This window comes from Ehrlichia japonica (assembly GCF_000632845.1).
Taxonomy (GTDB): Bacteria; Pseudomonadota; Alphaproteobacteria; order Rickettsiales; family Anaplasmataceae; genus Ehrlichia; species Ehrlichia japonica.
This window is the reverse complement of the sequence record NZ_CP007474.1, coordinates 807,402-922,744: the sequence shown is the minus strand read 5'-3', so window position 1 is coordinate 922,744 and position 115,343 is coordinate 807,402. Positions and strand designations below refer to the sequence as shown.

General features: G+C 29.8%; 73 protein-coding genes, 5 tRNA genes and 1 pseudogene (2 of these 79 cut by a window edge). 41 read left to right on the top strand and 38 right to left on the bottom strand.

From position 1 onward, the window contains the following. Nucleotides 1–326, bottom strand: the 5' portion of a protein-coding gene (locus tag EHF_RS03605) for a P-loop NTPase family protein (protein ID WP_044195321.1). 343 nt of this gene lie to the left of the window's left edge; the window shows 326 of its 669 coding nt (coding positions 1–326); its start codon is at nt 324–326; the stop codon falls past the left edge of the window. 386 nt (nt 327–712) lie between these two features. On the opposite strand from EHF_RS03605, the gene rpsD reads away from it, so the two are divergent. From rpsD to iscX, 4 genes are all read left to right on the top strand, one after another. Then, on the top strand, nt 713–1,321 hold the full coding sequence (rpsD, locus tag EHF_RS03600) for a 30S ribosomal protein S4 (protein ID WP_044195319.1): 609 nt from the start codon (nt 713–715) through the stop codon (nt 1,319–1,321). A gap of 17 nt (nt 1,322–1,338) precedes the next feature. After that, nucleotides 1,339–1,425 (top strand) — tRNA-Leu (locus EHF_RS03595). 727 nt (nt 1,426–2,152) lie between these two features. Beyond that, the gene (locus EHF_RS03590) at nt 2,153–3,271 is read left to right on the top strand and encodes an AI-2E family transporter (RefSeq protein ID WP_044195317.1); all 1,119 of its coding nucleotides are present in this window, start codon (nt 2,153–2,155) and stop codon (nt 3,269–3,271) included. 1,377 nt (nt 3,272–4,648) lie between these two features. Next, a complete protein-coding gene (gene iscX, locus EHF_RS03585) occupies nt 4,649–4,849 on the top strand; it encodes a Fe-S cluster assembly protein IscX (protein ID WP_044195314.1) in 201 nt (66 codons plus the stop codon). 37 nt (nt 4,850–4,886) lie between these two features. Here the strand turns inward: iscX and EHF_RS03580 are convergent, their stop codons facing one another. The 3 genes from EHF_RS03580 to EHF_RS03570 are packed head-to-tail and all read right to left on the bottom strand — an operon-like array spanning nt 4,887 to nt 7,370. Then, nucleotides 4,887–6,032, bottom strand: a complete 1,146-nt coding sequence (locus tag EHF_RS03580) for a hypothetical protein (protein ID WP_044195310.1) — start codon at nt 6,030–6,032, stop codon at nt 4,887–4,889. A gap of 41 nt (nt 6,033–6,073) precedes the next feature. Next, complete coding sequence (locus EHF_RS03575; RefSeq protein ID WP_044195307.1) at nt 6,074–6,862, bottom strand: GNAT family N-acetyltransferase; 789 nt, start codon at nt 6,860–6,862, stop codon at nt 6,074–6,076. 1 nt (nt 6,863) lies between these two features. Further along, nucleotides 6,864–7,370, bottom strand: coding sequence for a phosphatidylglycerophosphatase A family protein (locus EHF_RS03570; RefSeq protein WP_044195305.1), 507 nt, complete (start codon nt 7,368–7,370; stop codon nt 6,864–6,866). A 516-nt stretch (nt 7,371–7,886) separates the two neighbouring features. On the opposite strand from EHF_RS03570, the gene EHF_RS03565 reads away from it, so the two are divergent. From EHF_RS03565 to thiE, 11 genes are all read left to right on the top strand, one after another. Continuing rightward, nucleotides 7,887–7,959: transfer RNA gene (locus EHF_RS03565), tRNA-Lys, on the top strand. A gap of 188 nt (nt 7,960–8,147) precedes the next feature. Next, nucleotides 8,148–8,229: transfer RNA gene (locus tag EHF_RS03560), tRNA-Leu, on the top strand. A 28-nt stretch (nt 8,230–8,257) separates the two neighbouring features. Further along, nucleotides 8,258–9,571, top strand: coding sequence for a trigger factor (gene tig / locus EHF_RS03555; protein WP_044195302.1), 1,314 nt, complete (start codon nt 8,258–8,260; stop codon nt 9,569–9,571). A 70-nt stretch (nt 9,572–9,641) separates the two neighbouring features. After that, nucleotides 9,642–10,241, top strand: coding sequence for an ATP-dependent Clp endopeptidase proteolytic subunit ClpP (clpP, locus tag EHF_RS03550; RefSeq protein ID WP_044195911.1), 600 nt, complete (start codon nt 9,642–9,644; stop codon nt 10,239–10,241). A 16-nt stretch (nt 10,242–10,257) separates the two neighbouring features. Continuing rightward, nucleotides 10,258–11,478 (top strand): ATP-dependent Clp protease ATP-binding subunit ClpX, encoded by a 1,221-nt coding sequence (gene clpX / locus EHF_RS03545; protein WP_044195299.1) that lies wholly within the window; start codon nt 10,258–10,260, stop codon nt 11,476–11,478. Nucleotides 11,479–11,487: 9 nt separating this feature from the next. After that, nucleotides 11,488–13,896 (top strand): endopeptidase La, encoded by a 2,409-nt coding sequence (lon, locus tag EHF_RS03540; protein ID WP_044195298.1) that lies wholly within the window; start codon nt 11,488–11,490, stop codon nt 13,894–13,896. Nucleotides 13,897–14,350: 454 nt separating this feature from the next. Beyond that, a tRNA-Ile gene (locus EHF_RS03535) sits at nt 14,351–14,424 on the top strand. Between the two features lie 275 nt (nt 14,425–14,699). Then, nucleotides 14,700–15,611 (top strand): methionyl-tRNA formyltransferase, encoded by a 912-nt coding sequence (fmt, locus tag EHF_RS03530; protein ID WP_044195295.1) that lies wholly within the window; start codon nt 14,700–14,702, stop codon nt 15,609–15,611. Nucleotides 15,612–15,901: 290 nt separating this feature from the next. Then, nucleotides 15,902–16,729, top strand: coding sequence for an oxygen-dependent tRNA uridine(34) hydroxylase TrhO (gene trhO / locus EHF_RS03525; protein WP_044195293.1), 828 nt, complete (start codon nt 15,902–15,904; stop codon nt 16,727–16,729). Between the two features lie 483 nt (nt 16,730–17,212). After that, the gene (locus EHF_RS03520) at nt 17,213–18,034 is read left to right on the top strand and encodes a pyruvate, water dikinase regulatory protein (protein WP_044195290.1); all 822 of its coding nucleotides are present in this window, start codon (nt 17,213–17,215) and stop codon (nt 18,032–18,034) included. Between the two features lie 429 nt (nt 18,035–18,463). Beyond that, nucleotides 18,464–19,519 (top strand): thiamine phosphate synthase, encoded by a 1,056-nt coding sequence (thiE, locus tag EHF_RS03515; protein ID WP_044195288.1) that lies wholly within the window; start codon nt 18,464–18,466, stop codon nt 19,517–19,519. 839 nt (nt 19,520–20,358) lie between these two features. Here the strand turns inward: thiE and EHF_RS03510 are convergent. After that, nucleotides 20,359–21,651, bottom strand: coding sequence for an HlyC/CorC family transporter (locus tag EHF_RS03510; protein ID WP_044195286.1), 1,293 nt, complete (start codon nt 21,649–21,651; stop codon nt 20,359–20,361). A 150-nt stretch (nt 21,652–21,801) separates the two neighbouring features. Between EHF_RS03510 and EHF_RS03505 the strand changes: the two genes are divergently transcribed. Beyond that, nucleotides 21,802–22,086 carry a YggT family protein gene (locus EHF_RS03505; RefSeq protein ID WP_044195284.1) on the top strand — a complete coding sequence of 95 codons (285 nt, stop codon included), beginning with the start codon at nt 21,802–21,804 and terminating at the stop codon, nt 22,084–22,086. After that, nucleotides 22,061–24,646 (top strand): FtsK/SpoIIIE family DNA translocase, encoded by a 2,586-nt coding sequence (locus EHF_RS03500; RefSeq protein ID WP_044195281.1) that lies wholly within the window; start codon nt 22,061–22,063, stop codon nt 24,644–24,646. The genes EHF_RS03505 and EHF_RS03500 overlap by 26 nt, the downstream gene beginning before the upstream one ends. Nucleotides 24,647–25,402: 756 nt before the next feature. Here the strand turns inward: EHF_RS03500 and EHF_RS03495 are convergent. Next, on the bottom strand, nt 25,403–26,389 hold the full coding sequence (locus tag EHF_RS03495; protein ID WP_052349282.1) for a hypothetical protein: 987 nt from the start codon (nt 26,387–26,389) through the stop codon (nt 25,403–25,405). Between the two features lie 281 nt (nt 26,390–26,670). Continuing rightward, entirely contained in the window at nt 26,671–27,843 is a 1,173-nt protein-coding gene (locus EHF_RS03490; protein ID WP_044195279.1) for an aspartate aminotransferase family protein, read from the bottom strand. A 156-nt stretch (nt 27,844–27,999) separates the two neighbouring features. Between EHF_RS03490 and EHF_RS03485 the strand changes: the two genes are divergently transcribed. Next, on the top strand, nt 28,000–29,412 hold the full coding sequence (locus tag EHF_RS03485; RefSeq protein WP_044195276.1) for a sensor histidine kinase: 1,413 nt from the start codon (nt 28,000–28,002) through the stop codon (nt 29,410–29,412). 299 nt (nt 29,413–29,711) lie between these two features. Then, entirely contained in the window at nt 29,712–31,790 is a 2,079-nt protein-coding gene (gene mutL, locus EHF_RS03480; RefSeq protein WP_044195273.1) for a DNA mismatch repair endonuclease MutL, read from the top strand. Between the two features lie 900 nt (nt 31,791–32,690). Here mutL and dprA read toward each other — a convergent pair. The 5 genes from dprA to EHF_RS03455 all read right to left on the bottom strand — a co-directional run bounded on the left by dprA (nt 32,691) and on the right by EHF_RS03455 (nt 40,012). After that, a complete protein-coding gene (dprA, locus tag EHF_RS03475) occupies nt 32,691–33,815 on the bottom strand; it encodes a DNA-processing protein DprA (RefSeq protein WP_044195270.1) in 1,125 nt (374 codons plus the stop codon). Nucleotides 33,816–34,115: 300 nt separating this feature from the next. After that, nucleotides 34,116–35,384, bottom strand: a complete 1,269-nt coding sequence (gene fabF / locus EHF_RS03470) for a beta-ketoacyl-ACP synthase II (RefSeq protein WP_044195267.1) — start codon at nt 35,382–35,384, stop codon at nt 34,116–34,118. A 14-nt stretch (nt 35,385–35,398) separates the two neighbouring features. Further along, nucleotides 35,399–35,674 carry an acyl carrier protein gene (locus EHF_RS03465; protein ID WP_024071848.1) on the bottom strand — a complete coding sequence of 92 codons (276 nt, stop codon included), beginning with the start codon at nt 35,672–35,674 and terminating at the stop codon, nt 35,399–35,401. Nucleotides 35,675–36,195: 521 nt separating this feature from the next. Beyond that, the gene (locus tag EHF_RS03460; protein WP_052349281.1) at nt 36,196–37,608 is read right to left on the bottom strand and encodes a hypothetical protein; all 1,413 of its coding nucleotides are present in this window, start codon (nt 37,606–37,608) and stop codon (nt 36,196–36,198) included. Between the two features lie 880 nt (nt 37,609–38,488). Continuing rightward, complete coding sequence (locus EHF_RS03455) at nt 38,489–40,012, bottom strand: coiled-coil domain-containing protein (RefSeq protein ID WP_156928269.1); 1,524 nt, start codon at nt 40,010–40,012, stop codon at nt 38,489–38,491. Nucleotides 40,013–40,287: 275 nt separating this feature from the next. Here EHF_RS03455 and EHF_RS03450 point away from each other — a divergent pair, with 275 nt between their 5' ends. Then, nucleotides 40,288–42,894, top strand: a complete 2,607-nt coding sequence (locus EHF_RS03450; RefSeq protein WP_044195261.1) for an ankyrin repeat domain-containing protein — start codon at nt 40,288–40,290, stop codon at nt 42,892–42,894. On the opposite strand, the gene rpmG is transcribed toward EHF_RS03450, so the two are convergent. Further along, the gene (gene rpmG / locus EHF_RS04610; protein WP_084475739.1) at nt 42,872–43,042 is read right to left on the bottom strand and encodes a 50S ribosomal protein L33; all 171 of its coding nucleotides are present in this window, start codon (nt 43,040–43,042) and stop codon (nt 42,872–42,874) included. The two genes, EHF_RS03450 and rpmG, sit on opposite strands and share 23 nt — an antisense overlap. Before the next feature lie 198 nt (nt 43,043–43,240). Here rpmG and EHF_RS03445 point away from each other — a divergent pair, with 198 nt between their 5' ends. The 3 genes from EHF_RS03445 to EHF_RS03435 are packed head-to-tail and all read left to right on the top strand — an operon-like array spanning nt 43,241 to nt 44,928. Continuing rightward, the gene (locus EHF_RS03445) at nt 43,241–43,948 is read left to right on the top strand and encodes a phosphatidylglycerophosphatase (protein WP_044195259.1); all 708 of its coding nucleotides are present in this window, start codon (nt 43,241–43,243) and stop codon (nt 43,946–43,948) included. 4 nt (nt 43,949–43,952) lie between these two features. Further along, complete coding sequence (locus EHF_RS03440) at nt 43,953–44,432, top strand: disulfide bond formation protein B (RefSeq protein ID WP_198015088.1); 480 nt, start codon at nt 43,953–43,955, stop codon at nt 44,430–44,432. Beyond that, nucleotides 44,416–44,928 (top strand): demethoxyubiquinone hydroxylase family protein, encoded by a 513-nt coding sequence (locus EHF_RS03435; RefSeq protein ID WP_044195253.1) that lies wholly within the window; start codon nt 44,416–44,418, stop codon nt 44,926–44,928. Before EHF_RS03440 ends, EHF_RS03435 begins: the two co-directional genes overlap by 17 nt. 568 nt (nt 44,929–45,496) lie before the next feature. Here EHF_RS03435 and mnmA read toward each other — a convergent pair. The 8 genes and pseudogenes from mnmA to EHF_RS03390 all read right to left on the bottom strand — a co-directional run bounded on the left by mnmA (nt 45,497) and on the right by EHF_RS03390 (nt 61,918). Beyond that, nucleotides 45,497–46,600 carry a tRNA 2-thiouridine(34) synthase MnmA gene (mnmA, locus tag EHF_RS03430; RefSeq protein ID WP_044195250.1) on the bottom strand — a complete coding sequence of 368 codons (1,104 nt, stop codon included), beginning with the start codon at nt 46,598–46,600 and terminating at the stop codon, nt 45,497–45,499. Between the two features lie 470 nt (nt 46,601–47,070). Beyond that, entirely contained in the window at nt 47,071–48,084 is a 1,014-nt protein-coding gene (locus EHF_RS03425) for a P-loop NTPase family protein (protein WP_044195247.1), read from the bottom strand. A gap of 480 nt (nt 48,085–48,564) precedes the next feature. After that, nucleotides 48,565–49,512, bottom strand: a complete 948-nt coding sequence (locus EHF_RS03420; protein ID WP_044195244.1) for a hypothetical protein — start codon at nt 49,510–49,512, stop codon at nt 48,565–48,567. 553 nt (nt 49,513–50,065) lie between these two features. Next, nucleotides 50,066–53,386 (bottom strand): hypothetical protein, encoded by a 3,321-nt coding sequence (locus EHF_RS03415; protein WP_044195241.1) that lies wholly within the window; start codon nt 53,384–53,386, stop codon nt 50,066–50,068. Between the two features lie 3,020 nt (nt 53,387–56,406). Next, nucleotides 56,407–57,444 carry a hypothetical protein gene (locus EHF_RS03405; protein WP_156928268.1) on the bottom strand — a complete coding sequence of 346 codons (1,038 nt, stop codon included), beginning with the start codon at nt 57,442–57,444 and terminating at the stop codon, nt 56,407–56,409. Nucleotides 57,445–57,748: 304 nt separating this feature from the next. Continuing rightward, nucleotides 57,749–58,438, bottom strand: a pseudogene (locus EHF_RS03400) (3'-5' exonuclease); the annotation flags it as partial. Between the two features lie 219 nt (nt 58,439–58,657). Beyond that, complete coding sequence (locus EHF_RS03395) at nt 58,658–59,698, bottom strand: hypothetical protein (protein ID WP_156928267.1); 1,041 nt, start codon at nt 59,696–59,698, stop codon at nt 58,658–58,660. 300 nt (nt 59,699–59,998) lie between these two features. Continuing rightward, the gene (locus EHF_RS03390; RefSeq protein WP_044195234.1) at nt 59,999–61,918 is read right to left on the bottom strand and encodes an ATP-dependent helicase; all 1,920 of its coding nucleotides are present in this window, start codon (nt 61,916–61,918) and stop codon (nt 59,999–60,001) included. A 454-nt stretch (nt 61,919–62,372) separates the two neighbouring features. Between EHF_RS03390 and gyrA the strand changes: the two genes are divergently transcribed. The 4 genes from gyrA to htpG all read left to right on the top strand — a co-directional run bounded on the left by gyrA (nt 62,373) and on the right by htpG (nt 68,532). Then, entirely contained in the window at nt 62,373–65,069 is a 2,697-nt protein-coding gene (gene gyrA / locus EHF_RS03385) for a DNA topoisomerase (ATP-hydrolyzing) subunit A (RefSeq protein WP_044195231.1), read from the top strand. A 17-nt stretch (nt 65,070–65,086) separates the two neighbouring features. Then, the gene (gene nth / locus EHF_RS03380; RefSeq protein WP_044195228.1) at nt 65,087–65,719 is read left to right on the top strand and encodes an endonuclease III; all 633 of its coding nucleotides are present in this window, start codon (nt 65,087–65,089) and stop codon (nt 65,717–65,719) included. Nucleotides 65,720–65,947: 228 nt separating this feature from the next. After that, complete coding sequence (locus EHF_RS03375; protein WP_044195225.1) at nt 65,948–66,550, top strand: hypothetical protein; 603 nt, start codon at nt 65,948–65,950, stop codon at nt 66,548–66,550. Nucleotides 66,551–66,621: 71 nt separating this feature from the next. After that, nucleotides 66,622–68,532 (top strand): molecular chaperone HtpG, encoded by a 1,911-nt coding sequence (gene htpG / locus EHF_RS03370; protein WP_044195222.1) that lies wholly within the window; start codon nt 66,622–66,624, stop codon nt 68,530–68,532. 766 nt (nt 68,533–69,298) lie between these two features. On the opposite strand, the gene purB is transcribed toward htpG, so the two are convergent. Beyond that, complete coding sequence (gene purB / locus EHF_RS03365; protein WP_044195220.1) at nt 69,299–70,597, bottom strand: adenylosuccinate lyase; 1,299 nt, start codon at nt 70,595–70,597, stop codon at nt 69,299–69,301. 285 nt (nt 70,598–70,882) lie between these two features. Here purB and EHF_RS03360 point away from each other — a divergent pair. Next, nucleotides 70,883–70,955, top strand: a tRNA-Gly gene (locus EHF_RS03360). Between the two features lie 415 nt (nt 70,956–71,370). Here the strand turns inward: EHF_RS03360 and cpg1 are convergent. From cpg1 to EHF_RS03340, 4 genes are all read right to left on the bottom strand, one after another. Beyond that, nucleotides 71,371–73,587 (bottom strand): Cpg1 family polymorphic protein, encoded by a 2,217-nt coding sequence (gene cpg1 / locus EHF_RS03355; protein WP_044195217.1) that lies wholly within the window; start codon nt 73,585–73,587, stop codon nt 71,371–71,373. Nucleotides 73,588–74,236: 649 nt separating this feature from the next. Next, nucleotides 74,237–74,995 (bottom strand): biotin--[acetyl-CoA-carboxylase] ligase, encoded by a 759-nt coding sequence (locus tag EHF_RS03350; RefSeq protein ID WP_044195214.1) that lies wholly within the window; start codon nt 74,993–74,995, stop codon nt 74,237–74,239. A 242-nt stretch (nt 74,996–75,237) separates the two neighbouring features. After that, a complete protein-coding gene (locus tag EHF_RS03345; RefSeq protein ID WP_044195212.1) occupies nt 75,238–75,903 on the bottom strand; it encodes a glutathione S-transferase family protein in 666 nt (221 codons plus the stop codon). Between the two features lie 266 nt (nt 75,904–76,169). Then, on the bottom strand, nt 76,170–76,685 hold the full coding sequence (locus EHF_RS03340) for a protein-disulfide reductase DsbD domain-containing protein (RefSeq protein ID WP_044195209.1): 516 nt from the start codon (nt 76,683–76,685) through the stop codon (nt 76,170–76,172). 302 nt (nt 76,686–76,987) lie between these two features. Between EHF_RS03340 and EHF_RS03335 the strand changes: the two genes are divergently transcribed. The 3 genes from EHF_RS03335 to recR all read left to right on the top strand — a co-directional run bounded on the left by EHF_RS03335 (nt 76,988) and on the right by recR (nt 78,963). Beyond that, complete coding sequence (locus EHF_RS03335) at nt 76,988–78,010, top strand: ABC transporter ATP-binding protein (protein WP_044195206.1); 1,023 nt, start codon at nt 76,988–76,990, stop codon at nt 78,008–78,010. 25 nt (nt 78,011–78,035) lie between these two features. Further along, nucleotides 78,036–78,206: a twin-arginine translocase TatA gene (gene tatA, locus EHF_RS03330; protein ID WP_024071877.1), complete on the top strand. Its 171-nt coding sequence runs from the start codon at nt 78,036–78,038 to the stop codon at nt 78,204–78,206. Between the two features lie 169 nt (nt 78,207–78,375). Beyond that, complete coding sequence (recR, locus tag EHF_RS03325; protein ID WP_044195204.1) at nt 78,376–78,963, top strand: recombination mediator RecR; 588 nt, start codon at nt 78,376–78,378, stop codon at nt 78,961–78,963. Between the two features lie 593 nt (nt 78,964–79,556). Here recR and EHF_RS03320 read toward each other — a convergent pair. Next, entirely contained in the window at nt 79,557–80,426 is an 870-nt protein-coding gene (locus tag EHF_RS03320) for a zinc ABC transporter substrate-binding protein (RefSeq protein ID WP_044195201.1), read from the bottom strand. On the opposite strand from EHF_RS03320, the gene EHF_RS03315 reads away from it, so the two are divergent. The 3 genes from EHF_RS03315 to EHF_RS03305 all read left to right on the top strand — a co-directional run bounded on the left by EHF_RS03315 (nt 80,418) and on the right by EHF_RS03305 (nt 84,141). Beyond that, nucleotides 80,418–81,146, top strand: coding sequence for a metal ABC transporter ATP-binding protein (locus EHF_RS03315; RefSeq protein WP_044195200.1), 729 nt, complete (start codon nt 80,418–80,420; stop codon nt 81,144–81,146). The two genes, EHF_RS03320 and EHF_RS03315, sit on opposite strands and share 9 nt — an antisense overlap. After that, the gene (gene ubiB, locus EHF_RS03310) at nt 81,139–82,581 is read left to right on the top strand and encodes a 2-polyprenylphenol 6-hydroxylase (RefSeq protein WP_044195197.1); all 1,443 of its coding nucleotides are present in this window, start codon (nt 81,139–81,141) and stop codon (nt 82,579–82,581) included. Before EHF_RS03315 ends, ubiB begins: the two co-directional genes overlap by 8 nt. Before the next feature lie 354 nt (nt 82,582–82,935). After that, the gene (locus EHF_RS03305) at nt 82,936–84,141 is read left to right on the top strand and encodes an MFS transporter (protein ID WP_044195195.1); all 1,206 of its coding nucleotides are present in this window, start codon (nt 82,936–82,938) and stop codon (nt 84,139–84,141) included. A 607-nt stretch (nt 84,142–84,748) separates the two neighbouring features. Here the strand turns inward: EHF_RS03305 and miaB are convergent. From miaB to EHF_RS03290, 3 genes are all read right to left on the bottom strand, one after another. Continuing rightward, on the bottom strand, nt 84,749–86,077 hold the full coding sequence (gene miaB / locus EHF_RS03300; RefSeq protein WP_044195192.1) for a tRNA (N6-isopentenyl adenosine(37)-C2)-methylthiotransferase MiaB: 1,329 nt from the start codon (nt 86,075–86,077) through the stop codon (nt 84,749–84,751). Nucleotides 86,078–86,683: 606 nt separating this feature from the next. Next, nucleotides 86,684–90,295, bottom strand: coding sequence for a glycoside hydrolase/phage tail family protein (locus EHF_RS03295; protein ID WP_044195190.1), 3,612 nt, complete (start codon nt 90,293–90,295; stop codon nt 86,684–86,686). Between the two features lie 313 nt (nt 90,296–90,608). Then, nucleotides 90,609–91,424 (bottom strand): DUF2163 domain-containing protein, encoded by an 816-nt coding sequence (locus EHF_RS03290; RefSeq protein WP_044195188.1) that lies wholly within the window; start codon nt 91,422–91,424, stop codon nt 90,609–90,611. A 793-nt stretch (nt 91,425–92,217) separates the two neighbouring features. Here EHF_RS03290 and EHF_RS03285 point away from each other — a divergent pair. After that, nucleotides 92,218–94,956, top strand: a complete 2,739-nt coding sequence (locus EHF_RS03285; protein WP_044195184.1) for a 2-oxoglutarate dehydrogenase E1 component — start codon at nt 92,218–92,220, stop codon at nt 94,954–94,956. A 667-nt stretch (nt 94,957–95,623) separates the two neighbouring features. On the opposite strand, the gene EHF_RS03280 is transcribed toward EHF_RS03285, so the two are convergent. The 4 genes from EHF_RS03280 to EHF_RS03265 form a co-directional block, all read right to left on the bottom strand. Further along, nucleotides 95,624–96,778, bottom strand: coding sequence for a phage major capsid protein (locus tag EHF_RS03280; protein WP_044195182.1), 1,155 nt, complete (start codon nt 96,776–96,778; stop codon nt 95,624–95,626). A 211-nt stretch (nt 96,779–96,989) separates the two neighbouring features. After that, the gene (gene dapA, locus EHF_RS03275) at nt 96,990–97,883 is read right to left on the bottom strand and encodes a 4-hydroxy-tetrahydrodipicolinate synthase (RefSeq protein ID WP_044195180.1); all 894 of its coding nucleotides are present in this window, start codon (nt 97,881–97,883) and stop codon (nt 96,990–96,992) included. A gap of 578 nt (nt 97,884–98,461) precedes the next feature. After that, the gene (locus EHF_RS03270; RefSeq protein ID WP_044195178.1) at nt 98,462–98,809 is read right to left on the bottom strand and encodes a histidine triad nucleotide-binding protein; all 348 of its coding nucleotides are present in this window, start codon (nt 98,807–98,809) and stop codon (nt 98,462–98,464) included. Further along, on the bottom strand, nt 98,799–99,914 hold the full coding sequence (locus EHF_RS03265) for a hypothetical protein (protein ID WP_044195177.1): 1,116 nt from the start codon (nt 99,912–99,914) through the stop codon (nt 98,799–98,801). The genes EHF_RS03270 and EHF_RS03265 overlap by 11 nt, the downstream gene beginning before the upstream one ends. A gap of 173 nt (nt 99,915–100,087) precedes the next feature. On the opposite strand from EHF_RS03265, the gene mutS reads away from it, so the two are divergent. Next, entirely contained in the window at nt 100,088–102,502 is a 2,415-nt protein-coding gene (gene mutS, locus EHF_RS03260; RefSeq protein WP_044195176.1) for a DNA mismatch repair protein MutS, read from the top strand. Between the two features lie 349 nt (nt 102,503–102,851). Here mutS and EHF_RS04600 read toward each other — a convergent pair whose 3' ends face one another. From EHF_RS04600 to hemB, 3 genes are all read right to left on the bottom strand, one after another. Further along, on the bottom strand, nt 102,852–103,094 hold the full coding sequence (locus tag EHF_RS04600; RefSeq protein ID WP_084475738.1) for a hypothetical protein: 243 nt from the start codon (nt 103,092–103,094) through the stop codon (nt 102,852–102,854). Beyond that, nucleotides 103,095–104,612, bottom strand: coding sequence for an NAD(+) synthase (gene nadE / locus EHF_RS03255; protein ID WP_044195175.1), 1,518 nt, complete (start codon nt 104,610–104,612; stop codon nt 103,095–103,097). Nucleotides 104,613–104,766: 154 nt separating this feature from the next. Continuing rightward, nucleotides 104,767–105,762: a porphobilinogen synthase gene (gene hemB / locus EHF_RS03250; RefSeq protein ID WP_044195174.1), complete on the bottom strand. Its 996-nt coding sequence runs from the start codon at nt 105,760–105,762 to the stop codon at nt 104,767–104,769. A 220-nt stretch (nt 105,763–105,982) separates the two neighbouring features. On the opposite strand from hemB, the gene EHF_RS03245 reads away from it, so the two are divergent. The 3 genes from EHF_RS03245 to EHF_RS03235 all read left to right on the top strand — a co-directional run bounded on the left by EHF_RS03245 (nt 105,983) and on the right by EHF_RS03235 (nt 112,231). Further along, the gene (locus EHF_RS03245; RefSeq protein WP_044195173.1) at nt 105,983–108,730 is read left to right on the top strand and encodes a PD-(D/E)XK nuclease family protein; all 2,748 of its coding nucleotides are present in this window, start codon (nt 105,983–105,985) and stop codon (nt 108,728–108,730) included. Nucleotides 108,731–109,333: 603 nt separating this feature from the next. Beyond that, nucleotides 109,334–110,572, top strand: coding sequence for an MFS transporter (locus tag EHF_RS03240; protein ID WP_044195172.1), 1,239 nt, complete (start codon nt 109,334–109,336; stop codon nt 110,570–110,572). A gap of 423 nt (nt 110,573–110,995) precedes the next feature. After that, nucleotides 110,996–112,231 (top strand): MFS transporter, encoded by a 1,236-nt coding sequence (locus EHF_RS03235; RefSeq protein ID WP_044195170.1) that lies wholly within the window; start codon nt 110,996–110,998, stop codon nt 112,229–112,231. Nucleotides 112,232–113,067: 836 nt separating this feature from the next. Here the strand turns inward: EHF_RS03235 and ssb are convergent. Continuing rightward, on the bottom strand, nt 113,068–113,541 hold the full coding sequence (ssb, locus tag EHF_RS03230) for a single-stranded DNA-binding protein (protein ID WP_044195168.1): 474 nt from the start codon (nt 113,539–113,541) through the stop codon (nt 113,068–113,070). 147 nt (nt 113,542–113,688) lie between these two features. Here ssb and EHF_RS03225 point away from each other — a divergent pair, with 147 nt between their 5' ends. Then, entirely contained in the window at nt 113,689–115,062 is a 1,374-nt protein-coding gene (locus tag EHF_RS03225; RefSeq protein ID WP_044195164.1) for a malonyl-CoA decarboxylase, read from the top strand. A gap of 33 nt (nt 115,063–115,095) precedes the next feature. Further along, nucleotides 115,096–115,343 carry the 5' end (the start) of an Asp-tRNA(Asn)/Glu-tRNA(Gln) amidotransferase subunit GatB gene (gene gatB, locus EHF_RS03220; RefSeq protein WP_044195161.1) on the top strand. 1,201 nt of this gene lie beyond the right edge of the window, so only the first 248 of its 1,449 coding nucleotides appear in the window; it begins with the start codon at nt 115,096–115,098; the stop codon falls past the right edge of the window.

Here is a 115,343-nt window from a genome sequence, read left to right as displayed (position 1 = left end):
TTTATATAATTATAGTAATGTAATATCGATAGTTCATTATCTATGTTATCTATATCCTCAATGATAAAAGCACTACTATTTGATATTATATTTCCTATATCGTCTTTAGTATTGATTAAGTATTGATCAATAAACATAGCATTTTTAAGTTTTTGCCATATATGAGCAAGATGAGTTTTGCCTGATCCTGATTTTCCATATAGAATAAAGGAATTCCATTCTTGATTCATTAGCATATTATATGTTGTTTTATTTTGCTCTAACAGTATGTAGTCATGATAGTGGTATGAATAACTATCTTCGAGATTAAATAATGTTAGTTGCATTGATTAATTACCGTGTGTGAGTTTGTTTTAACATTATAATAGTAATATTGTTGCTGCCGCCATGCTAGTAAATTTACATATTATGTAAAGGAATTTATAAAGGTAATTTAATAATCAGTTGGTAATCTAGACTATAAAAAGATTCTTAGTATGTTATTGTCTGAATATGTAGGTAAACAGTCTACTAAACTCATGTAATTTGCAATACTCTGTTATAAGTGTATAATCATAAATTCGTAAAAATACGTTGACATATATTGATAAAATTATGATACTAAAACCTATGCGGTTTTGTATTTGCAAGGCTGGGATATTTGTATCATGTTATATTAAAGAGTGTTTTTAGTGCTCGTGTGTTGTTTTAAGTTGTTTATAAATAAGGGTATATGGTAATACAGAGAAAATATAGAGCAAGTCGTAGGTTAGGTGTAAGTCTTTGGGGTAGGTCTAAAGATCCATTTAATACGAGAAATTATCCACCTGGTCAGCATGGTAATATGGGCTATAAGAAGCCATCTGATTTTGGTAAGCAGTTTGCAGCGCATAAGAAGTTTAAGTTTTATTACGCTATAAGTAGTAAGCAGATGCGTAATGTTTTCTTAAAAGCTTATAAGAAGAGAGGTGATACTGGAGACAATTTTGTTGGGTTATTGGAATCTAGGTTATCGAGTATTTTATATAATTCTGGGCTTGTCCCAACTATTTTTTCTGCAAGGCAGCTAATATCTCATAAGCATGTTTTAGTTAACGGTAGGGTAGTAAATATATCAAGCTATATCGTAAAAGTAGGTGATGTAGTTACATTAAAGGAACAAGCAAAAAGTTTACCTGCAGTTATTTTTGCATTACAGGCTCAAGAACAGAGGGTACCTGACTACTTAGAAGTTGATACTCAAGAAAAGTCTATAAGGTATTTAAGGGTTCCTAAGTATTGTGAAATACCATATCCAGCAGCTATGGAAGTTAATTTGGTTATAGAGTTCTATTCTAGGTAATATATATAATGCAATGCGCCCACGTGGCGGAATCGGTAGACGCTGCGGACTTAAAATCCGTTGATCGTAAGATCGTGGGAGTTCAAGTCTCCCCATGGGCACCAAGGATTATAATTTTATAATATTCTTCGTACTTCAGGTTGGGTGTTGATTTGTAATTTACACATTTTGCCTATTACTAAGTTCTGTTTTTTTGTAAGCTAAACAAAATGAATAGGTGTATTTTATTAGCAATTTATACTGTTTTGCTTATGAGTATTCAGTATTCTTTGTAAGATTAAGATTCATTGGTAGAAAGATTTTTCTTGTAAGTTTTACCTCAGCCATATTTTGCTTTTTTTATAATTCAGGAGAGGTTACAAGAGAAAAATTGAATATAGGTATTTTTATGTGTGCGTGATTACTTATATTGGTAATCATATAAATAGATTTTTTGTAACAACTCTTTTAATTTTATACTTGTTACAGAAATACCCCTTTTATCCTACTTTGTGTGGTTTATTAACATGAAAAATATACATTTTTTATTAAGTTTGATCATTTTTTAGTTTGATATGCATAAATTTGGGTTATTAAGTTAAAAATCTGTGGATTGTAGGTATAGGTGGGTTGACCTAGGAAATATTAGAAAAGTTTATTTTTCTAAACATATAACAAAGACTAGATCTCTTATTTCTATAGATTTGTTATTAATAAGTGCGGCGTGGTTTATACAAATATGATAGAGCTTTCCATGGAAATCAAGGTAATGAATAAAAAAATCTTTATATATTAGTCTATGCAAAAAATGCTAAGATAGTATAATGTCTAAAAATGCATATGCATGAACTGATGAACGGTCAATTTTTTAAGTTAGTTAATGAATATATAATACATGGTATTATTATACTGGTGGGTGTATTGGTAATGGTTATTGTTAAGCCTGTACTTGCTCCATGTTGTACTGCTGCAGTAATGGCTTATCTCCTGAATCCGTTAGTAGATAAATTACAAAGATTTAAGTTATCAAGGCGACTTTCTGTAAGTATAATTTTACTATCTTCGTTATTTATAATTGTAGCATTTTTAGTAAGTTTCATTCCTACTGCTTATTCGCAGTTGTTGTCACTTGTAAAGTTTCTTATAGAAAAAATACCGTTAATTCATAAAGACAGTATAACTTCTCTTCTTCAAAAATATAGTATAGTTGACTATGAAGAAATGTTGAATACAGTAAAGTTGCCACAATCATCTTTTGAAAGTTTATTACATTACGAAAATATAAAACCTCTTATAGGTATTCTTGGAAGTTTACTAAAAAATTTAGATGATATATTGTTTGGTGCGATAAATTCTAGTATAAGCATTAGTTATACAATTTCTATAATATTAGTTACTCCTCTGTTGTTATTCTATATATTGTGTAATTGGCCATCAATTATTGAATGTACAAATGCATTAATTCCTATCAAATATCAAAGTGCTGCTAAGCTATATGCAGAAAGGATAGATCATGTGATTTCAGCTTATATTAGGGGTCAATTGAGTGTATGTTTTATTATGGCTACATACTATATCATGTGTTTCAGTTTGATAAAATTAAAGTATTTTTTAATCATAGGATTTATATCAGGTATAATGACTTTTGTTCCATATGTAGGACCTGTTTTCTGTGCAATGTTGAGTTTGATTACAACAATGCTACAGTTTAATAGTTGGACGATATGTGGGATAGTATTAACGATATTTGTTGTTGGACAGTTAGTTGAATCAAATATCATTACTCCGCTATTAATAGGAAAACAAGTGGATATACATCCTATATGGATAATCATTGGTATGATAACGTGTGGATCGCAGATTGGATTTACAGGCATATTATTGTCAATCCCTATAACGGCAATAGTTGGTGTATTCGTCAGAGCATTTATAACTCATTACATGAATAGTAAGTTTTATAATGATACTTAATTAAGAAAACTGCGTGTAATAAATATAGAGGAATTGTAAATATTTAAGATACTATTATTTTGTAAAGATATGTAATTGGTTATATAATACTAGAATTATTGATAGTAAAGTATATGAAGAAAAAAACTTGAAATTTTCAAAGTGCTAGTGAGGTTAATTGGTTGCTTCTTTAGTTTTAGGTTTCTGCATAATGATTATTCAGTTTAATTAGTGAATTTTGAGTTTTTGTTTCAGTAAATGAATTGTATGTTAATTGTAGTTTGAAATACAGTATTCATACCTTTATGTATTTATTTTTATAGTATAAAAATATATTGAATACTGCGTTATTTTGCATTGATATTTTATTTAATACATTGATTAAGTCCTTATTTTAATAAATAAGTTGTGTATAATGAAATACAGGATCATTACCTTTTTAGGTTTATGATATTGTTCTATAGTGTAGAACACATAAAATGCTGGTTTGTCTTGGATTGGTATTCATTTAATATATTGGGTTGAATTATTTATTCTAAGAAGTAGTTTGAGTATTGATTGTAGTTTTAAAATAGAAGCATTGTCTTTTTGTGGTTGTATACTGTTTTACAGTGTAGAACACATAAAGTGCTAGTTTATCTTGGATTGGTATTCATTTAGTATATTGGGTTGAATTATTTATTTTAAGAAGTAGTTTGAGTATTGATTGTAGTTTTAAAATAGAAGCATTGTCTTTTTGTGGTTGTATATTGTTTTACAGTGTAGAACACATAAAGTGCTAGTTTGTCTTGGATTGGTATTCATTTAGTATATTGGGTTGAATTATTTATTCTAAGAAGTAGTTTGAGTATTGATTGTAGTTTTAAAATAGAAGTATTGTCTTTTTGTGGTTGTATATTGTTTTACAGTGTAGAACACATAAAGTGCTAGTTTGTCTTGGATTGGTATTCATTTAGTATATTGGGTTGAATTATTTATTCTAAGAAGTAGTTTGAGTATTGATTGTAGTTTTAAAATAGAAGTATTGTCTTTTTGTGGTTGTATATTGTTTTACAGTGTAGAACACATAAAGTGCTAGTTTGTTTTGAATTGGTATTCATTTAGTGTATTGGATTAAGTTATTTATTTTAATAAGTAAGTTGCGTATTGTGTAGTTTTTAAAACAGAAGAATTGCCTTTTTGTATTTGTATATTGTTCTTATAGTATTAGTAAAATGTAGAATGTTATCTTTTTATACTGGCATTTTTATTACGTGGAACTTATGCTATAAGTAATAAAACTGTGTAGTTTTTCAGATGAAATATTCTTGTGGGAAGATATTTGGATTTCTTCTATTGGTAAAAGTACTGTATATATAAGTGAAGTGATTATTATAATTTCAAGTAAAAGGTATTTATATGAAGTGGAATGATGTTGATAGTATTGCTATTTCTTTAGAGAAACATTATCGAGAGCATGATATATTTAGTACTAGATTTACGGATTTGCGTTTAATGGTTTTAGGGTTGCCGGATTTTGATGATGATAATAATGGATGTAATGAAAAAATTCTTGAATCCATACAGTTGGCTTGGAATGAAGAACGTGAAAGTAAATGAAAGATTTCTTGCATTAGGGTGCAATAGGATGAGATAGTTATTTATTATATATAAAAGTTAATTCTTGTTTGAAATTTGGAATTACTATAATTTTTAGAGTGGTGTTATCTTTTAAAACCATTGTGCCATGATATGGTTCAGTAATCTGCTTGAATATTTCGTATTGTTGTTGATTTATTAAATCAAATTTCTCTTTGTCTAAAAGGTTACTATCCTCATATATTTTTTGTAAGATACTTGAGTAGTTTGGATGAGTATCTAGCCATGAGGAATTTAATTGCCAAAATTTTGTAAAGATTCTATTATAGAATATAATTGATCCGTCTCGGTTGTATATTGCAACAGCATTGGGAAGGTTATTTAATAAATTTCTTTGTAAAATAGTATAATTTTTTAATTCTTGAGTAAAATAATTAAGTCGTGTTATGTCTTCTCCATATCCAATAAATTCAGTTGAATTGTTAATTGGAATTTCTACCATATTGTATAACTTTCTTTCATTGTTAATTATGGCATATTGTATTTTTTTACTTGTTTTATTATTCATTTGACTAGTAGGTTGTATGTTACGGTCTATATCTATGTTGAGATTATGTTGTACAACTTCTGAGTAAAATGGGTTCTGGGTCTTAATTTTAGAGTCTTTCCCTCTTTTCCATAATGGATATGGTAAATTGTTTAGTATATCAGTGTAGTTTAATAAATTCTCTTTTAATTTTGTGTTTTCATATTGTAGACTTGTTATTGATAATTTGTAATTTGTTATATTTTGAACCCAGAGTAATACTCCTATTATTTGTCCGTTATTGTCAGTTATACTTTGTCCATAGCAGGCACAATAAATTTCTGTATCTTGTCCTTTTAAATCTATAGTGAAAGATTTATTAACTTTTTTGGCTTCGGTAAATTTTTTTTGCAGTTCTTTTGATTCTTCAAAAAAATCTGCGAACTCATCAAAAGAATAGAATACGGTGTTGAGTAGGATTTGTAAATTGGGAGAGAATTTTTCTATGCGTCGCTTTTCATCCCAAAGGTAGAATCCATCTCCTAAAGTTGATAGTAGACTGTTAATAAGGTTATTGTTGTGTTTTAAGGCACAAATATTGACGTTAGCACGGTAATAAGCATTAATTAATAAACCTAAAACAAATATCAACAAAAAAATGGTAATGTAAGTAAACATAATAATATATCTTCTTGACTTGTTATAATTCTAGTAAATTCCTACACCAAAGATGTGTATAAAGACAAACTACCAAGCATTTTAAACCCTAATCTTTTATATAGATTTACAGAAGGTTTCATGCATTGAGCTATAGCATAAGAACAATTGTATTGATTTTTTGCTATTTTTATTCTTTCTAATACCATTTGACTTGCTATCCCTTTATTACGATATTCTGGGAGTACACCATCGCTGTAAAATCCAACAACTTTATCTTTTACATACATTCCACATATACCAACTTTAACGTTATCACACTTTGTTAAAAAAAATTTTAATCTTGAATTATTAATATCATGGTGATTAGCTAAACCTCTTAAGAAAGTTGCAACTTCATTTTTGTGGCTATAAAATACCCTTGAAGCAATATTATCTAGTTCCAGTAACTTTTCTTGGTTATTTACAATATCTAACGTGATAGTTGGTCCTTTTATAGATGGCATAATGTAATTTTTGATATTTGCAAGAGCTTTTTTAGGAAGACTTACACTTATTAACCCTAGTTTTTCAAGAGCCAGTTTTAGTTTTTTCATATGTGAATCTACTGGCCATGTTGCATCGATGTTTCTTTTTTTTAAAAATTCTAAAGCTTCTATTATAGCTTGTTCATTACATTCATTTGTTGTACTATCGTGAAAAGCAAAATTCAGTATAGAGTTACGGCTATCGTTGATAGTAAGTGTGATATTCTGAAAGCAGTGAATCTCTAAATTAGATATTTGCATTGTATGTACCATGTAATCTTTTAAGTTACTTGTTACTAAAGAAGAAATGCGTTCATTTTCCACTCTAAGTACCCATTTTAGCAATAATAAATATAGTACATATAGAAGACATAATACCTGCAAGCACATCGTCTAATATTATGCCAAAGGTGCCAGATATTTTTTCAATAATATTTATTGGCCATATTTTTGTTATGTCAAATATTCTGAAAAATATAAAACTTATAGTAAATATTTTAATATAAAATAGTGTATATGAAACATTGAATGTTTGAGGTACATATTGACAATATCTGAAAAAAATTATAGGAATAGTGAATGCTATTAATTGTCCTATGACTTCATCTATTACAATCTCTTTAGGGTCGACTATGTCAGGGTGATCGAGTAAGTATTTTGGAATTACAAGCCATCCTATAATAGTTATTAATATAGTAATCAATATACCAAGTAAATTACTGAATATAATAGCAGGTAAAAATAATACTGTAGCAAAACTAGCAACAGTTCCCGGAGCTTTAGTTGTATTTCCACACCCAAACCATGTAGCCACCATTGTATATAATTGCATACTACCTCTACATGAAAAAAAGAATAAATTAACCCTACAATAAAATACTTAAAAACTATACATGTTAAGTGACCAGCATAACTTCCTAATACAAAGATATTGATAATCTACTGGCGTCTTAACCAATGATCATTGACATGATACTTGTGACAAGGAGAATTACTATGTGCTGAATTAATACATGGGCTCTTAATTCTACGTTCTCTTTTTGAAAAAGTACCACAACTAGATATAGTACACAGTAATATAATAATAAGAAAAATTTTTAGTAATCTCATGTGATATAACCTTGCAGCATGAAAACCCCATAACTATGCTAATCTAGCATTCACTTATTGTATAGTTGATAGTGTTAATAGTCAAGATTACCGTATTGAAAAAATATTAAATTAATTTAATTGAAAATGTGTACTTTGTGTTAATACATTATTAGTAAATAGTAAAAGATTGAATATTTAGATTTGACAAAGAACTAATCAAAGTTTAGTCTAACTATTTTTAAGGCAGTGATTATAAGGTCCCGTAGCTCAGTTGGTAGAGCAATTGACTCTTAATCAGTGGGTCGTGTGTTCGAGTCACACCGGGATCACTTCTTGAAGGTTGTTAATATTTAAATATATAATTAAGTGATCGTTATTAAGTAGGGCCAATGTTAATAAAACTACCTATATTATAAATCTACATTTACTTGATTATAAAATCTTGAGAATTATCTTGTAAGTGGCTATAATTTGGTGCTTGATTATTTTGTTGATATTGTATCGATGGTTTGTTTAGGCGGATATGGCGGAATTGGTAGACGTGCTAGGTTTAGGTCCTAGTAAGGAAACTTGTGGGGGTTCGAGTCCCTCTATCCGCACTTTAGGTATCAGTAAGGGTGTTGTGATATGCTGAATAATTATGTAGTTAGAGAAGTTTCAAATGATAAGTTGAAGTGGGAATATGAGTTTGTTATTGGTAAGAAGTATTTTTTAGATCAAGTAGAGTCTAGATTGTTAGAGATTGCTATGAATGTAAAGATACCTGGATTTAGGGTAGGAAAGGCTTTGATTGATTTAGTAAAGAGAGAATATTTAAATGAAGCTATAAATGATGTAATTAAGAAGATTATTGAAAGTACATCTTCTGATTTTGTAAAGAGTAATAAATTTGGGGAAATAATATCATCAAATATTAATGTTATTTCTTATCCTAACTATGATAGTGAGAAAGAAGAAGATCTAATCTATAAATTGAGTTTTGAAGTTATGCCTGAAGCTCCATTAATAGATATAGATAATGTAATTTTAAGTGATATAGAAGTTGATATTCAAGAACATGATATCAATGAATTTATAGAAAATTTAAAAAAACAAAGGCCTAATTTTGTTATAGCAGATGATCCAGAATATATGGCTCAAATAGGGGATAAGTTAGTTGTTGATTATCAAAATAAAGTTAAAGGTAAAATCTTGAGAGGTGGTACTGCCAAGGATTTTGCGTTAGTAACAGGTAAGGGTATAGCTTTAAAAGAATTTGAAGATCAATTAATAGGCATGAAGGTTGGAGAATCTAAAACCTTTTCTCTAACATTTCCTGATGATTACGGTATAGTATATCTTGCTGGAAAAACTACAGATATGTCAGTTACTGTTAAAAGTATATATATTGTAAAAGATGTGCAAGACAATGAAGCTGTAGCAAAAGACTGTGGTTTTAAGGATGTAGGTGAAATGAAAGATTTTGCTAAGAAAAGAGTGAAACAACAATTTGATCAAATGATTCTTACTATAATGAAAAAAGAGTTATTTGATTATATGGATAATACCTATGCCATAGATGTACCAGAATGTGTTGTCACTCAGGAAATTGCAAAAATAAAAAAGGAAATACATGATTCTAGGGAAAATATACAAATTGATGTAGAAAAAGAGGCAATTAAGAGAGTGAAGCTTGGTATGTTGCTCATAAAGATGTCTCGCCATAATAATATTACTATTAAAAATGAAGATATTTTTGGCTTTATACAAAGCAATTATACTGATTATGGAGTAGATATTAATAGTGTATTAAAAATGCTTCAATCTAATAAAAATTTTGCCAATTATATTAGTGGGAAAGTACTTGAAGATAAGGTTATTAATTATATAATAGAGCTAGTCAAGAAGGACAAAAAGGTTATGACAACTAAAGACATAAGCATTATGTTTGAGAATATATAGTTGTAAAATTATATTAAATAGATTAATTTGGACAGCGTTTATTAATGGTTATAAAGAAGAGGAGATAGCTATGACTTTAGTGCCCATGGTGGTTGAACAAACTAGTCGAGGTGAGCGTGCATATGATATATATTCACGATTATTAAAGGAAAGAATAATCTTTATAACTGGGCCAATAGAAGATCAGATGGCAAGTTTAATAGTTGCGCAGCTTATATTTTTAGAATCTGAAAATCCAGAAAAAGAGATATGTATGTACATTAATTCTCCAGGTGGTGTTGTTACAGCTGGATTGTCAATATATGATACTATGCAGTATATAAAACCCAAGGTTTCTACATTATGCTTAGGGCAAGCTGCCTCTATGGGGTCGTTGTTGTTGGCTGCTGGAGAACCAGGTATGCGTTATGCACTTCCTAATTCAAGAATTATGATACATCAGCCTTCAGGTGGTTTTCAAGGGCAGGCAACTGATATAGAGATACATGCTAAAGAGATCTTGGATATTAAAGGTAGGCTTAATGATATTTATGTGAAGCATACAGGAAGAGATTTGTCAGAAGTTGTTACGAATATGGAGCGTGATAATTTCATGCGGGCTGAAAAAGCTAAAGATTTTGGTATTATTGACAAAGTTATTGAAAAACGTCTTGATATTGAGGTGGAGTAATTAAGATTGGAGAGATATGGCAGATAATGAAAAAAGTTCTTGTAGCTGCTCTTTCTGTGGAAAGATTCATAGTGAGGTACGCAAGTTAATTGCCGGGCCATCGGTTTTTATTTGTAATGAGTGTATTGATTTATGTAGTGGTATATTACAGGAAGAAAGTAGATGTTATAAAAAAATGGATACTCTTGATTTAAAACCGAAAGAGATAAAAAAGGTTCTTGATGAATATGTGATAGGGCAAGAGCACTCAAAAAAAGTTTTGTCAGTTGCTGTATATAATCACTATAAACGTTTATCAAATTCAAGTGTTATTAGCGAAGTTGAGATTTCTAAGTCAAATGTTTTGTTAATTGGTCCTACTGGATCTGGAAAAACATTATTAGCGCGTACTTTGGCCAGGGTTTTACAGGTTCCTTTTGCGATGGCTGATGCTACTACTTTAACAGAAGCAGGATATGTTGGAGAGGATGTAGAAAATATATTATTAAAGTTATTGCAAGCAGCTAATTTTAACGTTGATGCAGCACAACGTGGTATAATTTATATTGATGAAGTAGATAAAATATCTAGAAAATCTGAAAATACTTCTATTACTCGTGATGTATCTGGTGAAGGTGTACAGCAGGCTTTGTTAAAAGTCATTGAAGGTACAGTTTCTTCTGTACCACCTCAAGGTGGTAGGAAGCATCCGCATCAAGAGTTTATACAAATAAATACTGATAATATTTTGTTTATATTTGGTGGTGCATTTGATGGGTTAGATAAAATTATAGAATCCCGTCATAGGGGTAGTAGTATGGGATTTGAAGCAAATGTACAGAAAGTGTCAAAGGATAAAGATATTTTTTGTTATACTGAGCCAGAGGATTTAGTGAAATTTGGATTAATTCCGGAATTTGTTGGCAGGATTCCTGTTATTACATCTTTGGGTGAGCTTGATGAAGCAACTTTATGCCGTATTTTAGTTGAGCCAAAGAATTCTCTGATAAAACAATATAAGAAACTTTTTGAGATGGATAATATTAACCTTCAGTTTGATGACAGTGCGTTATCAGTAATTGCAAAAAAAGCTGCTGTAAGAAAAACTGGAGCTAGGGGATTGAGGGCTATTTTAGAAGCATTATTACTTGATTTAATGTTTGAAAGCCCTGGAAATTCTAATGTTGATCAAGTCGTAATTAGTAAGGAGATGGTTGAAGAGTTAATGGTAAGCTCGCACTTATTTTTAAAACATTAAAGGTATTTTATGAAAAATAAAACTTTACTACCAGTACTTACATTACGTGATACTATAGTATTCCCTCAAGTAGTAATACCGTTATTTGTTGGAAGAGAAAGGTCAGTTAATGCGTTAGAGTATGCTGCTCAGCACAATGATTGCAAAATTTTATTATTGACCCAAATTGATGGTTCTGTTGATAATCCTGCTGCCGATGATCTATATAAAGTAGGAACAATAGCAGAAGTTGTACAATTGTTAAGACTTCCTGATGGTGCTGTCAAAATTCTAATTAAAGGAGAAAGTAGAGCCGAAGCACTAGAAATTGTTGAAGATAATATGTTTTTTAAAGCACAGGTATCTATTGTATATGAGGATGTAAATTTAGTAATTGACGATAAACTTGAGGCATTAAAAAGATCAGTATTAAGTGAGTTTGATAGTTGGAATAAATTGAGCAAAAAAATACAGGCAGAAGCTGCAGCATCAATTTATGATATGAAAGAGTTAAGTCATTTAGCAGATATTATAGCATCACATCTGAGTATAAAGATTTCAGATAAGCAAATAATTCTTGAAACGTTCAATGTTACTAAAAGATTAGAGAAAATATATGATTTCTTAAAATTAGAAATTAGTGTATTAAATGTTCAGAAAAAAATTCGCAATCGTGTTAAGTCGCAATTTGAGACAGCTCAGAGGGTTTATTATTTAAATGAACAACTAAAGGCTATACAGAAAGAACTAGAAGAAAGTGATAGTTCTAGTGTTGATATAGATTCTGTTGGTGAATTTGAGAAAAGAATAAATACTACACCACTTTCTGATGAAGCTAAAGAACGTCTTATAGCTGATTTAAAAAGATATAAAAAGATGAATTTTATGTCTCCAGAGGCTAATATAATATCTAGCTATCTTCATTGGGTTCTTGATTTACCATGGGGCAGATATTCGAATTCAAAAATTAATATGAGTAATTCTATAAAAATACTAGATAATAATCACTATGGGATGGATAAAATAAAAGAGAGGATATTGGAATTTTTGGCTGTTTTAAAACGTCTTAAAAAGCCCAAGGGTCCTATATTATGTTTAGTTGGACCTCCTGGTATAGGTAAGACTTCGCTTGCTAGGTCAATTGCTGAGGCAACAGGGAGAACTTTTATACATATGTCTTTAGGTGGAATACATGATGAATCAGAAATAAGAGGGCATCGTAGAACTTATGTAGGGGCTATGCCAGGTAAAATTATTAAAGAAATAAAGAAAGCAAAAACATGTAATCCTTTGTTTCTTTTGGATGAAATAGATAAAATAGGTTCTGACTTTCGAGGAGATCCTACGGCTGCATTACTTGAGGTATTAGATCCTGAGCACAATAAACATTTTGTTGATCACTATATAGAGGTAGAATTTGATCTTTCAAATGTTATGTTTATTGCAACAGCAAATACTTTAAACTTAAGTAAGCCATTAATTGATCGCATGGAGATAATAAATATATCTGGATATACGGAAAATGAAAAGTTAGAAATCGCTAAAACACATTTAATACCGAAATTATATAAAGACCATGGACTACAAGAGAAAGAATGGAAGATTTCTGATGATGCAATATATCATCTTATAAGATTATATACTAGAGAAAGTGGGGTACGAAGCCTTAAGAGAGAGATTGCTAATCTTATGAGGAAAGCAGTAAAGGAAATATTAATTAATAAAGAAGTAAAAAGTATCTGTATAGATATGGATAATATTGAAAAATATGCAGGTGTACGGAAGTTTACTTTTGGTATGATAGAACAAGAAAATCTAGTAGGCATGGTAACAGGATTAGCTTATACTGATTCAGGAGGGGATATACTGACAATAGAGTCGGTGTTAATGTCTGGTAAAGGTGAAGTTAAGTATACTGGTAAGCTAGGTGAAATAATGCAAGAATCTGTCAAAGCTGCATATAGCTATGTGCGTTCTAGATGCTTAAGTTTTGGAATAAACCCTAAGAAATTTCTAGAAAATGATATACATGTTCATGTCCCTGAGGGTGCAGTCCCTAAAGATGGGCCATCAGCAGGTATAGCTATGTGTACTTCAATTGTATCATTAATGACTAATATTTCAGTAAAAAATACTGTTGCTATGACTGGTGAGGTAACTTTAAGAGGAAGGGTGCTTCCTATTGGTGGTTTGCGTGAAAAATTATTAGCTGCATTGAGAAGTGGGATAAAAACAGTTATATTACCATCTAGGAATGAAAAGGATATTATAGAAATTCCAGATAATATTAAGGAAGGGTTAGAATTAATTTTTGTTTCCAATGTTGATGAAGTAATTAGTGCAGCATTGACTCGCCAGGTTGTTGACATTATAAAGCAAGATCATATTGTAACACAAGATATGGTGGGGATTGATGATTTAGATGCAGTACAGCATTAGAACGTGTATAATTTGTTGAATTATTATAAAAGCTTTTTATTAAGAGTTATTGGTTTGATTCTTATTTTAGTGTAGTAACACATAGCTTTATCAGTTAGAATTATGATTTAGAGCTATGTTTTGAATTGGTTTTATGGTTGGATGGCTTCTTTTGATAGACTAATAGGTTTTTTATAATTAAGACTAGCAATATAGAGTGGTGTTGTTTTAATAAAATAATCTATCAGTTAATAAGTTATTTCTTGGATTACTTGTTCAGGTATAAGGACTATGGTAAAAGTTGAAACAATATATATGTGGTTGTCTAGGCTTGATGAAATAATAATAATAATGCGCGTTAAGGTTATTTAATAGTATTTTAGTAATATTTTAAAATGTTTAGCATTAATTTTTTGTTGTAAATTACTGTTGTATATGATACATAGAAACATCGTTTATGTTTCTTAGTAACTATGGGGCTGTAGCTCAGTTGGTTGGAGCGGATCGCTCATAACGATATGGCCGTAGGTTCAAGTCCTACCAGCCCTACTTTAAAATAAGTTATTTTGTGCGGTTTGTGTTTTGTACTATTATATTTAGAGCTAAAATTTAGTCTGTTTTTTTTCAAGTTGTGTGCTTGAGTTTGTCTTGAAGCGAATACAATCTAAGTTTTATGTCTATTGTGATTTTATGAGTAGTAAGGTTTACACGGTCGTATTATGATATAACATTTTCTTGTAAATGATTAAATAGCCCACTGGTTAGGCTTGCCTTGTTTGTATATTTGATATAAATAATACTGTATATAACTAATAAATTTGGCTATGAAAATAATATTCATGGGTTCTCCTGAGTTTTCTATATCAGCATTATCGTGTCTTATTGAAGAGAAGGATCACGAGGTTGTTGCTGTATATACGAGAGTTCCTAAACTTGCCGGAAGAAGAGGTAAAATACTTACTAAAACACCTATTCATGTTATTGCTGAGCAAAATAGTATAGAGGTTAGTACTCCAAAATCTTTAAAGCATGATTATGAGCAGGAAAAGATTTTAGCATTAAATCCAGATGTTATTGTAGTGGTTGCATATGGGTTAATTATTCCACAAGATGTATTATCAATACCTAAGTACGGATGTATAAATATACATCCATCATTGTTGCCAAGGTGGCGTGGTGCAGCACCTATACATTATGCAATTTTATCAGGTGATGAAAAAACTGGAGTTACCATTATGCAAATGAATGAGCTATTTGATGAAGGAGATATTTTACTACAAAGGGATATTCCTATAGATGAACAAGATAATATTGAGACTTTAAGCAAAAAATTATCTAACTTAGGAAGTTCAATGTTAATCGAAGTACTAAATAACATTGATAATTTAGTTCCTATTAAGCAGAATGACGATGATGCAACATATACTAATAAGATAACAGATTTCCATATAGATTGCAATGAAACAGCCCAGGTTATATGTAGGAAAATCAGAGCTTTATATCCTAGAGCATTTTTGTTTTTTAATGGTAAAAGACTCAGAGTATTGAAGGCTAATTATTATTCTGGTGACGATGTTCAGGATTTGAAACCTGGAACAGTCATTGATTCTCATATGAATATTAAATGTAAAAATAGTGTTTTAGCTCCACTTATAGTACAACTGGAAGGAAAGAATCCGTGTAGTATTAATGATTTTATACACGGTTATAGTGTTTTAAATAGTTCTATTACTTAATCTGTATAAATTTAATTTAAGCACATGTATTAATAGAATGTACATATCTATACGGTGTATTAGTTGTAATTTCTATATGTGTGTTTATTCTTCTAGAAAGCTTTACCTGTTGATAATGTTGTTGTGGCATTTTGTATGTTAGTAATTTCTGTTGCTAGGATATGAAGGTATTATATAGTGTCATGTGTTATAGTAATGTGGAATAGTTGCCAGTTAAGCTTGATTGACAGTGTTGCCTTTATAAAATATATTAAAGTAAAGTATATTGGAGGGTTCAAGAGAAGCATAATATGGGGTACGTAGTTTCAACTTTTTATCGTTTTGTACATTTATCTAATTATTATGATATTCAACCTGTATTAAGGGAGTTTTGTATACAACATGGTATAAAAGGTACTATAATTTTAGCTGAACAGGGAATTAATGCTACAATAGCAGCAGATGATCAAAGTTCTTTAGATCAGTTCTTCTCTTTTCTGAATCTGGATGATAGATTAAAAAATATACAATATCATAAAAGTTTTGCTATACATAATCCTTTTTCTAAAATGAAAGTTAAATTAAGAAAGGAATTGGTATGTTTAGGTATTGAAGATCTTAATAATTCTGTATGTGGGGAGTATGTGGTCTCACAAGATTGGGATGATTTAATTTCTAGGTCTGATGTTTATACTATAGATACTAGAAATACCTATGAAATCAATTTTGGAAAGTTTAAGAATGCAATAAATCCTCAAACTAAATGTTTCCGTGATTTTCCGGAGTGGGCTGTTTCTTGGGCATCTGATAAAGTAGAGCAAGATCCTGTTATAGCAATGTATTGTACAGGTGGTATTAGATGTGAGAAATCTACTGCTTTTATGAAAGATTTAGGTTTTAGTAAAGTGTATCATTTAAAGGGAGGAATATTGGAATATTTTAGAAGTACTCAAAATAAGAATAATCTTTGGGAAGGTGATTGTTTTACTTTTGATGATAGAATTGTAGTTGATGATAAATTAATTCCTGCCAGTGTAAAATGTATGTCATGTGATGTTTGTGTTACTCCAGAAGAAATGAAGTCGGTAACTCGAGGGCATGTATTATGTTTTAATTGTAAGGGAAGTGTAAAAATATAAGGCTTCTACCTGATATATATTGCTATAGTTATAATGTTACTTTTAATGCTGTATTCTGATTTTATTATTCATAAGGTATGTGTGATTAGTAGATATCTATATGGTAGAATAATAAGAAAATATATAGTAGTAAAATCATAGGTTTTTTTAGGTAAGGAATGATAGGTTAATATTTATTCTACTTGTTAGGTGCTACTAAAATTTATTTATAATTTTTTTATGAATTAATAATAAGTTATATAATTATTGTTAATGTAAATACTAGTATTAAGTTTATATTTGTAGTCACTGCCTGTGCTTCCTTCAATAGTGAGGTAATATCGATTGTTAGAATGTATTATAAAGAATATAGGTCAGAGCTTTAATAAAAAATTTACATTTAAAATTACTTATTTTATCTTCTTTATATATGTGCACTTAAATGAAGCAAATTTTTTTGGAAGCTATTGTTAACATTTATATTATATCAGTAATCTATTTTATATGAGTACCCCTATTATTTTAAATCTGCATTTAATTTCTGATTCTACATGTGAAACTGTTACTTCAGTAGCTAGGTCTACATTAGAACATTTTAGAGCTATAGAAGTCAGTGAATTTGTCTGGTCATTTATTAATGATTATGAGCAGATAGATAAAATAATGTCGTTGATTGAAAAGGATAAATATAATTTTATCATGTATACAATGTTTGATGATAAGTTAAGGAAATATTTGAAGCAACAAGCTGGTATACAGGAAATACCATGTATTCCTGTACTATCACATGTTATTAGAGAAATTTCTTGTTATTTACATGTTAAGAGAGATCCATATGTTAATACTAATATTGGATTAGATGATGAATATTTTACGCGTATAGATGCAATTAATTATACTATTGCACATGATGATGGACAGAATCTTTGGGATATAGATCAAGCTGATATAATTATTTTAGGTGTTTCTAGAACTTCAAAGTCTCCAACCAGTATATACTTGGCTTATCGTGGGTATAGGGTAGTGAATATACCTTTAGTGCATTCTATTGAGTTATCTGTAGACCTATCGAATATGAAGGATAAACTTATTGTGGGATTAACTATTGATATTGATAGATTAATAGAAATAAGAAGGGCCAGATTAGTTTCCATGAGGAATCAAAATAATTATCAGTATGTTGATTATGAGCATGTACTGATGGAGGTTAAAGAAACAAAAAGAATATGTGCTCAAAATGGTTGGCCTATTATAGATGTTACGCAAAAATCTGTTGAGGAAATAGCAGCAACGATTATTCAGTATTTTAATAAAATGCAGCATTAATAGTAGTAGGTGTGTTATTATATTAAATAGAATGCTTAACTACTTTTTCTAATTTATAAAATATAGATTTTCTTTTTTGATAAGAACAGATTATATGTTAGGTAATTTTGTTGATGAAGTTGTAATGTGAAATACATATCAATTTTAGTAATATAATATCAATTAAGGGATAGCAAGTCTTGTTATTGATATATCTTATAGCAGTGTAATACGGGTATAGGTGTTTTTTTTCATGATTTATTTAGTGATCAATAAATAAGGTTTGTCTAGTTTGTGTATAATGAGTGTATTTTTAATATGTTGCATAGTTTGCTGATTTTTTTAATTTAGTGTGTTATGTGACTGTATGTTGTGTCTTTTTTAAGGTTTTGGTATTTCTATGTGATTTATTATTGTATACCTGTATAGATTGATGTTATAGCTTTTTCTATGTTTGAAAATGATTTGAATGAAGTATGTATTGTAGATAAAAGGGATTTAGTGCAATATTGTTGTACTACTCAGTTGGAAGATCCTGAAGATATTGTTCGAAGTGTAGATTTCTTATACTCTGTGAAAAAGAAAAGCATATATGTTATTGATGTTATAGATCAAAAATACGGTAAGTGTTGGGACTATTATTTTAATGGAGTAGAGCGCTTATGGTTCTTATATAACAAAGCATCATCTAATAATAAAGAAAACTTCTTATCTGTATATAAAGCATCTACATTAGTAAGTAAGTGTTTAAATCCTTGTGATTTTCAGAAAGATGCTTTAGTTATAGCTAGAGCTTTTGCTAATAGATCTGTTAAGAACGTTAGTTTTCTAGATGAAGAATGTTTTCCCACTATTATGCTCAATAAAGATGATTACTTTGATAAAAATTTTCATCCTATACTTGATCCGATAGGGTTTTATCAAATAGTCCCAGATTTGTTTTGGTTAAAATATGTGATTGATTTAGGAGTTAAAGTGGTGCAATTAAGAATTAAGGATGAGCCAATAGAAAAGGTAGAAGAAAAAATAAAAGAAGGTATTCATATTGCGAATCAAAATGATGTTAAACTATTTGTGAATGATTATTGGCAGCTTGCAATAAAGTATAAGGCTTATGGAGTACATTTAGGGCAGGAGGATTTAAAAGATGCAAACTTTAATGAAATATTTAATGCAGGTTTGAGATTAGGTGTTAGTACTCATTGTTATCATGAATTAGCAATAGCTAAATGTTTGCGTCCTTCATACATTGCTTTTGGTCCTATTTTCCCAACTACATTAAAAAATATGGATTTTATGCCACAGGGTGTGAATTTGCTTAACTATTGGGTTAGAAATTTACGATCTAAAATTGTGGCTATTGGTGGAATTAATTTGCTAAATGTGGATTCGGTAATTAGAACTGGTGTTAATGGAATAGCTGTTATATCGGCAGTTTTAAATAGTAAACATCCTGATAATGTTACATATGAATTTATACAAAAATGTAAGTCTATATGTTATTGAATATTCACATATATTTGTTATGTGTGAAATTATGATATAGATATGTGTATTCTATAGATCTATAGAATTTTAAAGCTGTAAAGCAATATTATGATCTTAATATTATTAAGTAATAAAAAATTTATTGGGTGGGATAAATATCTTATTGTAGTGATTCAAAGTTGTCACCTAGTAATTATACGATTGAAAATAGTGATTGTATAAACTTATTATAAAAATATATGCATAATGAATAACATGTTTATCTTCTACATGTTTAAAAAACGATGACATTATATGTATGACCATAGTTTAAGTATCTTTTGGTGTTTTGATATTTAAACTACATGTTACACTTAAATTTACCTTTTACTATATGAGATCAATAGATTTATTATTTAATGATGATTTGTGTTTATATAAAATCTGTTTGAGAATACTATATTTACTATAATATATGTATGTTCTTTTATTTAGGTTAGTGGTTCTTTATTTGAATTTTATTGAAAAATTTTATCAGTGCTGTTTTCTGTGATTTTTATTTTTCCATCTTGTATTGTTAGTATTTTTTTTAATTTTGGACAGTATATTTTTCATTATTATATTGGATAAAACAGTTGTAGATGTCAAATCTGTAGTTAATAAAACTTTTTTTAAGTGTTTTTACTACTTTTTATTCTGACATTTGTTCTTTTCTCAGCATCATGTAGAAAAATTTTGATAAAATTGTTGAATTTCATGTGGGGCTTTAATACAGATATTCCTACTTTAACTGTGATAGATGTTAGATCCATTTATTTAGATCTTAAAAAGATGTTTTATGCCTCATTTTATAGTGGAAGCATAAACGGTTGCATTTATTATTCTACCTTATGTTTTATAATGGATATATCTTGTGGAGATGTGTTAACTTGAATGTTAGAAATAGTATGACCACTTTTCTTTAGTATTTTGAATGATAACCCGTATAGTAAAAATTCCTCTCCTTCTTCAGGTATACGTTCGACCTCATATACAATTGCTCCTGCTAATGTTGATGCTTCTTCATCAGGTAGATTCCAACGTAATTGTCTATTGATGTCTCTAATGGAAGTAAAACCGTTAATATGATATATATTTTCAGAAATTTGTTTTATAGGAGCTTCTGTAGTAATATCATGTTCATCTGTTATGTCTCCGACTATTTCTTCAATAACGTCTTCTAATGTTACTATTCCTTGTAATGCTCCATACTCATCTATAACTAAGGCAAGATGTTTTCTATTTTTTAAGAAGTTATGAAGCTGCACACTCAATAAAGTTGTGTCTGGAACAAACCATGGTTTTGTCATTACGCTACAAAGGTCTTCTTGAGTAATGTTTTTACCTTTTTCTCGTATTAGTGTTATTACATCTTTGACATGTACTACTCCTATAATTTGATCTTCTTGGTTTTTCCACAATGGTATTCTGCTGTGAGAACTTGCTAGTATCTTTTTTATTAGATCATTTATATTTATATCTATGTTAAAAGCTAGTAAGTTTTTTCTGTGAGTCATTACTTGTGAAATTTCTGTTTCTGCCAAGTCTAATATGCTACTTAACATGTCTAAGTCTTGTTTAAGCATAGTTCCTTTACTGTCATGTAATGATATTAAGTTCCTCATAGCTTCTGCTGCTGAAATGATTTCTTTATCTTTATGCATATCTAGAATTTTTAAAATAAAGTCTATCATGTATTGTATTGATAATGTTATTGGAGATAAAATTAATACACAAAATGATAGCGGACACGATATGAGTAAAGCAGTCTTTTCTGGATTGAGTATAGCATAGCTCTTTGGTAATGCTTCAGAAAATATTAATATAAAAAATGTCATAATAACAGTTGAAAGCAATATTCCTTGCGGTCCTAAAATTTCAATAAAAATTGCTGTTGCAATAGAGGAAGCTGTTATGTTTATGATAGTATTACCTATTAACACAGTGTTGATCACAAGCTTTTTCTTTTGACTTAATGTGTTAATGATTTGAGCTCTCTTATTACCCCGTAACATTAATTTGTGAATAAGCGAGCTACTAATTGAAGTTATGCTTGTTTCTGCAGCAGAAAAAAATGCAGATAAAATTAGTAGTATAAGTATACTAAGTACTGAAGTTACTAATAAACCCATTGAGGATCAAAAATTAAAGTAAACTTTACATAATAAATAATACTCTTGAGTTTTTCAAGTTGAATTTTCTCTTTTAATTGACTATAATTTTAGTGTATTGTACACTTGATACTTAATATATATTGTTAATTTTAGAGAACTATTACTTATATGCATCCTTTGGTATATTTACTTGATACACTGTTGAGTATTTATAATTTCTCTTTAATGTTATGGGTAATATTAAGCTGGTTGATAGCCTTGAATGTTGTCAATAGGTATAATGAGATTGTTAATAGTGTCTTTTTGTTATTATCTAAGTTAATATCTCCTGCTTTGGGTTTTATTAGAAGGATTTTGCCTTTTACTATTTCCTATAATTTTGATCTTTCACCTCTTGTATTATTAATATTTATTAATTTTGTAAGGTATGCTTTGCGTTACTATTTTGGGTAAGATAGTTGAGAGTATGAAATCTGTACTTAGTAGAACTTTTTTCTTTGTGAAAATATTGTCATTATCCTTTATTGTAGCGTTTGTATCTTTATCAATCCTTACTTATCATGCTGATGATTTATCTTTCAATGTAGCAACTGACTCTCCTGTAAAAAATTTGTGTGGGACTATTGGGTCTCATGTAGCTGATATTTTAGTGCAAATATTTGGCATATCTAGTCTTGTGATGATTCCTTTAATGATCTTTTGTATTGTTAATATGTTATATTGTGTTAATAGGAACATTTATTTGTACCTTATTAGTAGCCTTGTTATTGTGACTGGGATAAGTGGATTGATATCAAATGTTTCTCTGAAAATCATTCATAAGTGTTATTATTGTGGTATTTTAGGTACTTATTTTCATAATTTTCCAATTATTGTGTTGCTTGCTATAATACTAATGGGTATTGCTGGGGTTATTGGTTGGAAAAAAATTGTATATCTTTATGGTATCTTTTTGAGAATATTTAGTAGGTTGACTTGTAAATATAGCAATACTAGTGATGCTACTGGAAGAGAAGAAGGTTATCAAGGTTTAGGGCAAGCTCAAGAATTTTATAATGTCGAAAACTTACTAGATGAGGAAGGGTTAACGAAAGGATCGATAGAAGAAGCAGTAGAAGAAGACAGATTAGCGTACGAGTTGGGTTTTTTAGATAGAGAAGGATTGGAGTTTCAAATTAAAGAAGATAATGATGCTAGATACGATAATAATGAAAAAAATGATGATAGATATGGTGATAATGAAGAAGATGATGGTGGATATGGTGATAATGAAGAAGATGATGGTTGGTATGGTGATGAGGAAGAAGATGATGGTGGATATGGTGATAATGATGAAGAAGATGATGGTGGATATGGTGATAATGATGAAGAAGATGATGGTGGATATGGTGATGATGAAAAAGATGATGGTGGATATGGTGATAATGATAAAGAAAATGATGATAGATATGATGACTGCGGTAGTGAAAGAGCAAAAATGGCTTATAATAAACCTCAGATAGATCTTCAAGTAATTCAAGAAAAAAAAAAGAAAAAAGAATTTATATTACCTAGTGTTGATTATTTGCCTAAATCTAATCCAACAGGTGAAAGGGAATTTCGTCCAGATAATAATGTTGTTAGTCTACTTGACAAGGTACTGAAAGATTTTTCTATACATGGGAAGATAGTTAATATTAGATATGGTCCGGTAGTAACGTTATATGAATTTGAGCCATCTGCTGGGACTAAATCATCGAGGGTTATAGGTTTATCTGATGATATTGCTCGTTCTATGAGTGCTTTGTCGACACGTATATCAGTTATTCCTGGAAGGAATGTTATGGGTATAGAATTGCCTAATCACTATAGGGAAATAGTGATGTTACGTGATTTGTTGGAAAGTGAACAATATAGAGATTCTAGACTTAAGCTGCCTATAGCTTTAGGAAAAGGGATAGATGGGGAAGTGGTCATAGCTGATTTGGTGAAAATGCCGCATATTCTTATTGCTGGTACTACAGGTTCTGGAAAATCTGTGGCAATTAATACTATGATTTTATCTCTAGTTTATAGCTTAACCCCGGATCAATGCAAAATGATTATGATTGATCCCAAAGTATTAGAGTTATCAGTCTATAATTCTATACCACACTTATTAACTCCAGTAGTGACTGAATCTAAAAAGGCTATTGCTGCTTTAAAGTGGGTGGTAAGTGAAATGGAGAATCGCTATCGGTTGATGTCTGATATTGGAGTGCGTAACATTGTTGGTTATAATGATAAAATTAAGGAAGCAATTAGTGAAAATAGAGTTCTTGAAAAAGTATTGCAGACAGGATTTGATAAGGAGACAGGGGAAGCAATTTTTGAGAAGATTATAATAGAGCCTCGTGTTTTTCCCTATATTGTAGTGATAGTAGACGAAATGGCAGATCTAATGCTTGTAGCTGGAAAAGAAATTGAGTCTTCGATACAAAGGTTGTCTCAAATGGCGAGAGCTGCTGGGATTCATATAATTATGGCAACTCAGCGTCCTTCTGTTGATGTAATAACAGGAGTAATAAAGGCAAATTTTCCAACAAGGATTAGCTTTGCTGTAACATCAAAAATAGACAGTAGAACTATTCTTGGTGAACAAGGAGCAGAGCAGTTACTTGGTATGGGTGATATGCTGTATATGGTATCTGGTGGTAGAATAATACGTGTTCATGGAGCTTTTGTTAGTGATGATGAAGTACAGAATATAGTTGAATATTTAAAATCTCAAGGTGTTCCGGAGTATATAGAAGGGATTACACAAATCCAACAAGATTATGATTACTGCATAGATGATAATGTTTCTGAGCGTGATGATGAATTATATCAACAAGCAGTTTCAATAGTGATGAGAGATAGAAGAGCTTCTATTAGTTATATACAAAGACAATTGAGAATAGGATATAATAGAGCTGCAAATTTAGTAGAACGCATGGAAAGAGATGGTGTTATTGGAATTGCAAATACTGGAAAACGGGAAATATTGCTTGAGTAATGTAGGGAATTATGATCAATCAACATTTTTTTATACTTTTGTTGAAATTGTATTCTAGTATATTTTATAATACATACTAACTTCTAGTACTGCTATTCTGTTTTTAGATTAAGGTATCATTATGGCAGTAGAAGACTAAAATTCTCTTTCTGATTTCTTTAATTTATCAATACTGCTGTAAAGTGTTAAGCCTAGTACTGTTTCTACAGTGTAGCAGCTTTTAATGTAATTCTTTTTTTGGAAAACTTACTAATAGGCAACCACGATAATATAATACCAGAGTTTTCCTTCTAGACTTTTTACATTTATTAGTGTTGCTATAAAGCCATGAAACTGATTCTGTTCTTCCTATAGATTCAAGTATTATCTAATGGTTAGTAATATATGGCAAGAAAAAGAACTAGAATCCTTCTTCTGTTTTTAATTTTATTAATACTTCTTAAATCATTATAACTGTATAATCGTACGATATAGTTTTTAGTGCTGCTTTTATTTTTCAAGGTTTCAAATAGCCACAGCACCACTTGTCATGGGTCCTTCCAGGATGATGAATAATAGATAATAGTACTAGTATTTCTAAAGACCATTTTGCCTGATTTGATTACTACAATATGATAGCTTTCTGACTTTATAGTAGCTTCAAATAATCGTGCTGCAAATATCTTATGCCGGTTAAAAGGATAAGCAAGGACCTATAACTTGAATCCTCAAATAATATGTTATTAACTAAAATAGCTTAATTGTACACCAATGCGGCTAAGTAACTGATAGGGAGCGTTCTGATGCAATAAGCTGCTCAGCACAAACAGCACAAACAGCACAAACATCATCTAAGCCACCAAGGAGGGGAGTATTGATACCTGAATCACTAGTCTGACTTTTTTCAGCTTTGCTATCGATATACTTTTCTATTAAAAATGCTGCAATAAACGCAAGTACTGTTATCAATTCTAAACAGAGTACAGCAGTATCTTGAAAACTATAAAGATCCTGCATTCTTCCACTAAGTGATACCGCTTCTAGAATATGACATATACAATGAACTGCTTCAAAAACTAAAATAACAGCACATAGAATTGTGAAATTACGAGATCGTCTTTTTTCTTTCTCGGAATTACCTATTTTGCATGATATACCTGCGTCTAATAACCTTAAAACACAAGAAACAACACCTAAAAAAGGTGCAGTGACTGATAGTAATAAACTTAATTGTTCAAGTGTTGGATTACCGCCCATAGAAAGCATTATTAATGATGCGATGGAGACTATAATCCACATCAATTGTGAAACAATAGTAAGAGAATTCTCAGAAACTTGAAGATTAGTCTGTGTTTTTGCTAACTTATTATGTTTTATAGATTCATCTGTGTTTTTTCTATCTGATGTTTCTGATGAATCTTGAGAGATCTTTTGTTTATTTATTGATTCTTTTATTGCAAGTGCTGAATTGATAATCATGGCAACTGTAACTATTGTACAAGTAACATAAAAAGCAATAGCTACTATGCGTTTAATGCGTTCAGAAACAAAAACATGGGTTGATACTAAATTGAATATAGAAGATGCCGCTTCTATTACTAGCCCAATAAAAGAGATCCCTAAAAATAATTGGTCATAATTTATACTTTTATGCTTTTTATCTGGTGATTTTTCTAACATAGGGACAGCTTCTTGTAGCTTTGGATCACGTTTACGTGATTTATTAGATGATAAATCCACTTTTCTATTTTCTATTAATATCATAGCCCTATACCACGTTAACTTAAAAATAGCTGAGATGAATACAAACGTATGTGAACACACAATACAGACATATATTAAAGCATACCATATAAATTATGAAACATCAAGTTGATTTTTATTGAGGATACTTACTTTATAAATAACTTTTTAGTGTAGTAATAATTTTTTTTCTGAACACGACCATTACTTATAATACCAATTAGTAATGTATAAATTACTAACCTACATACTATACTATAGGTTGCAGCATTATTAAAAAATTTGAGACATCATTTAAGTTTTTACTGATGATGTTTATCTTGTAAATAACTTTCTAATATAGCAATACCTTCATCAAGTTCTCGTTGAGTAATTATCAAAGGAGGCACTATTCTTAAAGTATCATCGCTTGCAACGCTAGTTAGTAATCCGTAACTTGTTAATCCACTCATTAATGCTCTACTGTCAGTGTTGACTTTCACCCCTATCATAAGTCCCCTGCCTTTGATTTGTTCAATTACTGGAAACTTACTGGCTAAATCTTCTAGTCTTTTGTATAGGTAATGACTATTTTTAGTTACATTGTCTAAAAAACCATCTTTTAAAATTTCTTGAACTACAGCCAGGGCAATAGTAGTTGCTAGCGGATTTCCTCCAAAAGTAGAACCATGCATGCCAAGACCCATAAACTGAGCAGCGTTGTTAGTTGCTAGAGTTGCTGATATAGGGAAACCTCCACCTAATCCTTTTGCAAGACAACATATGTCAGGGGTTACTCCGACGTGTTCATAAGCAAAAAACTTTCCTGTTCTCCCACTTCCACATTGTACACAATCAAAAATTAATAATATATCATTTTGATCACAGATCGTACGTAACTCTTTTAAAAAAGAATCATCAAGTACATTTATTCCACCTTCTCCTTGTATGGGCTCTACTAATATTGCACCTGTGTTTTTGTTAATTGCATTTTTTACGGATGTGATATCAGGATTTACATTATCAAACCACTCAACATATGGTTTAAGTAAAGGAGAGAATTTACTTGGATCATTTGCTGAACATGCAGCATATGTTCTTCCGTGGAAAGATTTTTTCATTGTGATGAATCGATGACGTTGGGTATTACCTTTCCCACATTGATATGACTTTGCTATTTTCAAGCAGCAATCTATGGACTCTGCGCCTGAATTCCCAAAAAATACTTTGTCAGCAAAGCTAATATCTACTAACTTTTGTGCTAGCTTTATAGCTTCAGGTATTGTATACAAATTTGATAAATGCCAAAGCTTTTCACCCTGTGTTCTTAATGCACTTACCAATGTTGGATGAGCATGCCCTAAGGAGCTGACCGCAATTCCTGCATAAAAATCTACATACTTTTTTCCGTTGTAATCATATAAGTAAACTCCTTTTCCATGTGAAAAAGTGGTACTAGATGGTGCATACACTGGTAAAATTACTGAATTATTCATTTAAATTTCCTTAAAATTTTAAGATAGCTATTTACGTATATAGCAATGCAAGCTACATGTGTTATGATAGCACGATATTGTTATAGATCAACTAAGAAAAAGTTTATAAATAACACCATATACATATTATCATGCTATGGGTGATTGGGTGTATATATGAGATATTTTCGAATTTTGTTGTTAATGTTTTTGGTGATTACTTTGTTTTTTGCGGTTGGTTATACACATACATACCTAAGGGAGGATTATTTGTATGAAGTGTCAAAGGAAATCAATCTGAATATTAAGGCAATACTTGTTAATTCTGTCATCAATAAGTATGTTCAATTATTAGCAAAAGCTCCAAGTCATGTAGCGACCAATACATACTATATGAATTTACTAATAAAATTACGTGCTGAATTTCTCAAAGCTTTAGGTGGAGTAAAAGATCTTCACGTTATTTTATATAATGTAGATGGGAATGTTATATTTTCTAATAGAAGTAGTGAAGATATTGCAGATCAAGATCTACTGTTGTCTTCTGAAGATATGAATTCATTATTGAAAGGGGAATATGTAGATCATAAGATTAGTCATGGGGCAACTACTACTTCTATATTTCCTATATTCTCATTGTATGATAAAGATAGTAGTCCTTTGATGTTTTTGAAGATAATTAAAAATTCAGAGAATTTATCTAGTGTTATTGTAAACTTCTATACTGTATTTTTAGTGATAGTTGTACTAATCATTATTATATTTGTTGTTGTAACTTGGTGTATATATTATAGAAATACAAAGATGCTAAGTAGGCAGTATGATGCTAACTTAAAATTAAAAGAAGCGAAAGAAGTAGCAGAACAAGAAAATGTAAGTAAATCACAGTTTCTTGCAAATATTAGTCATGAGTTGCGTACTCCATTGAACTCTATTATTGGATTTTCGGAGATGATCAAAGCTGAATCTATGGGTGCTATAGGGAATACTCATTATAAGGAATATATAAATGATATTCACAATGCTGGTGTTCATTTATTGAGCTTAATTAATGATATTTTAGATTTTTCTAAAGCTGAAGCTGATAAATTAGTAGTAGAATTTGTAAAATTTGATCTAGGAAAAATTGTTTCTTCCTGCTTTAATATGCTGCTTCCAAGAGCTGAGCAGGCAAAAGTAAAACTTGAAAAAGTATTACCACCTAATAAGGCTGTAATGATTGCAGATCCTAAAAGAATGAAGCAAGTGATAATTAATTTGTTGTCTAATTCAATAAAATTTACTCCTGAAAATGGGTGTGTAAAATTAGTAGTAGAATATGATCTTGAAGAGGAAGTAGTTGTTATTGAAATTATTGATAATGGTATAGGTATAGCACAGCAAGATTTGTATAAAGTTATGTCTATTTTTGGACAAGTGGATAGTAGACATGCTCGTAAATATGAAGGTACAGGATTGGGGTTACCATTAAGTAAGAAGCTAGTTGAATTGATGAATGGAGTATTCAAAATAAAAAGTGAACCTAATTTAGGTACTATAGTAACATTAACGTTCCCATATACTGATGTGCTTGAAGAGAAAGGTTTTTAGTGATTTGTAGTTCTATTGATGAAGTAGAGAGTATATCATATATGCTGTTTTTATTAACAGATAGTGCATTGATTTAAAGTAGTGTTAAGTATGTGGTGTGGTTTATATGTACTATTTTTAATTGTAGTAAGTTATGTAGGTTGATAAGATTAAGCTTTTATGTATTTCTAAGGAATTGTTGTATTATGATAATAAATTGCTGGATGATTTATGTTGGATATTTAGTGGTTGTATTACTAAGAAATACTTGTTATTCCTATACGTTTGTAACCTATTGTTTCAGTTATTAGTGTTAGCATATGTCAATTATACTATTAGATCCTAGAACAATTAATAGAATTGCTGCAGGAGAAGTTATAGAATGTCCAGCTAGTGTAGTTAAAGAATTAGTTGAGAATTCAATAGATGCTAAGGCTACTGTTATTAGTATTACAATAGAACGTGGAGGACGTAATTTAATAATTGTTAGTGATAATGGTATTGGAATTAAAAAAGAAGATATAGAAATTGCATTTGCTCGTCATGCAACATCTAAACTTCCTGATGGTGATTTATCTAAAGTCAGATCTTTAGGGTTTAGAGGGGAAGGATTAACTTCTATTGCGGCTGTTAGTAAAGTAAAAATGGTTTCAAAGCATCAGGATTCTGATACTGCATGGTTAGTGGTATTTGAAGGTGGAGAGAAAACGCAAGAGTTAATACCAGATGCACTTTCTTGTGGTACTTATATTGAAGTAAGAGATTTATTTTTTGCTACACCTAATAGATTAAAGTTCCTTAAAACAGAAAAAGCAGAAATTCAATCTATTATTGATATGATCAATAAGCTGGCTATGGTAAATCATGGTATAATGTTTTCATTATTTGTTGATAACAAGCAGATATTTAAGTATTTAAAGCAACAATCAAATATTGATAGATTATCTGAAATAAAAACTTTGGGAGTGGAGTTTTATAAAAATTCTTTACCACTAGTAAGTATAAAAGAGAAGGAGATTCAATTGTCAGGATACATTGGATCTCCTACATTAAGTCGCAGTAAGTCAAGTCTTATATATACTTTTGTTAATGGTCGCCCTATTTATGATAATTTACTGATAGGTGCAGTGAGATATGCTTATAGTGATTTTATAGAAAAGGATAAATATCCGGTTGTTGTATTGCATCTTGATATTCCATGTGATCAAGTTGATGCTAATGTTCATCCAAATAAATCTGAAGTAAGATTTCAGGATAAAAAGTTAGTATATAGAACTGTAGTTAATGCAATTAAAGAAGCGTTATCTGTCAACATAAATATGAAGTTAAAGTCTGTTGGTGAACTTGAAAATGATCATTTTATTCAGAACAATGTTGCTAACATGAGAAACTCACAAAATATTGGTAATAATGTTCCTTCCGAATTTTCTAAGCTTCTTCAAAATAAGAAACAATTATTTAATAACAGTATACAAAAATATAATCCTACAGACATAGATGCGGATGATCAATCTTTATGGGATAATAGTATTTCTTTTTGTAAAGATTCAAGAACAATAACAGATAAGCTTAAAGAGGAGAGAATTGATGAGAATTTTGGAGACCCTAATGACAAGAAAAAATCTGAAGTAGAAACTAGTAATTTGGACATATTGAAAGAGAATAAAGATCTTGTTAGTTTAGCTAACGATCTTCTACAAGAGTCCCTAAATAGTGATAAGTTTAGTGTTGCAAGTAATTCTATTGATTTAGAATTAACTGATACATTGAAACTGAGAAATCATCAAAAAATACCAAACAATTCGTTAATTGATACTTACCCATTAGGTTATGCTTTGTGCCAAATACATAATAGGTATATTATCTCTCAAACTCAAGATTCTATTGTTATTGTTGATCAACACGCAGCTCATGAAAGATTAACTTATGAATATATGAAGCAAGTTATGGAAAAAGAGGGAATAAAACGTCAAATACTATTGATACCTGAAATTGTTGAAATGAATAGCCATCTTGATTTGGAACTACTTGTTGAATATAAGGCAAAATTATTAAAACTTGGATTGCTAATTGAACCACTTGGTAATATGTCAGTAGTAGTACGGGAAGTTCCGGCAATTTTTGGAAGTTTTGATATTAAATCACTTATTGTGAATATAATTGATAGTGTTATGGAAGTAGGCGATACTTTATTCTTAGATGATAAAATTAAGAATATATGTGGTACAATAGCATGTTATAGTTCTATTAGGAGTGGTAGAAGATTAAAGATTGAAGAAATGAATGCTATTTTAAGAAACATGGAAAATACTTCACATTCTGGACAATGTAATCATGGTAGACCAACTTACGTAGAATTGAGTTTAGTTGAAGTAGATAAGCTTTTTGCAAGGAGATAATAGATGGTTTTGAGGATTAAGGTATGTGTATGAGTTTGCGTATTTAATGTTGCCAGTTACATCTAGTTTTTTTATTATCATGGTATGGATAAAATAGTTGGTATAGCAGTTTATAAGGTTTATGAGGTTAGTAACTAGAGTCAGCTTATCTTAGAAAGGTATTTAATAATATGGAGTGTAATAAATATAGAATTTTGTATTAATTATTGCTTTTTTACTAAGTTGAATTATAGAGTAATTGTATAAAAAAATTAGTATAGGTCTGTAATATATGAGATAAATTCAATTTCATGAAGGTATGGATTATGTTCATTCACAATAGGTAGGATGTATATATTTTTATCAGGTGATTTTCAAAGTAGTCTTGAATTTGTATATTTAGAAAAGGTTGATATACATTTTTATGGGTGTTTCTCTATGGTTATATAAAAGTAACTTGCTTATATGAGGTGCTGAGAAAAATAATTTTATATGAAATATTGATTTTATAGATTTTAAAGTTTGCTTCTATGTTGGGGCAATTTTATTGTTAGGATCTTTCTATTTTTTAGTTTATGTAGTTATAGTAATAGCTTCTTATATGAGGTGCTGAGAAAAATAATTTTATATAAAATATTGATTTTATAGATCTTAAAATTTGCTCTATGTTGGGGCAATTTTATTATTAGAATCTTTCTGTTTTTTTAGTTTGTGTGGTTTAGTAATAACTTCTTATATAAGGTGCTGGAAAAAATAATTTTATATAAAATATTGATTTTATAGATCTTAAAGTTTGCTCTATGTTGGGGCAATTTTATTATGTACAATTTTCTATTATTACATGGTCTGTCTAATATTTAACAGTGACTTACTTGTACAAGATACTGAAAATATTGACTTTTTTGAAATCTTGAAATTCTTTTAATGTACTAGAGCAACTTTATTGTTAGGAAATCTTTCTATTTTTTTTGATGCTTCTAGCTCAACTAAGGCTGTTAGAATACTACTTATGTTCAAATTGGTAAATTCGATAATTTCTTCAATTTCAGTTGGGCTATGGGTAATATACTGTAAAATCATGTCTTTTGCATTATTGATTTCATGGAAATTATTGCTATTTTTTGTTATATTATCGGATAGTGGGTACTGGGTATAGGGTTTGTAGCTGTTAAATTGTAGACTTTCTATTATGTCACTTGTAGATTCTACTAATTTTGCTCCATTTTTTATTAGGCTATTGCTTCCTCTGCATCTATGATCGAGTGGTGATCCAGGGACTGCGAATACTTCTCTGTTTTGTTCTAAGGCAAAATTTGCTGTAATAAGTGATCCTGATTGTATGGAAGCTTCAACAACTACTACTCCAAGTGATAATCCAGAAATTATGCGATTACGTTGTGGAAATAATTGAGCTCTTGGTAATGTAGAAAAAGGAAATTCTGTAATTATTAATCCTCCTTTGTCTATTATGGTGTTATATAAATGTGTGTTCTCTTGTGGGTACACTATATTGATCCCACTTGCCATTACAGCAATTGTTGGTAATTGATGGGAAATTATATCGTGTGCGGATTTATCTATTCCTCTTGCTAGTCCAGATACTATAACAAAGCCAGAATTAGCTAATTCATATGATAGCTTATAAGCAAAGGTTTTTCCATTAATTGAGGGATTCCTACTTCCTACGATTCCTATTATTTTTTCTTTTAATAGAAGTGAATTTCCTAATACTGTTAGAACTGGAGGGTAATCGTGGATATTGCGTAGGATTTCTGGGTAGTCTTCGTCAAATACTGTAATTATTTTACCACCGATCTTGCTAGTATTTTCAATCTCTAATTCTGCTACTTCAGTAGAGCATATATTGTGAATTTTATTATTGATTCTAGATTTCTTTATTAAACTTGGTAGGACTTCTAGTGTGTGTTGACAAGTTTTGTATAGCTTAATTAGTGCATAGAATGTTGATGGTCCTATATTTTGTGTCCTTATTAATCTAAGACATGATATAAGTTCTTGATTCGATAGTTCTTTCTTGGTTTGCATAGTGAATTTTATATTTATATTTAATAATATAAGTTAAAATATTAACTAACAATAATCAAATAATTAGTAATAAAAATGATATTACAATTGGTATTGTTTATTTATATATTTGATGTTTATTAAATAAGTTCATGTAATAAATACATACCATGCTAGTATTTTAATTAGCTGCTATAACAGTAATCAAGCTATACTGATGAAAAATAACCTAATGCATCAATAATACTCTTAATTAATGGACAAAAAGTTATAAAAATACAAGATCGTATATTGAGATGTTATAGCATAGTCAAGATGATTTTATATTTTACCAAACACCAGAGATACATTTACTCCACCAAATCCAAAAGAATTGGAAAGACAATAGTTAACCTTGTGCTCCTGTGTATTGAGTGGCACAAGATTTAATCGTGGATCTTCGGAAGACTCGTATAGATTTAATGTAGGTGGAACAATTCCTGTATTCATAGCAAGTATACAAAATATAGCTTCAACACTTCCTGCTGCCCCAAGTAAATGTCCTATAGAAGATTTAGTTGATGATATTGGAATTTTATATATGCTTTCTTTGAATACATTTTTTATTGCTTGAATCTCTGCGCTGTCTCCTATAGGAGTGGAAGTCCCATGTGCATTTATGTAATTTATAGATTCTGGGCTTAATTGTGCACTAGATAATGCTAACTCCATAGCTTTTGCTCCGCCTTTCCCTTCTGGATGAGGTGCTGATATGTGATATGCATCTGAAGTCATTCCATATCCTAATAATTCTCCGTATATTTTTGCCCCGCGTTTTTTTGCATGTTCATAGTCTTCTAACACAACTATCCCTGAACCTTCTCCCATGACAAATCCATCCCTTTGTTTATCCCAAGGACGTGATGCTAATTTTGGAGTATCATTAAACTTTATTGAGAGTGCTTTCATAGCTGCAAATCCTGCAATCCCTATACGACAGACTGCACTTTCTGTACCACCTGCTATCATCACGTCTGCCTCACCAGATTGAATAATTCTTGCTGCATTGCCTATAGCATGTGCTCCTGTCGAACATGCAGTTACTACTGCATCACTTAATCCATAAAATCCATACTTAATAGATATGTGACCAGATACCAAATTAATTAAGCTTGCAGGAATAAAAAAAGGACTAACTCTTTTTGGGCCACGATCTTTCAAACATATAACAGTTTTCTCTATAAATGGAAGTCCACCTATTCCTGATCCTACTATTATTCCTACTCTACTGTAGTCAAGGCCTTTATAATCCAGTAGATTAGAGTCATTAACCGCTTGAGTAGCAGATGCTATGCCAAAATGAATAAAAGTATCCATTTTTTTTAAATCTTTCTCGGGTATATAATCTTCGGCATTAAAAACATATTCTTCAGATTCAGATTTCATTGTTACCTGGCCAGCTACTTTACAGTCAAGGTCAGATGTGTCAAATCTATTTATTTTCCTTATACCTGAGACTCCTTTAGATAAAAGATTCCATACTGTTTTTACATCACTACCCAGAGAAGTGACTAAACCTAATCCGGTAATAACAACTCTCTTTTTTGTCATAGAAGGTACTCCTATTAGTTATTACTCGATAACTTATTACGTATATATTCTTCTATTTTATCTATAGTTTCAAGTTCTTGTGCTTCTTCATCGGAAATTTCTATGGAGAAATGGTCTTCTAAGCACATTACTAAGTCTACAAAATCAAGGCTATCAAGATTTAAGTCTTTTGCTAAATTAGTGCTACCAGAAAGGGTAGCCTTCTGCTCATCTTTAAGCTTTAAACAATCAATCACGATTTTAGTCACAGTATCTTTGACAGATTCTAGCTTTTCGTCACTACTTTCCATAATTTATCCATTAAAAATTGAAATCATACATATTTATTAAATATAAGTTTGCAAAAAACGAATGTCGTGAATGCCACACTAACACGCGCAATATTAAATTTATAATAATAACAATTTAAAAGCTCAATAGGGTGAAATTTTTGTAGTGATTCTATCAATTGAAACAAAAATCATACCTACTGCCATCTAATATATAACATACAAGTATAAGAATCAACTTATTTAATCTCTAATTATCGTCATATCAATTTGATACTTTTAAGCATTTATCCTAAATGTATGTGTAGTTATAAAATACTTATATGAAGAAACAAGAAAAAGGATATCTTTAATTTCTTTTACAGTATTTTATTATAATCATGAAAATATACTTGTTTTATAGGATACTAAGTGTTGTTTTTATATATACAATTGCAATCAATATGAACTCAAATTCTACTTAAATTTGTGTAAATCTGATTATGAATAACGTATGCCATTATCTACCATCGACCAATGGTATCTTGATTCAAATGTAATGTTCACTTGTGACATTGTACTCCTGTGATTTCTGTTGTTGTTACATTGCTAAGTATTCTATGTAGTATTGGTTGAGTAGTACTAAATGAAGTATCATTAGTGGTTCTTATGCTATCTTGATAATTGATGGTTTGTGCAATTGGGTTATAATCATCAGTGTTAAGTTTTCTTTTTCCACTTCTAATTATTGGTGTTCTTAGTTGAGTACCACTTACAGATGGATTATCATTAATTTTGAGGATATATTCATTACCTAAGTTTTGAGCACTCTGTTGATTGTGTATGAGGTCGATATTCTGTGTTAGTGATTCAGCAGGAGAAGTGGCAGTGTTATTTCTTTCCTTGATGGTAATATTTATATTATATACGTTATTTCCTTTCAGTGTTTGGGTGCTTTTATTAAATGGATATAAAATTTTTTCATCCATATTGTATAAAAATTGATAAGCTAAATTAATATTGTTTGGTAGTTGATTGGTTAAATTTCTACTACTATGTACTACTATATTGTGTTCTATTGTGCTTATATTTTGTACGTTGATGTCTGTTAGTGAGAACGTGATTGAGCTGGGATACTTATTATGATTGTAGTAAGAAAAGTATGTAGCTTTATTATTCCCTATCATTGTATTAGCTAGGACTATATGTTCTAGCCTCTTGTAATGAGGGTGAAAATATTTTGACAACTGTATTTCTTCTTGTAAGAAGGTATCTGGTTTTATCTTAATTTGTAAAAATTTAAGGTTTGGAAAATGACTTATAATAGAAATTTGGTAATTTTCTAAGAATAAGCATTCTATATGGTTAGCAGTAAGATGGTTACCAGCCAACATGAAATCGGTGTTGCTATATTGCTTGCTACTCTTTAAAGACGAATCGGAAGCTCTGTTCTTAAGAATTAATATTCTTAAGTTATGTTGTCGATTGAAATACTCTGTAAAAGCTCGAATATGTTTTTTCCATATAGGTTCTGCATAAAGTTCTAGAAATACTACGTTTTTTAAATACGTACTTGCATCACGGTTTTTTATATTAATATGGTGTATACTGTGAATATGATTGTTATAAAGTTTAGAACACTTGGTTTCTATTATTCCTATAATCAAGAGTTCAAAGATTTCTTTGACATCCAAAACATTATGAAGTTTTTTTTGAATACAATTTAGTAATAGTAAATTTATTATGCATTCTGTATTGATAATTTGTATTTGAGGGTATTCTTTAGTAGCATTTTTATAGTTGTAATAGTGTTGATTAGATAATATGGGTTTGATATTTTTATTCACAAACCTGTAGAGTGACTCATTTTTGCTTGATTTATATTGATGAAAATCAAGTTGTGGTATTTCTGATATATTCAGTATTTTTTTTAAGATAGATTCTAGGCTGGTGTATCTGATAATTTCAAATGGCATGGAAGCTCTTTAATATTTTTAATATTATTTTTACAAAGTTTCATAATTTTTAATAAAAGTCAATTTTTTAGGAAAAATAGCAAAAAATATTAATTTTTTTCTATAAAAACGAAATGTAGTGTTTTATTTTATTGATATAATTTAAAACTTTTAAAGTATGCTAGATGTTTTATTTGTTAGTTTATAATGTTTTGCTAAGTATGTTATTATATGAGTATTGTAGTTGTATATAATTGTCTCGATATATATTTTCATAATTTCTTGGATGAATTAATAACCTAATAATAGTTAATGTCTTGCTATGTTTTTTATGTGATATTATCTGTTTTTGAATTATCAGAGTTTGTTGTTTTAATGTAATGGGTATTAACTTTCATTTTTGTATAAGGTAATTTGGGTAAAGATATGGTTTATATCTATGTGTTTTGTTATGCATGTTTTTTTTTTTTAATCTGGCATATAGTAATATGCTGTTGGAAAAAAAGCTGTATTCTTAGTTGTGTAGTGGAATTGCTAATAAACTTTATTTGTTAGAATATTATTTTAAGTTAATAATCAGAATGCGTTAAATCTCTTACATTGTGATAGGGTTATTAGTTTGACTCTATGATGCGATGTTAATTTGACTATATACTGTGTAAAAGCATCTATAATGCTGCAGATGAAGAAGCCGAAAACAATTCAAATAACACCAGAGAAAGGTATAGATACTTTTATACACTGGTCTAATAATATTAGGAATTTACTATAGCGGTTTTATAGCTTATATAGTACATTAGATGTTTATGGGAAAGATTCTATTAAGTGTCAATATACTAACTATATATACATCTATTATACATGTGTATTAGTTAGTATATTGATAAAGTATTATCTCTTGCTATCTTGGAAAGGTATGTTGATGTGTATTTATGGTTATGGGTGAAATGTGAGAAGTATGTAATTGTGTATTATTGTTTTGAGCTTCTTCATCTACAGCATTATCGATGCTTTGCCTTTCTCTGGCTTCATTTAAATTGTTTTGAGCTTCTTCATCTGCAGCATTATCGATGCCTTGAGTTTCTCTAGCTTTATTTAAATTGTTTTGGGCTTCTTCATCTGCAGCATTATCGATGCCTTGAGTTTCTCTAGCTTTATTTAAATTGTTTTGGGCTTCTTCATCTGCAGCATTATCGACGCCTTGAGTTTCTCTAGCTTCATTTAAATTGTTTTGAGCTTCTTCATCTGCAGCATTATCGACGCCTTGAGTTTCTCTAGCTTCATTTAAATTGTTTTGGGCTTCTTCATCTGCAGCATTATCGACGCCTTGAGTTTCTCTAACTTCATTTAAATTGTTTTGGGCTTCTTCATCTGCAGCATTATCGACGCCTTGAGTTTCTCTAACTTCATTTAAATTGTTTTGGGCTTCTTCATCTGCAGCATTATCGACGCCTTGAGTTTCTCTAACTTCATTTAAATTGTTTTGAGCTTCTTCATCTGCAGCATTATCGACGCCTTGAGTTTCTCTAGCTTCATTTAAATTGTTTTGGGCTTCTTCATCTGCAGCATTATCGACGCCTTGAGTTTCTCTAGCTTCATTTAAATTGTTTTGGGCTTCTTCATCTGCAGCATTATTGACGCCTTGAATTTCTCTAGCTTCATTTAAATTGTTTTGGGCTTCTTCATCTGCAGCATTATCGACGCCTTGAGTTTCTCTAGCTTCATTTAAATTGTTTTGGGCTTCTTCATCTGCAGCATTATCGACGCCTTGAGTTTCTCTAGCTTCATTTAAATTGTTTTGGGCTTCTTCATCTGCAGCATTATCGACGCCTTGAGTTTCTCTAGCTTCATTTAAATTGTTTTGGGCTTCTTCATCTGCAGCATTATTGACGCCTTGAATTTCTCTAGCTTCATTTAAATTGTTTTGAGCTTCTTCATCTGCAGCATTATCGACGCCTTGAGTTTCTCTAGCTTCATTTAAATTGTTTTGAGCTTCTTCATCTGCAGCATTATCGACGCCTTGAGTTTCTCTAGCTTCATTTAAATTGTTTTGAGCTTCTTCATCTGCAGCATTATCGACGCCTTGAGTTTCTCTAGCTTCATTTAAATTGTTTTGAGCTTCTTCATCTGCAGCATTATCGACGCCTTGAGTTTCTCTAACTTCATTTAAATTGTTTTGGGCTTCTTCATCTGCAGCATTATCGACGCCTTGAGTTTCTCTAGCTTCATTTAAATTGTTTTGAGCTTCTTCATCTGCAGCATTATCGACGCCTTGAGTTTCTCTAACTTCATTTAAATTGTTTTGGGCTTCTTCATCTGCAGCATTATCGATGCCTTGAGTTTCTCTAGCTTCATTTAAATTGTTTTGGGCTTCTTCATCTGCAGTGTTGTTTCTATTTTGCTGCACGTAGTTGTTACCTACCATAATATTTCTTCGTTTGTGGAATTACATAATAATGATTTATTAAAATATTAAATTATCTATTAATAAAAATCAATGATTTTTTACTAGCCTGTTAATAATTATTTCTTAGATTATAAAACGATCTTTACATTTTCTATAATTCAGAAATCGCTGTTAAGTGTTAATTTGTAACATTATTTAAAGTCGATGGTTTTTGCTTAAACACAATTATTAATATATATTTCATGATATTAACTTATACAGAGTATCTCTAAACAAATATAGAGATAGTTAATATGTTAAATGGTAATGTACAACATTATAAGGACAATGGTGCAGTATCAGGTGGGGTACAACAATGTTCTGATAATATTGTTTTATTATCCAAAGAAGAAAATGAACAATTAAGTAAGTTAAAAACTCAAGGCATCCCTCCTATTCAAGTTGTTAATCTAAACAAATTATTAGCAGATGCATTAGCAGATGGTGATTTTAAAGTTTTTTTCCGAGGACTTTTATCGCTTTTAAAATCTAGAAAAAAGGCAAAAGTTAAGCGGAATTGTCAATTTATTATATATCAAAATGGGGCAGGATATTGTATTGTTGTAGATAGTGTTCAATCAGTTCGTACTCTAGAAGCGCGAGTTTCAGGAGGTTATCTTTACGTATGTGATCTTGGTAGTTTAGGTTTGATATTTCCTGGTAATTCACCTGAAAGGGAAGAGTTTTTGAGCTTAATTTTTAGTAGTACTTTTAATCAAGAGAAAAGTGTAATAACTAAAGTTGCTCTCACATATTCTAGTAGAAACGGTGTAGAGTATTCTCCAGTAGACTTTAACAAAGGATCATTACAGTATGCATTAGAACATAGAGATTTATCAGCGATTAGAATTATATGTAGTTCTTTAAGTAAATTTAAAAAATGTAGTGGTGAATTAAAAAAAGTAGCTGAAAGTGCATTACTCAAAGTAATAGAGCAACAAGAAAGTGTTACTGATGATTTATTAGAATGTATTAATTGTCTACTAGATTTCAAAGCTGATGATTTGGATCCTGAAGATGATAAATCTCTACAACTACAATTAGAGAAGTTTGTTTATTGTATACGCAACGATAGAAGGTTATTAAATAGAATATGTAAAGCATCGTATGAAAACATAATAAAAGTTATATGTCATGTAGAGTTAGGGAAGTTAGACAAGACACTGGATCATAATGACTCTCATTTATTAAAGGAGTATCATGAGCATATTTTAGGTAGGAGTTATGGCCCTGATTCTGATAGCATTCTTTCTGTATTGGTACAGTCAGATAGTGTGGAGCTGTTAAAGATTTTATTTGAGAAATATAAATTAGATGCTAATTCTGTTAATTCGTATGGTTATACGGCACTACATTTTGCAGCTGCATATAATGCAAAAAAGTGTGTAAGATTTTTGTTGAGTAAATCAAATGTTGTTCTAAGTTCTGCGAAATCTGGATTAACACCATTGCATTTGGCTGCAGGAAGTAACTCATTTTCTGTGTTAAAATTGTTGGTTAAACATAATGCAGATGCTGTAAATCAGCAAGATTATATGGGTAGGAATATAATGCATCATGCAGCTATGGGCGGCTATGTAGATAATTTGCTATTATGTATAGATATTGGTATGGATGTTAATACTCAAGCAACTACATATAATCGTAATGGTGAAATTGATGAATTGAGAAATAGTGCTAGAAGTTGTACACCACTACATTTTGCGATTGAATCAGGAAAATTAGAAGTAGTGAGTTGTTTATTGTCATGTAAGCATATAGATTTATCAATTGAGAATAGTGAAGGTTGTACTCCAATTACTACTGTAGATCATAATGGTAATAACTTAATACATCAGGCTGTTTCGGTAGGTAGTGTGGGGGTATTACTAAAAGCGTTACAGTTAGGTTGGCAAGAAGTTATTTTAGAAAAGAATAGTGAAGGAAAAACACCTTTTGATATTGCTATTGCAAGCAATGACATTGCATGTTCTGCAGTATTATTCCCTTATTTGTGTAACCAGTTTAGATATGAACGTAACAGATTAAAGAAGATTTTTGAAGTAGTAGATAGTCATGGTAATACTTTCTTGCATCAAGCTGTGGCAGCATGTAAAGCTAATTTAGTAAAAAAGATACTATCTTATGATCTTAATATAATGAGTGTAAATGCAGATGGAGAGACACCATTAGATATTGCTATAAGAGGTAGTAGTGTAGAGATGGTAGAGCTTCTAATTGCAGATGATAGACAAGGTTTATTTTCTAGAAAGGGTAGTAGCTATGTGATGAAGTTGATGAATAAAAATTTATTAACTAAAGAAATTTATAAAAAGATTAAAAGGAAAAGTTTAAGGAAAGAAAGGTGTTGCTATGTTAAGTTAACTATATCATTAATGCTAACTTTTGTACTAATTACATGTGTTGTTGTGCTGTATATAATTGAGTTTCAGGATAATCTATGTAATATATTTGGTACAATTGCAAAAGCAGGATATAGCAATATACTTATTATTGGTGTTGCTGCTTTGATACTATCTATAATTTGGGTAAGTTGTGGCATAATTGGTAGATTATGGATTAAACTCATAGCACGTAATGAGCTCCTACATATGGAAGTTAGTAATACATGCTCTTCTAACACTTTAGGTGGTGTAGAGTCTGTTAGCAGTGGAAGCAGTGAGTATAAACATATAAACACATACATGAATGGAGAACAAACAACATCAGAATCATCAACTGAGTGTGAGAGCGAGGCACAAATGTTCCCGTCCAGCCTAAGATCAGAAAAATACAAAGCCCTAAAATCAAAAAGGTTAACTAGTGTTTCATTGTTGGATGTAAGCAATGAAATGAACCTTACCTCAGTTTCTCTTCGGTAAATAATACATGTTTTTTTGCTACAGGATCATATTTCCGGAAAGAGAGCTTATTAATTAACTTCTTGGGATTGCGCTTCTTTACGTAAAAAAAACCAGTTTTTGCACTGCTTGCTAACTTTACAAGTAAATTAGAACCTTTTTTAGCCATAAACAACAAGTGACTTAAGTAATAACTAAACTAAAGCATAGTAGTAAATTACTAACAAGTCAAGTAACTATTTGCTATTAATAAGATGATTTATATGTTGTTAAATGACATTAATTACATTTTATATTTTCTTTTCATCAGTAAAAGAGTAAGATTTATTTTAAATTAGTTTATAATGTTCACAATTAGTATTGGCCTATGTTAGTTTCTTGGCTTCAAATTTTAATGAGAATTATAGGTAAAGTCTTACCTACTAGATTAATAAGTACTTTTTTAGGTACTGGATATTTACCAGCGTGGCAAAATCATTGGGCTGCAGTATTGTCTTTAATATTAGGTTATATATTATTTTACTTAATATATGGGATGTTCTATGTATCATATGGTCTATTAATAACAGGAGCTGTAATAGCATCATTTTTTTTAAAGGTGTCGTTAGTGCTTATGATAATAGCTGTGATATCGATCTTTGTATTTCAATCTAATAATTCTACTGATAGTAGAAGTGATATAATAGTAGTACAGATAGCATTAGGACAGCTTCTGGTTGTTGCATTATCTATGCCTGCAATACTTGCGATATATAACTATTTAGCAATATTTTATGACAAAATATGTAAAAGTATTTTTATGTGTCCTGCTTGGTTTAATGATTTTATACATTTTTTAATGTTCTTTTTAGTCCCTTTTGTATTTTTTAATGTTATTGATGTAATAAAACCTTGGCCTATTTCTAGGTTACAAATATCATATAATAATTGTTTTTCAATAATCGCTGAAGGATTGGTATTAGTTATTTACACATTAGTAGTTATGTATCTTGTGGCGTTTATATGTTTTAACTTGACTATTCACGATGCAGTAGCTCTTAATGATTACATTTTGACTCTAATGAAATTTAGGTAGAATAATGAGTATAAGGAAGGATTATAGTGTAATTTTATTTTTTATAGCGAGTATTGTTGCGTTGGGTATAGCGTATATAGCTCAATATTTATTTGGTATGTCTCCTTGTAAGTTATGTATATATGAGCGTATACCGTATTTTATTACTATTGGATTGTTTATTATATATTTATTTAAACCATCCAAAGTGATTTCTTTTTTAATGTGCTTATGTTATGTGTGTAATATATGCATTTCAGGTTATCATGTTGCTCTTGAACATAGTTTAGTCGCAGATATTATAGGGTGTACAGATAGTATAAAATCTTTGAATTTTGATGATCTGAAAAATGCTTTGCTAGATGTAAGTATGGTAATATCTTGTAATCGCCCTAGTATTGTATTTATGGGATTATCTTTTGCAGAGTGCAATCTTATATATTGTATACTATGTTTAATATTAGGTGTTTATTTATTTGTGAAACAGTATGTTACAAAAAAATAATCTATTAGAACAGGCTATTCGAGTAAATCATGCTGGAGAATATGGGGCAGTATGTATATATTCTGGTCAGGAATTGGTTTTGCGTAAAATGTCTGTTGGTCAGAAAATTGTTGAAATGAAGAAACAAGAACAGAAACATTTTGGTTATTTTGATTCTTTAATGAAGGATAAAAAAATACGTCCTACGGGTTTTTTACCAGTATGGCATGTTATGGGAGTAATGTTAGGTATCACTACGGCTTTAATAGGTGAAGATGCAGCTATGGCTTGTACTGTTGCTGTAGAAGATGTAATAAGTGATCATTATCGAGATCAAATAGCAATGTTGGATGATGGTGAGTTAAAAGATAAGGTTATTCAGTTTCGTAATGAAGAACTGGAACATCATGATACTGCTATGTGTTATAATTCTGGGAATGCTAGTAACTATAGGATCTTATCTTTTTTTATAAAAAAGGCATGTAAGGCTGCTATTTGTATTTCTAAGATTATATAGCATTTTTTCATTATGTTATTTACTTGAAGTTAGTAGCAAAAGTGTAGTATGAGTAGCTCTTAATATAATTATGCTAGCTATAGTCATTTGTTTTATTTTTAAATGTAAAAAAATGTAAGGACCTATTGAGTATTTAGTGAGTGGAAGTATCTTGGAATAGTATAAGATTGAATTATTAATAGTATATGTTTGTAAGCACTGTGTCTTACGTGAATTAATATGGTTTCTTATACTAATGCATGTACACTTTAATATTAAAAGTTAATAATATTGTAATATAAGCTATAGATACTTTTGTAAATAAACACCGTATATGTATATTACAACAATAGAATTTTAATGTAGTTCCTTTTATATGAAGAGATGTTTTGAAAATTGAATGATAGTAAATTTAAATATTCATTTTCTTCCTAAATGTCCTATCTCTATTATCAGACATGTGTTTGCTAGGTATTGTGAGCAATATATCTTGTGATAATACAGTGTTCTATTGGTATTGAAGTTTACTCAGGTTGTGATTTTTTAAATGGAGATGAAGAGATGTTTTGAAAATTGAATGATAGTAAATTTAATATATCCATCCTCCTCCTAACATTCTATCTCCATCATAAATAACGCATGCTTGTCCGGGAGTTACCGTACAATATGTGTTGTGTAATATTATAGTTGCTGTATTGTTATCGTTTGGGTAGATTATAGCTGTACTACCTGAGTGAGATGATCTTAATTTTACTTTAACGTTTAGCCCATTACATGGAATTTTATCTTTAGCTAGCCAATTTATCTTTTCTATATGTAGCTTGTTCTGTAGTAGTGCAGACTTAGGGCCTACTGTGACTTCATTAGTATTTGGGTTTAATTTTATGACGTATAATGGCTCTTTAGAAGATAATCCAATACCTCTTCTTTGTCCAACAGTAAAATTTACTATGCCGTTATGTTGGCCTAATATGTTCCCATTAGTATCTACAATATTACCTTTTTTTATAGTTTGTGGTCTTAGTTGTGCAATTGTGTTTTTGTATGTGTCTGTAACAAAACATATATTTTGGCTGTCTGGTTTATTGGCTATTGATAAGTTAAAATATTCTGCTAGTTTTCTTATGTTATCCTTATGAAAATTTCCTAGTGGAAATCTAAGGAATTTTAACTGTTCTATTGTAGTTGCAAATAGAAAATAACTTTGATCTTTTTTTGTATCTTTACTTGAGTATACGTATATATCATCATCTTGCTCTACTTTTCTAATATAGTGGCCGGTAACTAGAATATCTGCTCCGAGTGATTTTGTTGTGTTAAGTAAATCTCTAAATTTGACAACTTGGTTACATTTTATGCATGGTATGGGAGTTTTTCCTTGCATATATATATCTATAAAATCTTCTATGACTTCTTCTTTAAAGACTTTTTCGTAGTTAAGAGTATAGTGAGGGAAACCCATACTTAATGCCACTTGTTTTGCATCTTGCGTGTCTCGACTACCACAACATGTACCTTTCCCAATATTATCATTGTATAGTTGTAGAGTGATTCCAATAACCTTATACCCTAATTTGTGGAGTAGTGCTGCTGCTACTGAACTGTCAACCCCACCAGACATAGCAACAACTGCAGTTGTTGCTGAAGGTGGCTTGTTTTTAACCAGTGGATCTATTTTGAAGTCATTGAGCATTGTTCATAAAATATCTTTTTAGCATTATAACATGTAAATTTGATGTATGAAATATGTAATTCATTGTTAATAAGATATGTGTTATTTTTAGGTGCTATCATGTTTTGTTGTGTATGCTTATATATATATATATAATTTAATATATTTGATACTGCTTGTGAATTTGTGTCCTACTTTGTTAAAGTAGGATATTATTTGAAGTGGTGTTATTGTATGTGTTATTTTGTAAATTGTAGTACTAGTATACTATTAAAGGTTTTCAATTGATATGAACTTGTATAAAGTAGTTGTTATAATTTGGGATAAGACTACTTTGTTGAAGTAAGATGTTATTTTGGTTAATGTTAACTCCTATTGTGTATATTGTATTGTAATTAATGTATTGTTAAAGATTTAAGTTGATATGATTCTATTATATAAAAGTTATGAGTAAGATTTTTTTTGGGTTTGTGAGTGGTTCAATGTGATAATTAAAAAAGATCATTATAGTCAGACTCAGTATATAATTGGTTGGTGTCTGATAAGTTCTTTAATATACTCTGTATATCATGGTGATGTATCTGATGTTTTTCTATAAGCTGGTTGATTTTTTTTATAATACCTGAGTTTTTAATTTCTGATAAATTATCTTCTATAATAAATTTTTGTATTGTAGTGTCACACTCTATAATGTCATATAGATATAAGTTATCAGAAGGTGCATTATTTATAAAAACCTGTGTTATTATAGCTACTAAATGTGTTGATAATATCTTTAAAATAGATTCTCTATGTGGGAATAACACTATAATTCCTTCTAAAGCACATAAGCATGAAATTGTGTCAGTAAATGCTATGACTAATAATCCCATATTGATGCACATAATGGCTGTGCGTACTAAATTGACATTATTAAAATTACTAAAAAGTACAATATCGGCTGCTTGATTTTTAATAAATGTAGGTTCAGCTTGTGATAAATTATGTATACTAATTAATGCTTTATTGGATTTTGGGATTGATACTTGATCATTACTGAAAATTAGTACATGTTTTTTTTGATTATTATTAATATGATTCAATATAAATGATAGAATGTTGCTATTACATATGTTTCCGGTAAATAGTAGTAATCCTTTTGAGTATAGACTAATTATTCTATGTAATTCTTTTTCAAATTCTGGGGCTGCTATGAGTTCATTTTTTATAATATCAACTATAATTTTTATAGACGGAGTAGTATGTGAAATATGTATATGTAGCTGATAAGAATTATTAAAATTAAGTATTGTATTAAAAAATCCTTGTGCCAAGTATGTATCATACTCTTCTGTTTTTAATATTGATTTTGTAATTTCTTCTATCTCTTGTGTAGGTAAGCTTTTTGTTTGAAGGAATTCTATGTTGTTGTATCTTCTGATGGCTGGTGGATTATTTGGGGTTAAGTATAAGTAGTCAGAAGAATATCCTATAGAGGATTGTATTAATTGATTAAAAAGTAACATAATATTATTATTCTAACATCATTAGCAAAATTGCAGTATATGAATTTATCATAGATCTATTTGGATCTTACTATAATAATGCTAATTTTATCTTTATAAGGTATGTATGTACTAGTGGTTGTCTTATATTATTATAAAGCTACATCTTTGATAATGTTTTATTTAAAAACCATAGAATATTAATGACTTAGTTTTATATAGTATTAAAATATTTTCCTAAACAGAGTACTACAGTTAATAAAAATAATAAATAACTTATTGTACTCACATGGTGAGTATATGTGTAGTTGTACGAGTGTGTGTTGCTTAATGAAAGAGCAATATGTTAACTCTGTACGACTTTGAATAATCATATTAATTAAATTTATTAATAATAAGTTAATATTGCTGTATTGTTTGTGAGCAATTTTCAACTGATGCATTATCAAGAGGATTAGTACCTATAGCTTTAAGATGTTGTTTATTCATTAATAAAGGGATCTATAGTGAGTTAGTGATGGTATCACTATTATGTTTCAATTTCAACTTGTCCTTACAAAGTTCCTTAACAAGTTTTATGAAGATAGGATGAAATACTGTTTCGCTTACAACATAGCTGGTTAGTTTATGTTTTATCCCTTGATAAGGAGTTACCTTATGTTCTGGGATTATAGCCATAGTTATTATATTACACAGTGCGTTGCGGTATGTTCTATCATCTATATGAAGTCCTGATTTTATATATTCAATTTGCCTTGCTAAATTTAGCTTATCATGATTATGAGAGATGTATGATGGCATTGGTGTTTGACTTTTTACTTTTTTTAATAATTCAGCATGATTTTTGGAGAGTGGTTTTGTGGGAAGAATATTATAAGTATTGTTAGAATGTTCTTGAAAATCTTTAATGGCTAAGTCGCTTGTAATGTCAACCTTATCTGACTTAGTTGGGGTAATGCCAGATGGCAAAGCTTTTTGGGAGAATGAGGTAATATCTTCATCTTCGTGCTCTTGAGTTGGTGAGGTAATGCCAGATGGCAAAGCTTTTTGGGAAAATGAGGTAATATCTTCATCTTCGTGCTCTTGAGTTAGTGAGGTAATGCCAGATGATGAAACTTTTTGGGAAAATGAGGTAATATCTTCATCTTCGTGCTCTTGAGTTAGTGAGGTAATGCCAGATGGCAAAGCTTTTTGGGAAAATGAGGTAATATCTTCATCTTCGTGCTCTTGAGTTAGTGAGGTAATGCCAGATGATGAAACTTTTTGGGAAAGAGGGGTGATATATTCCTTCCGAGTTGTGGGAACGCTAGGTAGTAGATCTATTGTGGAAGGTCGTACATTACTTCTAAGAATAAATTGTATACAACATATAAATGCCAATACTAATAATATAGTAGTGAGGAATAGTAACGCTAGAGCAACGATTTTTAGTTTAGAGTTATATGTCATAGTATTGTACCTAAATTTTTAAATAATATTAAATATTTGTGGCAAAAATAATAATACTTATTAAAAGAATAAACTATTTATTAAAAATAGTTAAGAATTATTTTATAAAACTAAAAAAATATCACATTAATTAATATCCTAGTGTTTTTTCTGTAAAATGCTTGAGATCTATTTATAAATCTGAGTAGGAATTTTGTTTATTATGGTGATATGAAATATTGAAATGACTGATTTGTATATAATATTTTGTTGAATTATTATATTGGAAACTTATCTAAAATTGAGTTGTAATTAATAGTACTAATATCAGTGCTATGTTGGTTTTATTATCCGCAATCTTAAATTTTAATAATATCTTATTTAAAAGTTATTATAATATTGATTATTTGGCTTTATATAATATGTAAGATATTTTAATTTATTAAAAAGAATACTACAGTAATAAAAGTAAAAAAAGCAATAGAATAACTTATTATAGCTAATATAATTATATGTGCAATTATACAGAGTCTGATGTCACTTAATAACTTTGGATAACGATTGATTAAGTTTATTAACGATGTGGTTGTATTGTATTTAAGTAACTGTTCATGGATATATCAGAAGGAACTACTGCATCAAAATTTTGTATATCTATGAATGAAGGCATATGGAAGTCTGGGAAGGAATATATAAGCCTGTTATCATCAATATTAGTGGGAATACGCTTATAAGTTACAGATGTGATATACTTGATTAGTGCTTCAGGTAAGCGTATGGTTAAATTTATATCTTTATAGCAGCATACGGGTAAAAAATTCTGTGAGTCTGGTGATGTTATGGTGAATCTTAATGCATATGTTATTTCTTCATTTTTACCTTTATAAGGTATTATAGCATGCACCACAATAATACACTTTAGTTCTGTTGTGGTCGCTACTTTTTGAAATACTATTGATTTACTTCCGATAATTGTTTTATTCATATTGATTTCTTTGCGTTCCCCAAAAACTTCTTTAAGAAATTTTATGGGCATAGAATAATATCCTGCTGGATTACAATGGCTGACTAGCTCATGTATTATATTTGTATTAGGGATTGAAGTATTATACTTGTTAAACATATTTTCAAGGATTGCAGCTGTTGTTGCTCTGATATGAAATAGAGAATTACATCCTTCTTTTGTATTAAGGGTTGTTTCTATTCTTTTAATGTGTTGTCTTGCTGAATCTAGGATTCTCTTATCATCTGTGGTAAGTGATTGATCTGATGCTTCTAGTGTTGGATTTTTTACTATTTCTGATAATTTAGCATGATCCTTGAAGAGTCGTGTTAGCTCAATAGTAGTATCGTTACATTGAAAATGTTGAACCTTTCTAAAATCTCTGTCGTGTGACATAATATTACTATTAAATGGTGCAGCATTTCTATCAGGTGATGTAGCGCGTGGTGTAGCAGCAGCAGATGGTGCAGCATTTCTATCAGGTGATGTAGCGCGTGGTGTAGCAGCAGCAGATGGTGCAGCATTTCTATTAAGTGGTGCAGCGCGTGGTATAGCGTCTTCTACTATATAACAAATATTTTCTATATTAATTAATCTAGGCATCTGTAAGTCTGGGAAGGAATATATAAGCATGTCATTATCAATATTAGTGGGAATATACTTATAAATTGCAACTGAATCACGAGGTTTGGCATTAACATTGTAAAGAGATGTGATATACTCGGTTATTGCTTCAGGTAAGCGTATGGTTAAATTTATATCTTTATAGCATACGGGTAAAAAATTCTGTGAGTCTGGTGATGTTATGGTGAATCTTAATGCAGATGTTATTTTTTCATTTTTACCTTTATAAGGTATTATAGCAGTCACATCAATATTACACGTTAGTTCTGTTGTGGTCGCTACTTCTTGAAATACTATTAATTTAGTTCTGGTAATTGTTTTATTCACATCGATTTCTTCGCATTTCTCAAAAACTTCTTTAAGAAATTTTATGGGCATAGAATAATATCCTGCTGGATTACAATAGCTGACTAGCTCATGTATTATATTTGTATTAGGGATTGAAGTATTACACTTGTTAAACATATTTTCAAGGATTGCAGCTGTTGTTGCTCTGATATGAAGTAGAGAATTACATCCTTCTTTTGTATTAAGGGTTGTTTCTATTCTTTTAATGTGTTGACTTGCTGAATCTAGGATTCTCTTATCATCTGCGGTAAGTGATTGATCTGATGCTTCTAGTGTTGGATTTTTTACTATTTCTGATAATTTAGCATGATCCTTGAAGAGTCGTGCTAGCGGAATAATAGTATCGTTACATTTAAGATATTTACCCTCTCTAAAATCTCTGTCGGGTGACATAATATTACCTTTTATAGCATCAACATCTGGTTGTTTGTCAGAAAAGCCACACATTAATTGGGTTAATTTTTCCTCTGATAGTTTAATTTTAATATTACTATTAAATGGTGCAGCATTTCTATCAGGTGATGTAGCGCGTGGTGTAGCAGCAGATGGTGCAGCATTTCTATAAGGTGATGTAGCGCGTGGTGTAGCAGCAGATGGTGCAGCATTTCTATCAGGTGATGTAGCGCGTGGTGTAGCAGCAGCAGATGGTGCAGCATTTCTATAAGGTGATGTAGCGCGTGGTGTAGCAGCAGATGGTGCAGCATTTCTATCAGGTGATGTAGCGTGTGGTGTAGCAGCAGATAGTGCAGCATTTCTATTAAGTGGTGTAGCAGCAGATAGTGCAGCATTTCTATTAAGTGATGTAGCGCGTGGTGTAGCAGCATATGGTGCAGCATTTCTATTAAGTGGTGTAGCGCGTGGTGTAGCAGCGTCTTCTACTATATAACAAATATTTTCTATATTAATTAATCTAGGCATATAGAAGTCTGGGAAGGAATATGTAAGCATGTTATTATCAATATTAGTGGGAATATACTTATAAATTGCAACTGAATTACGAGGTTTGGCATTAACATTGTAAAGAGATGTGATATACTCGGTTATTGCTTCAGGTAAGCGTATGGTTAAATTTATATCTTTATAGCATACGGGTAAAAAATTCTGTGAGTCTGGTGATGTTATGGTGAATCTTAATGCAGATGTTATTTGTTCATTTTTACCTTTATAAGGTATTATAGCAGTCACCACAATATTACACGTTAGTTCTCTTGTGGTCGCTACTTCTTGAAATACTATTGATTTATCTCCGGTAATTGTTTTATTCATATCGATTTCTTCGCATTTCTCAAAAACTTCTTTAAGAAATTTTATGGGCATAGAATAATATCCTGCTGGATTACAATAGCTGACTAGCTCATGTATTATATTTGTATTAGGGATTGAAGTATTATACTTGTTAAACATATTTTCAAGGATTGCAGCTGTTGTTGCTCTGATATGAAATAGAGAATTACATCCTTCTTTTGTATTAAGGGTTGTTTCTATTCTTTTAATGTGTTTTCTTGCTGATTTTAGGATTTTCTTATTAGCTTTGGTAAGTGATTGATCTGATGCTTCTAGTGTTGGATTTTTTACTATTTCTGATAATTTAGCATGATCCTTGAAGAGTCGTGTTAGCTTAGTAATAGTATTGTTACATTTAAGATATTGAACCTTTCTAAGATCTCTATCGGGTGACATAATATTACCTTTTATAGCATCAACATCTGGTTGTTTGTCAGAAAAGCCACACATTAATTGGGTTAATTTTTCCACTGGTAGTTTAATTTTAATATTACTATTAAATGGTGCAGCAGCAGATGGCGCTGTTAGTTGTTGTCTTTGTTGTAAATATTTAAGTAAAGCAAATGCTAGCAATGTAATAAAGATTAATAGTAATGATACTAAAGCGGAAATTTTTATTGTAGAATTATATGTCATGATTACTATACCTAACTTAAAATTTTAATGTAAATATTAAAGTTTTCAAAAGAAAAACTTATAATATTTATTAATAATACTATATTAAGATTTTTACAAGTAATATTTATTAATAATACTATATTAAGATTTTTACAAGAAAATTTATGATCTTTACTATAAAATAAGCTATTTTATGTAGATATTTATTAATATTAATTAAAAATTACTGTAACTCTATTAACTATGAACTAGGATATACTATATCGATTGACTTATATATAATAGCGTTTTTGCAGTAGCAAGAAATAGATTAAGTATACTTCCCTTTCTAATTGTTATATAGTAATTTGTGTTATATGGTAGGTATTAGGCGATTATTTCAGTAAACTAGCATAGCAAAATTACAACTTTTTGGTATCTCATTAATAAGAAATCCTATACTAATTTCTTGGGGATAAAATATGTATTTTTAGATATAAGTTGTTATTTTCTGGGGTAAAGACAGAATAATATTCTATGTATTAGATGCATTGTACGTAGAGAAATTTTAACTATCTTGTGGATATTAGTTTAATTTTATTACGTGCATTTAAGGCTGGGTTATAGAGTTTTTGATTAACATATAACATATGGAGAATGTCAGCCTGTTATTAATATATCATTGAGTATATTATATTTAATGTATTATATCAATTTTTATAAAGATTATTTATATTTCATGTGTTATTTACGAGTAGGTTGTGCGAGACACTTTAAGTATTTTGTTATTTCATAGAAATGTAAATACTGTATAAAAAAACATAGTGGAAACTTGATTCCATCATATTTATAGAATATTAAGGTGATGTGCCTAATAGTTGTTGTTGATGATGTAAGAGTGGTTTTTGTATGATACATATATAGTATCTGGTAATGTTTTCTGTAGGCTTCTTTATAACAAATGTCATGTATTGGATATTGAATCTATTAAAATGATGGTATAGTGTTTTTCTGTTATAGCATTTCTTTATTATGCTCTATTAAAAAGAACATATTGTATATGAAACATGTGATATATTTGATATGTATATAAATATTATTCTATAGAACCTAGGGTACTGATTGTGGACACTGGGATAAGTGATGAGTGTTTTGTAATTAATGTGACAATGTAATGCCAGTGGTGGCTAAATATTTTATTATTTGTAGATTTGTCTAAATGCTAATTATTACGGGTACTGAGATAAGTGATGAGTGCTTTGTAGTCAATGTGATAATGCAATGCCAATGGTGGCTAAGTATTTTATTATTTGTAGATTTGTCTAAATGTTAATTATTACGGGTACTGAGATAAGTGATGAGTGCTTTGTAGTCAATGTAAATAATGTAATGGCAGGTTATGATTGAGAATTTTATTATTATATGATTTGCCTAAATGTTAATTAACGAGATATAAAAGAAATTCTTTTGTATACTTAAAATGTAGTCATCAAAATGCTAGAGGTTTATCTGATTGTTTATTGAATGTTTGACATATTTTATAAGTACTTAAACTTATCTGTAGTATGTATAATAAGAGTAGCATGATATTATTCATCATAGATATATTTGTAGAAATAATTAGGTCATATAATAGTATATACTATAACTGCTTATAAGCAGTTACTAATTGTGCTATTTGTAATATTGTAGGCTTCTCAATCCTATGGGACAATAATTATACTTATTAAAGTAGTATACGTAAAGTTATGCTGGTGTCTGATAAAATTTGTATATTATTTTTGCTCTATCTTTAAATAGTGGCCTAGCTTTTATGTTTGATAAGCAATGTTCTAGAACAGAGATATGAGGATTGATTTCATCTTGATCGTGGTAGTGTAATATGGTACAGATCAGAATCTTTTATTAGAAAAGAAGAACATGTACTTCTGTTATGATATTTTTCTTTCGTAATGTAGGTTTCATACTATTAGGTAGAAATAAGGTAAAAGTTGTGTATAGATTTACCATTTGTTTCTGAGTTTTTTACTGGTGATATATAAAAATAGAAGGCAGTATTAAAATGATATACTTTATTAGGTGCTATGGTTGTAGACAATGACATACTAGTAATAGCTATTAGGTTATGGTCGTATTGTAAATTCTATCATGTTATCTGTAGCTTTAATAGTATGAGTAAGAGTTTGAGCTGTATTAAAAATATAATTTAATATTTTAGTTTCTACTTGTTCATATATCTGTTGATGAAAGTGATTAACTATTTCATATATGATATCTGGATTGATTATTGATTTGTCTAAATACTTGAAACATATCATCTAAAGTTGCAGCTAAAACGATTCTAGAGTGGTGTGATTTAAGATTATTATATGTTGTTTGTATGTCTATCAATTGTAATACATATTGGAAAATGTTTATTAATATATGCGTTAGATGTATTTTGTAACTGATGAAATTTTGGTATTTTAGGGAATTGTGTAAATAGATTGTTATTTAAATCAGAGATAACTGATTTATTGCTAAGAATCTTGTTTGATAAGCTTGTTGTAGTTAGTTGTTTATTTGTTTGGTATATCAAAATTGTTTGTATGAAATCTCTAGAGATATTGGGCAATTGTTTATCGGAAAGTACTCTATGGGTTTTCTTATTAATATTATTAATCCTGTAGTAATATCAATTGTAGTTAATACGTTATTTTCTATGTTATGTGTAATTTGTATTTGTTTATAGCCTAATTATCAAACAATTTAGTCTTTTTTCTTATAAATTTTTTAATATAGAGTTATTATGAGATACATTGGTATGGTTAAATAATATTTTTATACAAGTACAATTTGTCAATAAAATGTTATATTATTAGGCTTAAACGTACATCATTTATGGTTGAATATACTTTTGTACAGTTTTTGATTTTTACTATTCTCTATCTATAAATTATAGATTTCTTATAGTATTTAGACCTTACTATAAGAGATATAGTAGAAAGGATAGTTCATTTATATGGGATTTTAAGCAAGATAATGAATATGTAATATAGATCTCATGAGTATCAGACTTTTTATTGCAAAGGACGGGATTGAGTCTTAGGTTCTTTTTGGGGTTGTATTTCTGGGTTATGTACTTTCACAGGAACAGGTTTATTGCGTTGATTAGAATCTTTGTTTGAGCTGTTTGAGTGTTTTGGGGGAGTGAATGTGCTGCGAGTTTGGTATAGACTTTGCTGCTTTTGCTGACGCTTTTCTTTTTTATCCTCTATTTCAGGTAGTGCTACTGGTGAGCATGTGTAATGTGGTAACTTATACCCTATTATGCATAGATTAGAGGTATGTGTTAGTTCATATGGTGTTACTGGAGAAAAAGTACCCCCAATGAGACGTGACCGTGCTCTGTTTATGATATTATTCAAAAAAGCAAACATGTTTGCCATTCTGATGGAGCTGGTAGAAAGCACATTTGATGCTATGTTTTTTGGTATTTCGAATGATATTTTGGGATTACTGTATGTTACCGTACCTGATGCATCTGCATTAATATCAAAGTGTATTACTGTGTTTATGCTAGATACGACTCTGCCAGTGTCCAGACTTTTTAAGCTCAATCGTTGTGTATGCTGTATTCTTAAATCTGATTCTGATATGGTTTTAATTTCAGTCTCTATCGTGTTCACAGTTGCCTCAATATCAGGATGTATTCTGTTATGTATATCTTTCCCAAGAGAGCATACTAGTTCTGCTGATGCTCCGTATAGAGATGCTTGGTTTAGCATCGTTACACATTCATCTATAAGAGGTCCACTGACGTTTATATTTAAGGTCTCCTGAAATTTTGAATTAAGTATTCCATGTAAAACTTTACGATATTCATTGTCTTTTGGTAGGTTATTCTTTGTTTTATAGGCAGTAATTGCCTGAAGAAAATCAGCATACTGCCCGTTTATTATTACTGGATTTCTTGTAAGATCTAGCCAAGTTATATAACCAGTTCGACACGCATCATTTTGTGGATTTCTAACCTTACTTAAGCTAAAACTCTTTAGAGCTTTTATAAATGATGGAGTAGTCAATCTTCGCAATCTGATTCTTAATTGAGTTAGCATCTGGAGTTCTATTTAATAATGAGAAATAAGAGTATAAATGTGACTCTTTAATAATTAATGAATTGGCATAACGGGTTAGTTGTACCATAAGTATGGATATAGATGCAAGATAGTGTATTAAAAATATTTGCAATTATTCTTACTAATATATATTATATGCTTATATAATTTTATACACTGTTGAAGTTTAATACGATACTGCTGATTATTGTAGTGTTGATGGTGTATGTTAATAATTAGGAAATAACTTGCCGTTCTGTTGTGAGAATGTAAAACATGTATTGAAAATGGCTTTAAGTATTAATTAATAATAGCTTGAAATGTTTTTTATAACTTGTACATGCTCTGCAGGTAATTCCTTGATAAATCTTGATATTTTCATTTGTTGGCGCCAATTGTTGATGTCTCTTACTGCTACGCATGATATGAATAATTGCTCACGTGCTCGTGTAATTCCAACATAAGCTAATCTTCTTTCTTCTTCTAATGCTTCTCCTGTCCTATCTTGTAAAGATTTTTCATGTGGGAATACTCCTTCTTCCCATCCAGGTAAAAAAACTACAGGAAATTCTAGTCCTTTTGCTGCATGCAATGTCATGATATAGGTGTAGTTGTTATTGTAATTTAATGAATCTGTTTCTGTGACAAGACTAATATGTTCTAAAAATTCGTTTACATCATTAAAACTTAATAATGCGGAAAAAAGTTCTTTTATATTTTCTACTCTTGCTAGACCGTTTTCACCTTCATTTTCTAACATATCTATGTATCCTGAATCATAGGCTATCATTTTAACAGTGTTTGATATTGAATCAGATGATAAAGATTGTTTCCAAGAATTAATCTTATTTAGTAGATTATTTAAAGATCTAGATGCTTTATCAGGCAATTGATTATCTGAGATTAAGATTTTTGCTGCATTTAAAAAGTAGGTGTTATTTTGTTTAGCACATAAATATATTTTATTGAGAGTTGATGCTCCTATATGTCGTTTAGAATGTTATATTATTAAGTTTAAACATACATCATTTATGGTTAAATATACTTTTGTACAGTTTTTGATTTTTACTGTTCTCTAGCTATAAATATAGATTTCTTATAGTATTTAGACCTTACTATAAGAGATATAGTAGAAAGGATAGTTCATTTATATGGGATTTCAAGCAAGACAATGAATATGTAAATATAGATCTCATAAGTATCAAACTTTTTATTACGAAGAATGGGATTGAGTCTTAGGTTCTTTTTTGGGTTGTATTTCTGGGTTATGTATTATCACAGAAACAAGTTTATTGTGTTGATTAGAATCTTTGTTTGAGCTGTTTGAGTGTTTTGGGGGAGTGAATGTGCTGCGAGTTTGGTATAGACTTTGCTGCTTTTGCTGACGCTTTTCTTTTTTATCCTCTATTTCAGGTAGTGCTACTGGTGAACATGTGTAATCTGGTAACTTATGTTCTATTATGCATAGATCAGGGGTACGTGTTATTTTATATGGTGTTACTTTATAAAAAGTACTCCCAGTGAAAAATGACTGTATTCTGCCTATGAGATTCCTCAAAGGAACAAGCATATTTGCCATTCTGATGAGTCTGATAGGAAGCACACTTGATGCTGTGTCTTGTGGTACTTTGAGTGATATTTTGGTATTACTGTATGTTAGTGTACCATCTGTATTTGCATTAATATTAAGGCGTATTGTTATGCTTACGGTAGATATTGGGGTGCCATTAATCGAATCTCTAAAGATAAAATCTTCTTTATGATATATTGTTAAATCTGATTCTGATATGGTTTTAATATTAGTCTCAGACGCGTCTATAGTTGGCATAATCTCAGCATTAGTACGCATTCTGTACTGTATATCTTTCGCAAGAGAATATGATAGGTGCGTTGATGCTCCGCATAGAGATTCTTGGTTTAGCATCGTTACACATTCGTCTATAAGAGGTCCACTGATGTTTAGATTTAAGATCTTCTGAAATTTTGAATTAAGTATTCCATGTAAAACTTTACGATATTCATTGTTTTTTGGTAGGTCATTCTTTGTTTTATAGGCAGTAATTGCCTGAAGAAAATTAGCATGCTGCCCGTCTATTTTTATAGAATTTCTTGGAAGGTCTATCCAAGTTTCTTGACCACTTGTGCATATAAGATCCTGTACATTTCTAAACTGACTCACGTTAAAATGTCCTAGAGTCTTCACAAATGATGGAGTAGTCAATCTTCGCAAGCTGGTTCTTAATTGAGTTAGCATCTGGAGTTCTATTTAATAATGAGAAATAAGAGTGTAAATGTGATTCTTTAATAATTAATGAATTGGTATAATGGGTTAATTGTACCATAGATATGGATATAAATGCAAGATAGTGTATTAAAATATTAATTATTCTTACTAATATATATTATATGCTTATATAATTTTATACACTGTTGAAGTTTAATACGATACTGCTGATTATTGTAGTGTTGATGGTGTATGTTAATAATTAGGAAATAACTTGCCGTTCTGTTGTGAGAATGTAAAACATGTATTGAAAATGGCTTTAAGTATTAATTAATAATAGCTTGAAATGTTTTTTATAACTTGTACATGCTCTGCAGGTAATTCCTTGATAAATCTTGATATTTTCATTTGTTGGCGCCAATTGTTGATGTCTCTTACTGCTACGCATGATATGAATAATTGCTCACGTGCTCGTGTAATTCCAACATAAGCTAATCTTCTTTCTTCTTCTAATGCTTCTCCTGTCCTATCTTGTAAAGATTTTTCATGCGGGAATACTCCTTCTTCCCATCCAGGTAAAAAAACTACAGGAAATTCTAGTCCTTTTGCTGCATGCAATGTCATGATATAGGTGTAGTTGTTATTGTAATTTAATGAATCTGTTTCTGTGACAAGACTAATATGTTCTAAAAATTCGTTTACATCATTAAAACTTAATAATGCGGAAAAAAGTTCTTTTATATTTTCTACTCTTGCTAGACCGTTTTCACCTTCATTTTCTAACATATCTATGTATCCTGAATCATAGGCTATCATTTTAACAGTGTTTGATATTGAATCAGATGATAAAGATTGTTTCCAAGAATTAATCTTATTTAGTAGATTATTTAAAGATCTAGATGCTTTATCAGGCAATTGATTATCTGAGATTAAGATTTTTGCTGCATTTAAAAAGTAGGTGTTATTTTGTTTAGCACATAAATATATTTTATTGAGAGTTGATGCTCCTATATGTCGTTTAGGTTTGTTAACTATTCTTTCAAAGGCAATATCATTATTAGGATTAACTGTGATTTTTAAGTAACCAATGATGTCACGGATTTCTTGCCTGTCATAAAATCTTGTACCACCGATTATTTTATATGGTATGCTATACTTAATAAAGTATTCCTCAAATATTCTTGTTTGAAATCCTGCTCTTACTAAAACAGCTGTTTCATTGAATTGGTAATCATGTAAATTCTTGATGTATTCACATATGTACTGTGCTTCTGCTTTACTATCCCAAAATTTCATCAAATTGACTTTTTGCCCTTTCTCATTTGTTGTCCATAACTTCTTTCCTAATCTTGATTTATTGTTATTTATTATTGCTGTGGCAACATCTAGAATATGAGATGTTGATCTATAGTTGCACTCTAGTCGCACAATTTTTGCATTTGGAAAATCGTCAGAAAATTTTAAAATATTTCCTACTTCTGCTCCACGCCAGCTATATATTGATTGGTCATCATCTCCAACACAGCATAAGTTTTTGTGTTTTTGAGCTAATAATCTTAACCATAAATATTGAATCGTATTTATATCTTGATATTCATCGACCATTATATATTTAAATTGTTCTTGGTAATGGGATAAGATATTATGCTGTGTGGTAAATATTTGAATGTTGTATAATAGTAGATCTCCAAAATCGACACAATTTAAGAATTTTAATCTCTCTTGATAGATGTGATATGTGCTTAGTGCTACTGTATTAATGGGTTTATATAACTCTGTTTCGGTTATGTTACTTGGCATTAGCCCTCTGTCTTTCCATCTTTGTATTTTGTTTAAGATGATTTTATGAGCGTCTGATGCATATTCGGGATGCATGTCATTGACAATATTTTTTATTACTTGCAATTGGTCATCTGTGTTAATGATTGTAAAATCATTTTTTAATCCAACTGTTTCAGCATGTTGTCTTAAGATTTTTGCTGCTATCGCATGAAAAGTTCCTAACCAGATGTTATATGCAGGAGTTAACTCACTAATTCTAGCAAGCATTTCATTTGCTGCTTTATTAGTAAATGTTACTGCTAAAATTTGGCTAGGTAATGCAAAATTATTATTAATGATATATGCTATTCTTGAAGTTACAGTTCTAGTTTTTCCTGTACCTGCTCCAGCTAGTATTAAAATAGGACCATTTATGTTAATAACAGCTTGCTTTTGATCTTCATTAAGTGAAGTTATGTAATCTTCCATAATGCAATAAATTCATCACTATCTGGGGTATATTATATTTTTTTTCTTATGCAGTCAAAGTAAGATCTTAATATTATATATTTAAAGAACAATTTTCTAATATAATAATATAACGCAACAGTGGTATATTGAAGTCTATTTACTAAAAAAACATTAATGGTGGAAATTTGATGTTTTTAGTAGAGATTACATGTTTTAATTGTGGTATATGTATTTTCCTAAATTAATTAATATTTTTATTGTATAACTCTAGTTCGAACTAATAAGTTGTCTTATCTATATTTAAATTTCAATTTTAGGTGGTGGACCAAGGTTATTGTGCGAAACGAATGTTTGGTGTGTTATTAGAATAGCATACTGGTTATTTGTTTTATAAACAATTACTTGACCTTGATATGCTTGAGAATTAAGATGTACAATGTGTTTATTTTTAGTGTTAATTAATAAGTATTAGATGAGTGATATCAATAATGTCATACCAGTTTCTATAGAACAAGAATTAGAAGATTCCTATTTATCTTATGCAATGAGCGTTATAGTTAGTAGGGCAATTCCTGATATACGAGATGGATTAAAGCCTGTTCATAGAAGAATCTTATATTCTATGTATAAGTCTGGTTATGATTATGGTAAGCCGTATAAAAAAGCAGCACGTGTTGTTGGTGATGTTATGGGGAAATATCATCCTCATGCAGATGCAGCAATTTATGATTCATTAGTAAGAATGGCTCAAGACTTCTCGTTATTGTTGCCGTTGATTGATAGCCAAGGTAATTTTGGATCGGTAGATGGTGACCCTCCAGCTTCTATGCGTTATACAGAAGCTAGATTAGCAAAAGCCGCACACTTTTTATTGAACGATATAGATGAAGATACTGTAGATTTTCGGCCTAATTATGATGAAAATGAAGTAGAACCTGTAGTGTTGCCAGCAGAATTTCCTAATATATTGGTCAATGGTGCTGGTGGGGTTGCTGTTGGTATGTCAACTAATATTCCTTCTCATAATTTAGGAGAAGTAGTAGATGCCTGTATAGCTTATATAGATAATCCTGAGATTACTTTTGATGAGTTAATTAATATAGTTCGTGGTCCTGATTTCCCTACTGGTGGTACTATTTTAGGAGATGCTAATATACGTTCTGCATTTATGACTGGGAAGGGAACAATTATTATTCAAGGTAAGACTCATCTGGAAGACTTACCATCTGGCAAGCAAGCAATAATTATTGATGAAATCCCGTATCAGGTGAATAAGGCAAAGCTTATTGAGCGTATCCATGAGTTAGTAAAAGAAAAAAAAATAGAAGGAATATTGGATTTACGAGATGAGTCTAATAAAATGGGGATACGAGTTGCAATTGAATTAAAAAAGCAGGCATCTCATCAGGTTATTTTAAATCAGATCTTAGGATTAACTCCATTGAGAACGAGTTTTAGTATTAATACGCTCGTATTAGATAATAATAAGCCGAAGGTAATGTCTTTACTAGAGATTATATCGACATTTGTTGAGTATAGAAAGGAAGTTTTAACACGTCGTACTCAGTTTAGGTTAAGAAAAGTTCGAGAAAAAGCTCATTTGTATATAGGCATGTACATTGCTGTATTGAATATTGATAAAGTTATTGCCATTATTAGGTCATCTCGTGATACAGCAGAAGCTGCTAAAAAATTACTTGAATGTAGATGGGATGCTTTAGTATCTGTGAGAGAGATGATAGAACTTGTTGCCGATAGTAAAAGTATTGTGGTTGATAATGTATGTCAGTTAACGGGTGTACAGGTAAAGTCAATCTTGGAAATGAAGTTACAACGTCTCACAAATTTAGAAAAAGAGAAGTTGGAGCTTGACTTAAAGTCAATGGTATCATTGATTAAACAATATACTGAACTTCTTAAAAATAAAGAATCATTACTTGAGTTGATTAAAGATGGGTTGAAAGAAGTTAAAGCAAAATTGGCTGTTCCTAGAAGGACTACTATAGATTATTCACATTTTGAAACCGATATTGAAGATCTTATACCAAAAGAAGATATGGTAGTCACAGTAACTATGAGTGGTTATATTAAACGGGCTAAGCTTTCAAATTATCGCGCTCAAAAAAGGGGTGGAAAAGGAAGAATAGGACAAGCTATTAAGGAAGAAGACGTCATCACCAATCTTTTTGTAGTTAATACCCATACTAGTGTACTATTCTTTTCTAATGTTGGTAGAGTATATAAGTTGAAAGTTTATAAACTTCCGCTAGGTGAACCTACATCACGTGGAAGATCATTAGTAAATATTTTTCCGCTTAGTGAAAATGAGTCGATAACTAGTGTAATGCCTTTGCCTGATAATGTAGAAGATACGGAAACATTAAATATTGTTTTTGCAACTGCATCAGGGAATTTAAGACGTAATGCACTTTCAGATTTTCAATATGTACCTAGTAATGGTAAAATAGCTATGGTGCTTGATGAAAAAGATGCTTTAATATCTGTAAAAGTGTGTAAAGAAGAAGATCATGTTTTGTTGTCTACAAAATTAGGAAAAAGTATTAGATTTTCTGTAAGTAATGTTCGTCAGTTTAAGGGTAGGATGTCTGATGGGGTAAGAGCTATTAAGCTGTCTTCAGAGGATAATGTAATTTCCATGTCGATATTGTTGGCTATGGATATAGATTCTGAAAAAAAGGATGCGTATCTAAAAGTTCCTTTAGAAAAACGTATGGTTGTTAAAGAAGAAAGTTTTGTTAATGCAGGTCTAGCTAGGGTATTAGATGATCTTGGGTTGGAACAAGACATCTTTATGACTATGGTACAAAATGAGCAATTTATTTTGACAGTTACTGAGAATGGTTTTGGAAAAAGAACTTCTGCATATGAATATCGTACTACCTTAAGAGGTGGAGTAGGTGTTGTTAACATCTTGACAACTACGAGAAATGGTAATGTAGTAGCTAGTTTTCCTGTAGAGTCTAATGATCATATAATGTTAATTACAGATAAGGGTAAGTTAATTCGTATTGCTGTGAGTGATATCAGAATTATTGGTAGGAGCACTCAAGGTGTTACTTTATTTAAAACTGAAAAACGTGAAAAAGTTGTTTCAGTAGCCAAGATAATTGATGCTAAAGATAGTTCTGATATTGATGACAATGTATAAATTGTGTATACAGATTAATGGATCAGGAGAAAATAAATTTACTATTTACTAAGTTTAAAGAGTATAATCCTTACCCGAAGATAGAACTGAGATATACTAACGATTTTACTTTGTTAGTAGCAATAGTATTATCTGCGCGTACTACTGATGTTAGTGTAAATAAAATTACAAATAAACTATTTGAAATTGCTGATAGTCCAGGAAAAATGTTAAACCTTGGGGAAAAAGGTCTAAAAAGTTATATAAATACAATAGGATTATATAATTCTAAATCTAGAAATATTATTGCACTTAGTGAAATTATTATAAATCAATATAATAGTAACGTACCTTTAGATTTTGATACTCTTATTGCATTACCAGGTGTGGGAAGAAAGAGTGCAAATGTTTTTTTAAACACATGGTTAAATTTACCAACTGTTGCTGTTGACACTCATGTATTTAGAGTAAGTAATAGGATGGGGTTAGTTAAGGAAGATAGTGTGTTAAAAACAGAGAGTGCATTGTTAAGTATAATACCAAAAAAATGGTTATTATATGCACATCACTGGTTAGTGTTGCATGGTAGATATATATGTAAGTCAAGGAAGCCATTATGTAGTCAATGTATTGTTCAGGATTTATGTGAGTATAAAAATAAGAGTTTGTGAATTTTAATGGAATGTGGTGCTATATATTATAAATATATCATTGTATAGATGTTATGTAATATATTCAAGGTTTATATAAGTATGAAAGATTGTATATATTTAGGTAAATTTGTATTCATGTAAGATATGTCTATTATACCAGTACTTATGATTCCTTCCTAAAATGCATTGACTATATACATTTATTTTTTTACATTGATATCATCTTGTTAATTGATTGGACAGTTTATGGAGTTAAACATAGTTAAGGTTATTCCAAAATTGAAATGGATGTGTTGTGCTGTAGTTGTTTTTTTAATAGTATTTGCGGGAATGGTTTCATGGGTAGATAATCGTCATGACAAGATATCGCAGCACATGGGTGATATGATGTATGATGCTTTAATAGGTGAAATTAGTAATGATGAGATGATGAAGATATTAAATGATGTTGCTAAAGTTGATGGTTCTAGCTATCAGTATTTGGCTAAGTTTAAGTTGGCAGGTATGTATGGTGAGGATCAAGTGGAAAAAGCACAATTAATATATGCTGATTTGGCTGCCGATAAAAAGCTCATTCCTGAATTAAGAGAATTAGCAGAATATTTAGAAATTATAACATTGCTTAAAGGGGAAAATTTGGATTTATTAAAAAGTAAGATTCAGAAATTTGTATCTAATAAATCTGAAGTTTACAAATCGTCTATTAAAGAGGCAATAGCAGTATCTATGCTTAAAAATGGTGATATTGATGGTGCTATTGGAGTAATAAAAGAAATAGTTGGTGATGTAAATTCTGAGTCTATGGTATACAAGCATGCTATGGATTTACTGCAAATTTATGAAAATTAGTGAATTTGAGAACTTGAAAATTGTTACTGTAGTTATTACTTATTTATTGATGTTAGTTTTAGAGGGTTAATATGCAAGATGTTATAAATTCTGAAAAATTAAAGTTTGATGCTGAAGTGGGGAAGGTATTGAAACTTGTTATACACTCTCTTTATACTAATAAAGATATTTTTTTAAGAGAATTAGTTTCTAATGCGTCAGATGCATGTGATAAGTTACGTTATGAATCTTTATCTAACCAAGATTTAATAGATCAAGATTCTGATTTTAAAATAGTCATCAGTGTGGACCAAGATAAAAATAGATTATATATCTCTGATAATGGTATTGGAATGAATAGACAAGACCTAATAGATAATTTAGGTACTATAGCACATTCTGGTACGCAGAAGTTTTTAGAAGCAATGAACAGTGAAGCTTCTTCTCAAGGTGTTGTTGAATTAATTGGTAAATTTGGCGTAGGTTTTTATTCTGCATTTATGGTAGCCAATGAGGTTATAGTTGAATCTCGTAAAGCTGGAGAATCTATAGGATATCAGTGGAAATCTTTTGGGGATGGAGAGTTTACTATTGCGCAACTAGAAGGTGATCAAGTGCCTCGTGGAACTCGAATTACTTTAGTATTAAAACCTGAAGAATCTGAGTTTGTTGATAAATTTCGCATAGAGCATATTATTACTACATATTCTTATCATATTAACTATCCAGTTTATTTCTTAAATGATAAGGGAGAGGAAGAAAAGTTAAATAGTGATGCTGCTATTTGGACAAAATCGAAAGATGAAATATCTACGGAAGAGCATCAAAATTTTTTCCGTACGGTAGCTCATGTTGGTGGTGAACCTTGGATGATATTACATAATAAAAATGAGGGAGTAATAGAGTATACTAATTTATTGTATATACCATCTATTAAACCATTTGATTTATTCCATCCTGATAGAAAATGTTCAGTAAAATTGTACGTTAACAAGGTATTTATTACTGAAGATAATGTACAAATCATACCTCAATATTTAAGATTCTTAAAAGGTATAATAGATTCTTCAGATTTACCTTTAAATATTAGTCGTGAGACTCTACAGAATAATAAAATTATTGAAAAGATTAAACAATCTATAGTAAAGAGGATATTGTCCGAACTTAGGAAAAAGGCTGAGAATGATATTGAGGATTATAAAAAGTTTTGGGAAAATTTTGGTTCAGTACTGAAAGAAGGATTGTGTGAATCAATGAACACAGAGTTTCGTGAAGAGTTAATATCAGCATGTCGTTTTTATAGTACACACAGCGATGATTCATTAATTAGCCTAGAAGACTATATTGAGAGAATGAAAACAGGACAAGATAATATTTATTATTTAACTGGTAATGATTTAGATTCTATAAAAAAGAGTCCTCAACTAGAAGGGTTTATAAGTCGTGGCATAGAAGTTATATTATTAGTTGATCCTGTAGATGATTTTTGGACAAATGTGGTCACTGATTATCAAAAAGTACCTTTAAAGTCAGTTATACGTGCAGGTGAAGATTTAGAAAAGCTTGCTAATCTTGATAAAAATGAAGAAATTAAAGAGAATGAAGATGAGAGTGATGACTCTAAAGAAAAAGTAGATACATTTGTTAAGTATGCTGTTCAGGTACTTGGTAAATTAGTTAGTGGTGTTAGAGTTTCGAAAAAATTGACAAATAGTCCAGTATGCTTAGCTGTAGCAGATGGTTCTATGGATATTAGAATGGAGAGATTTTTAAGAGAACAAAAGCAATTGAATTATAAAAGCACAAAGATTTTAGAAATTAATCCTAAGCATCCTATTATTAGTAAGATGATAGATGAGCATGCTAATGCTGGAGAAAGTGTAACATTAGATGATATGTTACACTTGTTATTAAATCAAGCATGTATTCTTGAAGGTGAAGAGCTAGAAGATGTTAGTGGTTTTGCTGAGAGAATGAATAATGTGTTGGCTAGGGTTTATTAGTAGTATCTTGTTAGAATAAAGATTAGTTTCATGCTTTAGAAAAATAGTATTAGGAACATGTTATACTTGTTAATGACTTACGTATGCATTCCTAAGACTAAGCAGTATTTTAACTGAGATTTATTAATACTATAATGTTAAGATGATAAGTAAGTGTGTCAGCTCAGTAAATGTTTTTGTAGAGACTGTGTACACCTTGATGTTGATTTTGTAGATAGAAAGGATCATTAATATTGGTAATTTACTGGAAAGAGTGAAGAAGTAGGGTTTAGTCCGTATTTACAGTAAGTCATGTGAGGATTGAGTGGTAGCAAATAGTCTTTTCTTTATGATTCCTTAACTTCTTGTGTTATAACTTTTAGTTGTGTAAAAATCACTTGCAATAAACTGTAGAAATGTATAAAATCAAGCATGTGTGTAGTTAAATTAGTTTATACCTAAAGCTAGGTAGAGGCCCTGCTTTACTTTGTAAGATAAAGTGTGTGTTACCTAATGGTTATGCATTGATAGTAAGGCAGGACCGTATTTATTAATCTTTTAAATTAATAATAACAGCATTGTAATCAGAAAAGAATAAATAGTCAATAATAATTATTTATTATTTTAATATATAATTATGTTATTAATATTTTATTTAATTATTTTTTAGTAAGTTAATGTTTTATTTGATAAATATCTTATATTATTAATATTAATATTTAAAAAATCAATGATTTAATAATCCTACGTACTAATCAATATTAAAACTTAATCTTAAATTACTTATTTATTCTTTAAAAACTTTTTCAAATATTGTTTCTGTATGTTGTGTATAGTAATCAAGGTTAAATAAGGATTCTAAATTTTGGCTACCTATGCATTTTAATATTTGTGGATCTTTTTTTAGTTCATCTAGAAAGTGACTGTTGTTATTCCATGTTTCTAATGCTTTTTCTTGAATTATTTTGTAAGCTATTTCTCTTTTTAACCCATGTTTGACTAATTCAAGAAGTACTCTCTGGGAAAATACTAAACCTTTTGATTGTGTTAAGTTCTTATCCATATTGTTAGGATGTATAACCATGTTATCGAGTAAATTTGCTAATCTTACTAATGCAAAATCTGTGACAATGCAGGCATCTGGTGCAATACATCTTTCAACAGAGGAGTGTGATATATCCCTTTCATGCCATAAAGCAACATTTTCGAGAGCAGGGGTTACGTAACTGCGTATCATTCTGGCAAGACCTGTTAGATTTTCACTTAATATAGGATTTTTCTTGTGAGGCATTGCAGAACTTCCTTTTTGTCCGGTTGAAAAATATTCTGTGACTTCTAACGTTTCAGTTTTTTGAAGATGACGAATTTCTATTGCTATGTTCTCTATAGAAGATGCAATAACTCCTAAAATTGCAAAAAACATAGCATGGCGATCCCTTGGTATCACTTGTGAAGATATAGATTCTGGTTTGAGATTTAAAGAATTTGCTACGTAATTTTCAACAAATGGATCAATATTAGCAAAATTACCCATGGCTCCAGAAATCTTACATACCGATATTTCATCTTGAGCCATTTTTAGTCTTTTGTAATTTCGCTTAAATTCTGCATAGAATCTTGCAAGTTTTAAGCCAAATGTTATTGGTTCTGCATGTACACCGTGACTACGTCCTATACATAATATATGTTTTGTTTCTATTGATTTTTGTTTTAAAATGTTTAGTATAACTTCTATATTATTTAATAATAAATCGCAAGATTGCTTTAATTGTACAGATAGACATGTATCTAATACATCGGAACTTGTCATACCATAGTGTAAATATCTTATATCTGAGTTTGTAGATTCTGCTACATATGTTAAAAACGCTATTACATCGTGTTTTACCACTGATTCGATTTCATTTATACGATTGATATCAAAATCTTCTATTTTGTTTTTTAAGTTATCAAGTATATAGTTAGGTATCACACCTAATTTTACTTGTGCTTCACATGCATAATACTCTATATCCATCCATATTTTGAATTTATTATTGTCTTCCCAAATTGATGACATTTCAGGTCTACTATAACGTTTTATCATTTATTTATCTCCGAGGTTTCAAGTATATTTTATTATAAGTATTGGGACATCATTGTAATAGCTATAAATATCCAACAACATTTGAAATGTGATAATGATGGTATGTTATACAATTTTTACTTTTAATGCATTATTTTCTTTCTAATTTTATTTTGATAGTTGAACTTTCTTGTCATTATAGGTTTTAAGTTTTTCTTGGATACATTATAGAAAAATTGTATAATACCTCTTGCATTGTAACAGTTATTGTTTTAGCATTTAAAGCTTACAAGGAGTAACTTGAATGCGGGAGTAGCTCAGTTGGTAGAGCATTACCTTGCCAAGGTAAAGGTCGAGGGTTCGAGCCCCTTCTTCCGCTCCGTTTCTGTAATAAGAAAGTTGCTTGGTATCGTTAATTATGTGCCTAAAATTCTGAGTTTTTATGTTCACCAATGATGGAACTTGGTTCTTGCTATCATTGGTTAGTGTGATTTATAAAGGGTTATTTTGTTTTGCATAGTTATAGATTTTAAAAAGTAGAATTTATTGATGAATTATATACATAGGGGTAATCATTATTAAATTTGTTAACATATTGACAGATTTTAGAAGTTCGTAAAAACCCCGAATCCTGATTTAGTACTTTATAACTTCACTTAGTTTTTTTACTTATAACCAATACCTTTTTATTGTATTGATAGAAAAAATCTGGAAAATTTGTATGAGGAGTCTAAATTGTTAGCTTAGTTTCCTGCTACATTTTACTCAGGGTTTCTACATTAAAACCACCTTTTTTATTGTCTTGACATAGAAGAACTTGAACGACTCACTGAAGAGACATTAAGCGTTGAACTTGGTAGCAAGCTATTATTTACACCATCTTCTTCATCGTCAATTTCTATAATGCTGAACTCAGGCATATTCCTCCTACTATAAGACCTTGATTGTACTTCTAGGGCAATATCAGTAAGTACTTCTTCTGCCATTGTTATACTACATTGTTGTTTTCTAGAAGGAGATGGCAATGCACTAGCGTCAATACATCCTATATCTGATGTTGCTCCTTCTTGGTTTTCACTATCCTGACCTTGCTCTTCATCTCTTTCTAGAATTTCACTGATAGTTAGGGTGCTTCTTAATTGTTGTAATCTACGTTCAATTGTTGGGGAAAGTAATGCTAAACTTGCTGTATTGTTTTGCATAGCGTTTTGCATTATATCTTCAATTATAACTAATTGCTGTTCTATGATACCGGCTTCAGATAAAATACTAGATGATACTGCATCAGCATTTACAGTTACAACTACATCAAGTGCAGTTAATAAACTCACATAACGTATTGTACTACCCAACTGATCAAAAGCTGTTAGTATGATAGGTGAACTTGCTGTTCTTAGCATGTTTGCGAATACAAACTTTTTGAACCTACTATTGTAACATATATTATGTCTGTTTGCTAATACTGGTATAACTACTGACGCAAGTCTTGTTCCTTTTAAAGCTGCTGAAAGTGGTAGGTATGGAAATCCGAAAGCTGCATCTAAGTATTCAAGTGCTGCTGTTAACATAACACTAGAGTATGTAAGTGTGTTATTTATTTGGACATGGGAGCCTCGATTGCGGTAGCAATTCCTATTAAGACAATTATAAATATTTTGTATTTTTAATGGTTCTTCAAGTGGTGCAGATGGTGTAAATAGTCTAAAAATGGTCCATTTAAAAAATAGATCTTTATATGGAGAATCTACGCAGTCAACAGGTTGTCCAATAACATTACCAACCCAACGGAATATTAATACACTTGTCAAAGTTGTACTATTTCTTTGTTCTGCTGGTGTAGGTGAATATTTGTTCAATGTCTTGAGCATGAACCTTCTCTTACTTTGACTCAGGATCATATTTGGTAATGTAAGAAATAGCTGTATTGTAGACATTATAGTTGTCATATAAACAGGAAATCCGTTTATAATACCTTCATGTTCTGGGAAGTATTCAGAAGGGTGTCTAGGTGCATAGATTACTGTGCTATTGTGGGCGTTATGGTAGTTTATATCAGGTCTATAGTCGCGAGTATGATTAAAAGTGATATTATAACCTAAAGCCGACATTGCAGCTTGTACATCTCGTTCTGCTCTGTCACTAGCATATCCAGAATATACACGTGTTATGAAGACTGATAATATAGAAGAAATATATGCATATGAAATAATGCTACTAACGTGTTTATTAAAATAACTAGCTAGTGATAAGAATTTATTTTGGTATGGATGTTGACGAGCAAAGTCGTTATTGAGGTTACGTGTAGTACTTTCTCTAGTAGTATGTGTTAGGGCTGTTACATGTAATAAAGTAGAAGTTTTAGCTTCTATCTCAACCTGTGCCTTATGCTCTTGATCAGGAATTACTTTGTTGACAATTGCATGTGCTATACCTCTTATGAGTAATGCATGAAAAGTAAGTACCTGTACTGTCTGAAGTACCTGTTGTGCTTCTTTAAGTAGGATGTCTTGATTACTTGGATTTAAGATACTATCTATAAATTCTTCATAACATGTAATATCTGTTGGATTGAAACTATTCTCTAATCCTTCAGTAGCTGTGCTTAATATATTTTCAATGGTAGATGCATTGTGTGATAATATACCACCTGCTGCTAATTTATTGGAGATGTGTTTTGTTAGCCTTGGGAGAAGAGCATATAAGAATAATATACCATCAGCATTACATTGCTCTTTTAAATCTTCGTTTAGGCATGCTGTTACTTGTATAAAATCTTCAAAATCTGCTGAAGCTAGAATTAGATCACAAGTAAATTCTTCAGTTACTATGGTACAGTTTTCATGTGCAGTATTTTTACTACCAAAAAATAAGGAATTTATACGATAAGAAATATAACTTAGTGGTTTTGATGTAAAACTTATGCTTTTAACAACTTGATTATTGTTTATGTGTTGTTGTACTCTATTGTAAAGTTTTAGCTGATTGTTACTAAGCTCTGGTTTTCCTGGCATATTTTTACCTCCATGTTAATTGAGAATATTTTCTAATAACTGCATATGTATTATAGTAGGGTATGCAATTATTTAGTTACAAGAGTATAAGATTAGGTGCCTATACTCTTAAAGTAGGTATTTTAATTATTTAAATAACAAGATAGTGAGAAAAGTATACAATTTTATAGACACTAAAACACCTGCCTGGCAGATGGATAAAACTCATGACGTTATTACATATCTTTAAAGTAACCAATTTATCAAAATACCTAAGCTCGCACTTAAATACTAAATCGCCACGCTAACATACTTTAAATCCTAAATGTAACATATTAATTCTATATTGAATATATTATTTAGTCAATGATGTTTTTATTTTTTTTATGTACTTGATTATGCATTTTTGTTATTAGTGGAAGGATATATTAATTTATGATGTATCCTTTCATATTGTGTTTCATTATTATAGTTAATGTACTTTATTGGGTATTAAATAAATATTTTCTATAATATGTACGTAAGTAAAATTACTTAAGTGTTCATATTACTTGGTATATTATAACTTTATATTAAGCATAATTAGCCTGGTATTTTTTGTGTTATTAAACGGTGTATTGCATATATGTCTTACTGATAATGATATAGCCATATTCAAGTTGTACTTGCCTTATGTGATATTAAATATTTCTCCTGAAGTAATACATATTGTTTTATCGTCTTGTTTCATAATCATATTACCTTTTATATCTATTGTAATAAATTGTCCTGTATAGGTATGGGTGTGGCTTTTGACAGTGATATGGCTATTTAAGTGGCATGTTTGTTTAAGCCATAAATCTCTTATATTTGTAAATCCGTGATGAATGTAATGCTTTCTAAAATTGTTAAAGTTATTTATTACTTTTTCTAGTAACTCTAGATTAGATAAAGTGAAATTGTGACAGTGTTTGTTGATTGTTGTTGCATATGCTGGAGCTTTATACATATTAATGCCTATTCCAACTACTATCCATTTTTGTAATATATTATTTGATGTTCTGCTTTCTAATAGTATACCTGATATCTTTTTACTATTTACTAATATATCATTGGGCCATTTATATTGCACTTTTGATATTATATTGTCGTTATTTTTTAGTATTTCTTCAAGTGTTTTTCCAACAGATAATGCTGCAATAAATGATAAAGGGAATACTTCTACAAATTTTGTTATGATAACACTGAAATATAAATTACCTTTAGGAGAATGCCATATACGTTCATACCTTCCTCGTCCTTTAATTTGTTCGTCAGATATAATTATAGTACCGTCTTCAGCTCCACATTCTGCGAGCTTAATTGCTTCATGGTTTGTACTGTATAAAATCTTATGATGTTCTAGAGTATATCCATTTGGTAGGTTTATATTAGATGGATTTGGTTTCATGTTAATAAAATTCTGTGATATTTGTGAAATGTATAATTAATGGTATTGTATATCGTAGATTTTATTTCGTAAATTATGAAAAAAATCTATTGTTATACAGTTAATAATTTAGCAACTTTCAAAAACTAAGGTTGTGTGAAGTAAATAGTATAAGAATTATAACTATATTGTATAAGTTTATAATACTTATAATGACTTATACGCCTAACTTGTAAGTAAGACTAGAGGTAATGTAGTAACATTTAAAAATCTAGTTTGTTATAGTGTACAGGAGGTATTATACCTGTTACTTTGTCGTTTAGTATATCACTAAATGATGGTTTTGACTTTATTATAGAATACCATTCTTTTAATATAGCTGTTAAATGCCATGGAAAGATATTCATGTAATCTAGCACTGATATATGTGCAGCTAATGTTATATCTGCTAAAGTAAATTCATTGCATGCAACCCAACTATTGGCATTAAGTAATCGTTCTATGTATCTGATATGAGGTAGTAAATTTTGTCTTGCTGCTTGAATAAATCTGGAATCTGGACTTGCATTTTTTATATAATATTTCGATACTTTCTCGTTTATTATGTACCTTGTAATTTCATGATAAAATTTATAGTCAATCCAATATATTAATTTACGTACTATTGATCTTACATGTAGTGAACTTCCAAGTAGGGATACGCTATCATATAATTCTTCAATGTATTCACAAATTGCTTGACTATCTGCAATTACATGCTGTCCACTGATTAATACAGGAACCTGACATACGGGGTTAATTTTTATAAACCCTTCGCGCTTTTTCCAAGGATTTTCCTCTATTTGATGAAAGTTAAACTTTTTTTCTTTAAGAAAGATACGTACTTTTCTGGAAAAAGGACAAAGTGGAAAATGATATAATGTATCCATACTAATTTCATGTATACAAACACTTTAGTTTATAGCAGACTTAGTAGCCTCGTGCAATGTAATATTTAGACTTATTTTAAGGATTACAGATGAATAATTTATTGATATTGAAATGATATATCATGATTAGTTTTTCATATACACTGTCTTTTATTGTGCTGTATAAAAGTTTACTTTGATTTAATAGTTATTTGCCATGTTTGCTAGTGATGTGATTCTGTATATTTCATAGTATTTGCATGTTTGATCTGTAATTATTAACAAGATTATTTGGTTTTCCAGAAATTAATAGACTGAATAGCTTCCTGATTTTGATAATCTTGTAAAAGCTGATCTAATATAATTACCTTTTCTTGAGGAATACATACATCTTTGCATACTGCATATCTAATGCGCAAAGTTACTTGTAATTCTTTTTGTTTGTTATCTTTAAGTACCAATGATATGGGAAATACTACAAGATCTTTGTAGATGTTACTATGAAATGTATTGTTGCTTACAATATCTGTATGCTGTAATGGTTGAGGCCAATGTACATGTATGTCCTTGAAGATATTTTCTTGCCATTGAAAAACTGTTGGTAAACCAAGATCTCCGGGTATTTTGTAATAAATATGCCAACCATCCTGTATTGTCACTCTAACAGCTGCTTCAATCTTTTTAGTTTTCATATCTACTGACCCTATAGTTAGTTTTATACGGACTGGATTTGAAGCATTTATGGAGTAACATTTTGTATTGATAAATAATGTTAGTAAAATTGTGAATATGAATCTAAACATGACACTTCCTAAAACTATATGTAGAATAATAAGTAGTTTTATTATCTTATTCAGTATACATTCATATGGTATAAAATCATTAATTTTATTAGTTAATAATTTTTGATATAAGTACTAAAGGGATTTTAGTAAAAGGTGATATATATATATAATACCTTTGTATTACTTGCATAGAAAATAAAAAAAGGTTAATATCTAAATGAAGTGCTTGATGTTTATTTTATGGGATGTACCCGTTTTTGTATGAGTGACAGTCACATAACTCTTCTTAATATGGCATTAAACTTGTTAAAGGTCTATTGATGGTAGGTTTACAGTTAGAAAATGTCTTTTATAAATATAAAAAAGGTCAATTTTTACTACATAATGTTAATATAAGTTGTAAACAAGGGGAAGTAATTTGTCTTCTTGGTCCTTCTGGATGTGGTAAATCTACAGTATTGAAGCTAATTGCTGGATTGGAGAATTTGCATTGTGGTTCTATATGCATAAATAGTAAAGTTGTAGTTAATAGTAGTTTTTGTATGCCAACTGAAGAACGTAATGTTGGCTTAATATTTCAGCACCCTTCGCTATTTCCACATCAAACTGTTATTGAAAATGTGATGTTTGCTATTAAAAACTCGTCTAAAATACAGAAATTTAATATTGCATTAGATATATTACGATCTATTAATATGATAGCATATAAAGATATGTATCCTGATATGCTTTCTGGAGGGCAGCAGCAGTTGATTACAATTGCTCGAGCAATTGCTCAAAAACCAGAAGTTATATTATTAGATGAACCATTTTCTAGTCTTGATACGGCGTTGCGAGTTAATATTAGAAGGCATGTGTTATCATTATTGAAAGCTAAAGGGATTACGGTATTACTTGTTACTCATGACCCAGAGGAAGCATTGGAAGTTGCAGATACAATATATGTTATGCGTGATGGATATATAGTTCAGCATGGTACTCCGTATGAAATATATTATAGTCCTAAAGATCATATGTTGGCACAATTTTTCGGTGAGATTAATCATTTTGTTTGTACAGTAAGGGATTCTTATATAGAATTACCAATAGGGAAAATACCAGCACAATCTTTTAGTAATGGGGAAGAAGTAGTAGTTTGTATAAGGCCTGAGGCAATAATTTCTCATTCAGATAAAGGAATAAAAGCTATAGTAAAGCAGATAAAATTTTTTAATAATATGATCTGTATCTGTGTAGATGATTGTTTATGTTGGATGAGGTTTGCTAACATAGTTTTACCACAAGTTGGTGATACTATATTTATCTTGCTTGACTTAAATAAAATTTTATTATTTAAGGTATAGTGTTATATTTTATAGGAGTTTCATTATGACTTTAGGTCCATGGCAAATTTTTTTAATTTTAATAATAATTTTAGTACTATTTGGTGCAGGGAAGTTACCAGATGTTATGAGTGACTTAGGTAAAGGTATTCGCAATTTGAAACAAGAATTAAAAGACAATAAACTTGCATCAACAGAAGACGAGCCAAATCGTTAGCTAGGTTTGTAATTTTCTTTTGTTATACATTAGATATTTTCTAAGTATAGTTTATTCGGGTATTTTATATCCTTTAACTCTTTATATAGATGATAATTTTTTTATTATAGATAAATGAATCTTTAATTATAAATATACAAGTTAGCTGATCAATTGTTAAGGATGTGGCATGGGTGTTAATAAGTTAATTAGTATGTTTGCAAAACTCCCTAATTTTGGGCCATCTTCTTCTAGAAGAATTGTACTTTATTTACTTCGCAACAAAGAAGAAGTTATGTTACCTTTAGCATCAGGAATTCAGGATTTAGCATTCCAGACTAAGGAATGTCCTATATGTTTTAATATAGATATTAAAGCACCGTGTAGTATCTGTTCTGATGTTATGCGTGATCGTCAATTATTATGTATAGTGGAAGAGTTAGGAGATTTATGGGCATTTGAAAAAGGAAAAATATATCAAGGTGTATACCACGTATTGGGAGGAACTTTGTCTGCAATTTATGGAATAGGGCCTGATCAATTGAATTTAGATAGTATTGTAGAGAGAATAAAAAAGTTTGATATAAAAGAAGTGATTATAGGTATAGGCAACACTATGGATGGTCAGGTGACTACTCATTATATAACTCAAATGATTAAGGAATTAGGGATTAAGGTAACTAGGTTAGCTTGTGGTATACCTATGGGGGGAGAGATAGATTATTTAGATGAAGGAACTTTAAGTGCAGCTTTGTCTTCTCGGTATATTATATCTTAAATATTGATTGTGCGAGTAAGAGTATCTGTGAAGTTTTTTACAAGGAAAACTTTATACATCTTTTATGTATGGTTTTTTATATATTGCTAGTGTTTAATTTTGTTACTAAAAAGATTAAGTAGGCTTAAGTGTAAGAATTTTGTATCTTGCACTTTACATAAGAAAAAGAGAACACAAATTTTATATATTACAATGTCTTAAGTATTGATTGTGTGACTAGGGATATCTGTGAAGTTTTTTTATAAGGAAAATTTACAGATCTTTTATGTATGGTTTTTTATATATTGCTAGTGTTTGATTTTGTTATTAAAAAGATTAAGTAGGCTTAAGTGTAAGAATTTTTAGCATTTTGTATCTTGCACTTTGCATAAGAAAAAGAGAACGCATATTTTATATATTGCGATGTATGTTTATTAGAATATAAGGTATACCTGTTAGATCAAGGTTATTATGTATTCTGTATGAAGGTACTTGTTATTAAATTTAGATAATTTAGAATCTACATAAATGTTGGATTGAAGTATCCATTACCTTTACACATATGACTTTTGTGATGTATTTTTTATGGTTTATAAAATTTATATTAAATAAATCTATTCCTGTGATAGGCAATGTAGAAAATTATTAGCAATGTTCTGCATAATATCAAAGTATGCATTGTCTTTTGTTAGAGTACTACCTATGGGATCAAGTATTTGGAATTTTACCTGATATTTTAAAAATAAATTCTTAACCTTATCATTTGAAGACTCAGAAAAAATACACTTTATTTTGTGTTGAGTAATAATCTTTTTTATGTGCATTAGCCTCTTTACGCTGATATTTGTGTCATGACTTGAGGAAAGAGCTGCTATAAAGTTTAATCCAAAGTATTTCTCAAAATATTGATATGCATCATGTGTGACTATGTAAGGCTTTGTTTTCACAGAGTTCAACATATTTTTTATTTTTTCTGTTTGTTTAGTGATTTGTATTAATGTTAAATTTGCATTGTCAGTGTACCTTGCTGCATTTTCTGGATCTGCTTGACATAGCACGTTTCTTATTTGATTGACTATATTTTTTGCATTTTCTGGACTTAACCAAATGTGTAAATCATTTTGTGTTGTATGAATTTTATAAGAAAAGTTAGAATCATATCTTGATGGTAATAATTCTACAACCTCTGAAAGTTTGACTAATGTTTTATTTTGTATTTTGTTTATAAAAGTCTCAAGGTGATCATCTATATAAAATATGATATTGCTATCTTTTAGTTTCCTTTTATCTGATGGTTTTAACGTATAATCATGTATCGAAATTGGTTCATTAATTAAAAGCACTGGTTTTGTTATTCCATTAGTGACTGCATTAACTAGTGAATATATTGGGTTTATAGTTGCTATAATTCTTGGTACAGAATATCCTATAGTAGGATGCAACAACAATGTGTAGAAAAGGAAGAGAAGGACTGTATGCTTCATAAATTATTAAACAAAAGGCACATTCTTTCATATAATGATAGGAGTGTCAATGACTATATAATAAATGTTGAAAATCTCTCATTTTTTTATTCTAAAAAAAAGGTTATAGATGATGTTAGTTTCCAGGTGAGATTTGGTGAAATTGTTACAATTTTAGGGCCAAATGGAGGAGGTAAGACAACATTAATTCGTGTTTTAGTTGGGATATATAAAAATTATGTAGGGCTTGTAGAATATGCAAAAAATTTTACTATAGGATATTTACCTCAACATTTTAGTGTTAATTCTCTTATTCCAATGACGGTAGAATATTTTCTAAATTCTAGTTATACAAAAAGGAAAAGAAAATTAAAATTAAGTAATGTGTTAAAAGATATTAATATTGAAAAAATATTAGATCGACAAATGTCAGAGATATCTTATGGAGAGTTACAATTAGTTCTACTTGCAAGATGTTTGATGTTAAATCCTGATTTAATTATTTTGGATGAACCAGTGAGTTGCATGGATATTAATGCAAAAGATAGCTTTTACAAGTTGATTAGCAAATTAATTGCTATATATAATTTAAGTGTAATCATGACTTCTCATGATTTACATTTTATAATGTCGAATTCTTATCGTGTTATATGTATTAATAGGAGCATTTATTGTGAAGGATCTCCAAGTGAGATTGTAAAAAATGAAAAATTCTTAACAATGTTTTCATCTTATGCTTAGTGTCTTCTTCAATATAATTTCTTTATTTAATATATTAAATATTTTAGTAAGATATAACATATTACCTTACACTTATGTTTTTGCTAAAAAATCAATTAAAGGAAAATCTCAAGGAGAAAAAATTGCAATTGCTATGCAAAAGCTTGGTCCAATTTTTATTAAATTTGGTCAATCTATATCTTCTAGGGCTGATATTATTGGAGAAGAGATTGCAAATCATTTACTATGTTTATGTGATAAACTGCCAGCTTTTTCTTATATGGATGTTGTAAGAATTATAGAAGAAGATTTTAAATGCAAGATAAGTGAAATATTTTGTGAGTTTGAACAAAGTCCAGTTGCTGCTGCGTCTATTGCACAAGTGCATAAAGCCAAAGATATTAATGGAAATGTAAGAGCTGTTAAAATTCTGAGACCACGAATCGAAAAAATTTTTGAAAGAGATATTAAATTAATGTTCTGGCTTGCAAGGTTGGCACAGAATTTTCGAAGTTTGCAACGATTTCAATTGTTACAGCTTGTACAAACATTTCATGAGATATGTAAGATGGAAATAGATCTGCGTTTTGAAGCAGCAAATGCTGAAGAGTTAAGAGCTAATATTCAAGATGATAAAGGATGTTATGTACCAGAGGTGGATTGGACTAGAACTACAAGACGTGTGTTGACATTAGAATGGATAGATGCTGTACCAATATATAGTATTTACAAATCAGAGGATTGTGAAGTATTAGTGAAGAATTTGATATTTTGTTTTTGTAATCAAGTGTATAGAGATAGATTCTTTCATGCAGATATGCATCCAGGAAATCTTATGGTGGATACAAAAGGAAGAATTGTAATTATAGATTTTGGAATTGTGGGAAGATTAGATAAGGCTACATGTATGTATGTTACAGAGATACTTGTAGGTTTTTTAAAAAGGGATTATCAATATGTTGCTGATGTTCATTATAGGGCTGGATATGTTGATGCCAAATATAGTAATTTTGTTACAGCTTGTCGTGCTATAGGTGAACCTATAGTTGGTAAGAATACAGAAAATATATCCATTTCAGTACTGTTGACTCAGTTATTCAAGGTTACTGGTGATTTCAATATGAAATTGCAGCCTCAGCTTTTTCTACTACAAAAAACTACAGTGTTAGTAGAGGGTGTATGTAGGCAATTGTGTCCTGAAATTAATATGTGGAAAATAGCAGAATTATGGATGGAGAAATATGCTATTGAAAAAAATAAATATATTAAAAAATTAAAGAGATCTTACCTGTGTCAAACTATACATGATATTCCTTTATTTATGAAAAAAGTTGATAAAAGTTTAGATATAATAAGTAATTATCAAGAATTAAGTAAGGTAAAGACAAATATTGGTAGAGATATTATATGGGCATTAATAGTGATTGGTTTAATTATAAAACTCATTATAGGGTAGTTTCTGCTATAGATTCAAATGGATATAAATATTTTTAATAAAGTAAAAGTTTACATGTCCTAAACTGATAATAAATTATATGTTAGGATAGTATATGTAGTGTTTAAAGTTGTAAGTATATAAATTGCCTTAGTATTGTGTCTAAATAGTTTTATAGCTTATTATCTGCTAGATTGTGTAAGTTAATAGAAATTTAGGGGTATTAATAAGCTTTTGCTAATTTTATAGTATATTTGAATTAGTTAATATTATAATTACTATACTAAAAATTCTTTTTTGATTATGTAGATAATTGCTAATTAACTCTAGGGAGTTTTTATTAATAATTTATTGTAATGTTGGTATATGATATAAATGTGTTTTTATCCTATTTTAAATTGGATTATAGGGGTATTAGTACTTATTTGTGGGAGTAATTTTCAGATAGCTTATGCTGTGATAAATCCATATGTGAGTGAAGATTTAAATTTAAGTATTGCACAAACTGTATTAGCAGCATCAATACATATGTGGTGTTTTTCAATTTTTCAACTATTTACTGGATCAATACTGGATTGTTATAATGAAAAAAAAGTGCTACCAATATCTGCTATATTAACGATTATAGGTACTTTTTTATTTTTCCATGCTGAATATACTATTTGTTTTTTTGTATCGCAAATTTTCTTGGCATTGGGAGCATCTTTTGGTTTTGTAGGGGCAGGTTATATCAGTTATAAATTTTTTTCTCCTTTAAAATCAGGTATTATGTTTGGACTAGTTCAAACAGTATATAGTTTATCTTCTTTGTTTATGGAGTATATCTATGCATCTTTGATTTTATCAGGACTATCTTGGAGAGATATAATTGAGTATATAGAGTACGTTGAAGTTGCTGTACTTATTGCAACGTTATTCCTAGTAGGGAACAAAGAGTCAGCATATTTAAAAAGTGGTAATACAAATATTATTAAGTTGTTATTACAAGTATTTAAACATATTGTTGAAATAATACGAGTAAGAAACATATGGCTGTTTACAATAGTTGGTAGCTTTATGTTTGGAATATTTTTGTCAATAGCTATATTTTGGGGACAAAAGTTATTAATAGCTATGAATTTAAGCGATGATAATGTTACTCTTGTACATTCTATAATATGGATAGGTTTTGCTGTAGGTTGTCCTTTAGTCAATGTAATTTCTAATATGTTGAAAAATAGGAAGCATGTACTTATGGGGTTCTGTTTATTACAATGTATTAGCCTCAGTTTGTTATTGTGTGGTAGTAGTTTATATTGTTTATGTTTTTATATGTTTGTATTTGGATTTGCATCTGGTGGACATATGTTGAACTTTTCTATTGGCACAGATGTCGTGGATAAAGGTAAAATAGGAACTGTTTGCTCAATGATTAATGGATTGATGTGTATTGTAGGTGGAGTAATTATGTTTTTAGTAGCGCTTGCACTAGAATATCAGGATAAATATGATATAATACACGTAAGTTTTCTTATGCCAGTGCTTGTTTTCCTATCATTTGTTTTATTGTTTTTTTGTCGTGATACTTTCTATATGAAATGATGTTTTGTAGTTTTTTGGAAGATTTTTTTCTTAAATTATATAGTATGTGTAGTGTTAAAAGTTATTGTTGTGTATTAGCATAGATCAAGTTGTAAATTTACAGGTGATTTTATATGTAAATTTATTATGTATGTGGTTAGAGAGTATTGTTTATCTAAAAATGTAGGAACTTTATTATTAATGAAGTATTGTGCTGTACTAAACAGTATATTCAGGATTTAGTATATGTTGTTATAGTATTTCATGTATAAGGTATGAAAAGCTGTTCTAGTTTTAGGTAGATTTTAGATTACTTGATAAAAAAAATTTTTAAATAGAGTTATATATTAAATTCTGTTAATGATAAGGATGTTCTGTTTCATCAGTTAACAACTATAACATGTTAGATATGAGTTCATTATTTATCATAGATAATGCTATTTATAAGGGTTTGAATATGTCCTTAAAAAGTTTTATTGCAAGGCTATATTGCAAGCTTCATGGTGGTAACTGTAAACTACTGGATATATATGTCTATTATTTAATGTGTAAATGCTGTTGATTGTGTATACCTTTGGAGAACTTTCTTATGTATAAAGCTATATTGGTAGCAGAATATTGCATTGTATCAATTAATAACTATGCCAGTTAAGCTATTTTGATGCGCATCTATTATTTTAATACATGAGATACTATTGTAAAACTGACTTGGATTATCTGTATTAATGTAACATGATTGCATATATGGAGTTTTACCTATGATTTGATTATCAAATTTTCCTTTCTTATTACTAAATAGTACAGGACAAGTTTGACCAATCATGTTTCTATTAAAAGCAATCTGTTGTTCTCGTAATAGTTCTTGTAGCCTGAGAATGCGCTGAGATTTTACCTCTTCTGGTATTTGGTTTGCATATTCTGCACTAGGTGTTCCTGGTCTTGGACTATATTTAAAACTGTATGCTTGTGAAAATTTTACTTCTTTTACTAGTTGTATTGTGTGTTCAAAATCTTCTTCTGTTTCTCCTGGAAATCCAACTATAAAATCAGATGAGAAAGCAATGTCAGAACGTTGTTTTCTTAGATTATTGATAATATTTATATACTCTTCAGCAGTGTGCCTTCTATTCATTTTCTTTAGTATTCTATCTGATCCTGATTGTACTGGTAAGTGAATGAATGGCATTAATTTTGCTTCAAGTCCATGTGCTTCATATAAGGATTGATGCATATCGCGTGGATGTGATGTTGTATATCTTATACGCTCTATGCTTGGTATCTTTGCAAGATACTGAATTAATTTTCCTAAATCCCATTCACATCCTTTATATGTTCCATGATATGCATTTACATTTTGTCCAATTAAGGTTATTTCTTTTATTCCGGAGTCTGATAAGACAAGTGCTTCATTAAATATTGCTTCTACTGTTCTTGAGTATTCTTCTCCTCGTGTGTAAGGAACTACACAAAATGTACAAAACTTATTACACCCTTCCTGTACTGAAATAAAAGCAGAGGTTTCTTGATTTTTTGTGTACTCTTCTACTGGTATTACATCAAATTTTGAAATGACAGGAAAATCAATGTTGATAACTTGTTTTTTTATTCGACGGGCTTTTATAATAAGTTCAGGGAGTGTATGTATACTCTGAGGGCCTACAACTATATCCACAAATGGAGCTCTTTCAAATATTTCTTCTCCTTCAGCTTGTGCTACACATCCAGCAACTACTATAGTTAAGTTTTTATTTTCTTGTATTTTTCTTATTCTACCTAATTCTGAATATAGTTTTTCAGAAGCTTTCTCTCTAATATGACAGGTATTTAATATTACAATGTCTGCCTCTGATGGTTCACTCACTACAGTGAATCCAAGAGGTTTGATTATGTTTTCCATAATTAAAGAGTCATAAACGTTCATTTGACAACCATATGACTTGATATATAGACCTTGCATAACCCTACAAATAACTGCGTTTATCCTGTTAAGCATATAATGATTAATGAATTAACACAATAATTTTTATTATGTTAAACTACTGAATATTTATCACAGTCAATTGATTATAGAGTAGACATATATGTATAAAGAGTCATAAACGTTCATTTGACAACCATATGACTTGATATATAGACCTTGCATTAACCTTACAAATAACTGCGTTTATCCCGTTAAGCATATAATGAATTAACACAATGATTTTTATTATGTTAAACTACTGAATATTTATCACAGTCAATTGATTATAGAGTAGATTACATATATGTATAAGGATTTAATTGAGTAGAAAAGAACATATTTAATTTATAGTTTAGCTGTTAGAAATATTATTTTTGTTTATAAATTCAATATTTTTGCCATATTGAAATCTTATTACTCAAAAACATATAAAGATTGCATGCAATGATAAGTATTTTAGATCATGAGATTTTTTTAAGTGGAGTTTTAAGAATAAATATCTATAGGTTTGATAAATTTTAAGTATTTTTTCTTTTATATAAAAGAATAAAATTTGTATAGGTTGTTGTAATGTGAATTATATGTAATGGTGGCTACTGAAATTTATAAAGTAGTTTTGTAAGCTGTGCCCCTACCTATTACACTAGAGTTTTGATATATTATAACATTAATTTTTTCTTGTATTACATTGAAATCTATTTTCTGTTGTTCGGCAGAGTATATGAATGTTCTACTATCATCTTTTACTGTAATTGTACGTGTTACTATATTCTGGTTGTTTAAGATCTCAATATCATAACTTTCGAATTTTTCATCTATAGGTGTGTCAGTATTATCGTTCCATTCTCCGTTGATGCGTGCTCTTCTTGTCCAAGTGATTGTTAGATTATTGTATATATCACGGTTGCCTTTTACATGTATTACAGGTAATGGTTTCAAATTATTTGCATAGTATGTATATGTAAATTGTTTAGTATAAGATATGGATTTTTTAGATATTACCTTGTATATCAAGGATTTATTAATTAGTGATTGGTTAATTTTTAAGGAAGGAAGATTATCTAATAATGTGAAAAATTCTTCTTTCTGATGTTGAGCAATGTATCTTTCTGTTCCAAATCTTCCTCTAAGCAGGTAGCTTAGTTGATATGTATTTTCTCTGATTTGTTTAACATTTTGAAATTGAATTATTTCATTTCCAACTAATGCTAGATTACTATTGTTATTTATAAATAAAGATTCAATTGAATATAATTGTCCTGTTTTTAAAAGAATTGTTATTTTGCTTGCTTGGTCTGGTATAGCTATTGGACCTATATTTAAGCTATTAATAATAATTCCAGTAGTTGCTTCCGTATCTATGGGTAGAACATCTTTGTAGTGCTCATCTCCTTCTTCGTATGAATAAAGAATGCTTTCTTCCCAATTTGTTTTGATTCTAGTGATCGCAAAATATAGTATATTGTCTATATTGTGAATACATGGTAAATCGAAGATATGTACTGGATCTTCTGCATTACCTTTGTCAAAATGACTGTTAAAATTGTTGTTTGGAGTAAAATGTTGAGTAGGAAATGAATTATTATAGATTACTCCTTCTATACTAATTGAAATATTTTGTAGGTAAATATCTGTAATTTTTATCTTGTATAAAGCATCATTATACTGTACTTGAATTATATCACTAATGTTAAGCCAAGCATATTTTATTGGAAGTGTAAGATAGAAATTGTATTTATTATTTGATTTTTTATTTAAGATATTCTCAGCTATAGTTTTTGCTTGGTTGTCGTTTAATACAATTGGAACTTGAATAGTTTGTATTGTTGTGTCTTGGGAATAAGGTATTTTGATACGCTGTGAACTTACGTTGTACTCATGATTTTTGTTAATGTACATAAAGTTGATACTATTAATTAAATTTAATGAGTTTGTTTTGGTAATTTTTTGAGTATTGCTTTTATTATTAGATAGGATGTCATCCGATGGAATGTCATATTGAGCTAGTTGGTTTTCTTCAATAATAGCTAATTTATTATCTTGTTCTACTATCTCAAAATCATATAAGTCTTTTAGTACATTTAATATGGATTTTATAGATTGTCTTTCAGTAATTATATATCCATCTATTGTATTGTGTAGATCTTCTATTTTTATTTGATTATTCTGTAACCCTGTACTTTTTAGTAAATCGTAAATTATATGAGATATTTCAAGTAATGATAGTTTCTCTTGTATCCAATAGCCGATTTGCCAATTTTTTGAATCTTCCCAGATAGTTTTTAATTGAGGAAAATAAGGGTAGGGTCTTATATCCCATCCCCAAAGAAACATTTGTTCTACTATATCAGAATTGTCCCATGTTTTGATAGTGCCATTTATTGCAATTTTTTGTGCACGAAAATCCACATATCCTTTTGAAAATATCGGATTTTTATTGTATTGATAATCTATAGATATACTAGGTTGACTTGTACAGTTATCTATACTTTGAAATCCATATTGGGTAAACCATATCTTTTTTGACTTTGGGATCCAAGAAGTAGTAGTATTGTCTGGATTAATGTGGTGTTGTGTCCACCATTTCTCTATATTTTTCCAAGAATATTGATAATTGTTTTCAATATATGGAATTTTGCCTTGTTTTATTTCTGGGTTAGTATATAGGTAATCATATCCTTCTCCTGAATACCATCCATTGATTATATCTTGTTCTGTGAATCCATCAATAGGTTGGGGAATATCTGTGAGTGGGAAATATGCGTTTATGCCTATTACATCAATATCTTTTGATGACCATAGTGTATCCATATTATAATATCCGTTATGAGAATGATATTCCCTCCAATCTGATGCATATGTTACAATAATGTTATTACCTGGTTGATTTTTTACATAATTTGCTAATTTCATCAGTTCATCTACTGCTGGATAATGGTTATGTTTGTCTTTTATTCTTGTTAACCCAATAAAACTTGTGCCAATTACAAGAGCATCTATTACGTATTTAGTTAAATTATAATAGTGCTTAATAAATGGATTGTATTGCTTATTAAAAAATGTGCTTATGTATTCTATATCCCCAGTGAGATTACCTATCCATGGAGTATCTTGAATGTCCGCTAGGAGCATAGGATATAGTAATACTTTGTAGCCTCGTGTTTTCAATTCATTAATATATCTAACTAAAGATTTATCATTAATAGTTCCTTTGTATACAGTGTTATACCTAGAAATTTGTCTTGCTGCCTCTCTGTTCATTCCTGCTACATACCAATTGTCAGGTATTGTAGTGGCATCAAATTTGAATTCAACAGCTGGATAAATATGGCAATCTTTGATATTTAAACTATCTGTGTACCAATTTACAATAACAGATATCCACTGTATGTTTGGTAGAGTTTCTTGTAATTGATCTAGGGAAATTAAAGCATCTGCTTTTTGATGTTTGCTGTGGTTATTAATTTGTTGTGCTTCTCCATAGGGAATGTATTGCTTGCCAATTTTTTGTTGGGGAACTTTCATTTGTATTTTCGTATCGTACGCGAATTCTCCGGATCCTGGTATAATATGTATACTTTTAATTTTTTGTGTGATGTGTTCTTGATAGTTATGGTTGGTAGGTTGTGCTGTTACTTCGAATGTAAAGTTAGGAATTTTATAATCTGTTAGTAAAAGATCTTCTATTACTATGTATGATAGTCCACGATATGCTGGGATATCACCCATTAGTTTTAGTATTAGTGGATCTGGTTCTTGATCTTCTGTACCTTGATAAAATCTATATGTTAATGTGTTTAAGTCTAATAGTTGTGAGTTAGCCCATATTTTTGAGATTTTTTTAACGTGTCCTGTACATATTGCTATAGCCAAGCTTGTACGGTATGTATATTCTGTAGAATTATGACTTGTAGATTTTTTGTTTGGACTGTTTTTTATAACTATATCTTTGTCTGTAGTGACTTTGAATTCATCTATCCATATTATATTTCCTGCGATGCGCATTGTTCCGTATAATATGGGAATCATTTTTCCATATATAGATGTCTGAATCTTTAAATTATTGATTTTTGGTATGTGTTTAATTTGGATATTGTTGTCTAAAAAATGGTGATGTGTGTTTTGATTTGTTATATTACTTAATTCTGCTGAAAGGAGTTTTTCTATGGATTCTTTTACACTATTAACGATGGTTGATAATATAATTAATGACATAAGTGTAACTCCTATAAAAAGTTCAGAATTGACTAGAGAAAGTGTTGATTAGGTATGTGATATTTTTTAGGAATGTTTGTAATATAAAAGTGAGTACTTATTTAGTGTTATGGATTGATTCATAAAATATTAAGAGGTGTAAAACTATAAGTGATTTAAAGTTATTTTTTGTTATGGCTAACTGTTCTGTATGGTAGTATGAGTGTATTAAGTATTTGATTGTACATATATTTTATATGTATTTTTCAAAATTTCTGTCATGAGAAAATTATTACCACTGTTTTTATAATATCTGTTTAATATTTATTGTTGCTTAAAAATGTATTTCAGGAATATGTGGTTCTCCTCGAAAATTTTTACTGTTATTAAATCTGTTACTGCATGTAGTGAAGCTTTTGTCACAACCAGCAACTATGGAGAATTTGTCATTGATTGAGATTTTGTATGGTGTGGTATTGTATAGTTTTATATACGACTTATTGTGAGATTTAATTTCCAGTGTTAAGTTATTATTTTGTCCTGTAATGAATGTGATTAATCCATATGTGTAGTAGTTGTCAATGTTTATCAAGTTAATACACTCGAATTCTTGGTTGCTTATTACTCTAGTAATACTGTGTATATCAGTAAATGCTTCTTTATTTAGTTTGCACTTATTATCACAGAACTGTGCTCGACATGAAGATGAAAAGAAATCTCCGACATTTTTCGATAAAGTGTTAAATATACTACTGACTTCTGCCGTGAATTTATCATCGATTACGGTAATTTTATTAATACTCCCATAAAATAATGTCGCATTACCTTGAGTGAGATCTGTATAATTTACAAAAAATATTTTTACTTTAGCAAAATCATATAATCCAGATAATATTTCTTCTTCTTTTATTGTGTTACTGTCTATAGTGATGTCTATTTTTGCGCTATTACCAGAAATAGAATTGTATCTTAATGTATCTATATTTAATCCAGGTGTTGTTTCATAAGTTATGTTGTCTATAACTAAGTTTTGATCAAAGTTGGTCAGTCCTATTATTTTTTTATTTTTCAAAGTAATTTGTAAACAGTGTGCAATAGTAAGAACTTCAGATGATAAATGTTGTGTTAAATTAGAACTGATGTTTCTCATATGTTTTGTCTTTAAAAATAATAAAAGAATGCTGTTGTGGAATTAACATTGAATAGTACATAATAAGTATTATGTGGTGTTATTTTAATAATTTAAAAATTATGAAAAATCAGCAAAGAAGCTTTTATATTGGAAAATTAAGCACGTTAAACCAAAACCTGTAAAAAGAAATATAAGCGAATGTGTAATTCTAAAGATGTGAACGCTGATTTGGAACAATAAGAAGTCACTTTCCCTAAATATAGCAGAAGTAAATTGATCTATCAAGCATATTCTAATAATTTAGGATATAAATGAGTTTACTATATGATAATATTTATATCAAATACTTAAATTATTTTTGTAATGTTGCAACATGACTAATTGTAGTTTGCTACAATAAGTATTCTAATGATTTTTTTTAACTTTAAATTATTCTGTATTTAAGCGATAATAAGTATCATGAGTAAGTTTTAGTAAAAATCTCATAATTTTAGAAAATGAGAGGTGTATTGTGTTTATTATTATACAATAGTGTTCTATAACACTGATAAAGGAAATGATAATTCTATTATTGTGAGTAATTTGTAAATTGGAAAAACATTTGTAGTACTGGTTGGAAGTTTAAAATTAATAGTGTGAGGGTTAATGTCTGTAGTACAATAAATAAATATACTGTTGAATTTTATAGTGCCACAGAATTTTGTAGTACTGTATACAGTTGGTAGTTTTTTTATTATCATAAATACTTTTTTAAGTGATATGAACTTTTGTAATAGCTTTAAATTTGTTAAAATTTAAAAATGGTGAAAACATGAAAGATGTAACTTGTTTATTTACTGATAATGTAGATGTTATAGAAGATATTTATAAGCGCTATCAAAAGGATAGTAATTCTGTTTCTTTAGGATGGCGTGATTTTTTTTCGAATAGCTTGCATTCTCCAGAAAGTATTGATGCTGTTAATCAATCAAATAGTGTTAATGTCATTGATAGTCATAATGCTAAAGTTGTGGAATTATTAAATTTTTTTAGGTCTTATGGGCATACTGTTGCTGATTTAGATCCTTTAAAATTACATGTAGCTGATGATTTAGATTATAATAAGTATATTGACTTGAATGATATAAAGCCTTCTTCTACATTTAGTTCTGTTTTGGGATTAAGTAACCCTACTATAGGTGATATAATTAATACTTTAAAATCCATTTATTGTAATAAACTTGGCTATGAGTTTATGCATATTAGGAATCATGAAGAAAGGATGTGGTTACAGAACAAGATTGAGGGTTTTTATAGCAGTACATCAAATGATGACAAGAAGAAAATATTACAGCACCTGATGGAAGTGGAGTGTTTTGAGCAGTTTCTACATACTAAATATCCAGGATACAAAAGATTTTCTATAGAAGGTGGAGATTCTTTAGTTATTGCTATAGAGAAAATAATTGATTTATCAACTGTGTTTAATTTTCGTGAAATAGTTATTGGTATGTCTCATCGTGGTAGATTAAGCGTATTAACAAAAGTCATGAAGAAGCCATATAAAGCTATGATATATGAATTTAAAGGGGGAACTGCATATCCAAAAGATGTAGATGTTTCTGGTGATGTTAAATATCATTTAGGTTATTCTTCTGATCGTCAATTATCTCCTGATAAAGCTGTACATTTGTCTTTATGTCCTAATCCTTCCCACTTAGAATCTGTTGATCCAGTTGTTATGGGAAAAATTAGAGCAAAACAAGATGTATTAAAAGAGTGTGATAAATCTTCTATACTTGGGGTATTAGTACATGGAGATGCTTCTGTTATTGGTCAAGGTGTTGTTGCAGAGACATTAACTTTGAGTGATTTGGGAGGATATAAAGTTCGTGGGGTAATTCATATAATAGTCAATAATCAAATAGGGTTCACAACAGATCTGAAAGATTCTAGATCTTCTTTTTATTGTTCAGATATAACAAAATCAATAGATGCTCCAGTTTTTCATGTAAATGGGGACTCTCCTGAGGATGTATTAACAGCTATTAATTTAGCTGTAGAGTATAGGCAAAAGTTTAATAAAGATGTGGTAATTGATATAGTATGCTATCGCCGTTATGGACATAATGAAGGGGATGAGCCTTTATTTACTCAACCTATCATGTATGATCGTATTATGAAGCATAAGACTCCTATGAAGCTTTATAAAGAGCAATTAATCAATGAAAATGTCATTACAGAGGAAGAATTCAAAATTTTGCAAGCTAGATTTAATAATGTGCTTAATGAAGAATTTGTGCAGTCAGAAAGTTATGTTCCTGATCAAGCTGATTGGTTAAAAGGAAATTGGGCCAATTTCAGAAGACCTATTCCTGGTAATTTTGCAGATTATTTATCTGATACAGGGGTAGATGAACAAGAATTATTAAAATTAGCTCATGCTTTGGTGGATATTCCTAAAGAGTTTAATGGTAATAAAAAAATATTGAGGATATTATCGACACGTTTTGATATGGTGTCTTCTGGTAAAGATATTGATTGGGCGACTGGTGAAGCTTTAGCTTTTGCATCTTTATTATCAGAAAATGTTAAAGTAAGGTTATCTGGTCAAGATTGTGGTAGAGGTACATTCTCACATAGACATGCAGTATTAATAGATCAAATGACAGGAAATTCTTATGTTCCTTTAAATAATTTAGGTGTACCACAGGCAAATTTTGAAGTGATTAATAGTCCGTTATCAGAATATGCAGTTATGGGATTTGAATATGGGTATAGTACTGATTCTCCATCAACTTTAGTTATCTGGGAAGGTCAGTTTGGTGATTTTGCAAATGGTGCACAGATTATAATTGATCAATTTATTTCTTCTGCGGAAACTAAATGGTTACGCTGTAGTGGGTTAGTGTTATTACTCCCTCATGGATATGAAGGTCAAGGACCAGAGCACAGTTCAGCGAGAATAGAAAGATATTTACAGTTATGTGCGGAAGATAATATGCAAGTTGTAAATTGTACAACTCCTGCAAATTATTTTCATGTATTACGTAGGCAAATATGCAGGGATTTTCGTAAGCCTCTTGTTGTGTTTACTCCTAAGTCTTTATTACGTCATAAGATGGCAGTATCTAAATTATCTGATTTTACTGGATCTTTTGTTCCTGTGATTGGTGAAGTATCTTCATTATGTAGTAGTGATAAGATCCGCAAAGTTATAATATGTAGTGGTAAAGTGTATTTTGATATTATTGAGGCTCGAGACCAACGAAAAATAGATGATATAGCAGTAATACGCTTAGAACAGTACTATCCTTTTCCAGAGAAGCAATTAGCAAATGAGTTAAAAAATTATCAAAATGCAGAGGTAGTTTGGTGTCAAGAAGAGCCAATGAATATGGGAGCGTGGGTGTTTGTTCGTAATTATATTGAAAAAGTTTTAATGATAATTAATGTAAAGTCTAAGCAAGCAGTATGTATTTCTCGTCTTGCTTCTGCTTCTACTGCAGTTGGATATACAAGTATACATAATAAAGAACAGAATGATATCTTATTGCGTGTATTGAGTTAGCATGTAATTAAAATATAAAGTTATACCAAAAATTATATTGCATGCAAATCATACTTAATATGAGTCATAATACAGGAATCTCTTTAGTTAGGGAGTGTGTAGGTTTTCCTGTAATTAAGGACAATGTATTGTAAAACGGTGTAGTACTGAAGTTATTAAGATAGATGATATATTAAGTGCAGGGATTTCAGGATATACTAGATTATTTATGTAATATAGGACATTAGGTTATTGTTAATCAGTTGAAGTATAGATAGAAGTTGTCTTTGATAATATAGTAGTGATGGAAACAATCCTGTATATTGTTAGTTTTGTTATAATAGATAACATAATGTGTGAGAAAGTGTGGTATTAAGGTTATTATAATAAATAAAATTATATATAGGAATTTTAGTGTGTACTACTACTGTTATTATGCATATATACCATACCATAATACTAAAGGGTTATTGTTCATACATTTGAAAGTGAATATTTAAATTCAAATGATATGTTCGCGTATAAATCTACATTATGTATTCTGTTATGGCATAAATATAATATGTTACATGCTTCCATTATTAATTGTAGAACTTTAGAAGTGTTATATGCTTTTGTATTTTATATATGAATAAGATGATAGTGAGATAACATTTTCTATAAGATAAGCACTATATTTTTGTTGATTTTATTGTTTAATTGTTAAGTATCTTATAGCATTTTTGTTAATAACTGCTCCTCCTAGTCGTTTTGTTGTGTAAAACTTAACAAAGGGTTTGCTCGTAAAAGGATCTCTTAATGTTTTTATGGAACGATTTTCTACTATTTTATATGCACTTTTAAAGTCTGCAAGTGCTATGATTGGTAGTGTTTCATTACCTAATTGAGGCATATCAGATGTTTGATATACTGGTAGTCCCATTAGTGTATCAGGACTTCCTGAAGTTAACCCTGGATGCCAGATGTATTGTCCAGATGCTAATTTTAAAGATCTAATTTCTTGTAGTACACTTCTGTGCATTATAAATGCTGCTTTTCTGGAAAAATATTCATCAAATGAATAATAAAGTTTGATGATTGTATCACTACTTAATGTTGGGGCTGTTATTAGGTTATTTTCTGTGCTTGAAGCGTATGTTAATATTCCGTATGGTTTATTGTTTCCATCGCCAGATATAAAAGCGGTGTTTTCTGCTCTGCTAAAGTCATCAACTAGGTGATTAATTAACCAGCCAGCTACATCTATAGTAGAGTCTTCCAATAATTTTTTTGTAATTTTTGGTTGAGCATATAATTCGTGCAAATTAATGGCAATTTTATCAATTTTTGGTGATTCTGTGTCTTCTACATTATTGTTTGTTCTCCAGTTTACAGACCTTTCATTGTTGTCTGTAATGAAGCAGTCTAAACTATCACCTGATATTTTCTCTATAGAACATAGTTGGCGCATTACTGAGTTCTTGTTTAGATTTTTTTCTATATAAGATGATATGTTATGTGGTATAAAATATGATTCATCTAAAGGCTGTATTGCAGTACTTTGATCTGTAATGTTATTGCCTTTACACAAATATTGTGTAAATATTTTGTAGTTATGATCTTCATTGTAGCGTTTGTTATCATAAGTAATAGGGCGTTGTAATGATATTTCCAATTGATCTAATCTTTCGTTTTGTATTTCAAGCATATTTTCTGTTTTTTCTAATTTTTCTAATATAGATGGATATGTAGAACTTTTTCTTCTGATGTCTGATAACTTTTTTTCATTTAGAGTCTTAAATTCTTCCCATGAAGATGTAAGATTACTTAAGGATTCTTGGATTGCTGGCATTGATGTTGGCATAGTTGCTCCATTTAGTGTTAATTTTGATTGTATAAATATAGATCACAGCGTGGAAAAGATACTGATAATAGGAAATTTTTGGAAGAGCTGTGGAACTTATATTAAGTATATTCCACTGCGGTATACTATGTCAAGCATATTAGGTAACATAGGACACAATACACTACTACTTGATTATGTGATTAACTTAAGTTAATAGACGTAAACAATTTTAAATTAATTTTAACTCTTCTAATGTTTTTTTAACCTTTAATTTATTCTCTTGAGTTAGCTCTACTAATGGTAATCTTACTATTGGAGATATGTTTTTAATTAGACTAATTGCGTACTTTGCTGGTGAAGGACTTGATTGACAAAACAGTACCTTAGCTAATTTAAATACTGATAAATTTGCATGCATAGCTTCTTTTATGTTATTAGCAAAAAATGCATTATGCATATCAGAATATATTTTAGGTATTACATTTGAAACAACGGAAATAGAACCAGCAGCACTACCACTTTGAGCATAAAACCCTAAGCATGTAAAATCATCACCTGTAAATAAAGCTATTTCTTTATCTATTAGTAATTTTAAATTGAGAGGTCTGCTTAAATCTCCGGTTGCATCTTTGATGCCTATGATTCTAGGCAAGGATAAAATCCGTGCAAGTAATTCATCACTTGCATCAACGGCAGCCCTTTTAGGTATATTATATGCAATAATTGGGATATTAGTTGCGTCATGTATTGCCTTAAAATGTTGATATATTCCTTCATCACTCGGTCTACTATAATACGGCACAACCACTAGAGCTGCATCTACGTTTTTAGACTGAACATATAATGTGCGTCTAATAGCTTCCTGCGTAGAATTTGATCCTGACCCAGCTATTATTGGAACACGTTTATTTGTAGTTCTAACACATAACTCAATTATTCTGCAGTATTCCTCAAAGCTTAAGGTAGTATATTCTCCAGTACTGCCACATGGGACTAAACCATGAATATTATTGTTGATTTGGTATTCAACTAAGTCACAAAATGCATCTTCATCTATAGAGAAGTCATTCTTAAATGGTGTAACCAGTGCTGTAAAAACGCCAGTTAGTTCTACTTTAGACATATAAAGCAACTCAAGTACTGTAGTAATAAATTTAATGTAGCTATTGAGCATTTTATTGTCAAATGAATTTTATAATGTTAAATGTAAAATGAGTTAAATAATTGTATGTTTGTGTAAATCTATTTTTGATTGAAACAACATATATGTCAGTTAGTTAGTTGGATAAGAATTTGCAGTAAGTTTATATATACATGTTATATTTTATTGATACAAAAAATACTAACATATCAAAGTTATTATCTTCAGTGTCAGATAGTAAAAACCAATATACTCTTTTAATTACACAACATTAGATTCGGTATTTGCACTACTTATCAACCAAAACTGTTCTACAGAGGATGTAATAAAAAAAGGATATAATATTCAAGATGTTAATCACATAGTACACTTAATCCAAAAAATCTCAATTTAAAAATGATGATGGTTGTACCTTTGTTTACGTATGTACATGAAAATATGGAAAATTTCTTGTTTCCAGGATTTGTAATGGTTCTATTATGTGTTATCAGGATATTGGACAGTAATGAAACTTGTGAATTATTATGCACTCCACATATAGTAAGGTAGATATATAATGATTATAGTTGTTTTTCACCTAAAATATGTACATGAAAGTGTGGAACAACCTGTCCTCCGTGCTTTCCATGATTTGTAATAATTCTATATCCAGTTTTATGTAATTGGAACTCGTGAGTAATCTTTTTCACGATAGAAAAAAAGTGTCTAATGTCTGCTGAGGAGTCACTAAAATCGTCAAATGATGTATATTCACCTTTTGGAATAACTAAAATATGTATGGGGGCTTGAGGATATATGTCGTGGAATGCCAATACAAACTCATCTTCATATACTACGTTACATGGAAGTTCTTTTCTTAAAATCTTTGCAAAAACATTATTGTTATCATAAGAATTATTATCTTGCATGTGCTTTTCCTGGATTAGAATTGGTTAATTGCCTGTTCGTTTTACTTGAACTGTTTTCTATTTGATCTTCACTTAAACCTTGTGATAAATTTTCTGCTATTTCTGCAACTTCTTGCCTTGTAGTAGCGGATATAGGCTGTGTAGGCATTTTTTCAGGTTTTTGTTGCATTAGTATCTGACTTTGCAACTGTTGTAACATCTGTGAATTCTGTAGAGGATGTTTGGGATAAGGCATATCCTTAGGGTTTGTAAGTGAGAAATCTCTACTTGATATATCAAGCTTGGTAGTTTGTGAGGCTTTATGATTTTGTTCTTGATCTGATGATACTATATCGTTGTCTTGTTCTTGGTTTGCTGATAATACATCTTGTCTTTGATTAATGGGCGAACTTTCTGTGCTGTCAGTATTATGGTTGGTTTTTTTATCTTGAATGTCGGCTGAACTCATTTTTGGGTCGGTACATGACTTGTATAACCGTTTAGAGAAAGTTTGCACTAATTTGCTATCATGTATATCCAGGCTTTGTAGGACGAATGCTACATCTTTTTCTATCAGTTCTATTGATTTTCCAGAAACATCTAGTTCTATAGTTACCCCTTGTTTATATCTACCTGGGGTAGAATCTACTATAACCTTTCCTCCTGATTTGCTAAGCTGATTATCAAGTGCTTTTAGTTGTTCGAAATACTGACCTGCAGTTTTGCTCTTAACTAATTCTTTAGCTGCTGATAGAGGAGTAATAAGTGATGTTAAGGTACCTTTTTGGGTTTCTTCAACATTTCCTTGTTTATCTTGTTCTTGCCATGCTGCAAATTTTTGTATAGCTTGATATGGTAACTTGTAGGATGGTATCTTCATGGCTACTTCAGTTTCATGGCCGGCTGTTCTTGTACTTCCTGGTAGCTCTACCCCCAATTTATAGGTTCGATTATGCATTTTTAAGTCGAAATTTTTTTCGGCAGGTGTTTGTTGATTTGGGATAATGCTTTTTATAATACCTCCAAGGTATTTACCTACACTTTCTTGGTGAGGTAATTTACTGGTAGTGGGTGTTATAGCTGCTTTTATAAAAACATCTGCACCTTTCTTTAAGAAAGTAAGCATTTGAATACCATAATTAAATATTAGATCAGGCTACATGTTTATTAATTATAAAATATAATTAGTAATATGTCATTATATATTATTAAAATATTTATTATTCACTTTAGTCATTATCTTTTTTCTAGTTACTGGATATAATATACTGTAAGATAAAGATTAACAATAGGTAAAAAGTGAGTCATGATAGCAAGATAACTCCTATAATGCAGCAATACATGATGTTGAAGAATCAGTATAAGGAATATTTATTATTTTATAGATTAGGTGATTTTTATGAGTTATTTTTTGATGATGCAATAGAAGCATCTAAGACATTGAACATTGTGTTAACTAAGAAAGGGAGTGTACCTATGTGTGGAGTCCCTTTTCATAGTAGTGAATCTTATTTAAATAAATTGGTAAAATTGGGTTATAAAATAGCAATTTGTGAGCAATTGGAAACGCCAGAGGAAGCTAAGAAAAGAGGGTATAAGGCTTTAGTAAAACGTGATGTTGTAAGAATAGTTACTCCAGGTACTATATTAGAAGATTCTTTGCTTGAAGCGAAAGAGAATAATTATTTGTCTTGTTTAGTTAATATTGATAATAATTATGCTATTGCGTGGTTAGAGTTATCCACTGGTTTATTTTATTATCATGTAACAGAGCTACATAAGCTTGATAGTGATTTATTTAGAATTAATCCTAAGGAAATTTTAATTTCTGATAAGTTAGTGGAGTTAGATTTTATATACTCTATTTTAAAAAAATATAAATTTTCTGTGACTCAGTATTCAAGTAGCTTTTTTGATGTTAGTAGATCTTATAATACTTTATGTAGTGTTTATGGAATATCTACTTTAAAAGGATTGGGTGATTTAAAAAATGAAGAAATAGCTGTATGTGGCTCCTTACTGGAATATGTTAAGGCTACACAAAAAGGGAATCTACCTAAATTGGAATTTCCAAAAGCTTATTTAAAGCATGATTTTATGTTTATAGATGCTGCAGCATTAAGAAATCTTGAGTTATTTTATACGCAATCTGGGGATTTAGAAGGATCCTTAATTTCTTCTATAGACTATACTGTAACAGCATGTGGTGGCAGATTGTTAAAACGATGTTTATCAGCCCCTTTAGCATGCTCTTGTGCAATAAATCGTAGATTAGATATAGTTGAATTTTTTGTGAATAATAGAGCATTATGTAGAGATATTAGGGAGACATTACGAGGTGTTGCAGATATAGAACGTATTTTAACAAGAATTAAGGTTGGTAAGTGTTCACCTAAGGATTTATATGCCTTAAAATTAACTTTAGATAAGACTGTTGTATTATTAAATTTATTGCATAAATTTGACTCTAGTATTGTAAGTGATTTCTGTGTAGGATTAGGGAAATATGATGATTTGTGTAAGACTCTTGATAATGTGTTGATACCAAATAGTGTTAATAATGTTAAAGATGGAGGATTTATTAATCCTGATTACGATGCACAGTTGTCAGAGTATATATATATTCAAAGTTATAGTAATGATTTAATTCAAAAATTACGAGATAAATATCGTAGTATTACTAACATTCAGAATTTGAAAATATTGTATAATAACATTTTAGGATATTATGTTGAAATTTCTTCAAACTATTTAATTAGCGATAAAGATTTTATTCATAGACAGACTTTAGCTAATAGTATTAGATATACAACAAGTGAATTGAAAGCATTGGAAAGCAAAATAATTTCTGCCAGAGATGCAGCAATTAATTTAGAAGTAAAAATTTTTGGTCAGTTATGTACGTGTATTGTTGAAGATGCAGGTAAAATAGCTATGACTGCACATGTTATTGCTGAGATTGATATGTTGACTTCCTTTGCTGAATTAGCAATACAATATTCTTATACTAAACCTATAGTTGATGATAGTTATGAGTTTAATATTCAAAAGGGTAGGCACCCTGTAGTTGAGCGTAACGGTAAGTTTGTAGCTAATGATATTGATCTTTCATCAATACAAAGAGTACATTTAATAACTGGGCCTAATATGGCTGGTAAAAGTACTTTCTTAAGACAGAACGCGTTAATAGGTATTTTAGCTCATATTGGGTCATTTGTTCCTGCTCAGCATGCTCATATAGGAGTTATTGATAAAGTATTTAGTAGGGTGGGAGCTTCTGACAATATTGCATCTGGACATTCTACATTTATGGTGGAAATGACAGAAACTGCTGCAATAATTAACCAAGCTACAGATAAGTCTTTTGTAATACTTGATGAAATTGGTAGAGGGACAGGAACATATGATGGATTGTCAATTGCATGGTCAGTTATTGAGCAAATTCATAATGTTAATAAAAGTAGAGCAGTTTTTGCAACTCATTATCATGAATTGTCAAGGTTAGAAGGGTATTTAGAGAATATAAAGTGTTTTTGTATGAAAGTAGAAGAATGGAATGGAAAAGTAGTGTTCTTACATGAAATTATACCTGGATCAACTGATAAATCTTATGGAATACATGTTGCAAAGTTAGCAGGATTTCCACAATCAGTTTTAGACAGAGCAGAAAACTTGATGAACAAGTTAAAGGAAAATGAAGATTTGTTAACTTAGTTATTTTGTAATACAGTTTTTCCATTAGTTTAGTAATATTTTTTTATAAATATTAGACTAATTAGCTATTGTATTAGTTATGGTACTAGTAAGTAGATTAGTGGGAATAAATTATTTTTTAATTGTATAGTTATAAAGAATTATATGGAAAATCTGTAATATTGATATTTGTGAATATTAAATAATAAAAGACAGTTTGTTGAATGGGAAGGGGTAGCATTTTAGGGTATTTCTTGTATATTATAACAAAAAAGTTTGTGTTACATTGTATAAGGTAGTTTATAAAATTAGTTTTTACTGTCTAGTATTAAAAGATAATAGCTTTAATAAGTTAGCGTTTTCATATCAATTAATTAATGAGTAGTCCAGTAGAAGCTTGCTCTCTTTTAAACTGAGATTTTTGGATTAAGTGTACTATGTGATTAACATCTTGAATATTATATCCTTTTTTTATTACGTCTTCTGTAGAGTAGTTTTGGTCGATAAGTAATGTAAGTACTGAATCTAATGTTGTGTAATTAAAGAATATGTTGGTTTTTGCTGTTTGACACTGAAGATAATAGCTTTGATATGTTAGTATTTTTTGTATCAATTAATTAATTAGTGGTCCAGTAGAAGCTTGCTCTCTTTTAAACTGAGATTTTTGGATTAAGTGTACTATGTGATTAACATCCTGAATATTATATCCTTTTTTTATTACGTCCTCTGTAGAATAGTTTTGGTCGATAAGTAATGTAAGTACTGAATCTAATGTTGTGTAGTCAGGTAAAGTATCTTGATCTTTTTGATTATAGCGTAGTTCAGCGGATGGATGTTTTTCTATAATTTGAGAAGGGATAACATCAATTTTCTGACATAAACTGTTTACTGGTATATTTTTGTTTCTCCATCTACTGAGCTCATATACTTTAGTTTTATATATGTCTTTTATTGGGGCAAATCCTCCACACATATCTCCATATAATGTTGCATAACCAACAAATAATTCTGATTTGTTACCTGTTGATAATAACATAAACTTAAACTTATTGCTGAATGCCATTAATATAGTACCTCTAATCCTAGCTTGTAAATTTTCTTCTGTAATATCTTCTTCAGTGTTTATAAAAGTATTGTGTAAGGTTGCGAGTGAAGTTTGAAATATTTTCTCTATCGATAATATATTATAAGAAATTCCTAATCTCATAGCACATTCTTTAGAATCAGTAATACTCATTTGAGATGTATATTTTGTTGGTAACATAAGCGAATGTACATTATTAGGGCCAAGAGCATCTGCTGCAATTGAAGCTACAAGTGCAGAGTCTATACCTCCGGATAGTCCCATAATTACACTGGTCATAGAATTTTTATGTATATAATCCCTTAATGCTAACATTAGTGCTTGATAATCTGATTCAATGTTATTGTGTATTATGTTAGGATTAGTTTGTTTTGCTAAGTCTATTTTACAAAGCTTGCTATCTTCTTTCCACATATTTAAGAAATGATATTTGCTATTGAAAGTAAAAAAAGATTTTCCGTGAAAGACTAAATTGTCATATCCTCCTATTTGGTTAATATATACTGCGTATTTATTAAGTGTTAATCTTAAAATTAGATTATCTCTTGAATTTGTATTTTGTGTGTATTGGGTACTGTCCATAATTAGCAATAGTGTATCATTATTATAGACAGGTAATTTGGGTGTTCTTGATATAAGGAGTAATATTATGTTTATATTATCAATTGTAAATGTTACTGAGATATCAGAAGACTGAGAACCTGCTGGGAATTCTATTAATTCTGTGGTCTTTCCATTTTTTATTAGATAAATTGTTTCAAATATTACATTATCTTTCTCTTTAATGCTGCCAATAATTATTGCTGTATTCTTATTATTGGTTTGTAGCGCTAATTTATTTATTGCATTGGTACACTGATTGAAGAAATTTTTATATAAGGTTGAAATTTTTTGTATATATCCTGATACTGCATATCTTGAAAATATGACTATATCAGCTGCTTGATCTACTGATTCTTGATATGATTTTGTAATCTTATCGTAATTGTGATCAATATTTTCAGGATTATAATTTAGTTGAGAGATAAAGATTGATGGTTGATACATGGTATTTTGTTTTTTAGCTTATTACTATATTTATCACATTAACTCTATATAAGCCATCATACATTTCTATCCTATTTATCTATAAGCAGTGAATATCTAATTCTTATGGACTATAGCATGCTAAACAATGATGTTTTAGTAGAATTGTATACTGTTACATCCTGTTTTCTATGAGCATGGTAGCTACATCTATTGCAGCATAAGTAATTATACTTTTTGCACCTGCGCGTTTAAATCCTAATAGAGATTCATAGATAGCTAAGTCATAATCTAATAAGTGGTTTTGTGATGCAGCTTTAATCATTGCATATTCCCCACTGACTTGATATGCAAATACTGGTATCTTATATCTGCTACTAATGCACTTAATTACATCCAGATATGGCATTCCTGGTTTTATCATTACAATATCTGCACTTTCGTCAATATCCATTTGTACCTCAAGTATTGCTTCATTTATGTTTGCAATATCTAGTTGGTATGTGCTTTTATCTATTGTTTCAGGTCTTGAGCGAGATCCTACAACTTCGCGAAATGGTTTGTAAAAGCTAGAACAATATTTTACAGAATAAGATAATATGCATACATTCTGGAAGTTACAATTGTCTAAAGAATTTCTTATTCTTTTAATTCTTCCATCCATCATATCTGATGGAGCTACAATATCGCAACCCGCTGCTGCTAATACTAAAGCTTGCTTATGTAAAACTTCTAAAGTTGAGTCATTGTCAACTTGCTCATTTACTATAATTCCGTCATGTCCTGAAATTGTGTAAGGATCTAATGCAACATCAGCTATTATGCCAATTGTTGGGATATGTTTTTTGATTTCTCTTATTGCTCTGCATACCAGATTGTCAGGATTGAATGCTTCTTCTGCATTTTCAGATTTTAAGTGATTTTCCACTACAGGAAACAATGCTACAGCATTTATTCCTAGGCTTGCAGCTTGCTCTACTATTTTTAACAATTCAGAGATAGGATATCTTTTTATGTCAGGTAATTGTTTTACAGGTTCTGATATTTCATTACGATCATGTACAAATAGTGGTAGTATTAGGTCATTTGTAGATAAACTGGTCTCTCTTACTAAATTACGTAACCATCCATTCAAACGTTTGCGTCTTAATCTAGTGCTAGGAAATTGCATGTTATTAACTTGTCATATTCATGTGTATATTGTTTATTGTTTTGCTAGTAAGTATCAACTTATTTTTTTTATTAGGTAGTATATTTATTAATTTTTGTAATATTTTCAAGAAGGCTATAACTATAAATATTGTAAAAACTAATTTAATTTGTTAAGTCTACTGTTAAGTATATATTATGTTTTTGATTATTTTTATAATTTTTTAGTCTAATATAATCTAATGGGAAAGATTTTTTCAGTTCATTGTTCAGAATCATTTTTAGCTGTAGTAGCAAAATTTGCATTTGATATCTTTAATGATAGTTCTAGAACTTCTTCTAATATGATAATTGTAGTGCCAAACCAAGAAGATGTTAGGTTGCTATGTGATGAATTGAAACTTCACTTTCATGCTAATATTCCTGCTCAAGTAAGAATTATATCGTTATCAAATATAGATCAAGATTTACTAGCGAATGAACACAGTTCTGTCAGGATTATGACTCCAACAAGGAAACTTTTATTATTAGTAGAATTTATAAAGTTATGGAATTCTGAAAATAATGATAATTATCCACTATCTTTAAGTTATGAGTTGTCTTCATTATTGAATGAAATGCATGTGCATTGTATTCCGCTATCTAATTTAGAGTATCTATTTGATTGTGATTTACCAGTACATTGTCAAAAAGCTGCTAAACTTCTTGCTGAATTATCTAAAAAATGGAGAGAAATTTTAAACAAAGAAAAAGTACTAGATATATTGGAACATAGAAGTTTATATGTAAATGATTTATTAAAATATTTACAAGATGAAGCATTAAATTGCACTATAATTTTTGCTGGTATGACGTTTGATAATTTTTTTGTTAACTTTATTCAGGCTCTATATAAATTGCCTAATAGTACAATAATATTCCCGTATATAGATATAAGTATTGATGATGAGAATTGGCAGTTATTGGAAGAATGTCATTATCAGTATTATGTAAAGAATTTATTAGATGTTTTAAAAGTTAATAGAAATGATATCATTTTTTTAGGGCAGCCAAATCATTTGGTATTTGTAAGTAGTGTGTTTAATTTTAATTTATTTTTAGAAAAGTATCATCAAAATGAAATCCAAAATTATAATGATTATGATCGTGTTAAATTGATTACTTGTGTTTCAGATGAAGAGGAAGCTCAAGTTGTATCTATGCTTATAAAAGAAAATGCTTGCAGCGATCTTATTGTATTTACAAATAATTTGCTGTTGACTAAAAGAATAAATTCTATTGTAAGTTCAGAAAAGTTATTAGACCAGTCTAATATTGATTATCTTATATTGTCTTTTATATTGCATATATTAGAAGTTGTAATGAGTAAATGGAATCCTATCCCATTATTATCATTACTTAAACACCCTTTTGTGACTTTGGGATATGCTAAGGAGGATTATGACGTTTTGATATCAGATTTTGAACTAAAAGTTGTCAGGTCTTATTCTTGTCATGATTTTTTTAGCATAGAAAATAATATAAAAGAAAAAGTGCCAGATTTGTTATGTTTTTGGGAAAAGATAACAAGTGTTATACTGCCTTTAGTTAAAGTGAAACATGATATTATGTCTTCTATAGTAGAAGCTCATATTGTATGCATACAGAATTTATTGAAAGGTAATATTATAATTGATCTTAATGATTATAGTAAGATTGAAGAATTTTTTGATAATTTTCGAAACTCATGTAATGGTATAAAAATATATGGTATGGATGTATATTATGAGATTTTAGTATCAGTTTTGAATAGTACTTTCTTTGCAGAAAATTATAAATTATCTAATGTTAACTTATCTAAGAAAGAAGTAGTTATTTTTGCTGGGTTTAATGAAGTGAATTATGACGTTAATTCATGTGGGACATTATTAAACAAGTCGATACGTGCTAAATTAGGGTTGCCTTCCATTCAAAAGGAAAAAGGTTATGTTGCTTATTTGTTACATAGCTTTTTTTATGCAGATAAAATTTATATCACACAGTCTTTGAAAAGCTTTGGGAAAATAAATGAAGAATCTATTTGGATTAGACGGTTGAAGGTTTTAGCAAGACTTTATGATATAGAAAGTTTAAAGGGTGGTATTTATTCGAAGATCCAAGATAGATTTTTGTATAGTGATGTTAAAAATTTAGCGCATTTAAGACCTCAACCTAACCCAGAGATCAGTCAAAGGTTGGTTGCATTTAATATTTTGTCTACTACTTCTTTAGAAACTTTGATAAAGAATCCTTATGTATTTTATCTGAGTAATATTTTGAATGTTTTGCCATGTAAAGATATTAATGAAAGATTTTCTATGCGTGATTTTGGGATCATTGTACATAATATTTTTTATAAATATTTGTTAAGCAATAGTAATCAACATAGTAGATATGAAGATTTAATAAAAATTGCCACATCGGAGTTCTTGGATAAGTACAAAGATTTTCCTCAAGTTGAAACTATTTTATGGCCTAAATTTCAGAAGATGGCCGAGCAGTTTTTTGAAATCAATTTAGAAAGGGGCCATGATATTAATGAAGTTATCACAGAACATTTTTTTTCTTGGGAGATCTGTAGTAATGTAAAAGTGGTATCTAGGTGTGATAGAGTAGAATGTTTAAAAGACGGTAGTGTCATAGTTATTGATTATAAGACTGGTACAATTCCTTCGCAGTCAGATATTAATTATGGAGCTGCTTTACAAATGATAATACAAGCATTAACGGTGAAACAGAGTTTAAAAAAAGATATTTCAGGTTTAATGTATTGGAAGATAAATTCAGAAGATATTAAAATAATCCCTGTAGATAATTATATTGAATTGATGGAGAAATTGGAAGTTGCTTTAAAACAGCTAATTTTGGATTATGTAACGTTTATGAAGCCATTTACTGCATCTTACGATATGTCTAGGTATACTAATTATGATCTTGTAACTCGTATAAAAGAGTGGGGATATTTGATATAATTGTTAATTTATTATTTTATATTAGCTGTAAAGTTATATGAAGTACTGGATTTGAACGAGTGTTAAAATTGTCGAGATTTTTAAGATTATATCTATGTATTATACTTTACTAAATGTAATATTTATGTTAGCCACAAAAGTTTTTTTGAATGTTTTGTAAATTTTCTTCTGGTTAGAGTTTGTGGATAATATAATGCAATTTCAGAAAAAACAAGGAAGTGCTTGATTGATATGAGGATAATTTTCAAAGACTAAGTTGATTATGAGAATCAACTTAAACATTGGTAAAAATTGTATTTGAATGAGTTCTGTTCTAAATTTCCAGATTATAGATTGACTGTAAGTCATCCATTAAAGATTAGTAGAAGGTCTATATGTTAGGAAAATGTTTTGAAACGAAATAGCCTGTTGATATTATGTTATAGCTATGTTGCAATTAGTTTCTATATTTTATTAATGTGCATATTTCTAGAGTAAAAATATTCCACACTAATATAAATTTAGGTTAAAAATTAATTGTTTGTTAATTGTTGATAGTGGTTGACATAAGAGATAAATAACTGTAATTTTTAACTCTTTATTTTTATAGTATTGTTACCTAAAGTGTTGCATGGTTCTAATAAAAAAGCAATAGTGTCTATGCTTTTATGTGCTTTTATAGAATGTTATGATTTTTTGGTGTACGGGAATTTTGGACGTATATTTGGTAAGATGTTTTTTTCTCAAGTTAATAGTGAAAGTTTGTCTTTAATACTATCATTTATGACATTTGGAATAGCTTTTTTTGTTAGGCCTTTTGGGTCATTAATGTTTGGATATATTGGAGATAAATATGGGAGAAAAATATCTTTATTTATATCTGCAGCTTTGCTTATTTTATCAGTTGGAGGTGTTGCATTCTTACCTCTTGTTGATTCGATAGGTTTATTAGCTCCTATTCTATTAGTGTTGTTACGCACTTTACAAGGATTGTCTTTTGGAGGTGAAGTAGGTGTTATTGTTTTAATAGCAGAGAATGTTAAGAAAGAGCAAGTTCCTATGGTATTAAGTTTACATTTTGCGATAGCAATACTTGGAGGAGCAGTTGGGTCTTTTACTTTTAAGCTGTGTTATAATCTTATTCCGGAAGCTCAGTTTTACTCTTGGGGGTGGAGAATACCATTTATTGTTGGTTTGATGATGTCTATATTTTTACCTCTTTTGCGTCATTCTATTGAGGAAAGTAGGCAATATTTGGATTACATGTCTGGCAAAAAGGTCCCTAGAGTTCCTGTTTTGGATATAATACTACATCATAAAAAGATTTGTATAATGATATGCAGTTTAATAGGAAGTTCTAATATCTTATTTTATATGTTTTTTGTATTTTTAAATATACAGCAACAAGTAAGTATGGTAATTTATAGTCTCTTAATATTGGCAGTGTTGGTGTCAGGTTTTATATCCTGTCTTTCTTTTCGGGTATACAAACCTGAAAGTGTATCATTAGTTATTCATGTGTTGTTTTTTACATGTGTAGTTCCTGTTTTATGTTTCTTAGGATTTAACTCTGTAATTAGTTATTTTGTGTTAGCAATTCTGTTAGGTTTGTATGCAACTCCTATATTGTCTATGTTGGTATTTTTGTTTCCAGTTAATATCAGGCAAACTGGTTTTTCAGTGTGTTATAGTATTGCGGTAGCAATATTTGGTGGGACTACCCCTATAATTTGTTTATGGTTGATAGAAATAACTCAGTTGGATATATCTCCTATATTTTATTTAAGTTTCTGTGTGTCATTATCTTTACTTAATCTTTTGTTTTTGAAGAAATATAAATATGGGAAAGTGTTATGTGTTTAAATTAGAATTTAGAACAATACTGTTGTAGGATTGGTGAAAATTACTTTGTAGAGATATAATATGCGCTTGATAAGGCATAAACATTGGTTTTACAGTAATTGCTGACGTGTGATTGGCATTTTATAGAACTTTTGTTATATGCGTTTTATTATAATAGCTAATTGTTCATCAGTGGTTAGTGATAAGACTTTATTTCAGAGCTTTAGCATATGATGTAATATTAAACCTAGAATATCTTTTTTCAAACTCTGTTTCACTATTAATGCATTATCATGTGTAAAACAATCCTATAGTTAAGTATATGTATAATAGGTTATAGGTTACAATGAATCTTAGTTAATTGTTTGTTTACTTAATAATAATTGACATACATAACTAATATATTGTAATTATGTTAGTATTAGTATCATATAAGTATATAGTATGTCAACAAATTCCAATGTAAAACCAATGTTATCAGTACTTCTATGTGCATTTATAGAGTGCTATGATTTTTTAGTGTATGGAAATTTTAGTAAAATATTTAGTCAGATGTTTTTTTCTCATCTAACTGAAAACTTTGCTCTATTATTATCATTTATGACGTTTGGAATAGCTTTTTTTGTTAGACCTTTTGGATCATTGTTATTTGGTTATATTGGTGATAAGTATGGTAGAAAAGTTGTTTTATTGAGCTCTGTAACTGTACTTATTATATCAGTAGGTGGGATAACTTTTCTGCCTCTTTTTGAATCTATAGGGATATTATCGCCTATTTTACTAATAGTGTTTCGTATTTTACAGGGATTATCCTTTTCTGGAGAAATAGGAGCTGTAGTTTTAATGACAGAAAATATAAGAAACAATCGTAATATTGCTTATGCGATGGGGGGTCATTTTCTGGTAGCAATATTTGGTGGTGCAGTTGGATGTTTTGTGTTCAAGCTATGCTATAATTTGATTCCAGAAACTCAATTTTATTCTTGGGGGTGGAGAATTCCATTTGCTATAGGGTTAGCAATGTCTTTATCATTACCTTTCTTACGTACTTCTATTGAGGAGAGTAGAGAGTATTTAGATTATAAAAGCAAGAGTAAAGTTTCTAAAATACCTATTTTAGATGTAATATCAAATTATAAAAAACCTTGTATAATAACACTTATTTTTGTGCCTTTTTGTAACTCTTTATTCTATGCTTTCTTTGTATTCTTAGGTGTACAAAGTAAAGTAAGTATGACAATATATGCTTTATTGATTTTGACAATAACTTTGTCATGTTGTCTAGTTTCTATGCTTTGTAGGATATATAAGACTACAACTGTTGCATTATGTCTTCAAGTATTTTTTGTTTTAGGTATATCTCCGCTTGTGTGGTTTTTTGGTAAATCTATTGTAACTTATTTTCTTATAGCATTTTCTTTAGGTATGTGTTCAACACCTCTTTCTGCTATGATTATGCTTTTATTCCCAGCTAATGTTAGGCAAACTGGATATTCAGTTTCATACAGTGTTGCAATAGGGTGTTTTGGTATGTTGACACCTGTAGTATTTTTATGGTTGACAAAATTAGGTGTTTCTCCTGTACTTTGTGTAGATTTTTATGCTTTGCTTTCTTTATATGGTTTTTATTGTCTCAAGAAAAATAAGAAAGTTATTGAATATGAGAGTGTGTTTAAATAATGGCTCGGTTTAATGTTATTAGTCGTCAAATTGTTGGAATACTCCACATTTGCTGCTTAGTCTGTAATTTTATGTAAGTGATTTGAGTATTTATTATCAGTTTATACTTAATAACTTTGTTGTAAGGTTAATGTGATATATGTTTTGATTTCATATAATCTTGAGATTTGAGTATCCTGCATAAGGTTATTATACACTATTTTAATCAAGGTATATTGATTCTGCATAGTTTTATTAAATAGTATATATTACTTTATGCCTAGATTAGGCATAGTTCTTTTGTATGAGTTTGTGTTACTATGAACTGTATGTTATACAAAAAGTTCATTACTACAACAAGTAGTTGAGTATTTGTACATGTACAGTAATTTGGGTTTATTAGTATCTAAAATTTATATGTCAGTGCTGTAACATACAACTATATATTTGATTTAAGTTTATACTGTAATAAACGTGATTTATATTACAAGATTCATGATAGTACTAAGTAACTAATTTTCACATATGATATGAAATTAACTGATAGGCTGTGTCTCTCAGTTAATTATTGTATGTAAAAGCATGTCATTTATTATGTATTTGTTATTATAAATAGTTAAAATGATGTTTGTTCAATAGCTGTACTTTTTTGTTGTCATTAAAGCAATTTGTGTTACAAAGTCCATTAGTAAGCAATTGAGTTTTTCATATATGCACTTTAAATTAAGTAGTAGCAGGGTGATATTTTAGTGTTATTTATAGTGAATCCATATGTACCCTATGTGTTAATACTGAAAACACAGAATTGCAGCGAGTAGTACAAATGTTTATATATGTGTGGTGAATTAAAGTCATGACTAGAATGGTATCTCATCATCGATAATTATATCATCACAACTGCTGTCTTGGAAATTTTCTTTATTCAGACTTTTAGCAGTATAATCTTCAGGTATAACATTATTATCTGCTGTATTATTTTTGCCATCTAGCATATACAATGCTGAGTTGAACCCTTGTAAAATAACCTCTGTTGTATAACGGTCTATATTGTTTTGGTCTGTCCACTTTCTTGTTCTTAACGATCCTTCAATATATATTTTGCTTCCTTTGCGTATACAGTTTTTTATAATTTTTATTAAACCTTCATTGAATACTACTATGTTATGCCATTCTGTTTTTTCTGTACGTATGCCTGATGTCTTATCTACCCAGCTTTCTGATGTAGCGATAGAGAAACTTGCCATTTCTTTTCCATTTTGCATTACCCTAATATCTGGGTCTTTGCCTAGATTGCCTATTAGGATTACCTTGTTTACACCGATAGTCGACATAGTTGTATCTTCATTGTGAGTTAACAAGGATTATTATCGTATTTTATTAACAAATCAGTCAATCATTTTGTTGTTATATTCTAAAAAAAATGGACTAATAATATGGAATAGTGTTAATTAAAACATCTACTTTGATTGTGGTTTACAATGGATAACTCATTACCAGTAATAAGAAATAAAACAATAAATAGTGTTTTTAAAGTTATGGGAGAAATGGCTGATGCAATATTTTCTTGGGTTGGCAGTATTAATAAGGACTTAACTAGAGATCAGGATATTAGTGATCTTTATGAAAAAATGAAAGAGTGTGTTAACCCAAAAGGTGGGGAGATTAAGGCGAGGTATAATACTATATCTTTAGGTAATTTGTATTTGAATTTATCTGACGTTGGTAAAATAGCTTTTCTAAAGTTGTTGGAGGAGAAATTTAGCGCTGATAGATTTGAGATAGATGAAAAGATAGGGGATTATATACGTGAAGTAAATGAAAATGGAAAAAGAAAATACGAATTTGAATTGATGACAGTTTTAGAGTCTCCTAGATTACGTATACTTAAGCAATTTATTTCATTACCTGATGGTTTAAAATTTATTGTTGATATGAGAGCCGATGTAATTCGGTTAAATAAGAATCAATTGTTTTTTTCCCTAGAAAAAGATTTAAGGAGTATATTATCTTATTGGTTTGACATTGGCCTTTTAGACTTACATCAAATTACATGGGATTCTCCTGCTTCTTTATTAGAAAAATTGATCTTATATGAAGCAGTTCATGCTATTTCTTCATGGGATGATTTACGAGATAGATTAGATTCAGATCGTAGATGTTTTTCTTTTTTTCATTATAAAATGTCAAGAGAACCTTTAATTTTTGTAGAAGTAGCTCTTATTGATGAAATGGCTACTAGTATACAAATGTTGTTGGATTCTCAGGTGCCAGCTAAGGATCCGAAAAATGCAAAGGTAGCTATTTTCTATTCAATTTCAAATACTCAGAGGGGACTTTCTGGAATTAGTTTAGGTAATTTTTTGATAAAACGTGTTGTGAATAAATTATCAGAGGAATTTCAAAATATTAAAATTTATGCAACTCTTTCTCCAATACCAGGTTTCATTAGGTGGGTTGTGAATACTTTACCACATCGTCTTGAGCTGCTAGATGATCTGAAAATTACTGTATCTATTGATGAGATAATGTCATACGTTAATGCTAAACAATATGCTGATTTATCTCAGGATATTAAAAATTTATTTTTAAAATTATGTGCTTATTATTTGGTAAGAGCTAAAAACTCTGATAAGGCATTAGATCCAGTAGCACACTTTCATTTAAGTAATGGGGCAATTATAAAACAGTTAAATTGGATGGCTGATATTTCTGAAAAAGGATTAAGTAGTTCAATGGGTATTATGGTGAATTACCATTATGAATTGTCTAAGATAGATGATAATTATGAAAATTATGTAATTAATAAGGAAATTAATTGTTCAAAAGAAGTGTTGTCACTATTAAAGCGTTGATTTAATATATTTTATTTAAAGTGATATATTTTTATGAGAATTATCAAAGGAAATAGATGTGATTGGGAAGTGGTAATAGGGCTGGAAGTTCATGCACAAGTTATTTCCAATTCTAAATTATTTTCTAGTGCTTCAGCGAAAACTTATGATGCTTTGCCTAACACACAGGTATCGCTTTTTGATGTGGCAATGCCAGGTATGTTACCTGTGCTTAATGAATATTGTATTTATCAGGCAGTAAAAACTGGAATTGCTTTATCATGTCAGATTAATAAGTATTC

Excerpts from the sequence above, each read along its gene's own strand:
- EHF_RS03340 (WP_044195209.1), bottom strand. The coding sequence starts at position 76,685 with ATGTTTAGATTCATATTCACAATTTTACTAACATTATTTATCAATACA.
- EHF_RS03225 (WP_044195164.1), top strand. The coding sequence starts at position 113,689 with ATGGATAACTCATTACCAGTAATAAGAAATAAAACAATAAATAGTGTT.
- htpG (WP_044195222.1), top strand. The coding sequence starts at position 66,622 with ATGCAAGATGTTATAAATTCTGAAAAATTAAAGTTTGATGCTGAAGTG.
- lon (WP_044195298.1), top strand. The coding sequence starts at position 11,488 with ATGAAAAATAAAACTTTACTACCAGTACTTACATTACGTGATACTATA.
- EHF_RS03500 (WP_044195281.1), top strand. The coding sequence starts at position 22,061 with ATGCTTTGCGTTACTATTTTGGGTAAGATAGTTGAGAGTATGAAATCT.
- EHF_RS03305 (WP_044195195.1), top strand. The coding sequence starts at position 82,936 with ATGTGTTTTTATCCTATTTTAAATTGGATTATAGGGGTATTAGTACTT.
- EHF_RS03415 (WP_044195241.1), bottom strand. The coding sequence starts at position 53,386 with ATGACATATAATTCTACAATAAAAATTTCCGCTTTAGTATCATTACTA.
- EHF_RS03490 (WP_044195279.1), bottom strand. The coding sequence starts at position 27,843 with ATGAATAATTCAGTAATTTTACCAGTGTATGCACCATCTAGTACCACT.
- EHF_RS03460 (WP_052349281.1), bottom strand. The coding sequence starts at position 37,608 with ATGCCATTTGAAATTATCAGATACACCAGCCTAGAATCTATCTTAAAA.
- nth (WP_044195228.1), top strand. The coding sequence starts at position 65,087 with ATGGATCAGGAGAAAATAAATTTACTATTTACTAAGTTTAAAGAGTAT.
- EHF_RS03510 (WP_044195286.1), bottom strand. The coding sequence starts at position 21,651 with ATGGGTTTATTAGTAACTTCAGTACTTAGTATACTTATACTACTAATT.
- nadE (WP_044195175.1), bottom strand. The coding sequence starts at position 104,612 with ATGTATCAACCATCAATCTTTATCTCTCAACTAAATTATAATCCTGAA.
- ssb (WP_044195168.1), bottom strand. The coding sequence starts at position 113,541 with ATGTCGACTATCGGTGTAAACAAGGTAATCCTAATAGGCAATCTAGGC.
- trhO (WP_044195293.1), top strand. The coding sequence starts at position 15,902 with ATGGGGTACGTAGTTTCAACTTTTTATCGTTTTGTACATTTATCTAAT.
- EHF_RS03350 (WP_044195214.1), bottom strand. The coding sequence starts at position 74,995 with ATGAAACCAAATCCATCTAATATAAACCTACCAAATGGATATACTCTA.
- EHF_RS03290 (WP_044195188.1), bottom strand. The coding sequence starts at position 91,424 with ATGAGAAACATCAGTTCTAATTTAACACAACATTTATCATCTGAAGTT.
- thiE (WP_044195288.1), top strand. The coding sequence starts at position 18,464 with ATGTTTGAAAATGATTTGAATGAAGTATGTATTGTAGATAAAAGGGAT.
- miaB (WP_044195192.1), bottom strand. The coding sequence starts at position 86,077 with ATGCAAGGTCTATATATCAAGTCATATGGTTGTCAAATGAACGTTTAT.
- recR (WP_044195204.1), top strand. The coding sequence starts at position 78,376 with ATGGGTGTTAATAAGTTAATTAGTATGTTTGCAAAACTCCCTAATTTT.
- EHF_RS03335 (WP_044195206.1), top strand. The coding sequence starts at position 76,988 with ATGGTAGGTTTACAGTTAGAAAATGTCTTTTATAAATATAAAAAAGGT.
- iscX (WP_044195314.1), top strand. The coding sequence starts at position 4,649 with ATGAAGTGGAATGATGTTGATAGTATTGCTATTTCTTTAGAGAAACAT.
- purB (WP_044195220.1), bottom strand. The coding sequence starts at position 70,597 with ATGATAAAACGTTATAGTAGACCTGAAATGTCATCAATTTGGGAAGAC.
- EHF_RS03435 (WP_044195253.1), top strand. The coding sequence starts at position 44,416 with ATGTTACAAAAAAATAATCTATTAGAACAGGCTATTCGAGTAAATCAT.
- EHF_RS03570 (WP_044195305.1), bottom strand. The coding sequence starts at position 7,370 with ATGCAATTATATACAATGGTGGCTACATGGTTTGGGTGTGGAAATACA.
- dapA (WP_044195180.1), bottom strand. The coding sequence starts at position 97,883 with ATGTCTAAAGTAGAACTAACTGGCGTTTTTACAGCACTGGTTACACCA.
- EHF_RS03245 (WP_044195173.1), top strand. The coding sequence starts at position 105,983 with ATGGGAAAGATTTTTTCAGTTCATTGTTCAGAATCATTTTTAGCTGTA.
- EHF_RS03295 (WP_044195190.1), bottom strand. The coding sequence starts at position 90,295 with ATGTCATTAATTATATTATCAACCATCGTTAATAGTGTAAAAGAATCC.
- EHF_RS03390 (WP_044195234.1), bottom strand. The coding sequence starts at position 61,918 with ATGGAAGATTACATAACTTCACTTAATGAAGATCAAAAGCAAGCTGTT.
- EHF_RS03450 (WP_044195261.1), top strand. The coding sequence starts at position 40,288 with ATGTTAAATGGTAATGTACAACATTATAAGGACAATGGTGCAGTATCA.
- EHF_RS03420 (WP_044195244.1), bottom strand. The coding sequence starts at position 49,512 with ATGACATATAACTCTAAACTAAAAATCGTTGCTCTAGCGTTACTATTC.
- clpX (WP_044195299.1), top strand. The coding sequence starts at position 10,258 with ATGGCAGATAATGAAAAAAGTTCTTGTAGCTGCTCTTTCTGTGGAAAG.
- EHF_RS03455 (WP_156928269.1), bottom strand. The coding sequence starts at position 40,012 with ATGGTAGGTAACAACTACGTGCAGCAAAATAGAAACAACACTGCAGAT.
- tatA (WP_024071877.1), top strand. The coding sequence starts at position 78,036 with ATGACTTTAGGTCCATGGCAAATTTTTTTAATTTTAATAATAATTTTA.
- gyrA (WP_044195231.1), top strand. The coding sequence starts at position 62,373 with ATGAGTGATATCAATAATGTCATACCAGTTTCTATAGAACAAGAATTA.
- EHF_RS03375 (WP_044195225.1), top strand. The coding sequence starts at position 65,948 with ATGGAGTTAAACATAGTTAAGGTTATTCCAAAATTGAAATGGATGTGT.
- EHF_RS03320 (WP_044195201.1), bottom strand. The coding sequence starts at position 80,426 with ATGAAGCATACAGTCCTTCTCTTCCTTTTCTACACATTGTTGTTGCAT.
- EHF_RS03505 (WP_044195284.1), top strand. The coding sequence starts at position 21,802 with ATGCATCCTTTGGTATATTTACTTGATACACTGTTGAGTATTTATAAT.
- EHF_RS03580 (WP_044195310.1), bottom strand. The coding sequence starts at position 6,032 with ATGTTTACTTACATTACCATTTTTTTGTTGATATTTGTTTTAGGTTTA.
- EHF_RS03405 (WP_156928268.1), bottom strand. The coding sequence starts at position 57,444 with ATGCTAACTCAATTAAGAATCAGATTGCGAAGATTGACTACTCCATCA.
- fabF (WP_044195267.1), bottom strand. The coding sequence starts at position 35,384 with ATGACAAAAAAGAGAGTTGTTATTACCGGATTAGGTTTAGTCACTTCT.
- cpg1 (WP_044195217.1), bottom strand. The coding sequence starts at position 73,587 with ATGCCAGGAAAACCAGAGCTTAGTAACAATCAGCTAAAACTTTACAAT.
- EHF_RS03425 (WP_044195247.1), bottom strand. The coding sequence starts at position 48,084 with ATGTTACTTTTTAATCAATTAATACAATCCTCTATAGGATATTCTTCT.
- EHF_RS03520 (WP_044195290.1), top strand. The coding sequence starts at position 17,213 with ATGAGTACCCCTATTATTTTAAATCTGCATTTAATTTCTGATTCTACA.
- EHF_RS03315 (WP_044195200.1), top strand. The coding sequence starts at position 80,418 with ATGCTTCATAAATTATTAAACAAAAGGCACATTCTTTCATATAATGAT.
- EHF_RS03465 (WP_024071848.1), bottom strand. The coding sequence starts at position 35,674 with ATGGAAAGTAGTGACGAAAAGCTAGAATCTGTCAAAGATACTGTGACT.
- ubiB (WP_044195197.1), top strand. The coding sequence starts at position 81,139 with ATGCTTAGTGTCTTCTTCAATATAATTTCTTTATTTAATATATTAAAT.
- EHF_RS03590 (WP_044195317.1), top strand. The coding sequence starts at position 2,153 with ATGAACGGTCAATTTTTTAAGTTAGTTAATGAATATATAATACATGGT.
- EHF_RS03395 (WP_156928267.1), bottom strand. The coding sequence starts at position 59,698 with ATGCTAACTCAATTAAGAACCAGCTTGCGAAGATTGACTACTCCATCA.
- tig (WP_044195302.1), top strand. The coding sequence starts at position 8,258 with ATGCTGAATAATTATGTAGTTAGAGAAGTTTCAAATGATAAGTTGAAG.
- rpsD (WP_044195319.1), top strand. The coding sequence starts at position 713 with ATGGTAATACAGAGAAAATATAGAGCAAGTCGTAGGTTAGGTGTAAGT.
- EHF_RS03235 (WP_044195170.1), top strand. The coding sequence starts at position 110,996 with ATGTCAACAAATTCCAATGTAAAACCAATGTTATCAGTACTTCTATGT.
- EHF_RS03345 (WP_044195212.1), bottom strand. The coding sequence starts at position 75,903 with ATGGATACATTATATCATTTTCCACTTTGTCCTTTTTCCAGAAAAGTA.
- dprA (WP_044195270.1), bottom strand. The coding sequence starts at position 33,815 with ATGCAAACCAAGAAAGAACTATCGAATCAAGAACTTATATCATGTCTT.
- mutL (WP_044195273.1), top strand. The coding sequence starts at position 29,712 with ATGTCAATTATACTATTAGATCCTAGAACAATTAATAGAATTGCTGCA.
- mnmA (WP_044195250.1), bottom strand. The coding sequence starts at position 46,600 with ATGCTCAATGACTTCAAAATAGATCCACTGGTTAAAAACAAGCCACCT.
- EHF_RS03485 (WP_044195276.1), top strand. The coding sequence starts at position 28,000 with ATGAGATATTTTCGAATTTTGTTGTTAATGTTTTTGGTGATTACTTTG.
- EHF_RS03440 (WP_198015088.1), top strand. The coding sequence starts at position 43,953 with ATGAGTATAAGGAAGGATTATAGTGTAATTTTATTTTTTATAGCGAGT.
- EHF_RS03280 (WP_044195182.1), bottom strand. The coding sequence starts at position 96,778 with ATGCCAACATCAATGCCAGCAATCCAAGAATCCTTAAGTAATCTTACA.
- EHF_RS03265 (WP_044195177.1), bottom strand. The coding sequence starts at position 99,914 with ATGCTTACTTTCTTAAAGAAAGGTGCAGATGTTTTTATAAAAGCAGCT.
- EHF_RS03445 (WP_044195259.1), top strand. The coding sequence starts at position 43,241 with ATGTTAGTTTCTTGGCTTCAAATTTTAATGAGAATTATAGGTAAAGTC.
- EHF_RS03270 (WP_044195178.1), bottom strand. The coding sequence starts at position 98,809 with ATGCAAGATAATAATTCTTATGATAACAATAATGTTTTTGCAAAGATT.
- clpP (WP_044195911.1), top strand. The coding sequence starts at position 9,642 with ATGACTTTAGTGCCCATGGTGGTTGAACAAACTAGTCGAGGTGAGCGT.
- hemB (WP_044195174.1), bottom strand. The coding sequence starts at position 105,762 with ATGCAATTTCCTAGCACTAGATTAAGACGCAAACGTTTGAATGGATGG.
- EHF_RS03285 (WP_044195184.1), top strand. The coding sequence starts at position 92,218 with ATGAAAGATGTAACTTGTTTATTTACTGATAATGTAGATGTTATAGAA.
- fmt (WP_044195295.1), top strand. The coding sequence starts at position 14,700 with ATGAAAATAATATTCATGGGTTCTCCTGAGTTTTCTATATCAGCATTA.
- EHF_RS03495 (WP_052349282.1), bottom strand. The coding sequence starts at position 26,389 with ATGATATTAATAGAAAATAGAAAAGTGGATTTATCATCTAATAAATCA.
- rpmG (WP_084475739.1), bottom strand. The coding sequence starts at position 43,042 with ATGGCTAAAAAAGGTTCTAATTTACTTGTAAAGTTAGCAAGCAGTGCA.